The organism is Sphingomonas sp., assembly GCF_019635455.1.
Classification (GTDB): domain Bacteria; phylum Pseudomonadota; class Alphaproteobacteria; order Sphingomonadales; family Sphingomonadaceae; genus Sphingomonas.
Genome location: NZ_JAHBZJ010000004.1, coordinates 55,605 through 170,018, shown reverse-complemented (window position 1 = coordinate 170,018; position 114,414 = coordinate 55,605). Strand labels below are relative to the sequence as shown.

At 67.1% G+C, this 114,414-nt stretch carries 109 protein-coding genes and 2 tRNA genes (2 of these 111 running past the window's edge); 64 read left to right on the top strand and 47 right to left on the bottom strand.

Features of this window, described 5'->3' with window-relative positions; genetic code table 11:
* From KF783_RS07295 to KF783_RS07275, 5 genes are all read left to right on the top strand, one after another.
* Positions 1 to 44, top strand: partial view of a peptidylprolyl isomerase gene (locus KF783_RS07295; RefSeq protein WP_294077809.1) — the 3' end only. It extends 649 nt beyond the left edge of the window; the window shows 44 of its 693 coding nt (coding positions 650–693); the start codon falls outside the window, past its left edge; the stop codon is at positions 42 to 44.
* Positions 45 to 72: 28 nt separating this feature from the next.
* Entirely contained in the window at positions 73 to 1,101 is a 1,029-nt protein-coding gene (gene queA / locus KF783_RS07290) for a tRNA preQ1(34) S-adenosylmethionine ribosyltransferase-isomerase QueA (RefSeq protein WP_294077807.1), read from the top strand.
* An 81-nt stretch (positions 1,102 to 1,182) separates the two neighbouring features.
* On the top strand, positions 1,183 to 1,719 hold the full coding sequence (locus tag KF783_RS07285; protein WP_294077806.1) for an EF-hand domain-containing protein: 537 nt from the start codon (positions 1,183 to 1,185) through the stop codon (positions 1,717 to 1,719).
* Positions 1,720 to 1,776: 57 nt separating this feature from the next.
* The gene (locus tag KF783_RS07280; protein ID WP_294077804.1) at positions 1,777 to 2,748 is read left to right on the top strand and encodes a cation diffusion facilitator family transporter; all 972 of its coding nucleotides are present in this window, start codon (positions 1,777 to 1,779) and stop codon (positions 2,746 to 2,748) included.
* Entirely contained in the window at positions 2,741 to 3,397 is a 657-nt protein-coding gene (locus tag KF783_RS07275) for an HAD hydrolase-like protein (RefSeq protein ID WP_294077802.1), read from the top strand. Before KF783_RS07280 ends, KF783_RS07275 begins: the two co-directional genes overlap by 8 nt.
* On the opposite strand, the gene KF783_RS07270 is transcribed toward KF783_RS07275, so the two are convergent.
* Positions 3,370 to 3,747, bottom strand: a complete 378-nt coding sequence (locus KF783_RS07270) for a cupin domain-containing protein (protein WP_294077800.1) — start codon at positions 3,745 to 3,747, stop codon at positions 3,370 to 3,372. The two genes, KF783_RS07275 and KF783_RS07270, sit on opposite strands and share 28 nt — an antisense overlap.
* A 69-nt stretch (positions 3,748 to 3,816) precedes the next feature.
* Between KF783_RS07270 and tgt the strand changes: the two genes are divergently transcribed.
* The 5 genes from tgt (at position 3,817) to KF783_RS07245 (ending at position 11,930) form a co-directional block, all read left to right on the top strand.
* The gene (gene tgt, locus KF783_RS07265) at positions 3,817 to 4,944 is read left to right on the top strand and encodes a tRNA guanosine(34) transglycosylase Tgt (protein WP_294077798.1); all 1,128 of its coding nucleotides are present in this window, start codon (positions 3,817 to 3,819) and stop codon (positions 4,942 to 4,944) included.
* A 50-nt stretch (positions 4,945 to 4,994) separates the two neighbouring features.
* Entirely contained in the window at positions 4,995 to 5,204 is a 210-nt protein-coding gene (locus tag KF783_RS07260) for a hypothetical protein (protein ID WP_294077796.1), read from the top strand.
* A gap of 39 nt (positions 5,205 to 5,243) precedes the next feature.
* Positions 5,244 to 8,087: a pitrilysin family protein gene (locus KF783_RS07255; RefSeq protein ID WP_294077795.1), complete on the top strand. Its 2,844-nt coding sequence runs from the start codon at positions 5,244 to 5,246 to the stop codon at positions 8,085 to 8,087.
* Between the two features lie 150 nt (positions 8,088 to 8,237).
* Positions 8,238 to 10,673: a zinc-dependent metalloprotease gene (locus KF783_RS07250; protein ID WP_294077793.1), complete on the top strand. Its 2,436-nt coding sequence runs from the start codon at positions 8,238 to 8,240 to the stop codon at positions 10,671 to 10,673.
* 165 nt (positions 10,674 to 10,838) lie between these two features.
* Positions 10,839 to 11,930: a cell wall hydrolase gene (locus tag KF783_RS07245; RefSeq protein WP_294077791.1), complete on the top strand. Its 1,092-nt coding sequence runs from the start codon at positions 10,839 to 10,841 to the stop codon at positions 11,928 to 11,930.
* A 58-nt stretch (positions 11,931 to 11,988) separates the two neighbouring features.
* Here the strand turns inward: KF783_RS07245 and KF783_RS07240 are convergent, their stop codons facing one another.
* Positions 11,989 to 12,576: a hypothetical protein gene (locus KF783_RS07240; protein WP_294077790.1), complete on the bottom strand. Its 588-nt coding sequence runs from the start codon at positions 12,574 to 12,576 to the stop codon at positions 11,989 to 11,991.
* A 196-nt stretch (positions 12,577 to 12,772) separates the two neighbouring features.
* Here KF783_RS07240 and KF783_RS07235 point away from each other — a divergent pair, with 196 nt between their 5' ends.
* Positions 12,773 to 12,994, top strand: a complete 222-nt coding sequence (locus KF783_RS07235) for a hypothetical protein (RefSeq protein WP_294077788.1) — start codon at positions 12,773 to 12,775, stop codon at positions 12,992 to 12,994.
* A 45-nt stretch (positions 12,995 to 13,039) separates the two neighbouring features.
* On the opposite strand, the gene KF783_RS07230 is transcribed toward KF783_RS07235, so the two are convergent.
* A complete protein-coding gene (locus KF783_RS07230; protein WP_294077787.1) occupies positions 13,040 to 13,606 on the bottom strand; it encodes a glycine zipper 2TM domain-containing protein in 567 nt (188 codons plus the stop codon).
* Positions 13,607 to 13,703: 97 nt separating this feature from the next.
* Positions 13,704 to 14,528, bottom strand: a complete 825-nt coding sequence (locus KF783_RS07225; protein WP_294077785.1) for a class I mannose-6-phosphate isomerase — start codon at positions 14,526 to 14,528, stop codon at positions 13,704 to 13,706.
* Between the two features lie 128 nt (positions 14,529 to 14,656).
* Between KF783_RS07225 and KF783_RS07220 the strand changes: the two genes are divergently transcribed.
* The 10 genes from KF783_RS07220 to KF783_RS07175 all read left to right on the top strand — a co-directional run bounded on the left by KF783_RS07220 (position 14,657) and on the right by KF783_RS07175 (position 23,836).
* A complete protein-coding gene (locus tag KF783_RS07220) occupies positions 14,657 to 15,517 on the top strand; it encodes an outer membrane protein assembly factor BamD (RefSeq protein ID WP_294077784.1) in 861 nt (286 codons plus the stop codon).
* A 124-nt stretch (positions 15,518 to 15,641) separates the two neighbouring features.
* A complete protein-coding gene (gene recN / locus KF783_RS07215; protein WP_294077783.1) occupies positions 15,642 to 17,303 on the top strand; it encodes a DNA repair protein RecN in 1,662 nt (553 codons plus the stop codon).
* Between the two features lie 39 nt (positions 17,304 to 17,342).
* Positions 17,343 to 19,175, top strand: coding sequence for a DUF885 family protein (locus KF783_RS07210; protein WP_294077781.1), 1,833 nt, complete (start codon positions 17,343 to 17,345; stop codon positions 19,173 to 19,175).
* Between the two features lie 110 nt (positions 19,176 to 19,285).
* Complete coding sequence (locus tag KF783_RS07205; protein ID WP_294077779.1) at positions 19,286 to 20,020, top strand: hypothetical protein; 735 nt, start codon at positions 19,286 to 19,288, stop codon at positions 20,018 to 20,020.
* Positions 20,021 to 20,089: 69 nt separating this feature from the next.
* Entirely contained in the window at positions 20,090 to 20,467 is a 378-nt protein-coding gene (gene crcB, locus KF783_RS07200; protein WP_294077778.1) for a fluoride efflux transporter CrcB, read from the top strand.
* On the top strand, positions 20,464 to 21,564 hold the full coding sequence (locus KF783_RS07195; protein WP_294077777.1) for an RluA family pseudouridine synthase: 1,101 nt from the start codon (positions 20,464 to 20,466) through the stop codon (positions 21,562 to 21,564). Before crcB ends, KF783_RS07195 begins: the two co-directional genes overlap by 4 nt.
* Positions 21,564 to 22,169: an FMN-binding negative transcriptional regulator gene (locus KF783_RS07190; protein ID WP_294077776.1), complete on the top strand. Its 606-nt coding sequence runs from the start codon at positions 21,564 to 21,566 to the stop codon at positions 22,167 to 22,169. The genes KF783_RS07195 and KF783_RS07190 overlap by 1 nt, the downstream gene beginning before the upstream one ends.
* 109 nt (positions 22,170 to 22,278) lie before the next feature.
* Positions 22,279 to 22,938 carry an HAD-IA family hydrolase gene (locus tag KF783_RS07185; RefSeq protein WP_294077775.1) on the top strand — a complete coding sequence of 220 codons (660 nt, stop codon included), beginning with the start codon at positions 22,279 to 22,281 and terminating at the stop codon, positions 22,936 to 22,938.
* Positions 22,935 to 23,150 (top strand): hypothetical protein, encoded by a 216-nt coding sequence (locus KF783_RS07180; RefSeq protein WP_294077774.1) that lies wholly within the window; start codon positions 22,935 to 22,937, stop codon positions 23,148 to 23,150. Before KF783_RS07185 ends, KF783_RS07180 begins: the two co-directional genes overlap by 4 nt.
* Entirely contained in the window at positions 23,147 to 23,836 is a 690-nt protein-coding gene (locus KF783_RS07175; RefSeq protein WP_294077773.1) for an ATP12 family protein, read from the top strand. The genes KF783_RS07180 and KF783_RS07175 overlap by 4 nt, the downstream gene beginning before the upstream one ends.
* Here the strand turns inward: KF783_RS07175 and KF783_RS07170 are convergent.
* The 9 genes from KF783_RS07170 to KF783_RS07130 all read right to left on the bottom strand — a co-directional run bounded on the left by KF783_RS07170 (position 23,828) and on the right by KF783_RS07130 (position 29,280).
* Positions 23,828 to 24,436 (bottom strand): hypothetical protein, encoded by a 609-nt coding sequence (locus tag KF783_RS07170; protein ID WP_294077772.1) that lies wholly within the window; start codon positions 24,434 to 24,436, stop codon positions 23,828 to 23,830. The two genes, KF783_RS07175 and KF783_RS07170, sit on opposite strands and share 9 nt — an antisense overlap.
* 23 nt (positions 24,437 to 24,459) lie before the next feature.
* Positions 24,460 to 25,134: a guanylate kinase gene (gene gmk / locus KF783_RS07165; RefSeq protein WP_294077771.1), complete on the bottom strand. Its 675-nt coding sequence runs from the start codon at positions 25,132 to 25,134 to the stop codon at positions 24,460 to 24,462.
* Positions 25,135 to 25,180: 46 nt separating this feature from the next.
* The gene (locus tag KF783_RS07160; protein WP_294077770.1) at positions 25,181 to 25,375 is read right to left on the bottom strand and encodes a hypothetical protein; all 195 of its coding nucleotides are present in this window, start codon (positions 25,373 to 25,375) and stop codon (positions 25,181 to 25,183) included.
* Positions 25,372 to 25,569: a hypothetical protein gene (locus tag KF783_RS07155; RefSeq protein ID WP_294077769.1), complete on the bottom strand. Its 198-nt coding sequence runs from the start codon at positions 25,567 to 25,569 to the stop codon at positions 25,372 to 25,374. The genes KF783_RS07160 and KF783_RS07155 overlap by 4 nt, the downstream gene beginning before the upstream one ends.
* Positions 25,566 to 25,700: a hypothetical protein gene (locus tag KF783_RS07150; protein WP_294077768.1), complete on the bottom strand. Its 135-nt coding sequence runs from the start codon at positions 25,698 to 25,700 to the stop codon at positions 25,566 to 25,568. Before KF783_RS07150 ends, KF783_RS07155 begins: the two co-directional genes overlap by 4 nt.
* Before the next feature lie 65 nt (positions 25,701 to 25,765).
* On the bottom strand, positions 25,766 to 27,151 hold the full coding sequence (gene fumC / locus KF783_RS07145; protein ID WP_294077766.1) for a class II fumarate hydratase: 1,386 nt from the start codon (positions 27,149 to 27,151) through the stop codon (positions 25,766 to 25,768).
* A gap of 216 nt (positions 27,152 to 27,367) precedes the next feature.
* Positions 27,368 to 27,694 carry a heavy metal-binding domain-containing protein gene (locus tag KF783_RS07140; protein WP_294077764.1) on the bottom strand — a complete coding sequence of 109 codons (327 nt, stop codon included), beginning with the start codon at positions 27,692 to 27,694 and terminating at the stop codon, positions 27,368 to 27,370.
* A gap of 113 nt (positions 27,695 to 27,807) precedes the next feature.
* Positions 27,808 to 28,047, bottom strand: a complete 240-nt coding sequence (locus tag KF783_RS07135; protein ID WP_294077763.1) for a DUF2312 domain-containing protein — start codon at positions 28,045 to 28,047, stop codon at positions 27,808 to 27,810.
* A gap of 114 nt (positions 28,048 to 28,161) precedes the next feature.
* The gene (locus KF783_RS07130) at positions 28,162 to 29,280 is read right to left on the bottom strand and encodes a S41 family peptidase (RefSeq protein WP_294077761.1); all 1,119 of its coding nucleotides are present in this window, start codon (positions 29,278 to 29,280) and stop codon (positions 28,162 to 28,164) included.
* Positions 29,281 to 29,391: 111 nt separating this feature from the next.
* On the opposite strand from KF783_RS07130, the gene KF783_RS07125 reads away from it, so the two are divergent.
* Positions 29,392 to 29,889 carry an Lrp/AsnC family transcriptional regulator gene (locus tag KF783_RS07125; RefSeq protein WP_294077760.1) on the top strand — a complete coding sequence of 166 codons (498 nt, stop codon included), beginning with the start codon at positions 29,392 to 29,394 and terminating at the stop codon, positions 29,887 to 29,889.
* 14 nt (positions 29,890 to 29,903) lie between these two features.
* On the opposite strand, the gene KF783_RS07120 is transcribed toward KF783_RS07125, so the two are convergent.
* Both KF783_RS07120 and KF783_RS07115 read right to left on the bottom strand, forming a co-directional pair.
* A tRNA-Asp gene (locus tag KF783_RS07120) sits at positions 29,904 to 29,980 on the bottom strand.
* 51 nt (positions 29,981 to 30,031) lie between these two features.
* On the bottom strand, positions 30,032 to 31,231 hold the full coding sequence (locus KF783_RS07115; RefSeq protein WP_294077960.1) for an AI-2E family transporter: 1,200 nt from the start codon (positions 31,229 to 31,231) through the stop codon (positions 30,032 to 30,034).
* A gap of 151 nt (positions 31,232 to 31,382) precedes the next feature.
* Here KF783_RS07115 and KF783_RS07110 point away from each other — a divergent pair, with 151 nt between their 5' ends.
* Positions 31,383 to 32,861, top strand: a complete 1,479-nt coding sequence (locus tag KF783_RS07110; RefSeq protein WP_294077758.1) for a glycerol kinase — start codon at positions 31,383 to 31,385, stop codon at positions 32,859 to 32,861.
* A gap of 37 nt (positions 32,862 to 32,898) precedes the next feature.
* Here the strand turns inward: KF783_RS07110 and KF783_RS07105 are convergent, their stop codons facing one another.
* Complete coding sequence (locus KF783_RS07105) at positions 32,899 to 34,599, bottom strand: class I adenylate-forming enzyme family protein (protein WP_294077958.1); 1,701 nt, start codon at positions 34,597 to 34,599, stop codon at positions 32,899 to 32,901.
* A 191-nt stretch (positions 34,600 to 34,790) separates the two neighbouring features.
* Between KF783_RS07105 and KF783_RS07100 the strand changes: the two genes are divergently transcribed.
* From KF783_RS07100 to KF783_RS07075, 6 genes are all read left to right on the top strand, one after another.
* Entirely contained in the window at positions 34,791 to 36,017 is a 1,227-nt protein-coding gene (locus KF783_RS07100; protein ID WP_294077756.1) for a serine hydrolase domain-containing protein, read from the top strand.
* 22 nt (positions 36,018 to 36,039) lie between these two features.
* Positions 36,040 to 38,067, top strand: coding sequence for a 3-hydroxyacyl-CoA dehydrogenase NAD-binding domain-containing protein (locus KF783_RS07095; RefSeq protein WP_294077754.1), 2,028 nt, complete (start codon positions 36,040 to 36,042; stop codon positions 38,065 to 38,067).
* Positions 38,060 to 39,418 carry an amidase family protein gene (locus KF783_RS07090; RefSeq protein ID WP_294077753.1) on the top strand — a complete coding sequence of 453 codons (1,359 nt, stop codon included), beginning with the start codon at positions 38,060 to 38,062 and terminating at the stop codon, positions 39,416 to 39,418. The genes KF783_RS07095 and KF783_RS07090 overlap by 8 nt, the downstream gene beginning before the upstream one ends.
* On the top strand, positions 39,415 to 40,605 hold the full coding sequence (locus KF783_RS07085; protein ID WP_294077750.1) for an acyl-CoA dehydrogenase family protein: 1,191 nt from the start codon (positions 39,415 to 39,417) through the stop codon (positions 40,603 to 40,605). The genes KF783_RS07090 and KF783_RS07085 overlap by 4 nt, the downstream gene beginning before the upstream one ends.
* A 99-nt stretch (positions 40,606 to 40,704) precedes the next feature.
* Positions 40,705 to 41,832 carry an acyl-CoA dehydrogenase family protein gene (locus KF783_RS07080; RefSeq protein ID WP_294077749.1) on the top strand — a complete coding sequence of 376 codons (1,128 nt, stop codon included), beginning with the start codon at positions 40,705 to 40,707 and terminating at the stop codon, positions 41,830 to 41,832.
* Between the two features lie 14 nt (positions 41,833 to 41,846).
* A complete protein-coding gene (locus KF783_RS07075) occupies positions 41,847 to 42,734 on the top strand; it encodes an acyl-CoA thioesterase II (RefSeq protein ID WP_294077747.1) in 888 nt (295 codons plus the stop codon).
* Here KF783_RS07075 and KF783_RS07070 read toward each other — a convergent pair whose 3' ends face one another.
* The 7 genes from KF783_RS07070 to KF783_RS07040 all read right to left on the bottom strand — a co-directional run bounded on the left by KF783_RS07070 (position 42,735) and on the right by KF783_RS07040 (position 49,827).
* Positions 42,735 to 43,310 carry a hypothetical protein gene (locus KF783_RS07070; protein ID WP_294077746.1) on the bottom strand — a complete coding sequence of 192 codons (576 nt, stop codon included), beginning with the start codon at positions 43,308 to 43,310 and terminating at the stop codon, positions 42,735 to 42,737. It abuts the gene before it with no gap.
* Between the two features lie 204 nt (positions 43,311 to 43,514).
* Positions 43,515 to 44,651 carry an energy transducer TonB gene (locus KF783_RS07065; RefSeq protein WP_294077744.1) on the bottom strand — a complete coding sequence of 379 codons (1,137 nt, stop codon included), beginning with the start codon at positions 44,649 to 44,651 and terminating at the stop codon, positions 43,515 to 43,517.
* A gap of 55 nt (positions 44,652 to 44,706) precedes the next feature.
* Positions 44,707 to 45,507: an SDR family oxidoreductase gene (locus tag KF783_RS07060; protein ID WP_294077743.1), complete on the bottom strand. Its 801-nt coding sequence runs from the start codon at positions 45,505 to 45,507 to the stop codon at positions 44,707 to 44,709.
* Complete coding sequence (locus KF783_RS07055) at positions 45,507 to 46,271, bottom strand: SDR family oxidoreductase (RefSeq protein ID WP_294077742.1); 765 nt, start codon at positions 46,269 to 46,271, stop codon at positions 45,507 to 45,509. Before KF783_RS07055 ends, KF783_RS07060 begins: the two co-directional genes overlap by 1 nt.
* A gap of 4 nt (positions 46,272 to 46,275) precedes the next feature.
* The gene (locus tag KF783_RS07050) at positions 46,276 to 47,301 is read right to left on the bottom strand and encodes a phosphotransferase family protein (RefSeq protein ID WP_294077740.1); all 1,026 of its coding nucleotides are present in this window, start codon (positions 47,299 to 47,301) and stop codon (positions 46,276 to 46,278) included.
* A gap of 32 nt (positions 47,302 to 47,333) precedes the next feature.
* Positions 47,334 to 48,419: a Zn-dependent alcohol dehydrogenase gene (locus KF783_RS07045; protein WP_294077739.1), complete on the bottom strand. Its 1,086-nt coding sequence runs from the start codon at positions 48,417 to 48,419 to the stop codon at positions 47,334 to 47,336.
* A gap of 124 nt (positions 48,420 to 48,543) precedes the next feature.
* A complete protein-coding gene (locus tag KF783_RS07040) occupies positions 48,544 to 49,827 on the bottom strand; it encodes an acyl-CoA dehydrogenase family protein (RefSeq protein WP_294077737.1) in 1,284 nt (427 codons plus the stop codon).
* Between the two features lie 154 nt (positions 49,828 to 49,981).
* Between KF783_RS07040 and KF783_RS07035 the strand changes: the two genes are divergently transcribed.
* The gene (locus KF783_RS07035) at positions 49,982 to 51,226 is read left to right on the top strand and encodes a TetR/AcrR family transcriptional regulator (protein ID WP_294077736.1); all 1,245 of its coding nucleotides are present in this window, start codon (positions 49,982 to 49,984) and stop codon (positions 51,224 to 51,226) included.
* 73 nt (positions 51,227 to 51,299) lie between these two features.
* Entirely contained in the window at positions 51,300 to 52,076 is a 777-nt protein-coding gene (locus KF783_RS07030) for a DUF4019 domain-containing protein (RefSeq protein WP_294077734.1), read from the top strand.
* A 38-nt stretch (positions 52,077 to 52,114) separates the two neighbouring features.
* Here KF783_RS07030 and KF783_RS07025 read toward each other — a convergent pair whose 3' ends face one another.
* Entirely contained in the window at positions 52,115 to 53,392 is a 1,278-nt protein-coding gene (locus KF783_RS07025) for an MFS transporter (protein ID WP_294077732.1), read from the bottom strand.
* Between the two features lie 103 nt (positions 53,393 to 53,495).
* Entirely contained in the window at positions 53,496 to 56,162 is a 2,667-nt protein-coding gene (locus KF783_RS07020) for a TonB-dependent receptor (RefSeq protein ID WP_294077730.1), read from the bottom strand.
* Positions 56,163 to 56,489: 327 nt separating this feature from the next.
* Between KF783_RS07020 and KF783_RS07015 the strand changes: the two genes are divergently transcribed.
* Positions 56,490 to 57,272: a MerR family transcriptional regulator gene (locus KF783_RS07015; protein WP_294077729.1), complete on the top strand. Its 783-nt coding sequence runs from the start codon at positions 56,490 to 56,492 to the stop codon at positions 57,270 to 57,272.
* A 54-nt stretch (positions 57,273 to 57,326) separates the two neighbouring features.
* Here the strand turns inward: KF783_RS07015 and KF783_RS07010 are convergent, their stop codons facing one another.
* Complete coding sequence (locus KF783_RS07010; protein WP_294077727.1) at positions 57,327 to 58,397, bottom strand: acyl-CoA dehydrogenase family protein; 1,071 nt, start codon at positions 58,395 to 58,397, stop codon at positions 57,327 to 57,329.
* A 137-nt stretch (positions 58,398 to 58,534) separates the two neighbouring features.
* On the bottom strand, positions 58,535 to 59,746 hold the full coding sequence (locus KF783_RS07005; RefSeq protein ID WP_294077726.1) for an acyl-CoA dehydrogenase family protein: 1,212 nt from the start codon (positions 59,744 to 59,746) through the stop codon (positions 58,535 to 58,537).
* Between the two features lie 166 nt (positions 59,747 to 59,912).
* Here KF783_RS07005 and KF783_RS07000 point away from each other — a divergent pair, with 166 nt between their 5' ends.
* Entirely contained in the window at positions 59,913 to 61,145 is a 1,233-nt protein-coding gene (locus KF783_RS07000) for an MFS transporter (protein WP_294077724.1), read from the top strand.
* A gap of 30 nt (positions 61,146 to 61,175) precedes the next feature.
* Positions 61,176 to 61,883, top strand: coding sequence for a glutathione binding-like protein (locus KF783_RS06995; RefSeq protein ID WP_294077722.1), 708 nt, complete (start codon positions 61,176 to 61,178; stop codon positions 61,881 to 61,883).
* 4 nt (positions 61,884 to 61,887) lie between these two features.
* On the opposite strand, the gene KF783_RS06990 is transcribed toward KF783_RS06995, so the two are convergent.
* Together KF783_RS06990 and KF783_RS06985 are read right to left on the bottom strand one after the other, a co-directional pair.
* Positions 61,888 to 62,682, bottom strand: coding sequence for an SDR family oxidoreductase (locus tag KF783_RS06990; RefSeq protein WP_294077720.1), 795 nt, complete (start codon positions 62,680 to 62,682; stop codon positions 61,888 to 61,890).
* A complete protein-coding gene (locus tag KF783_RS06985) occupies positions 62,679 to 63,293 on the bottom strand; it encodes a glutathione S-transferase family protein (RefSeq protein WP_294077718.1) in 615 nt (204 codons plus the stop codon). The genes KF783_RS06990 and KF783_RS06985 overlap by 4 nt, the downstream gene beginning before the upstream one ends.
* An 86-nt stretch (positions 63,294 to 63,379) precedes the next feature.
* Between KF783_RS06985 and KF783_RS06980 the strand changes: the two genes are divergently transcribed.
* The 6 genes from KF783_RS06980 to KF783_RS06955 all read left to right on the top strand — a co-directional run bounded on the left by KF783_RS06980 (position 63,380) and on the right by KF783_RS06955 (position 70,150).
* Positions 63,380 to 64,921: a class I adenylate-forming enzyme family protein gene (locus KF783_RS06980; RefSeq protein ID WP_294077716.1), complete on the top strand. Its 1,542-nt coding sequence runs from the start codon at positions 63,380 to 63,382 to the stop codon at positions 64,919 to 64,921.
* Positions 64,918 to 65,688, top strand: a complete 771-nt coding sequence (locus KF783_RS06975) for a thioesterase family protein (RefSeq protein WP_294077715.1) — start codon at positions 64,918 to 64,920, stop codon at positions 65,686 to 65,688. The genes KF783_RS06980 and KF783_RS06975 overlap by 4 nt, the downstream gene beginning before the upstream one ends.
* Positions 65,689 to 65,838: 150 nt before the next feature.
* The gene (locus KF783_RS06970; RefSeq protein ID WP_294077714.1) at positions 65,839 to 66,585 is read left to right on the top strand and encodes a hypothetical protein; all 747 of its coding nucleotides are present in this window, start codon (positions 65,839 to 65,841) and stop codon (positions 66,583 to 66,585) included.
* Positions 66,586 to 66,662: 77 nt separating this feature from the next.
* On the top strand, positions 66,663 to 67,415 hold the full coding sequence (locus KF783_RS06965) for a response regulator (protein WP_294077712.1): 753 nt from the start codon (positions 66,663 to 66,665) through the stop codon (positions 67,413 to 67,415).
* Positions 67,412 to 68,779: a HAMP domain-containing sensor histidine kinase gene (locus tag KF783_RS06960; protein WP_294077710.1), complete on the top strand. Its 1,368-nt coding sequence runs from the start codon at positions 67,412 to 67,414 to the stop codon at positions 68,777 to 68,779. The genes KF783_RS06965 and KF783_RS06960 overlap by 4 nt, the downstream gene beginning before the upstream one ends.
* A 60-nt stretch (positions 68,780 to 68,839) precedes the next feature.
* Positions 68,840 to 70,150, top strand: coding sequence for an acetamidase/formamidase family protein (locus KF783_RS06955; RefSeq protein ID WP_294077708.1), 1,311 nt, complete (start codon positions 68,840 to 68,842; stop codon positions 70,148 to 70,150).
* A gap of 58 nt (positions 70,151 to 70,208) precedes the next feature.
* Here KF783_RS06955 and ndk read toward each other — a convergent pair whose 3' ends face one another.
* Positions 70,209 to 70,631: a nucleoside-diphosphate kinase gene (gene ndk, locus KF783_RS06950; RefSeq protein ID WP_294077706.1), complete on the bottom strand. Its 423-nt coding sequence runs from the start codon at positions 70,629 to 70,631 to the stop codon at positions 70,209 to 70,211.
* 138 nt (positions 70,632 to 70,769) lie between these two features.
* On the opposite strand from ndk, the gene KF783_RS06945 reads away from it, so the two are divergent.
* The gene (locus tag KF783_RS06945) at positions 70,770 to 71,495 is read left to right on the top strand and encodes a CPBP family intramembrane glutamic endopeptidase (RefSeq protein ID WP_294077705.1); all 726 of its coding nucleotides are present in this window, start codon (positions 70,770 to 70,772) and stop codon (positions 71,493 to 71,495) included.
* 4 nt (positions 71,496 to 71,499) lie between these two features.
* Here the strand turns inward: KF783_RS06945 and KF783_RS06940 are convergent, their stop codons facing one another.
* From KF783_RS06940 to KF783_RS06910, 7 genes are all read right to left on the bottom strand, one after another.
* Complete coding sequence (locus KF783_RS06940) at positions 71,500 to 71,973, bottom strand: hypothetical protein (RefSeq protein WP_294077703.1); 474 nt, start codon at positions 71,971 to 71,973, stop codon at positions 71,500 to 71,502.
* A gap of 10 nt (positions 71,974 to 71,983) precedes the next feature.
* A complete protein-coding gene (locus tag KF783_RS06935) occupies positions 71,984 to 72,451 on the bottom strand; it encodes a hypothetical protein (protein ID WP_294077702.1) in 468 nt (155 codons plus the stop codon).
* Complete coding sequence (locus KF783_RS06930) at positions 72,448 to 72,978, bottom strand: hypothetical protein (protein ID WP_294077700.1); 531 nt, start codon at positions 72,976 to 72,978, stop codon at positions 72,448 to 72,450. Before KF783_RS06930 ends, KF783_RS06935 begins: the two co-directional genes overlap by 4 nt.
* Before the next feature lie 77 nt (positions 72,979 to 73,055).
* A complete protein-coding gene (locus tag KF783_RS06925) occupies positions 73,056 to 73,427 on the bottom strand; it encodes a hypothetical protein (RefSeq protein WP_294077699.1) in 372 nt (123 codons plus the stop codon).
* Positions 73,428 to 73,445: 18 nt separating this feature from the next.
* Positions 73,446 to 74,099, bottom strand: a complete 654-nt coding sequence (locus KF783_RS06920; protein ID WP_294077697.1) for a TetR/AcrR family transcriptional regulator — start codon at positions 74,097 to 74,099, stop codon at positions 73,446 to 73,448.
* A gap of 14 nt (positions 74,100 to 74,113) precedes the next feature.
* Positions 74,114 to 75,421, bottom strand: a complete 1,308-nt coding sequence (locus KF783_RS06915) for an amidohydrolase family protein (protein ID WP_294077957.1) — start codon at positions 75,419 to 75,421, stop codon at positions 74,114 to 74,116.
* 8 nt (positions 75,422 to 75,429) lie between these two features.
* Complete coding sequence (locus KF783_RS06910; protein WP_294077696.1) at positions 75,430 to 76,851, bottom strand: amidohydrolase; 1,422 nt, start codon at positions 76,849 to 76,851, stop codon at positions 75,430 to 75,432.
* Between the two features lie 209 nt (positions 76,852 to 77,060).
* Between KF783_RS06910 and KF783_RS06905 the strand changes: the two genes are divergently transcribed.
* From KF783_RS06905 to KF783_RS06875, 7 genes are read left to right on the top strand one after another with little or no spacing between them, the layout of a single operon-like run.
* Positions 77,061 to 77,756 (top strand): hypothetical protein, encoded by a 696-nt coding sequence (locus KF783_RS06905; protein WP_294077695.1) that lies wholly within the window; start codon positions 77,061 to 77,063, stop codon positions 77,754 to 77,756.
* Complete coding sequence (locus tag KF783_RS06900) at positions 77,753 to 78,937, top strand: DUF4350 domain-containing protein (RefSeq protein ID WP_294077693.1); 1,185 nt, start codon at positions 77,753 to 77,755, stop codon at positions 78,935 to 78,937. The genes KF783_RS06905 and KF783_RS06900 overlap by 4 nt, the downstream gene beginning before the upstream one ends.
* Positions 78,934 to 79,890: a MoxR family ATPase gene (locus KF783_RS06895; protein WP_294077691.1), complete on the top strand. Its 957-nt coding sequence runs from the start codon at positions 78,934 to 78,936 to the stop codon at positions 79,888 to 79,890. The genes KF783_RS06900 and KF783_RS06895 overlap by 4 nt, the downstream gene beginning before the upstream one ends.
* Positions 79,887 to 81,131, top strand: coding sequence for a DUF58 domain-containing protein (locus KF783_RS06890; protein WP_294077689.1), 1,245 nt, complete (start codon positions 79,887 to 79,889; stop codon positions 81,129 to 81,131). The genes KF783_RS06895 and KF783_RS06890 overlap by 4 nt, the downstream gene beginning before the upstream one ends.
* Positions 81,128 to 82,132: a stage II sporulation protein M gene (locus KF783_RS06885; RefSeq protein WP_294077688.1), complete on the top strand. Its 1,005-nt coding sequence runs from the start codon at positions 81,128 to 81,130 to the stop codon at positions 82,130 to 82,132. Before KF783_RS06890 ends, KF783_RS06885 begins: the two co-directional genes overlap by 4 nt.
* Positions 82,125 to 82,982, top strand: coding sequence for an RDD family protein (locus tag KF783_RS06880; RefSeq protein WP_294077686.1), 858 nt, complete (start codon positions 82,125 to 82,127; stop codon positions 82,980 to 82,982). The genes KF783_RS06885 and KF783_RS06880 overlap by 8 nt, the downstream gene beginning before the upstream one ends.
* Before the next feature lie 10 nt (positions 82,983 to 82,992).
* Complete coding sequence (locus KF783_RS06875) at positions 82,993 to 83,472, top strand: isoprenylcysteine carboxylmethyltransferase family protein (RefSeq protein ID WP_294077684.1); 480 nt, start codon at positions 82,993 to 82,995, stop codon at positions 83,470 to 83,472.
* Here the strand turns inward: KF783_RS06875 and KF783_RS06870 are convergent, their stop codons facing one another.
* Positions 83,473 to 83,886, bottom strand: coding sequence for a thioesterase family protein (locus KF783_RS06870; protein WP_294077683.1), 414 nt, complete (start codon positions 83,884 to 83,886; stop codon positions 83,473 to 83,475).
* A gap of 110 nt (positions 83,887 to 83,996) precedes the next feature.
* On the opposite strand from KF783_RS06870, the gene KF783_RS06865 reads away from it, so the two are divergent.
* Complete coding sequence (locus tag KF783_RS06865) at positions 83,997 to 85,124, top strand: zinc-binding dehydrogenase (RefSeq protein ID WP_294077682.1); 1,128 nt, start codon at positions 83,997 to 83,999, stop codon at positions 85,122 to 85,124.
* A gap of 6 nt (positions 85,125 to 85,130) precedes the next feature.
* Here KF783_RS06865 and KF783_RS06860 read toward each other — a convergent pair whose 3' ends face one another.
* Positions 85,131 to 86,219 (bottom strand): glycosyltransferase family 2 protein, encoded by a 1,089-nt coding sequence (locus KF783_RS06860; protein ID WP_294077680.1) that lies wholly within the window; start codon positions 86,217 to 86,219, stop codon positions 85,131 to 85,133.
* 43 nt (positions 86,220 to 86,262) lie between these two features.
* Entirely contained in the window at positions 86,263 to 87,018 is a 756-nt protein-coding gene (locus KF783_RS06855) for a molybdopterin-binding protein (RefSeq protein ID WP_294077679.1), read from the bottom strand.
* 64 nt (positions 87,019 to 87,082) lie between these two features.
* On the opposite strand from KF783_RS06855, the gene map reads away from it, so the two are divergent.
* The 5 genes from map to KF783_RS06830 all read left to right on the top strand — a co-directional run bounded on the left by map (position 87,083) and on the right by KF783_RS06830 (position 92,743).
* On the top strand, positions 87,083 to 87,910 hold the full coding sequence (map, locus tag KF783_RS06850; protein ID WP_294077678.1) for a type I methionyl aminopeptidase: 828 nt from the start codon (positions 87,083 to 87,085) through the stop codon (positions 87,908 to 87,910).
* A complete protein-coding gene (locus KF783_RS06845) occupies positions 87,903 to 88,085 on the top strand; it encodes a hypothetical protein (RefSeq protein WP_294077676.1) in 183 nt (60 codons plus the stop codon). The genes map and KF783_RS06845 overlap by 8 nt, the downstream gene beginning before the upstream one ends.
* 56 nt (positions 88,086 to 88,141) lie before the next feature.
* Complete coding sequence (locus tag KF783_RS06840) at positions 88,142 to 89,323, top strand: NAD(P)/FAD-dependent oxidoreductase (protein WP_294077956.1); 1,182 nt, start codon at positions 88,142 to 88,144, stop codon at positions 89,321 to 89,323.
* A 79-nt stretch (positions 89,324 to 89,402) separates the two neighbouring features.
* Positions 89,403 to 91,382, top strand: coding sequence for a hypothetical protein (locus KF783_RS06835; RefSeq protein ID WP_294077675.1), 1,980 nt, complete (start codon positions 89,403 to 89,405; stop codon positions 91,380 to 91,382).
* Positions 91,379 to 92,743, top strand: coding sequence for a hypothetical protein (locus tag KF783_RS06830; RefSeq protein WP_294077673.1), 1,365 nt, complete (start codon positions 91,379 to 91,381; stop codon positions 92,741 to 92,743). Before KF783_RS06835 ends, KF783_RS06830 begins: the two co-directional genes overlap by 4 nt.
* Before the next feature lie 82 nt (positions 92,744 to 92,825).
* On the opposite strand, the gene KF783_RS06825 is transcribed toward KF783_RS06830, so the two are convergent.
* Entirely contained in the window at positions 92,826 to 94,640 is a 1,815-nt protein-coding gene (locus KF783_RS06825; RefSeq protein WP_294077672.1) for a DUF885 family protein, read from the bottom strand.
* Positions 94,641 to 94,921: 281 nt separating this feature from the next.
* Between KF783_RS06825 and KF783_RS06820 the strand changes: the two genes are divergently transcribed.
* The 4 genes from KF783_RS06820 to KF783_RS06805 all read left to right on the top strand — a co-directional run bounded on the left by KF783_RS06820 (position 94,922) and on the right by KF783_RS06805 (position 100,886).
* Entirely contained in the window at positions 94,922 to 95,260 is a 339-nt protein-coding gene (locus tag KF783_RS06820; protein ID WP_294077671.1) for a P-II family nitrogen regulator, read from the top strand.
* A 111-nt stretch (positions 95,261 to 95,371) separates the two neighbouring features.
* The gene (gene glnA, locus KF783_RS06815; RefSeq protein WP_294077670.1) at positions 95,372 to 96,784 is read left to right on the top strand and encodes a type I glutamate--ammonia ligase; all 1,413 of its coding nucleotides are present in this window, start codon (positions 95,372 to 95,374) and stop codon (positions 96,782 to 96,784) included.
* Between the two features lie 239 nt (positions 96,785 to 97,023).
* Positions 97,024 to 99,813 carry a TonB-dependent receptor gene (locus KF783_RS06810; protein WP_294077668.1) on the top strand — a complete coding sequence of 930 codons (2,790 nt, stop codon included), beginning with the start codon at positions 97,024 to 97,026 and terminating at the stop codon, positions 99,811 to 99,813.
* A gap of 53 nt (positions 99,814 to 99,866) precedes the next feature.
* Positions 99,867 to 100,886 (top strand): phytase, encoded by a 1,020-nt coding sequence (locus KF783_RS06805; protein WP_294077955.1) that lies wholly within the window; start codon positions 99,867 to 99,869, stop codon positions 100,884 to 100,886.
* A 7-nt stretch (positions 100,887 to 100,893) separates the two neighbouring features.
* On the opposite strand, the gene putA is transcribed toward KF783_RS06805, so the two are convergent.
* Positions 100,894 to 104,490, bottom strand: coding sequence for a trifunctional transcriptional regulator/proline dehydrogenase/L-glutamate gamma-semialdehyde dehydrogenase (putA, locus tag KF783_RS06800; RefSeq protein WP_294077666.1), 3,597 nt, complete (start codon positions 104,488 to 104,490; stop codon positions 100,894 to 100,896).
* Positions 104,491 to 104,603: 113 nt separating this feature from the next.
* On the opposite strand from putA, the gene KF783_RS06795 reads away from it, so the two are divergent.
* Positions 104,604 to 105,077 carry an Lrp/AsnC family transcriptional regulator gene (locus KF783_RS06795; RefSeq protein WP_294077665.1) on the top strand — a complete coding sequence of 158 codons (474 nt, stop codon included), beginning with the start codon at positions 104,604 to 104,606 and terminating at the stop codon, positions 105,075 to 105,077.
* Between the two features lie 13 nt (positions 105,078 to 105,090).
* Here KF783_RS06795 and KF783_RS06790 read toward each other — a convergent pair.
* The 4 genes from KF783_RS06790 to KF783_RS06775 form a co-directional block, all read right to left on the bottom strand.
* Positions 105,091 to 105,167 (bottom strand) — tRNA-Met (locus KF783_RS06790).
* Positions 105,168 to 105,221: 54 nt separating this feature from the next.
* Positions 105,222 to 105,743: a 2'-5' RNA ligase family protein gene (locus KF783_RS06785; protein ID WP_294077664.1), complete on the bottom strand. Its 522-nt coding sequence runs from the start codon at positions 105,741 to 105,743 to the stop codon at positions 105,222 to 105,224.
* A 5-nt stretch (positions 105,744 to 105,748) separates the two neighbouring features.
* Positions 105,749 to 107,689, bottom strand: a complete 1,941-nt coding sequence (locus KF783_RS06780; RefSeq protein WP_294077662.1) for a potassium transporter Kup — start codon at positions 107,687 to 107,689, stop codon at positions 105,749 to 105,751.
* Positions 107,690 to 107,810: 121 nt separating this feature from the next.
* Entirely contained in the window at positions 107,811 to 108,278 is a 468-nt protein-coding gene (locus KF783_RS06775; protein WP_294077661.1) for an Lrp/AsnC family transcriptional regulator, read from the bottom strand.
* Between the two features lie 138 nt (positions 108,279 to 108,416).
* Between KF783_RS06775 and ald the strand changes: the two genes are divergently transcribed.
* The 5 genes from ald to KF783_RS06750 all read left to right on the top strand — a co-directional run bounded on the left by ald (position 108,417) and on the right by KF783_RS06750 (position 114,266).
* A complete protein-coding gene (ald, locus tag KF783_RS06770) occupies positions 108,417 to 109,523 on the top strand; it encodes an alanine dehydrogenase (protein WP_294077659.1) in 1,107 nt (368 codons plus the stop codon).
* 681 nt (positions 109,524 to 110,204) lie between these two features.
* Complete coding sequence (gene rpsA / locus KF783_RS06765; RefSeq protein WP_294077658.1) at positions 110,205 to 111,917, top strand: 30S ribosomal protein S1; 1,713 nt, start codon at positions 110,205 to 110,207, stop codon at positions 111,915 to 111,917.
* 210 nt (positions 111,918 to 112,127) lie between these two features.
* The gene (locus KF783_RS06760; protein ID WP_294077954.1) at positions 112,128 to 112,409 is read left to right on the top strand and encodes an integration host factor subunit beta; all 282 of its coding nucleotides are present in this window, start codon (positions 112,128 to 112,130) and stop codon (positions 112,407 to 112,409) included.
* 826 nt (positions 112,410 to 113,235) lie between these two features.
* A complete protein-coding gene (locus KF783_RS06755; protein ID WP_294077656.1) occupies positions 113,236 to 113,694 on the top strand; it encodes a hypothetical protein in 459 nt (152 codons plus the stop codon).
* A gap of 23 nt (positions 113,695 to 113,717) precedes the next feature.
* A complete protein-coding gene (locus KF783_RS06750; protein ID WP_294077655.1) occupies positions 113,718 to 114,266 on the top strand; it encodes a hypothetical protein in 549 nt (182 codons plus the stop codon).
* Positions 114,267 to 114,407: 141 nt separating this feature from the next.
* Here KF783_RS06750 and KF783_RS06745 read toward each other — a convergent pair whose 3' ends face one another.
* A protein-coding gene (locus tag KF783_RS06745) for an RHS repeat-associated core domain-containing protein (protein WP_294077654.1) crosses the window boundary here: on the bottom strand, positions 114,408 to 114,414 show its final stretch. Its footprint extends 4,097 nt past the window's final position; the window shows 7 of its 4,104 coding nt (coding positions 4,098–4,104); its start codon lies off the right edge, out of view — the gene reads right to left on this strand; it ends in the stop codon at positions 114,408 to 114,410.

Genomic DNA, 114,414 nt, shown 5'->3' with positions numbered 1-114,414 from the left:
ATCCGGACGCGCCGGTAGCGCTGCCCAGCAAGCCGACGCCCTGACCGCCGCGCCGCCCGGGCGGCAACCGCCATGAACGTCGATCTTTTCGATTTCGAACTGCCGCCCGAACGCATCGCGCTGCGCCCGGCGGTTCCGCGCGACGCGGCCCGACTGCTGCTCCTGGACGCAGCGGGAACGGCGGATCATCGCGTTTCGGACCTGCCCGCGCTGCTGCGTGCCGGCGACCTGCTGGTCTTCAACGACACGCGCGTCATCCCTGCGCAGTTGGAGGGGCGGCGCGGCGACGCGCGGATCGGCGCCACGCTGCACAAGCGTGAGGGGCCGCGCGACTGGATCGCGTTCATCCGCAACGCCAAACGGCTGCGCCCCGGCGAGACGGTCGAATTCGGCGCGGACGTGCGGGCAATCGCCACCGCACGGCACGAGGACGGCAGCTTCACGCTGCACTTCCCGGGCGACGCGCCGGTCGAACTGCTGCTCGAACGCGCGGGACGGATGCCGCTGCCGCCCTATATCGCGGCAAAGCGGCCGACCGACGCGCGCGATGCCGACGATTACCAGACGATGTTCGCCAGTGAACCTGGCGCGGTCGCCGCACCCACCGCCGCGCTGCATTTCACCCCCGGCCTGATGGCCGCGCTCGATGCGGCGGGGATCGGCCACACCACGCTGACGCTGCACGTCGGCGCCGGCACCTTCCTGCCGGTCAAGGCAGGCGACACCGACCAGCACCGCATGCACGCCGAATGGGGCCGCATCGACGCGGCGACGGCGGACCGGATCAACGCCGTGCGCGCCGCCGGCAACCGCGTGATCGCGGTCGGCACCACCAGCCTGCGCCTGATCGAAAGCGCCGCCGGCACGGACGGCATCGTCCGCCCGTTCGCCGGCGACACCGCGATCTTCATCACCCCCGGCTATCGCTTCCGCGGGATCGACGGCCTGATGACCAACTTCCACCTCCCCCGCTCGACCCTGTTCATGCTGGTATCGGCGCTGATGGGGCTGGAGCGGATGAAAGCGGCTTACGCTCATGCGATCGCGCACGATTATCGGTTCTATTCCTATGGCGATGCCTCGCTCCTGCTGCCGCCCTGACGTTCGCCGGGACTGGTGGCAGGACATTCGCCATCGGATCGCCGCAAAGCGCGCCTCTAACCGCTCCTGTTCGCCATTGGGATGAAGCACCCCGCCATGACCCGCTATTTCGCTCTTGCCCTGCTCGCCGCGACGCCTGCGCTGGCGCAGGACCGTCCGCCGCCACCCTCGCCCGCCGGCGCGCCGGCCCCGCCCGGTCAGGCGCAGGCGCCGATCCCGCTGATGATCGCCGAGCCGGTCGCGATGGCGATCGCCGCGTTCGACGCGGATGGCGACGCGGTCGTTACCCGCGCGGAATTCGATGCCGGGGTACGTCGCAGTTTCGAATCGGTGGCAAAGGGCCAACCATCGATCGGTTATATCGCGTTCGGCGACTGGGCCGACCGCTGGCTGGGCAACCGCAACGCGCTGCCCAGTCCGTTCGAAGTCGATTCCGATGGCGACAACCGCATCACCCTGGCCGAGCTTCAGGCGCGGTTCGACCTGTTCTTCACCCGGTTCGATGGCGACAAGGACGGGCGGATCGTGCGCAGCGAATTGCTGACGCTGCGCCCGGCGCAGCCGCCTGCCGGTCGCACCGGGGACGAGGGCGAACGTCGCAAGGGGCGGCGGCGCTGACGCCCGGCGCATTCATGTCCTAGCATCTCACGCTGCACTGCGGCTAAGGTCCGCGCCATGCACGGCTCGCACCGCCACGATCATGCCGCTCACGGCGATTCGCTTGCCGGTGGCCACGGCCATGCGCACGGCCATGGCCACAGCCACGCGCCCGCCGATTTCGGCCGCGCCTTCGCGATCGGCGTCGTGCTGAACCTGGGCTTTGTGCTGGCCGAGGGGATTGCGGGGCTGTTGATCGATTCGATGGCGCTGCTTGCCGATGCGGGGCATAATCTGTCCGACGTGCTCGGCCTGCTGATCGCCTGGGCGGGCGCGTCGCTCGCCAAACGGCCGGCCTCGCCGCGTTTCACCTATGGCCTGTCCAGTTCGACGATCCTTGCCGCCCTTGCGAACGCGGTGCTGCTGCTGTTCGCGGCGGGGGCGATCGCGCTGGAGGCGGTGCGCCGCTTCAACGATCCGCCCCCGATCGCTGGCGGCACGGTGATGGCGATCGCGTTCGCCGGCATCCTGGTCAACTTCGCCACGGCGATGCTGTTCGTGCGCGGGCGCAAGGACGATATCAATGTACGCGGCGCCTATCTGCACATGCTGGCCGACGCCGCCGTGTCCGCCGGCGTGGTGGTCGCGGGGGCGATCATCTGGTGGACCGGCGCGCAATGGATCGATCCGGCGATCGGTCTGGTGATCGTGGCGGTGATCCTGTGGAGCACCTGGGACCTTGGCCGCGATTCGCTCGCGATGGCGCTGCATGCGGTGCCGCCGGGTATCGATCCGGAACGTGTGCAAGCGATGCTCGCCGCCCAGCGGGGCGTAAGCCGCGTCCATGATCTCCATATCTGGCCGATGAGTACGACCCAGACCGCGCTGACCGCGCATCTGATGATGCCGGCCGGCCATCCCGGCGACGCCTTTCTTGCCGAGTTGCAGCATGCACTCGCCCACGATCACGGCATCGGCCACGCGACGTTGCAGATCGAGATCGGCGACAGCGACGACGAAGCCTGCCGGCTCCACGACGCGCATGGCTGATCCCGGCCAGCCGCTGCGCCTGGTGATCTTCGATTTCGACGGCACGCTGTCCGACAGCGGCGGCTGGTTCCTCTCGATCGTCGATCAGGTCGCCGATCGCTTCGGCTTCAACCGCGTCGAGCCGGCGGAGGTCGAACAGCTGCGCGGCACCCCCACCCGGGACGTGATCGCGCGGCTGGGCATCCCGGCATGGAAACTGCCCTTCATCTCTCGCCACGTCCGTCGCATGTTCGGCGCCAACAGCCATCGGATCCGCCTGTTCGACGGGGTGCCGGAAATGCTGGCGGCGATCGAGGGCGCGGGGGTCAAGCTCGCGATCGTCACGTCGAACAGCGAGGCGAATGCGCGCGCCGTGCTCGGCCCCGCCAATTCCGCGCGGATCGCCTGGTGGGCGTGCGGGGCGTCGCTATTCGGCAAGGCACCGCGATTCCGCAAGATCCTGCGGATGAGCGGCATGCCCGCCGCGCATTGCCTGTCGCTGGGGGACGAAACCCGCGACATCGAAGCGGCGCGGGAGGTGGGCATCACCGCCGGTGCGGTGTTGTGGGGCTATGCCCATGCGCAGGCATTCGCCCATCTGCGCCCCGACATCGCCTTCTCCACGCCCCAGTCGGTGGTCGATCACGTGCTGGGCGCGAGCGGCGGATAGTCCGTCACCCTCTCGCCCTCCCCCTCCAGATGCACCGCCAGCCAGACGGTAGGGCCGGCCGCATCGGTCCGCGTCACCCAGTGCCGTGTCCCGCCCGGAATCAGCAGGTGATCGCCCGGGGTCAGCGGCACCTCCTCCCGCCCCTCCAGCCGGATCGCCGCGCTTCCGCTGAGCAGCACCACCCACTCATCCTGTGGCTGGACGAAGGGCGCATCGGCGGGCGTCGCCTGCCCCGCCGACACGATCCGCTCGATCCGAACCCCCGCGCGCGTCAATAGCGGGTCGAAAACCTCGCCGGCGCGCGCATCGGGCAGCGGGTCGAACAGATTTGCGGGACGGGCGTCGGGCATCATCGCTCCCTTGGGGTCGAGGTGGGGAAAGTGTTGCGTCGGCGCGGCGATCCGTCAAAGGCTCTCGCCATGTCCCGTTTCGATTTTCAGATTCACGCCACCGACGGCAGGGCGCGCACCGGCACGATCGCCATGCATCGCGGCGAAATCCGCACCCCCGCCTTCATGCCGGTCGGCACCGCCGCCACGGTCAAGGCGATGAAGCCGCAGGACGTTCGCGCATCGGGCGCCGACATCCTGCTCGGCAACACCTATCACCTGATGCTCCGGCCCAGCGCGGAACGGATCCACCGGCTGGGCGGGCTGCACGCCTTCATGGGCTGGAACCGGCCGATCCTGACCGACAGCGGCGGCTATCAGGTGATGAGCCTCTCCGAACTGACCCGGCGCAGCGAGGAGGGGATCGTCTTCAAATCGCATCTCGACGGGTCGAAACACCTGCTCTCGCCCGAACGCTCGATGGAAATCCAGCGCCTGCTCGGCAGCGACATCGTCATGGCGTTCGACGAACTCGTCCCCACCACCTCCACGCGTGACGTACAGGCGGCGGCGATGGAGCGATCGATGCGTTGGGCGCGGCGCAGCCGGGAGGGATTCGACACCGGCGGCGACCATGCGGCGCGGTCCGCCCTGTTCGGCATTCAGCAGGGCGCACTCGACCAGGCGCTGCGTAAGGCCAGCGCCGACGCGCTGCTCGACATCGGGTTCGACGGCTATGCGGTCGGCGGCCTCGCCGTGGGCGAGGGGCAGGAGGCGATGTTCGACGTGCTCGACTATGCCCCGAGTCAGCTCGACGCGGCCAAGCCCCGCTATCTGATGGGGGTGGGCAAGCCTGACGACATCGTCGGCGCGGTCGAGCGCGGGATCGACATGTTCGACTGCGTCCTTCCCACCCGCTCCGGCCGGACGGGTCAGGCATTCACCGCCCACGGCCCGATCAACATCCGCAACGCGAAGTTCGCGGAGGATCAGGCGCCGCTCGATCCCGGCTGCGCCTGCCCGGTCTGCGGCAAATGGACCCGCGCCTATCTCCACCACCTGGTTCGTTCGGGCGAGATTCTCGGTGCGATGCTGATGACCGAGCATAATCTCAATTTCTACCAGTCGCTGATGGCCGACCTGCGCAGCGCGATCGCCAAGGGCCGCCTCACCGCCTTCGCCAACGCGTTTCGCGCCAGCTACCGACGCGAAGGCTGATTGCACCCACCCCCCGGTCTGGCCTACGCCGCTGTCCAGAGGAGTAGCCTGTGACCGACACGCCCGAATCCCCAGACGCCATCGCCAACGAGATCACCGAAGCCGCCCGCCATGTCCGCGAGGCGGCCGAACGCGCCGAGGGGATGCCGCATCCGGGCGACGGAAAGAAATGGCCGCTCCGCAAGATCGGTCTCGGCATCGGCTCCGCCGCGCTCGCTGCTGCCGTCATCTATGCCGCCCGCGCGCGCAAGCGTTCCTGATCCCTGCCCCTCCCCGTTCCCTCAGTTCCGGAGTTTCCCATGCGCCTGACCCGCACCGCCCTGTATCTCGGCGCCGCCCTGCTCCCCTTCGCCGCGCAAGCGCAGCAAAAGCCGGCTACGCCCGCCGCCGCGTCGAAGCCGATCACCGTCGCGCCGCTGGCCTTTACCGAACGGACGCTGCCCAACGGCCTGCGCGTCTATGCGATCCGCGACACCTCGACCGCAAATGTCTCGGTCCAGGTCTGGTACGATGTCGGCAGCAAGGACGATCCGGCGGGCAAGTCCGGCTTCGCGCACATGTTCGAACATCTCATGTTCAAGGGTACGCGCAATCTGGTCGATGAGCAGATGGATCGCCTGACCGAGGATGTCGGCGGCTACAACAACGCGTCCACCAACGCCGACTACACCAATTATTACGAGGTCGTCCCCGCCAACCATCTCGAACGGCTGCTGTTCGCGGAGGCGGATCGCATGTCGAGCCTGGTGGTCGATCAGAAGGTCTTCGCGTCCGAGCGCGACGTGGTGAAGGAGGAACTGCGCAGCCGCGTCCTCGCCGCGCCCTATGGCAAGCTCTTCTACATCTACTTTCCGAACATCTCCTATGGCGTGCATCCCTATGCCCGGCCCGGCATCGGCAGCATCGCCGATCTCGACGCGGCGAACGTCGATGACATCCGCGCCTTTCACGCCACCTATTACCGTCCCGACAATGCGGTGCTGGTCGTCGCGGGCAATTTCGATCCGGCGCAACTGGACAAATGGGTAGACAAATACTTCGCGCCGATCGGCAAGCCGGACCGCCCCATCCCGCGCGTCACCGTCGCCGAGCCGCCGCGCGCCAAGCCGGCGCATTATACGGTGTACGAACCGAACACGCCGCTTCCGGCCGTGCTGATCAGCTATCCGCTGCCGCCTGACAACGATCCCGACACGCCGGCGCTCACCGTCCTGAACAGCATCCTGTCCGGGGGCGAGAATTCGCGATTCTATCGCAACCTCGTCTATCGCGACCAGCTGGCGGCCCAGGCCGACACGTTCCTCGACACGCGTCAGGCGACCGGCGCCTATGCGATGTACGCGATCATCGCCGGAGGCAAGTCCGCCGCCGACGGCGAAGCGGCGATCCGCCGCGAAGTCGCGGACCTGCGCGACAAGCCGGTGTCTGCCGCCGAACTCTCCGAAGCGAAGAACGAACTGCTGACCGCCGCGCTCAAGAGCCGTGAGACGGCCGAGGGCAAGGCATCGACCCTCGCCGCGTCGATCATCATCGACCGCGACCCCCGGGCCGCCGACCGCCAGCTCGCCGCGATCGATGCGGTGACAGCCGCCGACGTCCAGCGCGTCGCGCGCAAATATCTGACCGACGATCGCTCCGCCGCCGTCCTCTACCTCCCCGACGCGATGGCCAAGGGGGCAAAGGGCGACACGATCGCGGTCGCGCCGACGGTGAAGGTCAATCCGCTGGTCGCGCCGTCGGACATCAAGATCCATGTCGCCGCCAGCGACGCCGACCGCGTCGCCATTCCGGCGCCCGGCGCGCCGGTTTCGCCCAAAATCCCCAAGCCCTTCGAAACGAAGCTCGCCAATGGCATGCGCGTGATCGTCGTCGAAAAGCGGGACCTGCCGATCGTCACCGCCACCGTCGTCGCCCCGGCCGGCGGCGCGCGCGATCCCGAAGGCAAGGCCGGCACCGCCGCGCTCGCCGCCGACCTTCTGACCAAGGGGACAAAGACCCGTTCGGCGGAACAGATCGCGCAACAGATCGAATCGCTGGGCGGTTCGATCGGCGCCGGTGCCGACTGGGACGCCGCCTTCGCCACGGTGACGGTCAAGGCGGATCAGGTGACGCCCGCGCTCACCCTGCTCGCCGACGTCGCCCGCAATCCGGTCTTCGCGCAGCAGGAGATCGATCGCGCCCGCAAACAGACGATCGACGGCGTCACCGTGCAGCTGAAGGACCCGGGCGCGCTCGCCGGCATCGTCGCCAGCCGCGCGGTGTTCGGTGAAAAGCCCTATGGCCATATGCTGTCCGGCAATCCGGCCTCGCTGCCCAGGATCACCCGCGACGATATCGCCGCGGCCTATCGCGCGGCATGGCGCCCGGGCGACGCCGCGCTCGTGCTGGTCGGCGACATCGCGCAGAAGGACGCGACCGCGCTGGCGCAACGATTGTTCGGCGACTGGAAGGCGGCGGGCGCGCCCGCGACACCGGCCGCCGCCGTCGCCGCGCCGAAGCCGCGTGTGATCGTCGTCGATCTGCCGGGCGCGGGCCAGGCCGGCGTGGTGGTCGCACGTCCCGGCATCGCGCGCAGCAATCCGGACTATTATGCGGCACAGGTCGCCAACGCCACGCTGGGCGTCGGCTTCTCCTCGCGGCTCAACCGTGAAATCCGCATCGTGCGCGGCCTGGCCTATGGTGCGGGCAGCAGCGTCGATGCGCGCCGCATGCCGGGCATCGTCACGGCATCGACCCAGACCAAGAACCCGTCCGCCCCCGAAGTTGTCGCGCTGCTGACCGAAGAGATGAAGAAGATGGGCCAGGCGCCGATCGCCGGCGCCGAGCTGGACACGCGCAAGGCGGTGCTGATCGGCAGCTTTGGCCGCCGGATCGAACGCACCGACGGCATCGCCGGCGCGCTCGCCAACTATGTCGGTGGCGGCGTGCCGCTCGACACGCTGGAAAAATATATCCCGTCGATTCAGGGGGTCGGCCCCGCCGTGGTTCAAGCGGCCGCGCGTGAGGTGCTGGATCCCGACAATGCCAGCATCGTGGTGGTCGGCGATTCGAAGCTGTTCGTGGACGAACTGCGCAAGAAATATCCCGACCTGGAGGTGATTCCGGCCAGCGCGCTGAAGCTCGACAGTCCGACGCTGAAATAGACACGGCGCCACGCCGGCCCGCACCGCCACGGCGATCGCGGCCGGCGTGACCGAAAGGGTGCGGGGCGTCGGGCGGCAGGCGGATCGGGTCACCACCGGCTTGCCCCCGCCCGGCCCGCTGCTACGCTGCATCGCGAAAAGGGGAATCGCATGCGTCGTCACCGTCACCTCGCCCTGGGCCTGTTGCTTGCCGCGGCGGCCACCCCCGCTCCCGTCCTTGCCCAGGCGGTCTATGCCGGGGCGGAGGCGCGGGACGGGCTGCTTCCGGTCCATGTCGATGACAAGGGCGGCCGGATTCTCGTCACGCTGCCCGCCCCCGGAGCGGATGGGATAGCCACGCGTCTGCTCTTCACCACCTCGCTGCGCACCGGGCTTGGCGCCGCACCGACCTTTCTTGATCGCGGGCGCACCGGGCCGACACAGATCCTCGCCTTTCGCCGGATCGGCAAGAAGGTGGCGATCCAGTTCGAAAATCCGCGTTTCCGCGCCGCCGGCGCCGCGCCGCTCGATCCGGCGGGAAGCGGCGATTTCGCCACATCGGTCGTGTGGATGACCGATATCGCCGCGACGTTGCCCGACGGCCGGGTGGTGATCGACCTTGCCGATTTCCTGACCACCGATCAGTTGGGCATCGCCCAGTCGCTCAACCAGTCCGGCAACGGCATCACCGGCGACCCCGCGCAGGGAGAGGGCAAGGGGTTCCGGCTGGACGGCAAGACCAGCGCCGCGATCCCCGCATCGGTAAAGGTATTTCCCCGCAATTTCGAGATCGACGCGATCCAGACCTTTGCGTCCGACCAGCCGGGGGCAGAGGTCAGCAACATCGCCCCCGAACCGACGCGGGTCAGCTTTACCGTGCATATGAGCTTCGTGGCGTTGCCCGAACCCGGATTCACGCCGCGCGCCTTTGACCCGCGCACCGGCGGCTTTTCGACCCAGCTGGTCGATTTCGGCGCACCGCTGGGCGCCGATGTCGTGCGCGATTTCGCGAACCGATTCCGGCTTGAGAAGGTCAATCCCGGCCCCGCCCCGTCGCGGGTCAAACAGCCGATCGTCTATTATGTCGATACGCATGCGCCCCAGCCGATCCGCGCCGCGCTGATCGAGGGGATCGGCTGGTGGAAAGACGCCTTCACCGCCGCCGGCCTGATCGACGCGTTCGAGGTACGCGAACTGCCCGCCGACGCCGATCCGCTCGACGTGCGATACAATGTCGTCAACTGGGACGATCGCGCCACGCGCGGCTGGTCCTATGGGCAGGAGATCGTCGATCCCCGGACGGGGGAGATCGTCAAGGGCATGGTCGTCCTCGGCTCGCTGCGCGCGCGCCAGGATATCCAGATTTTTCAGGGTCTGGTCGGCGCGGCCGGAATGAATGGCGGCGGCCCCAACGACCCGGTCCGCGTCGCCATCGCACGCCTGCGCCAGCTTGCCGCGCACGAGGTAGGCCATACGCTCGGCTTCGCGCACAATTTCGCCGCCAGTACCCAGGATCGCGCATCGGTGATGGATTATCCGCACCCGCGGATCGGGCTAGTGGATGGCCGGCCCGACCTGTCGGATGCCTATGGCGTCGGCGTCGGCGCATGGGACCGGGCGACGGTCGCCTGGCTCTATGGCGCATCCGACAAGGCGGCGGCGGATGCGATCGCGGCCAAAACGGTGACGGACGGCATGCGATTCGTGCATGACGGCGACGCCCGCTCGCCCGATACCGCGCAACGCTGGGGCGGGTTGTGGGACGATGGCGCTGACCCGATCACGGAACTGCCGCGGATCATGGCGGTGCGTCGCGCCGCGCTCGACAATTTCGGCCTTGGCACGTTGTCCCCGGGCGAACCGACGGCCGAACTGCGGCGGCGATTTGTGCCGATCTGGTTGCTTCATCGCTATGAAGTGGTTGCGGCAGCAAAGGCTATCGGGGGCGCAGATTTCTCCTATTCGGTAAATGGTGGAGGCAAGGAGGCAGCCGTCACCGTGCCGGCGGCGGAACAGCGCGCTGCGCTCGATGCGCTGCTGGCGACGCTCTCGCCCGATGCGCTGCGCGTGCCGCCGCGCCTCATTCCGCTGCTGTCGGCGCCGCGCAACGGCAGCGACAACCGGCAATATGAGATCGAGGTGATCGACACCGCACGCGGCCCGTTGTTCGATCCGCTCGCCGCCGCCGATGTCGCTGCGGAAATCACGCTACGCTCGCTGCTCGCCGCGCCACGACTGACGCGGCTGTCCGGCCAGCAGGCCGCCGATCCCGCCGCGCTGGGCGTTGGCGAACTGCTCGACCGGCTGATCGCCACGACCGTTCCGGGGGCGGGGCGCGATCCGCTGCGACAGCGCATCGCCTATCGCACGCTCGCCACCCTCGCGGCGCGCGAACGTGACACCGCCACCTCTCCGGAAGTCGCGGCGCTGATCGATGGCAGGCTCACCGCCGCTGCCCGCACGCTCGCCAAGGAAGGGGGCGACTGGGCGACAAGCCTCTCGACCCGGCTGCTCGATCGCGCCGCCCGCGCGACGCTGGGCAAGGAGCTTCAGCGCGCCACCCCGATCCCGCCCGCCGATCCGATCGGCGACGACGGCATCCTGTAGCCGGCCGCGCGCGGCGCCTGCGCCCGGTAACGATGGGCGCAGGCGGCTGCCGGCGCGCAACTATTACGTTAACGATCAATCGTTTCAGGCCGGGACACCGCCAAATCGGCAGCGGAAACGTTAACCCGGACGCGCTATATCCCCGGTGGAAACCGGGACAGGCACGTGCTGCGGCGATTTACGCGACTACAGCTTCGGGGAATAGCGGCGGCGCTGCTCGCGTCGCTGATCGGCGCGGGCTTTTCGGCCCATGCCGGCCTCACCGCGCTACAGGCGGCCGAACAGGGCGCGCGCGCCAGCGGCCCGAAGCCGACCGGATATGAGGCGGACGATCATTTTCCCGGCGCGGCGCTGTATCAACTGGCCGATGACGATCAGACCGGCGCGCCCGGGATGGGCAGCACCGGCACCGTCGATCTGCCCGACGCGCCGGTGCCGGACGGCGCGACGATCGATCCGACGCTGCGACCCGCCGCGCCGTTCCGGCTTGCCGGGTCGAAGCAGGACCGGGCGCGCGCGCTGCAATGCCTGACGACCGCCATCTATTACGAAGCCGCGACCGAACCGGATGACGGCCAGCGCGCGGTGGCGCAGGTGATCCTCAACCGGGTGCGCCACCCCACCTTCCCCGCCACCGTCTGCGGCGTCGTCTATCAGGGCTCGGAAAAGGCGGGGTGCCAGTTCAGCTTCGCGTGCGACGGATCGATGGCGAAGCGGCCACAGCGCGAATATTGGGACCGCGCGGCACGCGTCGCCGCCGACGCGCTGGCGGGTGCGGTGTTCGCACCGGTCGGCCTCGCCACGCATTATCACACTTATGCGGTCACCCCGCGCTGGAACAAGTCGCTGGTGATGACCGGCGTGTTCGGCGCGCACTTCTTCCACCGCTGGAAAGGCTATTGGGGTACCGCCGCCGCCTTTACCCAGGGGTATCGCGGCAACGAACCTTTCCCCGGACCAAAGGAGCGCGTCGCCGCAGCCGCAGCGCCCGCTGCGCCCGCCACGCCGGCCTTGGCGTCCGACCGATCAGCTTCGCCGGCCACCCCGGTTGCCAAGGCGCCGCCCGCCGATGTGGTGGAAAAGGCCGGCAATCCCCTGCTTCGCCCCCAGGTCGCCGCCGCCGCAGGCCCCGCGCCCCGACGCGCGGCATCGCGGCGCGAACCGGTGCAGAGCGGCGACGTGCTGCCGCAATATGCCGAGTCGCCCGAGGCGCAGATCCTCGACAGGTGGAAGGACAGCGGCAAGCCGATCCGCTGATACGAAACGGCCCCCGCCGCAGGGGGCGGGGGCCGTCGTGCGTCAGGAAGCTGCCGGATTAGCGGCGGCGCTCCCAATCGCTGCGCTCCCAGCGGATCTTGCGCGCCAGGATGTCGAAACGCCGGTCAAGGTCGCGGCGTTCGGCCATCGTCAGGCCCGGCGCGGACCGGCGATAGCGTGCCTCCAGCGCGGCGATCCCGCGAAATTCGGCGCGCAGACGTGCCGCCTCGACCCGCGTCAACTGACCGCTGCGCACGCCCTGATCGATCCGGCGATCGAGCTGCGCCTGACGCTGATTGATATTCCACCAGCCGGTATCGCCGCGGCGATCGTCGTCCCGGCGCTCATACCGGATCCGGGCCGACAGCGCGTTGAAGCGGCGATCGAGGTCGCGACGCTCGTTGAGCGTCAGGCCCGGTGCCGAACGGCGATAGCGATATTCAAGCTGGGCGATCTGGCGATATTCGGCGCGCAGGCGCGCCGCCTCGCTTCGCGTCAGCTGCCCGTTGCGGACACCCATGTCGATCCGCTGGTCAAGCTGCGCCTGGCGCTGGTTGATGCTCTGCCACCCCTGTGCATTCGCTGCGGGGACGGCGGCGGTCGCGATGCCGAGTCCGGCGATCGCCAGTGCGATCTTCTTGTTCATGGTCGTTCTCCTCATCCAGATTTCGATCCGCTCGCTGCGGTAGGGCGATAATGTTGCCGGGATGTCGCAGTGATTTGACCGGATCGTCGCTTTTGTGTCGCGGCGTGTCGCAGCCGCAGATGCTTCGTTCATCTTCGTTAACGCGGGCGAAGCGTTTTACCTTGCCAAAACACCTCGGATTCACCATCTAGTCGGTATGCTGAACCTGCTTTCCCTCGTCGTCGGCATCATCGCCTTTCCGCTGATGCTGGTCGCCCTCATCCCGCTGCTCGGCTGGCTCAACTGGCTGGTCGTGCCGCTCGCTGTGCTCGGGCTCGCCCTGGGCGCGCTGTCGGATTCGAATACCGGCCGAAATCTCAACATCGTCGTGCTGCTGGTCGGCATGGTCCGCCTCTGGCTCGGCGGCTTCATCCTGTGACGGCAAAGGGGTCCGGTTTCCCGGACCCCTAGCGCGAACGTCACCTTAGCGGCAGCGCACGTTGCCGCGATCGATCGACGCGCCCAGCGCCGCGCCGCCGGCTGCGCCCAGCAGCGTACCGAGCACGCTCGACCGCCCGTTGGTCAGCGCATTGCCGAGCAGTCCGCCCGCCACACCGCCGACGATCAGGCCGGTGGTGCCGTCGCTGCGGCGGCAGTAATAGCGCCCGTCGCTGCCACGATAGATGCGGTCCGCCCGCGTCAGGCGGCGCTCCTGATAATAGCGGCCGTCGCGATAATAGCGGTCGGCATAATAGGTGCGCTGACCGCGCTCGTAGCGATTATAGTCGTAGTTACGATACTGGCGCCAATCGCGCATGTCCGCGCGGCGATCCTGTTTCGCATCGCGCAGCTCGCGCTGATATTCGCGCCACGCCGCGCGGCGTTCGGCCGGGGTGCGGGCGCGGGCCAGATCGCGCTGATAGTCGCGATAGGCGTCGCGGGTTTCCTGGCGATATTCGCGCTGCGTCTCGCGCGGCGTCTGCTGCGCCATCGCCGGAATCGGCGACAGTGCCACGGACGCCATCGCGGCGATGATCATCGGGGTACGCATCATATTCTCCTGCCTTTTATTGTGGCGCATCAACGATCGACGCGTCCGGCAGGTTGCGTGAACGAAAAACTACCCTGCGTTCATCTGCCGGCCAGTTTCAGATGCGCGCGGTTCCGGGATAGGCGAACAACAGATCCGCGTCCTCCGACGCGGTGAGCGTCGCCGCCCCCTCCACCGTCACACACATGCCGGCGGTCCAGGTCACGCCATCGATCTCCCCCGCGCCGGCGACCGGGACCAGCCAGCCCTTCACCCCGTCGGGCAGGCGAATCGCGCGATCGCCACCCGGCCAGCGCTCGACGACGAATTTCGGCCCTTCGACCAGGATGGTGCGGTGCGGCGACACCTCGCCCGGCATCGGCGCGGGAACAAAGGGTCGCGCATCGGCCACCGCTACGCCATCCTCAAGATGCAGCTCGCGCGGGCGGCCATAATCATACAGGCGATAGGTGGTCTCGCTGTTCTGCTGAATCTCGATCAGCGTGAGGCCCGCCCCGATCGCGTGAACCGTCCCCGAGGGCGCGTAGAAGAAGTCGCCGGCCTTGACCGGCTTCCAGTCGAGCAGGCGCTCGATCGATCCGTCCAGCGCCGCCGCGCGCAACGTCGCCGCGTCGATCGGCTGGTGGGTGCCGAGTGCGATCGTCGAATCGGGTTCCGCATCCAGGATGATCCAGCATTCGTCCTTGCCGCGCGGCAGGCCGCGCGCATGCGCCTGCGCGTCGTCGGGATGGACCTGCACCGACAGCTTCTCGCTGGTGAACAGATATTTGACCAGCAGGTCCGGCGTGCTGTCGCCGGGCGCCTGGAACCAGATTTCGCCGACCGGTTCGCCGCCCGGCGCGGGATCGGCAAATCCGGGATACAGGCGATGGCGTCCCCATGGCTTTTCGACCCGGTGCGTGGTGAGGGCGGTGGCTGACATCTCAGGACTCCGGAATTGCGGGACGCGCACTGCAAAACGTCACCTCTGTGACGTTCGATCCCGGCGCGGGCAAGCACCCGCAAAAAACATTTCGCAAGCCGCCCATCGCTCGGCTAAGAACCCAGCCCATGCGTATCCTCTCCGCCCGTCCGCTCGCGCTCGTGTGTATCGCCGCGCTTGCCTTTTCGACCGCCGCGTGCAGCCGTGGTGGCGGCAAACGTGCCGACCTGCCCTATATCGCGCGCGATGTCGGCACGCTCTACACGGCCGCCAAGGACCGGCTGGACAAGGGCCAGTACAAGATCGCCGCCGCCCTGTTCGATGAGGTGGAGCGCCAGCACCCCTACTCGATCTGGGCGCGCCGCGCGCAGCTGATGGGTGCCTTTTCCTATTATCTCGACCGCAATTACACCCAGGCGATTCAGTCGGCCCAACGTTTCCTGGCGGTCCATCCCGGCAATCGCGACGCCCCCTATGCCTATTATCTGATCGCGCTCAGCTATTATGAGCAGATCAGCGACGTGACCCGCGACCAGAAGATTTCGCAACAGGCGCTCGACGCGCTGTCCGAACTCAATCGCCGCTATCCCAATACCCGCTATGCCGCCGATGCGCGGTTGAAGATCGACCTGGTCCGCGACCATCTCGCCGGCAAGGAGATGGAGGTCGGGCGCTATTATCAGGTGCGGGGCCAGTGGCTCGCCGCCATCATCCGTTTCCGCACCGTGGTCGATGACTACCAGACCACGACCCACACGCCCGAAGCGCTGATGCGCCTGACCGAGAGCTATCTGGCGCTCGGCGTGAAGGATGAGGCGCGAAAGGCCGCTGCGGTGCTCGGCGCCAACTATCCCGGCACTCAATGGTATGAGCGCGCCTACGACCTCATCCAGAAGCACGGCGCGACGGTTCCGGTCCCCGCTTCGGTCGCGCCTGCGGCCAAGCCGATCCGCGACGACAAGCCGATCCGTCCGTCGGACACCAACTGACCGCGCATCGCGGCGCGGATCCGTTTCGGCGGAGCGCCGCGCCGGCGCGCGTCACGCGCGTCGTGCGGCGCCAGCATGCAATTCGCCTCTCCCACGCCGGAACAAAAAGGGGTAATGGGCGCGCATGCTGACCGCGCTCTCCATCCGCGACGTCGTCCTGATCGAGGCACTGGACCTCGATTTCGACGCCGGGCTGGGCGTGCTGACCGGCGAAACCGGTGCCGGCAAATCGATCCTGCTCGATTCGCTCGGCCTTGCGCTCGGCGCCCGCGCCGACAGCGGGCTGGTGCGGCAGGGCGCGGCACAGGCAGTGGTGACCGCGGTGTTCGATCCCGCCGATCCGGCGGCGCTGGCTGCGCTGCTCGCCGAATCGGGGCTGGACTATGACCCCGCCGAACCGCTCACCATCCGCCGCCTGGTGAAAGCCGATGGCGGCAGCCGCGCGTTCGTCAACGATCAGCCCGCATCGGCCGGCCTGCTGCGCGAACTGGGTGGGCAGCTTGTCGAAATTCACGGCCAGCACGACGATCGCGGCCTGCTCAACCCGCGCGGCCATCGCGCGCTGCTCGACGCGTTCGGCCGGCTCGACACCGATGCGGTCGCGCGCGCGCATCGCGCGATGCGCGACGCCGACGACGCGCTGGCCGCCGCCCATGCCGAACAGGATGCCGCCGCGCGCGATCGCGAATGGCTCGACCATGCCGTGGCGGAACTTCGCGCGCTGGCCCCGGAACCCGGCGAGGAGGATATTCTCGCCGCCCGGCGCGCGACGATGCAGCGCGGCGAAAAAATCTCGAGCGAGCTTCAGGGCATTGCCGACCTGCTCGACGGTGCCGATGGCGCGCTCACCCGGCTGCGCCAGGCGGCGCGGATCCTGGAACGCATTTCCGACGATCACCCGGCGCTTGGCGAGGCGCTCGCCGCGCTCGATCGCGCGCTGATCGAGGGGAGCGCGACCCAGCAAAAGGTGGACGAGGCGGCAGAGGCGCTCGCCTTCGACCCCGCCGCGCTGGAGGCGGACGAGGCGCGCCTGTTCGACCTGCGTGGCCTTGCCCGCAAACATCGCGTCCAGCCCGACGATCTCGCCGATCTCGCCAGCACGCTCGCCGACCGGCTCGCCCGGATCGAGGGTGGTGCGGATACGCTCGCCCGGCTTGCGGCGGAGCGCGACGCGGCCGAGCGCGCCTATGCCGCCGCCGCCGAGGCACTCTCGACCGCACGGACCGCCGCCGCGTCGCGGCTCGATGCTGCCGTCGCCGCCGAACTCGCGCCGCTGAAGCTCGATGCCGCGCGCTTCCGCACCGTCGTCGCCCCGCTGCCCCGCGATCAATGGTCCGCCGCCGGCAGCGACCGGATCGAGTTCGAGGTATCGACCAATCCCGGCGCGCCGTTCGCGCCGCTGGTCAAGATCGCTTCAGGCGGCGAATTGTCGCGCTTCATCCTCGCGCTCAAAGTGGCGCTGGCGGAGGAAGGCGGCGCGCGCACGCTGATCTTTGACGAGATCGATCGCGGCGTCGGCGGTGCGGTCGCCAGTGCGATCGGCGAGCGGCTGGGCCGGCTGGCGCGCGGGGCGCAGCTGCTCGTCGTGACCCATAGCCCCCAGGTCGCCGCGCGCGGCAACCACCATCTGCTGATCGCCAAGAGCCATGACGGCACGGTAACCCGCACGGGAGTGCGTGCGCTGGACGACGCGGCGCGGCGCGAAGAGATCGCCCGCATGCTGTCGGGCGCCCAGATCACCGACGAGGCCCGCGCCCAGGCGGAAAGGCTGCTTGAGGCGGCCTGAACGCTTGCAATGTCGCACATCGTCTGCTTGCCTCACGCCATGCGCTTCTTCCTCTCCCCCGCCCGCCCCCATCTCCCCTCGTCGACCGCCGCCGGCATGCGCGGGCATGCCCGGTTCGGCGGCCTGTCCCTGGGTATCGCGGCGGCATTGCTGGCCTCCGCCAGCGCCGCGTCGGCGACCCCGTCGGAGGATTTTCAGAAGCTGCTCGCCGAGCATTTCGCCTGGGTGCTTAAGGAAAATCCCGGCTTCGCGCGCTCGATCGGCGTCGATACCGATCCGACCGCGGTCGGCGATTCCACCCTCGCCGCCGCCGATCGGCGCGCACGGCAAGAGGGCGTGTTCCTCAAGCGGCTCGACGCGATCCCGGATGCCGGCCTGTCGCGCAGCGAGCGTACCGACAAGGCGATCCTCCACCGCCTGTTGGCCGAGGATATCGAGGAGAACAGTTTCGGCCAGCGCACGATCCTGTTCACCAGCTATTCCAATCCCTGGCAGGGCATGTTGTACGGCGCCGAACGCACCGCGTTCCGGACCAAGGCGGATTATGCCAATTACCTCACTCGCCTCGAAAAATTCCCGGCCACCAATCAGGTGTGGCTGGACATCACCGCGCAGGCGCTCAAGGGCGGCTATGTCCAGCCCTGTGTCACGCTGGTCGGGTTCGAAAAGACGATCACGGGGGTGATCCAGGACGACGCGGCGCAATCGCGCTTCTACACCCCCTTCACCCGCGCCAAGCCACTCGACGCGAGCGACGCCGAATGGGCGGCGCTCCAGGCGCGCGCGAAGCAGGTCATCACCGGCACGCTCAATCCGGCCTATGCGAAGGCCGCCGAATTCTATCGCACCCGCTACGCCCCCAATTGCGCGAAGGCGGTCGGGGTCTCTGCGCAGCCGGGCGGCGACAAATATTACGCCTTTCGCATCCGCCAGCTGACCACCACCAACTATACCGCAGACCAGATCCACAAGATCGGGCTGGACGAGGTCGCTCGAATCCGCAGCGAGATGGACAAGGTGGCGAAGGATGCGGGGTATGAGAGCCGCGAGGCGTTCATCAAGGAGCTTCGCACCAATCCCAAATATTATCCGAAGACCGCTCAGGAGCTGATGGCCGCCGCCGCGCTTCAGGCAAAGACGATCGACGGCAAGATGCCGGGCTATTTCTACAAGCTGCCGCGCCTGCCCTATGGCCTGCGCGCGATCCCCGCCGAAACCGCGGAGGGGACGACCACCGCCTATTACGGGCCGGGCAATCCGGAACTGGGCTTTGCGGGCAATTATTACGTCAACACCTCAAAGCTCGATCAGCGTCCGCTCTGGGAGCTGCCGGCGCTGACCGCGCATGAGGCGGTGCCGGGCCACCATATGCAGATCGCGATCCAGCAGGAGCTGGAGACGAGCAAGTTCCGCCGCTATCTCGCCAGTTTCACGGCCTTTACCGAAGGCTGGGGCCTGTACGCCGAACGCGTCGGGATCGAGATGGGCATCTACGACACGCCCGAAAAGCAGATGGGCCGCCTGTCCTATGAAATGTGGCGCGCGTGTCGCCTGGTCGTCGATACCGGTATCCATTCGAAGGGGTGGACCAAGGAACAGGCGGTGAAGTTCATGCTCGACAACACCGCCCTGTCGGCGGCGAACATCGATGCGGAGGTCAACCGCTATATCAGCTGGCCGGGCCAGGCACTCGCCTACAAGCTGGGTGAACTCAAGATTCGCGAGCTGCGTGCGCGCGCCGAAAAGGCACTGGGGACGAAATTCGATCTCAAGGGCTTTCACGATGCGGTGATCGGCCAGGGCGCGGTTCCGCTCGACGTGCTCGACGCACAGATCGACGACTGGATCGCGACGGAAAAGACGAAGACGTGACCCGTCGCCGGCGCGGTCACGTGATCGCGATGGCCACGCTGCCCGGGCAATCGCCAACGCTTCCTTAACCTCGTCCTGTCATCACGCGTTCCCGAAACTGGAGCGTGATGATGGGCCGCCGCGCCGAATTGCTTGCCGTCCTACTTCTGCCTCTCGCCCTCGCGTCCTGCGGCGGCGGGCAGGACCAGAATGTCGATGCGCTGGACGACGAAATCGCGGGCAACAGTGCCGACCCCCAGCTGATGGGGGCGCTTCAGGACCAGATCATGGTCGATCCGCAGCTGGCACAGCAGTCCAACAAGGATGCGATCCGTCCGCCCAGCCAGCCCTATTCCGCCCCGGTTCCCGCCGAAACGGTCGCCGCCGCCACCCCGGCGCGGCCAAAGGACGGCGAACTGCTCAAGGCGCCCGCCCCGAGCGAAGGGAAGAGCGACGCCATCGCCGCCCGCGAAGAGGCGGTAACGCTGGGCGGCCTCGCGGCGCGGCAAAAGGACCCGCGTACGGCCCAATGCGCAACAAAGCTCAACTACTCGGCCGCCTGGGCCGCGCGCATGCCCGCCGACATGCCGCTCCATCCCCAGGCCCGGATCGTCGAGGCCGCCGGTGCGGAAGGTGGCGCATGCGGCCTGCGCGTCGTCAGCTTCTCGACCCCGCAGCCGCTCGAGACGATGATCGACTGGTATTACACCCGTGCCATTCGCGGCGGCTACACGGCCGAGCATCAGGTCAAGGACGGCCAGCATGTGCTGGGCGGGACAAAGGGTGACGCGGCCTATGTCGTGTTCCTTTCCGCCCGTGCCGACGGCGGAACCGATCTCGACCTGATCGCCAACCGGGGTAGCTGAACGGTCTCTCCCAGGGGGCGGTGGCCGGTCGCACTGGCCCCCGCCCCCGAACCGCGCTAACGGCGGAGAATGCTCCATCTTCTTCTCGTCATGCTGGGCGGCGCGATCGGCGCCGGCGCACGGCATCTGACCGGCCGGCTGACGCTTGCGCTGTTCGGCCCCAATTTCCCCTGGGGGACGCTGACCGTGAACATTCTGGGCGGGCTGATGATGGGCCTGCTCACCGGCTGGCTGGCCGCGCGGGCGGGCGGCGATTCGGCGCTCCGTTACCTGCTGGGGGTCGGAATGCTCGGCGGATTCACCACCTTTTCGGCGTTTTCGCTGGACACGGTGCTGATGCTCGAACGCGAGCAGTTCCTGCTTGCCGGTTTCTATATCCTGTCCTCGGTCATCTTCTCGCTGGCGGCGCTGTTCGCCGGCCTTCAGATCGCGCGGGGCCTGGCATGAGCGCCGACGCCGCAAATGTGCGCCAGTTCACCGTCGCGCTCGACGATGACGGAATCCGCCTGGACCGCTGGTTCAAGCGACATCTGCCCGATGCCAGCTTCAATGTCGTCTCCCGCTGGGCGCGCACCGGACAGTTGCGCGTCGATGGCGCGCGCGCGACGCCGGGCGATCGCATTCAGGCGGGACAGGTCATTCGCGTCCCGCCGGCCGACTCCGCGCCCGCCGTCGCCGCGCGGCCCAAAAAGGCACGCGTCACGCTGTCGCCCGAACAGGTCGAATTCGCCGAATCCATGGTGATCCACCGCGACGATCAGGCGATCGTCCTGAACAAGCCGCCGGGGCTGGCGACGCAGGGCGGCACCAAGACGCACGATCATGTCGATCAACTGCTCGACGGCCTCTATTTCGATCTGGATGCCCGCCCAAAGCTGGTCCACCGGCTCGACAAGGATACGTCGGGCGCGCTGGTGCTTGCCCGCACTGCCCGCGCCGCCGCCTTTTTCTCCAAGAGCTTTTCGGGGCGCACCGCGCGCAAGACCTATTGGGCGATCGTCGTCGGCGTGCCGGATATCGACGATGGGTTCATCGACCTGCCGCTCGCCAAGCAACCCGGGACGGGTGGCGAAAAAATGCATGTCGACGAGGCGGAGGGGCAACCCGCGCGCACCCGCTATCGCGTGATCGATCGCGCCGGAAACCGCGCGGCATGGGTGGAGTTGCAGCCGCATACCGGGCGCACGCACCAGCTGCGTGTCCATATGGCGGCGATCGGACATCCGATCGTCGGCGACGGCAAATACGGCCTGGCCGACGCCTTCCTGTCGGGCAGCATCAGCCGCAAGATGCATCTTCACGCCCGCCGCATCCGTATCGACCATCCCGATGGCGGGAAGCTGGACGTGAGCGCCGATCTGCCGACGCATTTCGCCGAGACGCTGGCCAGCCTGGGATTCGACATCGCCGATGGCGACGCGATGCCGGTGGACGAAAAGGCCCCGCCGACGCGCGAGCAGCAAAAGGCCAAGGCAAAGGCACATGCCAAAACCGTGCGCAAGGAACGTCGCGGCGAACGGCGTGGGCGCGGAAACCGGCGCTGATGCACCCCAACCCCGCCTTTCGGTGGCCGGACGTCGCGGCGATGCGCGCTTTCGTGCGCGATGCCACGTTCGGCAGTTTGTTCGTCCAGACACCTGCCGGCCCCCGTGCCGTCCATGCGCCGGCGGTGGTTCTGGATGCCGACGCACTGGGCCTGCACTTCAGCCGATCGAACGCGGCCAGCCATCCGGGCCTTGCCGGTCAGACCGCGCTGTTCGTCGTGCAGGGTCCGCACGCCTATGTCAGCCCGGACTGGTATGGCCTGGGGCCAGACGAGGTCCCAACCTGGAACTATCTTGCGGTCGAGGTCGAGGGGACACTCGAACCGATGACGCGCGACGACCTGATCGCACAGCTCGACCAGCTTGGCCACGAACAGGAGGCACGGCTGGCCCCCAAGACGGAATGGACCCGCGACAAGGCGGACCCCGCCCGCATCGACGCGATGCTGAACGCGATTCAGGGCTGGCGGCTGAACGTGACGGAGTGGCGGGGAAGCCGCAAGATCGGCCAGAACAAGCCCGCAGCCGCCCGCCGCGTGGCTGCGCAGGCGCTGGCCGCGCTGGGACAGGACGGGATCGCCCGGGCGATGCGGGACGGGCTGTGAACCGGTTCCCGTACTTCGGCCACACGGCGCGGCGCGCCATGGCTTTCTCCTGCTCCCGTCTGCTTGGGGGAACAGGCGGCGAAGCCCCGCTCATGCCCGGGGCGGACGGGTGACCCGGCTGGCGATCTTCGATTGCGACGGCACGCTGGTCGATTCGCAGGCGAATATCTGTCGCGCGATGGAGGCGTGCTTCGCCACCTACCGGCTCGATCCGCCGCCCCGTGACGCGATTCGCCGGATCGTCGGCCTCAGCCTGGTCCCGGCGATCGCGACGCTGCTCCCGGACGCGGAGGCGGATCAGCACGCCGCGATGGCCGAAACGTACAAGCACGCCTTTTTCCGCATGCGCAGCGATCGCACGCTCGACCCGGAACCGCTGTTCGACGGGATTGCGGCGGCGATCGACGCGCTGGAGCAATCCGGCTGGCTGCTCGGCGTCGCGACCGGGAAATCCGACCGTGGCCTTGCCGCGATCCTCGATCATCACGGTCTTGCCGACCGGTTCGTCACGCTTCAGACCGCGGATCGGCATCCGTCGAAGCCGCACCCCTCGATGCTGGAAGCGGCGATGGCGCAAGCGGGTGCCTTGCCCCAGAATACGGCGATGATCGGCGATACCAGCTTCGACATGGCGATGGCGGTCGCGGCCGGCGCCCATCCGATCGGGGTTGCATGGGGCTATCACGACGCCCATGAGCTTCATTCGGCCGGGGCGCGGCACGTCTGCATGCACGCCGCGCAATTGCCCGACCTGCTGGAGGCGATGTGAACCAGGATCCCGCACGCGGCCGCTATTATGCGATGATCTCGACCCAGATCGCCGCCGTCGCCGGTGCGGTGTTCGGACTCGTCATCATCGGGCGGAGCGATGTGCTCGAGCTGAAGATTCTCGGGGCCGCGATCCTGATCGCCGGCCTGTACTGCCTTGCCGTCGTGCCACGCGCACTGGCCCGCAAATGGCGCACGCCCCCGGCCCCATGAAACGGTTCTGGACCGATGTGGAGGTCGTCCCGATCGATGGTGGGTTCGACGTGCATCTCGATGCCCGGCCGATCCGGACGCCGGGGCGTGCGCCGCTTCGCCTGCCGACCGCCGCGCTTGCCGAAGCGGTGGCGGATGAGTGGCGCGCCGTCGGCGACGCGATCGACCCGCGCGCGATGCCGATCACCGGCCTTGCCAATGCGGCGATCGACCGGATCGCGCCCGATCCCGGTGCCTTTGCCGCCGGGCTGGCCGCCTATGGCGAGAGCGATCTGTTATGCTATCGCGCGGAACATCCGCTGGAACTGCGGCTTCGGCAGGATGCGTTCTGGGATCCCCTGCTCGCCTGGGCGCGGGATCGACATGGGGCGGATTTGCGCCCGACCACCGGGATCATCCACTGCCCACAGCCGGCCGCCAGCCTCGCGGCACTGGCCGGCGCATTAGCCCGATATTCTCCGTTCGAACTCGCCGGCCTGTCTCCGCTGGTCACGATCACCGGATCGCTGGTGGCGGCACTCGCGCTGTTCGATCGGGCGGTGACGGCGGAGGATGTGTGGGCGGCCGCCAATCTGGACGAGGATTGGCAGGTCGAACATTGGGGCGAGGACGATCTCGCGCGCCAGAGCCGACAGGCGCGCCGCGCCGAGTTCGACGCGGCCGCACGGTTCCTGTCGCTACTCTAGCGGCGGATCGGCCGGCTCTGCGGACGCCACTTCCGGCTCGACGGACTGTTTCGGCTTTGGCAGCGCCCAGGCGATGACCGCGCCCGCCGCCAGCCAGCTCGCGACCTCGCTGATCCACAGATAGATGTAATAGCCCCAGGGCGCGTGGTTGAAGATCGGCTGGCCGATCTGGCTGTAGGCGGTGATCGCGACCGCGAACAGACCGACGATCGTCAGCCGACCGCCAAAGGTCATGCCGCGCGTCACCCGCTCCAGCGCAAAGGCGAGGATCAATGTGCAGACGATGCCGAGGATCAGGCCGCCGAGCATCGCGCCGGTGTCGAGCCGGGCAAATCCCTGGGCATTGAACATCACGAGCGCGACCGGCCCTTCGCCATAGGCCTGGGTGCCGAGCGGCGTATCGGGCCAGGGGATCGGATAGGCGCCGGTGCCGAGCGGACCGAGATATTGTTTGAGCGATGCCTGGATCGCCACGCTGGCGGCATCGTCGGTGCGCCCCAGCGCCAGCATGCTGAGCGGGGTTCCCCAGAAGATGAAGCCCACGATCCACATCGCCAGACCGCCCAGCAGTCCGCCCAGCATCACTCTCGGCATCGTCATTCTCCCTTTTCGGCGGGTAGAGACTAGCGCGTCGCGAGGCCCATTTCGATAGCTTCCTCCTGCCGTTCGCGGATGAAACCGATCAGGCCGGGCTTGCGCGAGCGCTTTTCACGCTCGGCTTTCAGGATCGTGTGGACCTTCTGGAAACAGGCTTCGACATCGTCGTTCACGACGACATAGTCATAGCCGTCCCAATGACTGAGTTCGCGCTCGGCACGGCGCATGCGGAATTCGATCACTTCCTCGCTGTCGGTCTGGCGCGCGCGCAGGCGCCGTTCCAGTTCGCGCAGCGACGGCGGCAGGATGAACACGCGGACCACGTCCCCACCCTCCAGCTGGAACAGCTGCTGTGCGCCCTGCCAATCGACATCGAACAGGACGTCCTGCCCCCCGGCCAGCATCGCCTTCACCGGCGCGCGCGGGGTGCCGTAGCGATAGTTGAACACGTGCGCCCATTCGAGGAACTCGTGCCGCGCCACGCGCGCCTTGAACTCTTCGGTGGACAGGAAATGATATTCGCGGCCGTCCTCCTCCCCCTCCCGGATCGGGCGGGTGGTGGCGGACACAGAAACGCCCATGCCCGGTTCGGCCTGAAGCAACTTTCGGGCGATCGTCGATTTTCCCGCCCCTGAGGGAGAGGACAGGACGAACAACACGCCCCTGCGATCGAATTCGAACTGGGATTCGCGCTGCGCCATGGGGGCCTTTGGCGCGGCGATACGGACTTCGTCAAGGGAGCGTGGGTCAGGATCGGCGCCGATGGCGGCCGGTGAGGAACGACCAGAGCAGAATCGCGCCGCCAATCACCCACCCGAACGGACCCATGCGAGTCAACGCGCGCTGACCCACCGCGCCCAGGATTGCGCCCTTGACGCCGCCACGGCCATCGCGGCGATCGATCGCCCGACCGAGCAAGGCGCCAAGCAACGCCCGGATCATGCCGGCGCCGTATCGCGCCTGCGCGTCAGATATCGGTAGCCGAGCGCCGCCGCGCCCAGAACGATCGCGGCCGGAACGACACGCTTCGTCACGCGCCACGCCGCGATACCGGCGATGGCGCCGAGCGTCCCGCCCTCTCCATCGCGTTCATCGATGCGCTTGCCGATATAGCCCGCAATCGCGTCCCCGATCATCGGTCGAACCCCTTCATCCCGGTGGCAAGATCGAACAACTCGTCCAAGCCGCGAAATCCATACCATATCGCCGTGCCGGCAAGACCGAGCGCAAGGCCGCCGGCCAGAGCGCTGATGATCGAAACGTCCATTAACCAATCCTCCGCTGTCGGAGGAGAAAAAGCGCAACGCCCGTCCGGGTTCCGTGATCCGCCGATCAAATCATCGATTCGGGGCGCACCACGCGGTCAAAGGTGGCCGCATCGACCAGCCCCAGCTTCAGCCCCGCCTCGCGCAGGGTCAGTCCCTGTTCGTGCGCGGTCTTCGCGATCCTGGCGGCATTGTCATAGCCGATTTCGGGCGCAAGCGCGGTGACGAGCATCAGCGAACGCGCGACCAGCTCCGCGATCCGCTGCTCATTCGCCTCCAGGCCCTCGACGCAGCGCGCCGCGAAGCTCTGCATCCCGACGCTGAGCAGATGGATCGAGCGGAGCACGGCCGCGCCGATCATCGGTTTGAACACATTGAGTTCCAGATGCCCCTGCATCCCGCCGACGGTCACCGCCTGATGGTTGCCGATCACCTGTGCGGCGACCATGGTCAGCATCTCGCACTGGGTCGGATTGACCTTGCCGGGCATGATCGAACTGCCCGGTTCATTGGCCGGAAGTTCCAGTTCGCCCAGGCCCGAACGCGGGCCGGAGCCGAGCAGGCGGATGTCGTTGGCGATCTTCGTCAGCGCAACCGCAAGGCTCGACAAGCGGCCCGCGAAATCGACCAGCGTGTCGTTCGAGGCCAGCGCCTCGAACTTGTTCGGTGCGGTTTCGAAGCCGATGCCGGTCAGATCGGAAAGCGCGGTCGCCATATCGACCGCGAACCCCTCGGGCGCGTTCAGCCCGGTGCCGACCGCAGTGCCGCCCTGCGCCAGTCGGGTCAGCGCCTGATCGAGGATCGGCACCGTCCGCACCCGTGCCAGCCGGAGCTGCGCATAATAGCCGGAAAATTCCTGCCCCAGCGTGATCGGCGTCGCATCCTGAAGATGCGTGCGCCCGATCTTGACGATGCCGTCCCACGCTTTTGCCTTGTCGAGCAACGCCGCCGTCAACCGGTCGAGCGCGGGCAACAGGTCGCGTTTCGCCGCGATCACGGTCGCGACGTGCAGCGCCGTCGGAAAGCTGTCGTTCGACGACTGGCTCATATTCACATGATCGTTGGGATGGACCGGCGATTTGCCGCCGCGCCGCCCGGTCAGCATCTCGTTCGCGCGGCCGGCGATCACTTCGTTCACGTTCATGTTGCTTTGGGTGCCGCTGCCGGTCTGCCAGATGACCAGCGGGAACTGATCGTCCAGCCTGCCCGCCGCCACCTCCTGCGCCGCCGCCTCGATCGCATCGGCGAGCATCGCGTCCAGCCCATGCCGGCGATTTACCCGCGCCGCCGCCTGCTTCACCAGCGCGAGGGCATGGACGATGCCGATCGGCATCCGCTCGGTCGCGCCGAATGGAAAATTCTCGATGCTCCGCTGGGTCTGTGCGCCCCAATAGGCGTCGGCGGGAACCTCGATCGCGCCGATCGAATCGGTTTCGGTACGGGTTTCGGACATGGGAGGACTCCTGACTTCCTTGCCGGTGCGCGGCACGCGCCACGGCGCTTATCTTCAGTCGCGCACGGGCATCGCTGGTCGAGCACGGGGCCGGATCACGGGCGACAACCGGCCGCGTCTCCGGCCCCCGCCCGCTCCCGAACGGCCTTGCCCGGCCTGACCACCCGGGCGACGGGTGCAAGCAGATCGGTCGCATTGCCACCGCGACCAGGTGGATCAGACGCCGCTGACCGTCACCGCCGTGCCGCTCGCCGAAACCATGAGCATCGATCCGCCCTGGCCGATCACCTCATAATCGAAATCGATGCCGATGACGCCGTTCGCGCCCATCGCGCGCGCCTCGTCCTTCAGCTCCTCCAGCGCGGTCTTGCGCGCTTCCTTGAGCGGTCGCTCATAACTGCCCGATCGCCCGCCGACGATGTCGCGGATGCCGGCGAACAGATCGCGGAAGATGTTCGCGCCGATGATCACCTCTGCCGTCACGATGCCGTGATAGCGGGTGACGGCATGGCCATCGACGGTGCTGGTAGTCGTCAGGATCATGGATCAGCCTCCCTGGGTCGGGGGCATTCTAGCCGGCGGGGGGCGGCTGAGTCGATCGCTCCCCGGCATGCGTCACCCCGGCCCAGGGCCGGGGCGACGGAAGGTCGCTGCGATCAGGCCATGCCGAGCGCGGCGCGATAGGTTTCGAGAAGTGCGTCCTGCTCGTCCAGCTGATGCTTCTCCATCTTCCGCAGGCGGATGATGGTACGCATGATCTTCGCATCGAACCCGGTCGCCTTGGCCTCCGCATAGACATCCTTGATGTCGTCCGCGATGCCCTTCTTTTCCTCTTCCAGCCGCTCGATCCGCTCGATCAGAAGGCGCAGCTGCTCGGCCGAAATCGAGTCGCTCATGTCTTGCTCCCGCTATGGTGAACGGGCGCGTCTAACGGCTGGGCGGGCGAGCGCAAGGGCAGCGCGGCGGATCCTTGTGGATAGCCCGCGCATCGCCGCCCCGCTCCGCCCCGATCAGGTGCGGCCGGGCTGGCGCCGCTCCATCGACCCGCTCGGCTTGTGTGTCGCGGACAGCGTCTCGGCCTCGGCCGGCGCCACGCCTTCGCGCGTCAGCACCTCGACCAGCGCCCGTTCCGGCGCAACCTCGATATCGGGTTTCACGCCGACCTGTTCCCAGCTCTTGCCGCCGGGGAAATAGCTGTTCCCGAACGGGATGAACGCCGCGAAGCCGCCGGGCAGTTCCAGTGTCCCGCCATAATGGCCCGCCCCTGCGGTGGTGCCGCCCACCAGCGTCGCGCGACCGGTCCCCTTGAACACGGTCGCCAGATGCTCGGCCGCCGATGCGGTGCGCGGCGAGGTCAGGTAATAGATTTTCGTTTTCGCCCACGCGGTCGCCGGCGTGGCGGGGGTCACGCGATGTTCGGTACGTGCCAGATCCTTCGGAGCATCGACCTTGACCAGCGATGCGAAGGGGAGCGGGCCACCCCGCTCCGCGACAGACGCGCGCGTATCCATGACCATCACCGTCTGCGGCGTGGCGAAGATGCGCGGGAACAGCACGTCCATCTCCTTCAGCCCGCCGCCGCGATGGGTGCGCGCGTCGATGATCAACGCCCGGGCGCCCTCGGTCTGGTCGAGAAACGCGGCGAAGTCCTTCAGCACCTGCGGGTCGCCCATGAAGGCGTTGAAGCGCACATAGGCGATGCCCGGCGCGATCCAGCCGGCCTGTTCCATCATCGGCGGCATCGGCATTCGGGGCGCCGGCCCACCGCCCGCAGGCCCCTGCCCCGGTCCCGGCCGGATGCCGGCGCCGGGCGCGATCATCTTGAGGTGACCATCGGGCGCGACCGCCTGAAGGTCGTCGGTCACCTGCTTCGCGAGCGCGAGCGCGTCGGCGGGCGAATCATAGGCACCCGCCGCGAGCCGCTCGCGCAGTCGCGCCGCGTAGCGCCTGGCGACATCGGGGAAGACGAAATTATCCTCGATCTCCTGCGCAAGCTGACGAACCGCCTCCTTCCCGATTGCGGGAGTGAAGGGCGGCGCCTGAGCCGGCACCGGCTGCGGCGCGGTTTGCGCCATGGTGAGCGGGGCGGCCATCGCCATCGCGGCGGCGGCCAGAAAACGCGTCGTCATGGGACCTCCTTGTCTGCGCCGCGTGTTATAGCTGACCAATACGCCTTTTGCAGTCGAAGCAGCCCGGCTATGTGCCGAATTTCGGCAAAGAAGGACCCGGTTGCGCCGCCCATGGCCAAGCTAGACGATTTCGACCTCCGGCTGCTCGACCTGCTTCAGGCGGACGCGCTGGCGACTGCGGAGGAACTGGCACGGCATGTACCGCTGTCGCCATCGGCGGTGACGCGACGCGTGCGGCGGTTGCGCGCAGAGGGGTGGATCGCCGCCGATGTCGCGGTGCCGGCGCCGGGGCTGACTGCCGGGCGACTGCGCGCGCTGGTGCGGGTTCAGGTTCACGAACATGCCGAGGAGCGCGGGATCGCCGCGCTGCGCGCGAAGCTGGCCGGCACGCCGGAGGTTCAGATGCTGCTCGACGTCGCGGGCGCCGACGATCTGGCGGTGCTGATCTGCGCGCGCGACATGGACGATTACAACGCGCTGACCGATCGGTTGCTGGAGCGCGATCCGGCGGTGCGCCGGTACGAGACGAGCTTCGTCAAGCGCGTACACAAACAGAGTTCGGCGGTGGCGCTGGCTGCGGCAGGAACGGGCGGAACATCGCCGACATAGCCACCCGGGAAAGGTGGCGCGAGTGACGGGGCTCGAACCCGCGACCTCCGGCGTGACAGGCCGGCGCTCTAACCAACTGAGCTACACCCGCAGCTTCCTTGAGCGCCGGTGGCCGGCACAGTCCCTTGCGAGAGCGCGGCACCTAGACGGGCGGTTCGGGGCTGTCAACAACCGTTTCGCGATCGGCAGCGGGGCGTGGCGGCAACGGGCCGGCACCGGCCACCAGCGTGCCGTGTTCGAACAGGAAACCGGCAATGTCGGGCTTGCCCGCGGCGTTCAGCACCGTCTGAATGATGATGAGCAGCGGCACCGCCATCAGCGCGCCGGGCGTCCCCCAGACCCACCCCCAGAAGGAAAGCGAGATAAGGATCAGGATCGGATTGATGGTCAGCCGCCGCCCGACCACCAGCGGGGTGACGAAATTCGCCTCGACCAGGTGCAGCCCGATCATGATCGCGGCGGGGAGAAGCGCGGTCCAGACATCGTCAAAGGTCATCAGCCCGCCCAGCGCCAGCAGCGCGCTGGCGAGGATCGGTCCAAGATACGGGATATAGTTGAGCAACGCGACGATGCCGCCCCACATCAACGGCGTCGGCATGCCGATCAGCCACAGCGCCCCCGCCACGACCAGCCCCAGCGACACGTTGATCGCGGTGATCGTGCCGAGATAGGCGGAGGTGTCATCGACCACATCCTGGATGACCCGCGCGGTCGCCATCGCCCCGCCAAAGCTGGTGCGGCTGGTGATCGCCTTGCGCCGCAGCCGGGTCCAGCCCGACAGGAAGAAGAAGATGACGAGGATCGCGAAGAACATCTCGATGAACGCGGTCGGCGCGGAGGTCGCGAACAGCTCGAGGATCGAACGCGGCGGCGATTCGGCGGCGGCGGCGGCCGGCTGGATCGGACGCGACGAGGCAAGCTCCTGAATCACCTTGTTCACAAAGGATTCGAGGTTCGCGTAAAAGTCGATCAGCGGCTTCACGTTCGATTGGATATTGTCGATCCGCTCGGGAAGGATCGACACCCATCCCCAGGCGGGGACGACGATCGACGCCAGCGCCGCATTCGCCGCAGTAAGGAACAGCACCACGCAGGTCAGCGCGGCGAGCGGCGCGGGGACGCGGTGCCGCTCCAGCCATTCGAGCACCGGCACCAGCGCGATGGCGATGACGATCGCAGCGGTGAGCGGCAGGAAGAAGGGCGATCCCTCCTTGAGCGCGAACGGCACCAGCAGGACGAGCGCCACCCCGAACATGAGTGTCAGCCCGGCGAGCAGGCGGTCGCGGCGGTTCTCGCTTTCCGGATCGGTCGCGTCGGCGGGCAGCGGCGGGGTCGTGTGCATGCGCCCGGGTGCGGGCGTGGCTGTCCCGCCATCGCCGGTTGCGCCGCCATCGCCGCCACCCGTCCTCAATCCCTCGTCCACCCGTGCCTGCCTTTCTGCGACGAATCCTAGCGCGATTTGCGGCGCTTGTAATCCCGGCTAACGTGGGGCCATGGGAGAGACTCTGCTGGTCATCGACGAGGGAACGACCTCGACCCGCGCGATGCTGTTCGCGGCCGACGGACGCTGCCTCGGCAGTCGATCGGAACTGCTGTCACAACATTATCCCGCCCCCGGGCTGGTCGAGCATGACGCGGCGGAAATCTGGACCGCGACGCTCGCCTGCACGCGGGCGATGGTGGAGCGGGCGGGCGGTGCGGAGCGGATCGCCGCGATCGGTATCACCAACCAGCGCGAAACGGTTGTGTTCTGGGACCGGGCGACCGGCGCGCCGCTCGCACCCGCGATCGTGTGGCAGGATCGCCGCAGCGCCGATCTGTGCCGCACGCTGAAGGAGGCGGGCGAGGAGCCGGGCGTTCAGGCGCGAACCGGGCTGTTGCTCGATCCCTATTTCAGCGGCACCAAGATCGCCTGGGCGATGGCAAACTGGCCGCAATTGCGCGCGGCGGGCGACCGGCTGGCGATCGGCACGGTCGAAAGCTGGCTGGTGTGGAAGCTGACCGGCGGCCTGCACGTGACCGATGCGACCAACGCGTCGCGCACGCTGCTGATGGGACTGGGCAGCGGGGCATGGAGCGACGGGCTGGTCGATCTGTTCGGCGCGCCGCGCGCCGCCCTGCCCGAAATCGTCGATTGCGCGGGACGGTTCGGCGAAACGACGATGTTCGGGGGGCGGATTCCGATCTGCGGCATGGCCGGCGACCAGCAGGCGGCGACGATCGGCCAATCCTGCCTTGCGCCCGGCGATACCAAGGCGACCTATGGCACGGGCGCGTTCGTGCTCACCAATGCCGGCCCGCGCCAGCCGGCCTCGCGGAACCGGCTGCTGTCGACCGTGCTCTGGCAGATGGACGGGCGCCGCACCTATGCGATCGAGGGGTCGGTGTTCGTCGCGGGCAGCCTGATCAAATGGCTGCGCGATTCGCTCGGCCTGATCGGCGAGGCGGCGGAGACAGAGGCGCTGGCCCGATCGGTGCCGGACAGCGGCGGCGTCACCTTCATCCCGGCGCTGTCGGGACTGGGGGCGCCGTGGTGGGAGCCGGCCGCGCGCGGGGAGATCGCCGGCCTTAGCCTGGCGTCAACCCGCGCCCATATCGTCCGCGCAGCACTCGAATCGATGGCGCATCAAAGCCACGATCTGAAGACCGCGTTCGCCGCCGACGGGTGCGACTGGTCGCGCCTGCGGATCGATGGCGGGATGGTCGCCAACGACTGGATGGCGCAGGATCTGGCCGACATGCTGAATGTGACGGTGGAGCGGCCGCGCTTCGCGGAGACCACCGCGCTGGGCGCGGCGATGCTGGCCGGGGTCGGCTGCGGCATGTTCGCGGGGCTGGCGGAGGCCACGGCGATGCGCGGTGCGATCGAGACGTTCGAACCGGCGATCGACGACGCGACACGACGGGCGCGGCTTACCGGCTGGGAACGGGCGATCCAGCGTGCTCTGCCGTCCGTCCCGCCGGCGGCGTGACCCGCCGGAAGCCGCGCTCCGGCGCCTGATCCGCCTGTCAGGCGCGCTCCTCCTCGAACAGGCTCTTCAGGTCCTTTTTCAGGATCTTGCCATTGGCGTTGCGGGGCAGGGTTTCGGGAACGAAGCGGATCGCGACCGGGACCTTGAACCCGGCGAGCCGGTCGCGGACCCACGCCTGAAGCTCGGCCTCGCTCGCCTGTCTGCCCGGGGCGAGGTGGACGACGGCGGCGGGTTCCTCGCCCAATGTGCGGTGGGGGATGCCGATCAGTGCCGCATCGGTGACCGCCGGATGCGCGTAGAGCACGTCCTCCACCTCTGACGAATAGATGTTCTCACCGCCCCGGATGATGATGTCCTTGGCGCGATCGACGATATAGAGAAACCCCTCCTCGTCCAGCTTCGCCAGGTCGCCGGTACGGACCCAGCCGTCGCGGAAACACTCGGCCGTCGCCTCCGGCTTGTTCCAATAGCCCTTCACGATCATCGGCCCCTTGGCCCATAGTTCGCCGACCTCTCCCACCGGCAGTTCGCGCGCGCCATCGGCGTCCATGATCTTCAGGTCCGCCACCGGCACCGGCGGCCCGGCGCTGGTCGGGCGATTGAGATAATCCTCCGACGAATGGCTGGTCACCGTCGCCATGGTTTCCGTCATGCCCCAGCCATTGCCGGGCAGCGCACCGAATTCGGTGTAGATCCGCTTGACCAGTTCGGGCGCCGACGGCGCGCCGCCATAGGCGATCGCCTCCAGGCTGGAGAGATCGTACTTGTCGCGATCGGGATGTTCCAGCAGTTGCCACGCGATCGTCGGGACGCCGCCGGTGAGCGCCACCTTTTCGCGCTGGATGATCTCCATCGCCTGAACCGGATCCCATTTGCGCATGAAGACGACAGTATTGCCCGCCGCGACCGTTCCCATCAGGCTGGCCGAACAGGCGGTGACGTGGAACAGCGGGATCACCAGCAGCCCGGTCTTGGGCGTCAGTTCGGGCGGCATCTCGCCACGCCGCAGGTACGAGCGGGCGCCGGCATATCCGCCCGACATGATATTGGTCGCAAGGTTGCGATGCGTGCCGAGCGCGCCCTTCGGATTTCCGGTCGTGCCGCTGGTGTAGAAGATCGTCGCATCATCGTCGCTTGCCAGCGTGGGATCTGCGACCAGCGCCGCGTCGGGCAGCGCCGCCCAGTCGCCCGGCGCGCCGATCATATCCTCCAGCCGCAGCACGCCGTCGGGCAGGTCGCCACGACACCGGCTGACGATCACCCGCCGCAGATCGGGGAGATCGCCCAGCATGTCCGCCATCCGCGCATAGCGCTCGCCATCGACGAACAGCACGCTGGTTCCCGAATCGCGCAGGCCATAGTCGAGCTCGCCGCTGGTCCACCATGCGTTGAGCGGGACCAGGATGGCGCCGATGCTGACCGCTGCAAAGAAGATCACGGGCCATTCGGGCAGGTTGCGCATCGCCAGCGCGACGCGATCGCCCTTCCCCACCCCCATTTCGCGCAGTCGGTCGGCGAGCGCGGCGATGGCGCGATAATTCGCCTCGAACGTGACCCGCTCATCCTCATAGATGGTGAAGACGCGATCGCCATATTGGCGCGAGAATTCGACCAGCGCGGCGAGGTGCGGCGGCGCGTTCTTCCACACCCGCGTCGGGACGCCGCGGATCGCCACTTCGGCCATCTCGAACTTCTGTCCCGGCGCGGTCATCAGCGCCTGCGCCTGAGCCAGCGACATGCGCGGCCATGCGGGATCGAGCGGAATGAGCGGTTCGGCGGCCAAGGGGCATCTCTCCAGCTTTGTTGAATTTCGGGTTTGGCGTTTCCACCGCCCCGTCGTGCATGTTATTCTTGATTCATACGCCGCTCAACGCAATAGGGAAGCGACGCCGCACCCCGGCGCATCGCGAGAGGATTCGAACCAAAGGTATGGACGCCCCCAGCTTCGCAACGCCCGCCGAATCGGGGTTCGACGCCGACCGGCTGATCGCGATCGATGCGCTGGTGCGCGAACGATATCTCGATTCGGGCAAGCTGCCCAACGCCCAGCTGCTGATCGCGCGCGACGGGCGAATCGCGCATTTCAGTCATCAGGGTCCGGCCCGCGAAGACGGTGCGACGGTCGATGACGGTTCGATCTTTCGCATCGCGTCGATGACGAAGCCGGTCACCTCGATCGTGTTCATGCAGCTTGTCGAGGAAGGGCGCGTCGCGCTCGACACGCCGGTCCATCATGTGCTGCCCGAATTCAGGGGCCTGGGCGTCTATGATGGCGGCGGCGGCGGCGTACCGTTCGTCACCCGGCCGACCGATACGCCGATGCGCATGATCGATCTGTTGCGGCACACGTCGGGCCTGACATACAGCTTTCAGAATCGCGGCAATATCGACGCCGCCTATCGGGCCGGTCGTATCGAGAGCTGGCACGGCCATCTGGACCTGAACGGATTCATCGCCGCGCTGGGAAAGCTGCCGCTCGAATTCTCGCCCGGAACCGCATGGAACTATTCGGTTTCGACCGACGTGCTGGGGGCGGTGATCGAACGGATCACCGGAATGCCGCTTGACCAGGCGTTCGAAACCCGCGTGTTCGGTCCGCTGGGCATGCGCGATACCGGGTTCTGGGTGCCGCAGGACAAGATCGACCGGCTGACCGACTGTTACACCTTTGCGCAGGGCGCACGGGTGATGCACGATCCGGGCGCGAAATCGGCGTGGAGCCAGCGACCGACCCTGTTGTCGGGCGGCGGCGGGCTGGTCTCGACCGCGCTCGACTATCATCGCTTCTGCACCATGCTGCTCAATGGCGGCGCGCTGGACGGAGTCCGGATCATCGGGCGCAAGACGCTCGACCTGATGGTGATGAACCATTTGCCGGGCGGCGCCGACCTGTCGTCGATGTCGCGCTCGCTGTTCAGCGAGACGCAGAATGCCGGCACCGGCTTTGGCCTGGGCTTCGCGGTCAATATGGACGTCGCGAAGTCGATGATTCCCGGATCGGTCGGCGAATTCTATTGGGGCGGGATGTTCTCGACCGCCTTTTTCGTCGATCCGGTCGAGCGTATCACGATGATATTCATGACCCAGCTTTCGCCCTCGGGCCTGTACCCGATCCGGCGCGAGCTCAAGACGATGATCTATTCTGCGCTCGTCTGAAGCGCACAAACTGGAGAAGCACGTGTCCGTCATCACCACCGAACGCCAGGGCGATGTCCTGGTCATCACCTCCAACAACCCGCCGGTGAACGCGCTGGGCGCGGCGGTCCGGCAGGGGCTGGACGCGGCGATCAGGGAACTGAACGGCGACGACAGCCTGAAGGCGGCGGTCATCCGGTGCGAGGGGCGCACCTTCTTCGCCGGCGCCGACATCACCGAATTCGGCAAGCCGATGCAGGAGCCGGGGCTTCCCGTCCTGGTCGATACGATCGAAGCGAGCGAGAAGCCGGTGGTCGCGGCGGTCCATGGCACCGCGCTGGGCGGCGGGTGCGAGGTCGCGCTGGCATGCCATTACCGGATCGCGGTTCCGTCGGCGAAATTCGGCCTGCCCGAGGTAAAGCTGGGCATCCTGCCGGGGGCCGGCGGGACCCAGCGGCTGCCGCGCGTCGCGGGGGTGCGGCTGGCGCTCGAAATGGCGGCGAAGGGCGATCCGATCAGCGCGAAGAATGCGCAGGCGGCGGGACTGGTCGATCGGCTCGCCGGTGAGGACAGCCTGACCGCCGACGCCATCGCCTTTGCCAACGACATCGCCGACACCCGCCCCCTGCCGCGCGCCAGCGAAAAGCCGGTGACGGTCGAAGCGGGCGTGTTCGACGAATTCCGCAAGACGAACGCCAAGCGGTTCCGCGGCTTCGACGCACCGGCCGAAATCATCGCGGTGATCGAGGAAACGGCCGACAAGCCCTATGCCGAGGGCGTGCAGCGCGAGCGTGCGGGTTTCATGAAGCTGATCATGGGGACCCAGAGCGCGGCGATGCGCCACATCTTCTTTGCCGAGCGCAAGGCGTCGAAGATCGATGACGTGCCGGAGGATACCAAGCTGCGCCCGATCAGCAAGGTCGGGGTGATCGGCGCCGGCACGATGGGCGGCGGCATTTCGATGAATTTCCTGTCCGCCGGCATTCCGGTGACGATCGTCGAGATGCAGCAGGAAGCGCTCGATCGCGGCACCGGCGTGATGCGCAAGAATTACGAGGCGAGCGCCGCCAAGGGCCGGATGACCGCCGAACAGGTCGAAGGCGCGATGGGCCTGCTGACCCCGACGCTGAGCATGGATGACCTGGCCGATTGCGACCTGGTGATCGAGGCGGTCTATGAGAATATGGACGTCAAGAAGGACATTTTCGGCAAGCTCTCCACCATCTGCAAGCCGGGCGCGATCCTGGCGTCGAACACCAGCTATCTGAACATCGACGAGATCGCGGCATCGACCAGCCGGCCGGGCGATGTGGTCGGCATGCACTTCTTCTCCCCCGCCAACGTCATGAAGCTGCTCGAAGTGGTGCGCGGGGCCAAGACCGACAAGGACGTGCTGGCGACCGTCATGGACGTCGCCAAGAAGATCCGGAAGGTCGCGGTGGTCGCGGGCGTGTGCCACGGCTTTATCGGCAATCGCATGCTGATGCCGCGTCAGGTCGAGGCGATGAAGCTGCTGATGGAGGGCGCGACTCCGGAGCAGATCGATCGGGTGCATGTCGCGTTCGGGATGCCGATGGGGCCGTTCCAGATGAGCGACCTGGCGGGCGTCGATATTGGCTGGCACCGCGATCCGACGCGGATCGAGAGCATCCGCGACGCGCTCGCCGCCGAAAAGCGCTGGGGCCAGAAGACCAAGGCGGGCTTTTACGACTATGACGACAAGCGCAACCCCTCGCCCTCGCCGCGCGTCGCCGAGATCATCGAGGAGTTCCGTAAGAAGACCGGCACCCCACAGCATGAGGTGACCGACCAGGAAATCATCGAGCGCACGCTGTACACGATGGTCAATGAAGGCGCGCTGATCCTGCAAGAGGGCATGGCGCAGCGGGCGAGCGACATCGATGTCGTGTGGATCTATGGCTATGGCTGGCCGGTCTATCGCGGCGGCCCGATGTTCTGGGCGGACACGGTGGGCCTGAAGACCATTGTCGCGGGGCTGGAGAAGCACGGCTTCGACGTCGCGCAGTTGCTCAAGGACAAGGCTGAAAAGGGCGAACGCTTCAATGGCTGATGCGCACGCGCCGGCCCTGGTTCGGGAAACCGACCACTGGGCCGGCGCGTCCGCAACCGACATTGCCGCTGCGATCCGCTCCGGTGAGACCAGCGCGCGCGCGCAATGCGACCTTGCCATCGCCCGGATCGAGGCCGGGGACGGTGCGATCAACGCCGTCGTGATCCGCGATTTCGACCGCGCCCGGACCGCCGCCGATGCCGCCGACCGGGCGGTGGCGCGGGGCGATACGCGCCCGTTGCTGGGCGTGCCGATGACCGTCAAGGAGGCGTTCGACGTCGGCGGCCTGCCGACAAGCTGGGGCTTCCCCCATGCCGCCGACGCGATCGCCGCATCCGATGCGGTCGCGGTGGCACGGCTCAAGGCGGCCGGGGCGGTGATCCTGGGCAAGACCAATGTCGCCAAGGCACTGGGCGACTGGCAGAGCGTCAATCCGGTCCATGGTCGCACGTGCAATCCCCATGACGCGACGCGCACCCCCGGCGGCAGCTCGGGCGGTGCGGCGGCGGCGCTGGCCGCCGGGTTCGTGCCGATCGAACTGGGCAGCGACATCGGCGGGTCGATCCGTGTGCCGGCGCACTTTTGCGGCGTCTGGGGTCACAAGCCGAGCGAGGGCGCGCTGGACGCATATGGCCACCGATTGCCCGGCACCGATGGCGCGGACCCGCCGCTGGGCGTGATCGGCCCGATGGCGCGGCACGGGGCCGACTTGCCGATGCTGCTCGACCTGCTCGCCGACCGGCCGATGCCGCGCGGATCGGAGCGGGTCCGCCGCGCGCTGATCCTGACGCGCCATCCGGCGGCCCCGACCGCGACCGCGGTGACCGAGGGAGTCGAGCGCGCGGCGCGGGCGCTGGCCCGCGACGGGGTCGAGATCGTGCGCGATCATCCCGCGCTTCCCGACCTCAACCGACAGCACAACGCCTATCAGGCGCTGCTGGGGACCGTCTGGGCCTATTCCAACCCGACCTCGCACGGCGCGTTGCCCGGCCTGGCGGCCTATCTTGAAATGCGCGACGAACAGGCGCGCATCGCGCGGCGCTGGGCGGCCCTGTTCGAACAGATCGACCTGATGCTCGCGCCACCGGCCGCGACCCAGGCATTCCCGCACGATCCGCGCCCGGCCGGCGAGCGCACGCTCGATATCGACGGCGTCGCTGCCCCCTATGACGCCCATCTCACCTGGGCGGGGATCGCGACCTATCCCGGCCTGCCCGCGACCACCGTTCCGGTGGGCGTTACCGGTGGTCTGCCGACCGGGGCGCAGGTGATCGCCGCGCGGTATCAGGACCACCTTGCGATCGCGGCCGCGCGCCGCATCGCCCATCTGCTCGATGAGGAAAGCGAATGACCGAAAATCTCGATCAATTCCGCGCGGACACGCGCGCCTGGCTGGAGGCGAATGTCCCGCCGTCGATGCGCGAGCCGATGCGCGGCGAGGGCGACGCCAATTGGGGCGGTCGCAAAGCCGATTACAGCGCGAATCCCGATCAGAAGCTGTACATGGACCGGATGGCCGAACGCGGCTGGACGGTCCCGGACTGGCCGAAAGCCTATGGCGGCGGCGGCCTGTCGCCGGCGGAGACGAAGATCCTGCGCGAAGAGATGGCGGCGCTCAACTGCCGTAACCCGCTCAACAGCTTCGGCATCTCGATGCTTGGCCCGGCGCTGCTGAAATACGGCACCGAAGCGCAAAAGCTGGAACATCTGCCCAAAATCGCGCGCGGCGAAATCCGCTGGTGCCAGGGCTATTCCGAACCGAATGCGGGCAGCGACCTTGCCGGCCTCGCCACCAGCGCGGTGCCGGACGGCGACGATTATATCGTCAACGGGCAAAAGGTGTGGACGAGCTACGCCGACAAGGCCGACTGGATCTTCTGCCTCGTCCGCACGTCGAAGGAGAGCAAACAGGGCGGCATCAGCTTCCTCCTGTTCGACATGGACAGCCCCGGCGTCTCGACGCGGCCGATCCTGCTGATCAGCGGCTACTCGCCCTTTTGCGAGACGTTTTTCGACAATGTCCGCGTGCCGAAGAAGAATCGCGTGCATGACGAGAACAAGGGCTGGGACGTCGCCAAATATCTGCTCGGCCATGAGCGCGAGATGATCAGCGGCATGGGTCTGTCGGCGCCCGGCGGCAATCCGCTGATCGACGGCGCGGTTGCCACCATCGGTCTGGACGCGCAGGGGCGGCTCGCCGATCCGATCCTGCGCGCCCAGCTGGCGCTGTTCGAGGTGCGGTCAAAGGCGTTCACGGCGATGTCCGAACGCTTCATCGACGAATTGAAGGCCGGTCGCGCGCACCCCGCCCAGCCGTCGATGATGAAATATTACGGCACCGAGCTGAACAAGAGCCGCCACGAACTGGTCATGGCGAGTGGCGGCTCCGACGCGCTGGAATGGGACAGCGAGGCGTCGAACGGCGGTGCCAGGCCGCGCGCATGGTTGCGCACCAAGGCCAATTCGATCGAGGGCGGGACCAGCGAGGTACAGCTCAACATCATCGCCAAGCGCATCCTGGAGCTGCCGGGCGCGTGAGCTTGCCGCTCCGGCGCCGTGCCGGGGTTCATTTCACCACCCGCGCTGCCGGCGCGGTAAATTCCGGGACAGGTCCGGGATGACGATGGGAAGAGAAAAATGCCGCTCTATCTGAACGAAGAACAGACCATGCTCCGCGACGCCGCGCAGCAATTCGTGGGCGAAGCCGCACCGGTGAGCCATATGCGTGGCCTGCGCGATGCCAATGACGCTACCGGATTTTCGCGCGACCTGTGGAAGCAGTTCGCCGAGATGGGATTCACCGGCATCCTGATCCCGGAGGGCGATGGCGGCCTGGGCCTGGGCCATGTCGAGGCCGGCGTGGTGCTGGAGGAGATCGGTCGCAACCTGACCCCCTCCCCGTTCCTCACCACCGCCGTCGCCGCGGTCGAGGCGCTGAAGGGCAGCGCCCAGCGCGACCGCTGGTTTCCCGGCATTCTGGCGGGGGAAACCGTCGCCGCGCTGGCGATCGACGAACGGGCCAAGCATGGCGATGCCATCGCGATGAAGGCCGAACGGTCGGGCAACGGGTTCATGCTGACCGGGGCGAAGCAGTTCGTGAGCCATGGCCATGTCGCCGACCTGTTGATCGTCGCCGCGCGCACGGCCGGTTCGCCGGAGGATGAGGGCGGCGTCACGCTGTTCGCGGTGCCGAAGGACGCTGCGGGAATGACCGCCGATCCGCAGCGGCTGGCCGATTCCAGCCTGGCGGCGCGGATCGCATTCGACGGGGTCGCGGTCGATGCGGATGCGGTGATCGGCGATGTCGATGGCGGTCGCGCGGTCCTTGATACGCTGCTCAACGCCGGTCGCACCGGCGCCGCGGCGGAAATGCTGGGCGTGGGTGGCGGCGCGATGGACATGACGGTCCAGTATCTGAAGGAACGCAAGCAGTTCGGTGCGCTGATCGGCAGCTTCCAGGCGCTCCAGCACCGCGCCGCGCACCAGTATTCGGAAATGGAGGTGGCGCGCGCCGCCGTGCTGAAGGCCCAGCAGTTGCTGGACGCCGGGAACGACCGCGCCACACAGGCGGTATCGGTGGCCAAGGCGATGGCGGGGCTTGCCTCGACGCTCGCGGTGCAGGAAGGGGTCCAGATGCATGGCGGCATCGGCATGACCGACGAATATGATATCGGCTTCTACATGAAGCGCGGTCGCGTGCTGGCCGAACTGTTCGGCGACACCAACTATCATGCCGACGCGCTGGCGCAGGCTGCGGGCTACTGAACGGGGACACGGGGTTGAGCGAGGAAACTGCGCGGGCGGACACGGCGGCGGGACAGGTCGATCAGCTGATCGACCTGCTCGATGTCGAGCGGATCGATACCGATCTGTACCGTGGCGCGCGCCAGCCGGGCGGCGTAGGCCGCGTGTTCGGTGGTCAGGTGATCGCACAGGCGCTGCAATCGGCACAGCGTTCGGTCGAGGAAAAGATCGCGCATTCGCTGCACGCCTATTTCATGCGGCCGGGGAACGAGGATTTCCCGATCATCTATCGCGTCGTGCGCGATTATGACGGCGGCAGTTTTTCGAACCGGCGCGTCATCGCGATGCAACAGGGCGTTCCGATCCTGAACATGATCGCGTCGTTCCAGCGACCGGAGGACGGACTGTCGCATCAGGACGACATGCCCGACGTGCCGATGCCCGACGAACTGAAGTCGGAAAGCGAACTGCGCGCCGAAATCCAGGATCAGGTGCCTGAGAGCTTCCACTCCTTCTTCCTGCGCCCGCGACCGATCGACATCCGCCCGTGCCATCCGCGCAACTGGTTCAAACCGGAAAAGTCGGCGCCGCGCCAATATTGCTGGATTCGCGTCGCCGCCCCGCTGCCCGACGATCCCGCGCTCCACCGTGCGATGCTGTCCTACGCCTCCGACATGGCGCTGCTCGGCACGGCGATGCTTCCGCACGGCGTCAACTGGATGACCAGCAAGATACAGAGTGCCAGCCTCGACCATGCGGTGTGGCTGCACGAAGCGTTCCGCGCCGACGAGTGGCTACTCTATGCCTGCGACAGCCCGTGGGCGGGCCATGCGCGCGGCTTCAATCGCGGGCGCATCTTTACCCGCGACGGCCGGCTGGTCGCCAGCACGTCGCAGGAAGGGCTGATGCGCCTGCGCGAATGATCAGGCCGGCGGCGGCGCTTCGTCGTCGATGATGTCGCGCGCATCGACATCGACCATCGTACACCGCCAGTCGCCGAACGTATCGACATAGCAGGCCCCCTTGGCATTGGCCGACCGGCGCTTGATGCAGTTCGACCCCTTTCGATATTTCGGCCCCATATCGATCGTCTTCGTCGTCGACAGGTAACGGCATTGATAGCTGTCGAAATTGCCGCGAATGTCATAGATCGGGCGCGAGGTATCCATCTCGGCGAAGTTCACGTCAGATGTCGGATCGTGCTTGCGCGGCTTGCCGATGTCGGTCACGACCACATTATCGACCAGGAACAGGGCGTCGGAAAACTGCCCCTCCAGCGCGCAGATCGAATAGGCCGCCGCCTGCGCCGCACTGGGCGCACCGCTGGCCGGCGACTTCTTGTCGGCGCATATGCGCGGACCCGCTGAGCCGAACTCGGCACCCACCTTGCCGTCCCGCGTCATCGCCACCGTGCCGCCGCCCTCGCCGGCCGGGCCGCCGTCACCGCAACCGCTCGCCAGTGCAGTGATCGCAACGGCGATCCATATTTTCACCGTCATCCAGCATCCCCCTTTTCGACTGTACCGGATGACACGCCTAACCCTCCCGCGCGCGGTGAATTGGACAAATCCGACAACGGTCTGAGCATGGGGTCTGCCGACTGGCCGGCGGCCGTCGCGATCGCGGCACGCTCGCCATGGTCCCGGTGCAGGCGCGAGTGTCGCCCTGCCGCAATGGCGCGGTCGCCCGGGGGTGAGGCGGGGTCAGAAGGGCGCCGGCGGCTCCCCGTCCGATGCCGCGCCGTCGTCCGCCGCCATGCGAAACAGGACGCGCGTGACACAGCCGCGCGCGCCGGTCGTCGATGTGGCCGCGCGCGCACTCGCAACGCTTCGCCGCGCCGGCTCGCCCAGCGAGACCGATGGCGCGCTGGCCAGGACGCGGACATTCCCGGTCGCCCCCCATGGCGCGATGTCGAAGCCGATGATCGCCCATCCCTCGACCGCGCGACGGCGATAGGCGGTCGGGTAGGACGGGGTCGGCGCGCGCTCCCACACGATCGTTTGGGGGCAGGTCGCGTCCTTCGGCCGGAAACTGGCGACCGGGGGCGCGGACGGCGCGTCGCTCGGCGCGGGCCAGCGTATCGCGGGCGCGGTGCAGCGCAGGCGCGCTCCCCCCGGGACGAAGCGCGATTTCGCGAATGCGTCGATCGCGCTCGCGTCGAGTTCGACATTGCCGGTGCCGGCGAGCGGCCGCAACCGCACCGGCACCCCCTGGGCATCGATATCATAGGCGATGATGCTGACATCCGGCTCGCCCCGGCGCGGTCGCACCCGTGCGAGATCGGGATATCCGCGAAGCAGGAATCGCGGCGGTCGCTGCCCCCCGCAATCCGCCATGCGCAGCCGCGCCAATGCATCGCGCCGGATGAGCGCGAGGCCGGGCGAATTGAGCGCGATGAACGGGGCGAGCCGCTCGATCGAGGCCTCCGCCACCGCCGTCTCGCGCGGGCTGAACGTCACCCTGCACCCGGCGATCGGCCCGCCGGACACGAAGCGCAGCAACGTCGTCACCACCTCCAGATCGCTGGCATCGAGATAGGCGAAGCGTCCCGCCGGACGGGGCAATTGCGCGACCCCGGTCGGACGCCCGTCAGCGTCGATGCTGAACGCGATATCGACCGGCGCGACGGGATCGGTGCCGAGCGTCGCGCCGACCGTGAACGGACGCACGCTGGCGATCGGGCTCACCGCGCGGGAGCCGCAACGGATCTCGCCCGGCACGAAATCGATCAGGTGCGCGCGCGCCGCGACCATCGTGACGACCGGCGGAGCGGGCGGCGGAGCCGGCGGCGGCGGTGCGGAGGCCGCCTGGGCGATGAGCGATAGAAACAGCGGGAGCATGCGACATGCATCCGGCAATTCCACGATCGGTTCAAGGCGCCGGTGCGCGCGGGCGTCAGACCGCCGTCTTGCCGAATTCCTGCCGCGTGACCGGGTGGCTGGACGACAGGCCGCCATCCACCGCCAGCGCCTGTCCGTTCACATAGCTCGCATCGTCAGAGGCGAGGAACAGCGCCGCCCGCGCCAGTTCCTCCGCCTGAGCGCCGCGACGCAACGGATTGAGGCGCCCGATACGGTCCATCTTCCCGGCCTCACGCGCATAGTCGAAGGTGGGCTTCGTCATCCCGGTTTCGGTCAGGCCCGGGCAGAGCGCGTTGACGCGGACATTCGACCCCGAAAGCTGTTGCGCGGCAACCGCGGCGAGGTTGATCACCCCCGCCTTTGACGCCGAATAGGCGGGGCTGCCCGCGCCGGAGCGGATGCCCGCGACGCTGGCGGTGAGGACGATCGCGCCGCCGCCCCGCTCCGCGATGCGTGGCGCCCCGTGCTTGATCGCCAGCAGCGGCCCGATCAGATTGACGCGCAGCACCTCCGCGATCAGTTCGGGCGTCGTGTCGAAGATGTTGGCCATTCCGCCCGAAATGCCGGCATTGGCGAACAGGATGTCGAGCGCGCCATATTCGGCGACCGCCAGATCGACGGTGGCGATCACGTCGCCCTCGCTGCCGGCGTCCATGCGGATCGCCCGCGCGGTGCCGCCCGCTTCGGCGATCATGCGGACGGTCTGGTCCGCGCCCTCGGTCCGGTCGGCGACGATGATCCGCCCGCCCTCCGCCGCGAAGAGGATCGCGGCGGCGCGACCAATGCCGCTGCCCGCGCCGGTGACGATGATCGATTTGTCGGTAAAGCGTGCCATCAGATCGTTACCCCGCCATCGATCACCATCGCCTGCCCGGTCATGTAGCGACCGGCCGCAGAGGCGAGGAAGACGACCGCGCCGGCGATGTCTTCGGGTTCGCCAAGCCGGCGCAGCGGCGTCCCCTTGTTCACGCGCGCTTCGGCGGCAGGATCCTCCCACAACGCGCGGGCGAAATCGGTCTTGATAAGGCCCGGCGCGATGCAGTTCACCCGGACATTGTCGGGGCCATATTCGACCGCATAGTTGCGCGCGAGCTGGAAGTCCGCCGCTTTCGACACATTGTACGCGCCGATCACCGGCGATCCGCGAAGCCCCCCGATCGACGAGACGATGACGATCGATCCGTCCCCCCGCGCGCGCATCTCTGGCGCGACCATCTGGATCAGCCAGTGGTTGGACAGCACGTTATTGTCGAGAATCTTGCGAAACTGATCGTCCGCGATGTCCGCCAGCGGGCCGTAATAGGGGTTGGACGCGGCGTTGCAGACCAGGATGTCGATACCGCCAAAGACACGGCGGGTCTCATCGACCAGCGCCTGGAGCGCGGGTCTGGACGAGATGCTCGCCGCGACGGCGATCGCGGCGCCATCGCCATGTTTCGCATTGATCGCCGCTGCCACCGCTTCGCACGCATCCTGGTTCCGGCTGGAGATCACGACCCGGGCGCCCTGATCGGCGAGCGCCTCGGCCGATGCCTTGCCGATCCCGCGCGAGGATCCGGTGACGATGGCGACCTTGCCGGTCAGGTCAAACAGGCTCATCGCTTCATGCTCCCGCCTTTTTCGCGAAATCCCACGCGCTGGCGGCCAGACCCGGGACGCGCGCGGCGGTTTCCTGCGCATGCGCGTTACTGGCATTGCCGTCGAGCATTCGCCTCTTGATCCCCTGCACGATGCTCATCAGGCGAAACTGGCCGAACGCGAAATACCAGTTGAGATCGGGAATGCCGTCACGTTCCGTCGCGACGCAGTAGCGATCGACCATCGCTTCAACCGTCGGAATGCCGGTCGCCGCTCCGGTGATCCCGCCGATCCCTGACGCGCCGTTCGCCGGGATCATCCAGTTCATCAGCAGGTACGAAAAATCCGCCATCGGATCGCCCAGCGTCGATAATTCCCAATCGAGCACCGCCTTCACCCGGGGGGCATCGCGGTCGAAGATCATGTTGTCGATGCGATAATCGCCATGGACGATGCTGGTCCGCGTCTGCGGCGGGAGCGTGCGCGGGAGCCATTCGATCAGCCTCTCGACATCCTCCAGCTCGTCGGTCTGCGCCAGGCGATATTGTTTCGTCCAGCGCCCCACCTGCCGTTCGAAATAGCTGCCAGGCTTGCCGTAATCGCCAAGGCCGGCGGCCGTGAAATCGGTCTGATGCAGCTGCGCCAGCCGATCGCAGATCTCGAAGTAGATCGCGGTGCGCTGATCGGGCGTCTTGTCCGGCAGCGCGCCGTCCCAATAGGTCGCTCCATCGACCAGTTCCATGATGTAGAAGGCCGATCCGACCACCGCGTCATCCTCGCACAGCCCATAGGGTCGCGCCACCGGAAAGCCGGTCGGATGCAGGCCGGCGATCAGCCGATATTCGCGATCGACCGCATGGGCCGAAGGAAGCAGCGGACCGAACGGCTTGCGACGGAGCACATAGGCGCCGCTTACGGCATCGATGCGATAGGTGGGATTGCTCTGTCCGCCGGGGAATTTGGCGTAGGTGAGCGGCCCCTCGAACCCGGCGACGTGCGCCGCCATCCACGCCGACAGTTTCGCGACATCGAGATCGTCGACCTGCTCCATCGGCTGTCCGCCGCGATGCCCCGCCGGCGGCTTCATGCGAATTCGATCACCGAGCGAACGGCGTCTCCCCGGCGCAGATTGTCAAAGGCGTGATTGATGTCGGCAAGCCCGATCCGTTCCGCGACCATCGTGTCGAGGTCGAGAATGCCGTCGAGATACATCTGCACCAGCCGGGGGAGATCGATCGGGAACTGCATCGATCCGGCCAGCGACCCTTGCAGCTTCTTTCCCGACAGGAAGGTCGGCCCCGGGATGCTGACCGACTGGCCCGGCGCGATCATGCCCAGAATCGTCGCGGTGCCGCCCCGGCGCAGCACGTTCCACGCCATTTCGGCGGTATTGGTCCGCCCGACCGCCTCGATCGCGTAATCGACGCCGCCATTGGTGAGCTTGAGCACCTGCTTCACCACGTCCGGGGCCATCGCGTCGAGATCATGGGTCGCGCCCATCCTGCGGGCGAGCACGCGCTTTTCGGGGACCGGATCGATCGCGACGATCTTGGCTGCTCCGGCGATCTTCGCGGCGTTGACCGCCGCCAGGCCGATCCCGCCACACCCGATCACCGCCACCGTCTCGCCCGGGCTGACCTGACTGTCGCGGAAGATCGACCCCGCGCCGGTCATCACCGCGCAGCCGAGCAGGGCGGCGCGATCGAGCGGCATGTCCCGGCTGATCGCGACACACGCATTTTCGTGGATCAGCATCTGTTCGGCAAAGGCCGACAGGTTGAGGAAGTGGGCGATCGGGGTGCCGTCGGCGAGCGTCAGCTTTGGCGCCGCGCCCTCGGGTCGGCGCACCGAACTGTCGATGCACAGCGAAGGGCGGCCCGACACGCAGAATTCGCACGATCCGCAAAACGCGGTGAAGAAGGTGATGACGTGGTCGCCAGGTTTCAGCCGGGTGACGTCGCTGCCCACCGCCTCGACCACGCCGGCGGCCTCATGCCCCGGCACGGTCGGCATCGCATGCGGATAGGCGCCATCGACGAAATGCAGGTCGGATCGGCACACGCCGCACGCCGCGGTGCGGACCAGCACCTCGCGCGGGCCAGGCTTGTCGATCGTGACGTCGTGGATTTCGAGGGGGCGTTTCGCCTCGAACAAAATTGCTGCTTTCAACCCATCCTCCCGTCGCCCGCGCCCGTTCCAAACCCTGCGTTCGCGACCCGCTTCCCTCGTCCATCGTCAGAGGGGAAGACGGCGCGAAGCACCGGAAGGGCGAAGGTCGTTCGTCCTGAAACCCTTACCGCGTCACCGCGATGTCGCCGCTCGACGGCCGATCGGCCTTGAACGATCCGTATTTGCCGAATTCGGTGCGCGCGATCGCGCGGTTATGCACCTCGTCCGGCCCATCGGCAAAGCGCAGCGTGCGCATGCTCGCCCAGGCGCTGGCCAGCGGGGTGTCGCCCGAAACGCCGGCACCGCCAAATGCCTGGATCGCATCGTCCAGGATCTGCAACGTCATGCGCGGCCCCATCGCCTTGATCATCGCGATTTCGCCCTGCGCCGATTTGTTGCCCGCCTTGTCCATCATGTCGGCGGCCTTCAGGCACAGCAGGCGCATCATCTCGAGGTTCGAGCGCGCCTCCGCCACCCGCTGTTCCCAGACCGACTGATCGGCGATCCGCTTGCCGAACGCGACCCGGCTAACCAGCCGCTTGCACATCATTTCAAGCGCCATTTCGGCGACCCCGATCGAGCGCATGCAATGGTGGATTCGGCCCGGCCCAAGCCGGCCCTGCGCGATTTCGAACCCGCGCCCTTCGCCCAGAATGACATTCTCGACCGGCACCCGGACATTGTCCAGCACCACCTCCCCATGACCGTGCGGCGCGTGATCATACCCGAATACCGAAAGCATCCGCTCGATAGTCACCCCCGGTGTATCCAGCGGCACCAGGATCTGGCTCTGCTGCGCATGGCGCGACGCATCGGGGTTGGTCTTGCCCATGACGATCGCCACGGCGCAGCGCGGATCGCCGACGCCCGACGACCACCATTTGCGGCCGTTGATCACATAATGATCGCCGTCGCGCACCATCGAGGTCTGGATGTTGGTCGCGTCGGACGAGGCGACTTCCGGTTCGGTCATCAGAAAGGCGGAACGGATCTCGCCGTTCATCAACGGCTTGAGCCAGCGATCCTTCTGCTCGCGCGTGCCGTAGCGATGCAGCACCTCCATATTGCCGGTGTCCGGCGCGGAACAGTTGAACACCTCGCTCGCCCAGCCCGATCGGCCCATCTCCTCGGCGCAGAGCGCATATTCGAGATTGGTGAGCTGCGTGCCTTCGAACGCGAAACTGTCATCGACATGGGACTGGCCCGAATGGGGCGGCATGAAGAAGTTCCACAGGCCCTGATCGCGCGCGACCGGCTTCAGCTCCTCGATCACCGGGATCACCTTCCACCGATCGCCCTCGCGCACCTGCGCGGCATATTCGGCCTGGCGGGGCGCGATATGCTGGTCGATGAACCCCTTCACCCGATCCCTGAAATAGGTTTCGCGCTCGCTCAGCGTGAAGTCCATCGATGCTCTCCTCTCGATCCGCGTTTCACGTCGCTTACGCCATACCCGATATTCGGTAAAGTGCTCGCTCCGCGATTTTCAGCTACGTAATTTGCCCATCCTCTCACGTCGCTTTGGGACTGGTTCTTCGAATCAAAGATGCTAGTCTGATCGGATGGGAGCGGAAGCGGGATCCCCGGCCGAGGCGCGGGGCGAAACGAAACGGTTCAGGGCGAAGCGCGACGCGATCCTCGCGGCGGCGGCGGATGTCATCAACGAACAGAGCGCAAAGGGCATGACCTTTGCCGACGTCGCCCAGCGCGTGGGTCTGAACACGACCAGCGTGACCTATTATTTCAAGCGCAAGGAGGACCTGGCCGCCGCCGCGTTCGAAGTCACGCTGGACCGGCTCGACGAGATGCTGGCGAGCGCGCATCACGAGGTCAGCCCGGACGCGCGCGTCGCCCATTACCTGTCGCTCAACATGGAACGGCTCGAACGGATCGCGCGCGGCGAGGAACGCCCCTTTGCGATCCTGTCGGACCTGCGCGCGATGGAGGGCGAGGTGAAGGCGCGGCTGCTCACCCGCTGGCAGCATGTGTTCCGTCGCACCCGCGCGCTGTGGGGCGAAGGCGGCACCCGCGCGCAGACCGACCTGTGGGGCGGCCGGGCGCATGTGCTGCTCGAAAACACCTTCTGGCTTCCGGTCTGGCTCGCCCGGTACGAGATCGACGAATATCCGCGCGTCGAGAGCCGGCTGATGGACGTGTTTCGCCACGGCATCGCGACGCGCGGCGACGTCTGGGCGCCCCGCCTGCTCGAACTGCCGCATGACGAGGCGGAGCCGGGCCGCGAAGCGTTCCTGCTCGCCGCCACGCGGCTGATCAACGAACTCGGCTATCGCGGCGCATCGGTTCAGAAGATCGCCAGCGAACTCAACGTCACCAAGGGCAGTTTCTATCACCATCTCGACGCCAAGGACGAGCTGGTGATCGAATGCTATCGCCGCAGTTTCGACCTGATCGCGGATGCTCAGCGGCTGGCGGACGATGGCGCGGGCGACCATTGGGACAAGGTGACCAGCATCATCGCGACCCTGCTCGACGTCCAGTTTTCGGAGCGCGGACCGCTGTTGCGCACCACCGCGCTGTCGGGTCTGCCGCCCCGGGTGCGCAGCGCGCTGCTCGACCGGTCGAACCGGATCGCGCGCCGCTATGCCGGCATGCTGTCCGACGGGATCGCGGAAGGATCGATCCGCGCCATCGATCCGCTGGTCGCCAGCCAGGTGATGATGGCGATCCAGAATGCCGCGTTCGACATGCGCAAATGGGCCGGCACGATGCCGCGTGAGCGCGCCGTCGCCTTCTATGCCTCGACGGTGGTCTTCGGGCTGTTCGACGATCGGCTCCTGGACCTCTGACCGACCCGCGCGCCGCCGCGCCCACGAAATTTTGGGGGTGGTTGCGGCCCCTGGCGGGGCCTAGGCCGGGTCCATGCAGATGCCGTCGAGGGAAGGGCGCTGGGCGCTGACGGAAAAGGAGAAGCAGACGCTTCGCCTGATGGTGCGCGGACACGACGCCAAATCGATCGCCCGCGAACTCGATCTTTCGGTCCATACGATCAACGAACGGCTGCGCGAGGCGCGGCGCAAGATGTCGGTGTCCAGCAGCCGGGAGGCCGCACGACGCCTGCTCGACGTCGAACAGGCCCGCGCGGTCGCGGCCGACCCCGAAAATCCGGGGGACATCGATTTCGGGGCAGACCGGGGCGGCGCGGTCGCGGATCAGCGGACGGCGCCGCACGTCGGCGTGGGGCCGGCACGTCGCCGCCCCCGGATCGTAATCGGAGCATTGCTCATGACCGTCTTGCTTGGCCTGATGGCCTTCCTCACCCTGCCCCAGGCGGCGGACGCCCCGCCCCCGACCGCCGCCGCCCAGGCCACCGACCCCCAGGTGGTCGATGCGGCTCGCCGTTTCCTTGCGATGCTGGACCGAAGCGACTGGGCCGCCAGCTACGCCGCGACCGGCGCCTCCTTTCGCAAGCTCAATTCACTCAAGGTCTGGAGCGATGCCTCCGAACAGGCGCGCCGGCCGCTGGGCGCGGTCGTCTCGCGCACGTTGATCGGGCAGGAAAATCTTCCGGCGCCGCCCGCCGGCTATGAGGTCGTCAGGTTCCGGACCAGTTTCGCCGCCAAGGCCGATACCGTCGAGACGGTGACGCTGGAGCGCGAGGACGGGGGCTGGCGGATCGTGGCCGTGACGATCGGATAGCGTCGGTCGCGTCCGTGGCGGGCCACGCGGGGGGGCGCTCACGCTCCCCGCTTCAGCCACACCCCTGCCCGCCAATAGTGGAACAATGCCCAGGGCGTTGCCGCCGCGAAGCTGAGCATCGCCAGCCGAAGCGCCTGCGCATCCCCGAATTGCGGTTTCAGCAGGTCGGAAATCACCCCGATCAGCGTCGGGCCAAGGCCAAGCCCGACCAGGTTGATGACCAGCAGCGTGACCGCCGCCCACAGCGCGCGCATGCGCAGCGGAGCAAGCCCCTGAATCAACGCGAAGGTGGGACCGAGATAGGAGTTCACCAGCACCAGTGAGGCCCAGTAGATCGGGATGGCGATCCACGGATCGGTCGAGGCGAAGAAGAGGAAGGAGAGCGGCAACCCCACTCCCTTCATCGCCAGTACCAGCCACGCCTGTGCGTGCAGCCCCCAGCGCGCCGCCGCCCTGTTGGCGAGCCAGCCGCCCAGCACCGCCGACAGCGTGCCGCACACCGCGCCCACCGGCGCGACGATCGAGGCGATCTGGATCTTGTCCAGGCCGACCGAGCGGATCAGGAAGCTGGGGCCGAAGGCGGTGTGGCCATAGCCGATGAGCGAGGTGATGGTGACGCCCATCACCAGATGCACCGCCGCGCGATTGGCGAACAGCGACCGGAACCCGGCGCCGAACGCCGGCATCTCGCCAGGCGGCGCGGCGAGATGCCGGGGATCGGACAGCCCCCGGCGCGGTTCGACCACGCACAGTTTGATGATGAGCGCGAGAAGGACGCCCGGCACACCCACCGCGAACATCGCAATGCGCCAGCCAAAGAAATGGGCGAGCGTGCCGCCGATCATCGTCCCGCCGGCGGCACCCAGCACCACGCCGAGCGAATAGATGCCCATCGCCCCCGCGCGCTGTTCGGCGGGATACAGGTCGGCGATGATCGAATGGCTGGGCGGACTTGACCCCGCCTCGCCGATCCCGACGCCGATCCGGGCGAGCAGCAGCTGGACGAAATTCTGCGCCAGGCCGCAGAGCGCGGTCATCGCGCTCCACAGGGTCAGCGCGATCGCGATGATGTTCACCCGGTTTCCGCGGTCGGCGAGCCGCGCAACGGGCAACCCAAGCGTCGCGTAGAAGATCGCGAACGCGAACCCCGCAAGCAGGCCGAGCTGCGTGTCGGACAGCAGCAACTCGCCCCGAATATCCTCTTGCAGGATCGCGAGGATCTGCCGATCCATATAGCTGAAGAAATAGGCGCAGGTCAGCAATGTCAGCGTCGCGCCGCGTTGGCGGATCGCCCGCGCGTCCAGTGCCTCGTTCACCCGCGCATCCTCCCCATCGCCCGCCGCCTGCGACCGGCCCGTAAAAGAAATGGCGGGGTCCACGCGCGTGAACCCCGCCAGTTTCAGCCCAAGAACGAGCCGATCAGAATTTGAACCGCGCGGTCACGCCATAGGTGCGCGGTTCGGAAAGGTAGGACGAGAAGACCTGCGACCCGCCGGGATAGCCCGGCTGGGGCGTGGTGCTGACCGCCTGGAACGGCGAACTGAACGCGACCTGCATGTAATCGGTGTTGAACAGGTTCTGCGCCCAGAATTCCAGCGCCCAGCGCTGCTGCGGCCCGCGAATGCCGATGCGGCCGTTGACCACGACATAGCTGTCCTGAAGCTTTTGCGGGAACAGGTCGGAGCCGGTGTTGTAATCGCTGGTCATGCGGCCATCGATATAGAACAGCCCGCTCAGCCCCGTCGATCCGATGTCCGGCGTCCAGGCGAAGGACGAGGTCACCGTGATCTTCGGCGCGTTCGACAGGTTCTGGCCCGGCAACAGGCGCAGTGCCGGATCGAGCGGCTTGCCCGACGCGCTGCCGACCAGATTGTCGGCATATTTGGTGTCGGCATAGGTCAGGCCCATGTTGAACCGGATGTCGCGATGCGGAACCAGCGTCGTTTCGAGCTCGACACCCTGGGCGATCACGCCCGCGGTCACGTCGCCAGAGGCGCACGCCCCGGTCGTCGCGCTGGTATCCCGGTCCGCCCCGTTGAGGCTGGTCTTGCAGCCGTTGATGTTCTGGACGAGGTACACCGTGCCGTTGAACGTGTTCAGCTGGAAGTTGCTGAATTCCTGACGGAACGCGGCAAGGTTCAGGCTGAACGCACGAGTCGAGTATTTCAGGCCGATTTCAAAGGCGTTGACCGTTTCCTCCGCGAACTGAAGCCCGCTGCCATAATAAGCCGCATTGGCGGCGCTGGCCGGGAAGATCGGCAAAGGCTGCGTCGCGACCGGGTTGGTGAACGCCGACCGGTCGAGATTGTAGCCGCCCGCCTTGTACCCGCGCGAATAGCTTCCGTAGAGCAGCAGGTCGTCGGTCGCCTTGTACGACAGCACCGCAGTCCCGGTGAACTTGCTCTCCTTGCGCTGATCGGCGAGCGTGATGCCGTTGAGCGTCGAGGAGGATCCGCCCTGACAGGTCAGGGTGATGAGGCCGCCGAACAGCGCCGACGACAGGCCAAGATACGGCAGCAACGCCGCCTGCTGCGCCGGACACACCGTGTTGGTGTTGTTGAAGTTCGCGTCCATCTTCTTGGTCTCGTTGGTGTAACGCAGACCCAGCGTCACATCGAAGCGATCGGTGACGTGGAAGATGTTGTGGGTGAAGAACGCGAAGTTCTCGCTCGTCTGGTTGAAGTTGGCGGTGTCGTCGCCGACATCGCGCACGCTGTCGAGGCGCAGGAAGCCGCCCGCGACGACGGGGCCGAGCGCGCCCAGCGACGGCACGAGGCCGGCCTGGAGCGCGGCCAGCGTCGTCGGCGCGAGACAGCCCGGATTGGTGGGCGAGATGCCGCCGAACACACCGAGCGCGACGCGGCAGGCGGCGAAACGGCCATAATCCTGTCCGAACTTCAGCTGGCTGCGAGTCTCAAGCTTCTCATGCGCGAAATAGCCGCCGACCAGCCAGTCCAGCTTGTCGTCGAACGCCGACCCTTGCAGGCGCAGTTCCTGAGAGAAGGTGCGGAACTGGCGGCCCGAATCCGGACCGAAATACAGGATGTCCGCCAGGCCGTAATCGGCGTCGGACCCCTGATCGCTGCGATAGCCGCGATAGGCGGTGATCGAGGTCAGCTTGGCCGCGCCAAGATTGAGATCGACCTGCGCCGACACGCCCCAATCCTTCGTCGTGCCGTCATAGTTGCGCGTCGGCGTGATCGCGATCCGGCGCGAATAGGGGTCGTCGATACCGACGAAATACTGGTTGAACGTGACGCCGGCGACGGCGGGCAACAGGATGCCCACCTGGCTGGTCGGCGTGATCAGGCCGACATTGGCCTGCGACACCCGCTCGCTGGCATAAACCGCGCCGCAGCACGCCTCGTTGCGCTTGCTATAGTCGCCGATGATGCGGATCGACAGGTCTGCGTTCGGTTCGATCAGCAGCTGGCCGCGCACCAGATAGCGGTCGCGGTCGTTGACCTTATAGCCGGTATAGACGTCCTTGTAGAAGCCGTCGCGCTTTGCGTAGAGGCCGTCCACGCGGAACGCGACGCCCTCGGTCAGCGGACCGGTGATGTTCCCCTGCAACCGCCAGAAATCGTAATTGCCATAGGTCGCCTCGATCCCGCCCCCGAACTGAAAGGCAGGCCCCTTGGTCACGATGTTGAGCAGGCCCGCAGAGGCATTGCGGCCGAACAGCGTTCCCTGCGGCCCGCGCAGCACCTCGATCCGTTCCAGTTCGCCCAGATCGTTGAGGCCGACGCCGGTGCGCGAACGATAGACGCCGTCGATAAAGGTCGCGACCGAACTTTCGAGGCCGGGATTGTCGCCCACCGTACCGACGCCGCGAATACGTGCCGACCCGTTCGCCTCCGACCCGGTCGAACTGACCAGCAGCGAGGGCGCGACCTGATTGAGCTGACGAATGTCGGTCGCACCGGTCAGCTCGAGCTGCTCGCTGCTGACTGCCGAAATCGCCAGCGGCACATCGGCCAGCTGCTGCGCGCGTCCCTGCGCGGTCACGACGATCTCGTTGCTCCCCGTCGACTCTTTTTCAGTATCGCTCGCGGTCTGCGCGAATGCGGAGGCTGGCCAGGCCATCGCGATCACAACTGCCGGAATGCCGGCGGCGGCCAACAAGCGCGTGCGCTTCATCATCTCGTCTCCCGTTCGGCTGAAACGCTCCAAGGTTCCATACCGCAAACTCGAATAGAAACATTTTGGATGAGATGGTCAAGGCCAAAATCGGTTGCTAATCGCCACCTAATTGGAGGTGTGGTGCGCATCGAAAGCCCGCGATCGCCCCATACCGGTATGGTGAACCTTCATTCGAAAAGGGGGATTGCCGTCGAAACGGTCCGGCGGCGATCGCTGGCGACGCCTTTTCCGGCTTGAACTTGACGTTGCGTCAACTGGCATAATCACCCCATGGACGATTCGCTCGACATTGCAGACGTGGCCCGGCGCACCGGGATCAGCGCCCGCGCGTTGCGCTTTTACGAAGCGCGTGGCCTGCTCGCCCCATTGCGGACCCAGTCGGGCCGGCGCCGCTACGGCCCGGCCGAGCTCGCGCGGCTGCACCAGATCCTGACGCTCAAGCGCGCGGGACTGACGCTCGCGCAGGTGCAGCGGCTGCTTGCGCGGAGGGCGCTCGATCTGGGGCAGTTGATCGATGCGCAACTATCCGTGCTGGACGAACAGGCGGCCGCGATCGCGCGTGCGCGGCGCCTGCTTGCCGATACCCGGTCCCGTGTCGAGCGCAGCGAGCCCCTCGACATCGCGACATTCTGCTCGCTGATCGAACAAGGAGAACAGCTCGTGAGCCAACAGGAACAATGGGACAAGGTCACGTCCCGCTACTTCACCGACACTGAAAAGGCGCAATTCGCACAAGCCGCCGGCACCATGCCCGCCGATTTCGACCAGCAAGCCTATGCGGCGAAGTGGCAGGACATCGGGGCGCGGATCAAGGCGGCGCTTCCGCTCGATCCCGCGAGCGACCAGGCACAGGCATTCTACGCCGAATGGTGCGAGTTGCTGGCCCCGTTCAACGCGGTCGCCACCCCGGCAATGAAGGCGGGGGTACAGCGCATGTACGAGGATATGGGCAATTGGCAGGAACAGGCCGGTGCGCGACCGGACCCCGGCTTCGACGCCGAGGTGTTCCAGTTCATCCAGGCCGCCGGACGCGCCCGGCACGCGGCCGGTTAGGCGCAGGCGGCAGCGGCGGCGCCAGGTGCGCCGCCGCTTTCGCATCCCGCCGTGTCAGAAGCCGCTCAACCGGGCGAAACGGTCGCGGTGGAAGGCGGTGTTGCCCCACATCTGTTCAAGCACGCGCATCCGCTTGAGGTAGAAGCCCGCGTCATATTCGTCCGTCATGCCGATGCCGCCATGAAGCTGGATGAGTTCGCGGCTCATCAGATGCCCGACCTCGTTCGCCTTCGCCTTGGCGAGCGACGCCGCCTGTCGCGTATCGCCGCCGGCATCGATCGCGGCGAGTCCCGCCTCGACCGCCGAACGCATCAGCTCGATCTCGCTGAACAGGTTCGCCATGCGATGCTGAAGCGCCTGAAACGTCGCCAGCACCTGCCCGAACTGAACCCGTTGCTTCAGATAGGCGAGCGTGGTGTCGAACGCCTGTCCCGCCATCCCCAGCATCTCCGCCGCCACGAGCACCGCCGCACGGTCGGTCACCGCGGTCAGCAGGCCATCGCCCCCGCCCGTCAGCTGTTCCGCCGGCGCACCGTCGAACACGACCCGCGCATGGCTGCGGAAATCGACCAGATGTCGGCGATCGACGGTGACGCCCTCGCCCGCCTCGACCAGATAGAGCCCGTCGGTCGCGGCGACGACGAACAGGCCGGCACTGTCCCCTTCGGCCACGAACGCCTTCGTCCCGCTCAGCCTGCCATCCGCGACGCGGCTCGCGATCGCGCCGGGGTCGTGGCGCGGCCCCTCATCCACCGCGAGCGTCGCGATCAGCTCGCCGCTCGCGATGCGGGGCAGATACGCGTCCTTCTGCGCCGCGCTGCCGCCAAGCAGGATCGCCGAGGCTGCCGCCGCGCACGCCGCGATCGGGCTGGCGGCCATGGTCTTGCCCAGCTCCTCAACCACCAGGCCCAGGCTCAGCCACCCGAAATCGCTGCCGCCCTGCGCCTCCGGAATGATGATCCCGGTCCAGCCCATTTCGGCCATCGTCGAAAATGCCTGCGGATCAAAGCCCGATGCCCCGCCCGCGTCGCGCACCTTGCGCCACGCGCCGACCGGGCTCTCATTGGTCGCCCATTCGCGCGCCATATCGCGCAGCATCACCTGTTCGTCGTTCAGAACGGCCATGTTCAGTCCCTCTCAAACCCTCGATCGCGTCATGCCGGATCGGTTCCGGCATCCATGTTTCCGCACGCACGCCGCCGAAATACCCACTGGCGGCGCGTCGGATCCCGGCAGGCGGCCGGGATGACGATCATCGTGCCTTACTGGTGGTCCAGCATCCCCAGGATGCGCTTGGCGATCACATTGTTCTGGATCTCGGTCGATCCGCCATAGATCGTCGTCGCCTTGCCGAAGAGCCACGCGCGCACGCCGTGCAGCTGCGCCGGGGTGAAGCCCTCGCCCTCCCAGCCAAGCCCGTCCATCCCCTGAATCTCGATCATCAGCTCGGCGCGTTCCTGGCCCAGCTTCGTGCCGACGGTCTTCAGGATCGACGACACTTCGGACACGCCGCCCACCGCCTTTGATTCGGCCATCACCCGCATCGCGGTCAGCTGAAAGGTGCGCCAGTCCATTTCCCATTTGGCGATCCGCGCGCGCAGATCCGAATCGGCGATGCGCCCCTCCGCATCGACGCCGGCATAGGCCTTCGCCGCCTCTGCGAGCGAAGGTCCGGCCATGCGAAAGGCCGATCCGCCGCCCGACAAATTGGTCCGCTCATGCTGGAGCAGCCGCTTGCCGATCGTCCAGCCCTGCCCCTCTTCGCCGACGCGATTTTCCTTTGGCACCTTCACGTCGGTGAAAAAGGTTTCGCAAAACGGCGACATGCCGCTGATCATCTGAATCGGCTTCACCTCGACGCCCGGCGCATCCATATCGATCAACAGAAAGGTGATGCCGCCCTGCTTCTGGCTCTTGTCGGTGCGGACCAGACAGAAGCATTTGTCCGCCCATTGGCCGCCGCTGGTCCAGGTCTTTTGCCCGTTGACCACATAATGGTCGCCGCGATCCTCGGCAAAGGTCTGAAGATTGGCGAGGTCGGAGCCGGCATTGGGTTCGCTATATCCCTGGCACCAGCGCACCTCGCCCCGCGCGATCGCCGGGATGTGCGCGCTTTTCTGCGCCTCGCTGCCATATTCGAGCAGGGTGGGGCCGAACATCATCACGCCCATGCCACCGATCGGGTTCCACGCCCCGATCCGCGCCATCTCTTCCTGAAGCACCCTTGCCTCGGCGCGCGAGAGGCCACCGCCGCCATATTGCGCGGGCCAGGTCGGCACGCCCCAGCCCTTTGCGCCGATCGCCTCGCGCCACGCTTTCTGCGCGGGCGTTTCCTGCGTCGGCCCCTCAACCGCGGACATGCTGTTGTCCTTGCCCTTCAGTTCGGGCGGGAAATTCGCCGCGAGCCAGTCGCGTGCCTCGGCACGAAACCGGTCGATCGCGCCTTCCGTCCTGGGTTCAGCGAGCGTTGCCACTTTCTCTCTCCTGCCTCCGCCGCCCGGGTCGGGCCTGACCGCGAGTCCCGCGCCGGCGTGCTTCATTTGACGATTTAGAATTTGCGGTATGGCGCGCGCGCGGTCAAGCGCATTTCCCGCGACACCCGCACGTGCGGCCGCTATGCCGGCACGATCAGGGGGACAGATGCGCTTTCATCATCGTGCCGTGCCGATCGCGCTTGCCGCCGTGCTGATCGATTCGATCGGGTTCGGCATCGTCCTGCCGGTGCTGCCGGGCCTGATCGTGGACCTGACCGGCACGACCCTGCCCGATGCCACGCGCATCGGCGGCTGGCTCGCCATCGTCTTCGCCGCAGCGCATTTCTTCGCCGGCCCGGTCCTCGGCAATCTGGGTGACCGGTTCGGACGGCGGCCGGTGCTGCTCGCGGCGATGGCGATCTTTGCGGTCGATTATTCGCTGATGGCGTTCGCGCCGACCATCGCGTGGCTGTTCGCGGGCCGGCTGATCGCGGGAATCGCCGGCGCGGTCTATGGTCCCGCCAACGCCGTCATCGCCGACGTGACGCCGCCGGAGCGACGCGGCGCGACCTTTGGCCTGATGGGCGCGGCGTTCGGCATCGGTTTCATCATCGGCCCGGCGATCGGCGGCCTGCTCGCCGATTTCGGTTCGCGCGCGCCGTTCATGGCCGCGGCGGCGCTCGCGGCGCTCAACGCGGCATGGATTTCGATCTGGCTGCCCGAGACGCTGGCCCCGGCGCATCGCCGGCCGTTCGATTGGCGCCGTGCCAACGCGTTCGGCGCGTTCATGCCGGTATTCCGCCTTCCCGGCGCACGCCCGCTGCTGGTCGTCGCCTTTGTCTGGCAGCTGTCGCATCAGGTTTATCCGGCAACCTGGGCCTTCTTTGCAGAGATCGCGCTTGGCTGGGACGCACGGGCGATCGGCTGGTCGCTGGCGACCACCGGCGTCGCGATGGCGCTGACCCAGATGTTCGTGACCGGTCGCGCGATCGGCGCGCTGGGCGAAACGCGGACGGTGATGATCGGGCTGACCGTCGGCGCGCTCACCTATCTGGGCTATACCTTCGTGAACGCCGGATGGCAGGTCTACGCGCTGCTGATCTTTGGCGCGTTGCAGGCGCTCGCCTACCCCTCGCTCAACGCGATGCTGAGCCGGATGGCCGATGCGTCGAACCAGGGCGCGTTGCAGGGTGGCATGGCGAGCATCGCCAGCCTCGCCGCGATCCTGGGGCCACTGGGCCTGACCCAGACGCTGGCATGGGGTGCGGAGCGGGGCTTTCCGGGCGCCGCCTTCGCGCTCGCCGCTGCACTGGCCTTTCTGGCGGCGGGGATCGTGCTGGTGTTTCTGCTGCTGCGCCCCGCGCGGGCGGTTGCGCCGGGCGACGGGCAACCCATCTGACCCGGGCGACACGATGGAGATGCGCGCGACATGATCGACCTCTATTACTGGCCGACCCCGAACGGTCACAAGATCACCCTGTTTCTGGAAGAGGCCGGGACGCCCTACCGGATTCATCCGGTCGATATCGGATCGGGCGCGCAGTTCGACCCCGATTTCCTGAAGATCGCACCCAACAACCGCATGCCCGCGATCGTCGATACCGCGCCGGCCGATGGCGGTGAGCCGGTCAGCGTGTTCGAAAGCGGCGCGATCCTGGTCTATCTCGCGCTCAAGGAAGGGAAATTCTACGGCGAGACCACGCGCGAGCGTACCACGATCCTTCAATGGCTGATGTGGCAGATGGGCGGGCTGGGGCCGATGGCGGGGCAGAACCACCATTTCAACCGCTACGCGCCCGAGAAGATCCCTTATGCCATGGAACGCTATGTCAAGGAGACGAACCGGCTCTATGGCGTGCTGAACCGTCAGCTCGCCGGCAGGCCGTTCGTCGCGGGCGAGCATTATTCGATCGCCGACATGGCGATCTATCCATGGATCGTGCCGCATGAGGCGCAGGGTCAGGACCTGGCCGATTTCCCGCATGTGCGCCGCTGGTTCGACGCGGTCGCGGCGCGGCCGGCGACGATCCGCGCCTATGAAAAGGGCGAAGAGGTCCGCCCCGGCAATCCGGCGATGACCGACGCACAGAAAAAGATCCTGTTCGGGCAGACCGCGACGACCGTGCCGCAGGACTGATCCGTCACGCCTTCCCCGGACGGCGCGACAGCCCGACGTCGAGATGGGCGCCGGCGTCGAGCAGGACGGTTTCGCCGGTAATCACGCGGCTGGCGGGATCGAGCAGATTGACGATCGGCCCGGCGATGTCGTCGGGGCCGGGCGCCATCGCCATCGGCGTCTGTCCGGCGATGAAGCGTTCGAACGCCGCGAACGCGTCGGGCGCCATCCGCTCGCTGAACCAGCCGGTCCCGACATAGCCAGGTGCCACCGCGTTCACCCGGATCGCGGGCGCGAGCACGCGGGCGAGGCTCTGCGTCATCGTGACCAACGCCCCCTTCGACGCGGCATAGGCGACCGACGACCCGTTGCCGAACATGCCCGCCACCGACGCGATGTTGACGACCGCGCTCGCCGGTCCGCCGCGCATCGCGGGCGCGCAGGCGCGGATCATCTGGAACGGCGCGATGGCGTTCAGCCGGTAGATGTCGATGAAGTCGCTGGCGTCCAGTGCCTCCATATCCTCATGGTCGGCGAATTTGGTGCGCCCGGCATTGTTGACCAGCAGGTCGATGCGGCCAAACGCATCGCGCGCGGCACCGGCGAGCGCGCGGCAATGGACGTCCTGCGCGACGTCGGCCTGTACCGCGATCGCTCCGTTGCCGACCTCTGCCGCCAACGCCTCCGCGGCCTCCCGGCTGGACGCATAGTTGATGACGCAGCGGACCCCGCGCGCCGCCAGCCGGCGCACCACCGCCGCGCCGATGCCGGTGCCGCCCCCGGTGACGATCGCCACCATCCCCGCCATCGCGTCGCTCATGCGCTCGCACTCGACCGGGCCGACACCCGGCGGTGCCAGTCGTTGAGATATGCCATCTCCTCCGGCAGCGACAGGCCGATGAACACGCCGAAATCGATCGTGGTCAGCAGGACGATGTCGGCCATGCCGAACCGCTCGCCCGCGATGAACGGCGTTTCGGCAAGCGCGGCGTCGCACAGCGCCAGTCCCTGTGCATAGAGCGGCCGGTTGCTCTCGCCGAATTCCGTATATTGATGCGGCACCAGCGGCGCGGTGAGCGGATGGGTGTGGACCCACACCATCCGCGCCGGCCAGCCCAGCAACAGTTCGACACGCCGCGTCCACATCTCGACCAGCGCCGTGCCGGCCGCCCCTTCGCCGAACAGTGGCGGATCGGGATGGAGCGCCTCGAGATAGCGGCAGATGGCGACGCTTTCGGTGATGACCGTACCGTCATCCAGCTTGAGCGCGGGGGTCTGGCCGAGCGGATTGACGGCGCGATAGGCGTCGCCGCGATGTTCACCGCGGAACAGCGCGACCTCCTGACGCGGCAGCTCCATGCCCTTTTCCGCCGCGAAGATCCGCACGCGGCGCGGATTGGGCGCCGCCTTCTCCGAATCATAGAAGATCACCCGCCCGCTCCCCACGCTTTTCGAACATCGCGTATGGCAGCGAACCGGCCTTTCGCCTAGCCTTGCAGGCGAATCGAGGAGAGAGAATGCGCACCGCCGCCGAAATCCTGACGCAGCCGTTCGGGACGTTGCCCGACCTGATCGCCGCCCATTCCCGCGACCGGGGCGATCGCATCGCCCTGATCCACGACGCGGATGCGCTGACCTATCGCGACCTTGCCGCACGGATGGACGCGGTCGCCGCCGCCCTGCACCGGGCGGGCGCGGTGCAGCGGCAGGCGGTGGCGATCGTCGGGGCGATGTCGATCGATTATGCGACGGTGTTCCTGGGCGCGATCCGGGCGGGATGCGCGCCCGCACCGATCGCGCCGTCCGCGACCGGCGACCAGATGGCGGCGATGATCGCCGATAGCGGCAGCGCGGTGGTGTTCCTGGACGCCGGCGCCGCCGCCACGCTGGGCGACCGCCCACTCGCCGCGCGGCGGGTAGCGCTCGACGGCAGCGATGGGGGCGAGCCGCTCGACGCCTTCCTCGCCAACGCCGGGCCGCCGCCCGAAGTGGCGATCGATCCCGAAGATCCGTTCAACATCATCTATTCGTCCGGAACCACCGGCACGCCAAAGGGCATCGTCCAGCCGCATGCGATGCGCTGGGCGCACATCGCCCGCAACGAAGCGGCGGGTTTTTCCGAGGGCGTGACGATGGTCGCGACCCCGCTCTATTCGAACACCACCCTTGTCAGCTTCATCCCGACGATCGCATGGGGCGGAACGGCGGTGCTGCTGGGCAAGTTCGACGCGCGCAAGTTCCTGGAGGCCGCGCAGGCGCATCGCGCCACCCATGCGATGCTGGTCCCGGTCCAGTATCAGCGGATCATGGCCATGCCGGATTTCGATGCGTTCGACCTCACCAGCTTTCTCCTGAAAACCTGTACCAGCGCGCCATTCGCCGCCGCGCTGAAGGCGGACATATTGGCGCGCTGGCCCGGCCTGCTGGTCGAATATTACGGCATGACGGAGGGCGGCGGCACCTGCCTGCTGAACGCGACCGCCCATCCCGACAAGCTGCACACGGTGGGGCAACCCGTTCCCGGTCACGACATTCGCCTGATCGACGAGGCGGGGAACGAGGTCGCGCCCGGCGAGATGGGCGAGGTGGTGGGGCGCAGCCCGGCGATGATGACGGGCTATCACGGCCGGCGGCAGGCGACGGCGGAGGCCGAATGGTTCGACGCCGATGGCAACCGGTTCATCCGTCACGGTGATGTCGGCCGGTTCGACGCCGACGGATTCCTGATCCTGATGGATCGGAAAAAGGACGTGATCATCTCGGGCGGGTTCAACATCTTTCCCAGCGATATCGAGGCCGAACTGGCGCGGCACCCGGCGGTGCGCGACGGCGCGGTGATCGGCGTGCCGTCCGAACAATGGGGGGAAACGCCGGTCGCCTTCTATGTCCCGGCGGATGCGACGCCGGCGGACCGCGTCCTGAGCGAGGTGAACGCGACACTCGGTCGGACCCAGCGGCTGGCGGCGCTGGTCCCGATCGATGAACTGCCGCGCAGCGCGATCGGCAAGGTGCTGAAGCGCGAATTGCGCGATCGTTATCTGGCGACGGAACCGGCATGACATCGCTGCCACAGCTGCTGGCCGGGGTGCAGCGCACCGATGACGGGTTCGCTACCGAAATCCCGTCGAACTGGTTGCAGGGGCGCACCGCCTATGGCGGCCTGTCGACCGCGCTCGCGCTTGCCGCCGCCAAACAGATCGAGCCGGACCTGCCGCCGCTGCGTTCGGCACAGATCGCCTTTATCGGCCCGCTCGCCGGCCCGGTCACCGTCACCGCGACAAAGCTGCGCCGTGGACGCAATGCCGCATTCATCCAGGCGGACATCGCCTCGCAAGCCGGACTGGGCCTGCGGACCAGCTTCGTGTTCATGGCGGCGATGGACTCGGCGATCGACCATGATGCCGTGCCGACCACCACATATGCGCCGCCCGCAGCCGACGCCGCGCTTTATACCGGGCCGGCGGATTTTTTCACCGGAAACTTCAACTTCTACGACCTCAAGGACCGGGCCGGGCCGACGCAATGGCTGCGCTGGGGCCGACTGGTGGAGCGCGACGGTCTCGACCCCGAAATCGAACTGATGGTGATGGGCGACGCGCTGCCCCCCGCCGCGTTCAAGCTGTTCGAAAAGGCGACGCCGCTGTCCTCGCTGACCTGGATCGTCAACATCCTGACGCCGCGTGCGGCGACGCGGGACGGCTGGTGGCTGCTCGACGCGCGGACCGACCGTGCGCAGGGCGGTTATTCGAGCCAGTCGATGCGGATGTGGGACGCCGATGGCCGCCCGGTCGCGGAGGGGATGCAGGGGGTCGCGATCTTCGGTTGAAGGCGCGGCGCCACCTCTGCCCCCGACCTCTCGCCCATCCTGGCTGACACAGTTTGCGACACTTTTCGGGTGCGCTGACATAGCGATGCGACAGGCGCGCGCCAAAAGCCATTTCATCGCGGCATGACGCCGCCTGGAGTGGAGCAACCGATGAAAACTTTCCTGACTGCCACCGCACTCAGTCTGCTCGCCGCCAGCGGCGTCGCCGTCGCGATGCAGGCCGACCCGGCGGGTCCCGCCGGCCCGCCCAAGACCAAGGCCGAAGCGATCGCCCGCGCCGATGCGCGGTTCGACCGGCTCGACACCAACAAGGACGGCCAGCTGAGCGCCGAGGAGCGCAAGGCCGGGATGGAAGCCGCGCGCAAGGCGATGGCCGCGCGTCGCGGTGGCGAACTGGGCGATTTCGTTCCCCGTGGCGGTGGCGGCATGGGCGAGCGCATGATGGCCCGCGTCGATACCAATGGCGACGGGCTGATCAGCCGCGAGGAAAATCGCGCCGCCGCCATCGCCCGGTTCGAGCGGATGGACGCCGACAAGGATGGCAAGATCGAAGCCGGCGAGCGGCGCGGACCCGGCATGGGCAAGCGCGATGGCAAGCCGGGCGACCGGATGGCGCGGCGCGGACCCGGTGGTCCCGGCGGCCGCGGCCCCGGCATGCTGATGATGGCCGATACGAACAAGGACGGCGTCGTCACCCGGGCCGAATTCGACGCGATGTCGGCCGCCCATTTCGCGCAGCTGGACACCAACAAGGACGGCAAGATCGACGCTGCCGAGATGAAGGCGATGCACGAGAAAATGCGCGAACGCATGGGCAAGATGCGCGAGAAAATGCGCGAACGCCGCGGCGACATGCCGCCCCCGCCCCCGGCCCCTTCCCCGAACCCGGGCGCGTGAGCGCGATGCCGGGCGGGCTTCTCCCCCTCCTCCACGCCCGCCCGGCACTTCGCACGCCAGCTTTCGGGGGTCTTCCGATGTCCGACGAATCTGCTACCCCCGACCTGATGACTGCCGAGACGCCGCATTTACTGCTCGTCGATGACGAGCGCTCGATCCGCGAGCCGCTCGCCCAATTTCTGACCAAGCAGGGCTTTCGGGTGACCCAGGTCGCCGATGCCGAAGCAGCGCGCGCGCGGCTGTCGGCCTATGCGATCGATCTGGTCGTGCTCGACATCATGATGCCCGGCGAGGACGGGCTGAGCCTGTGCCGCCACATTCGCGAAAATGGCGAAACGCCGGTGATCCTCCTCACCGCCCGCAGCGAGGAGACGGACCGCATCGTCGGCCTCGAAATGGGCGCGGATGATTATGTCGTGAAGCCCTTTTCCCCGCGCGAGCTGGCCGCCCGGATCAAGGTGGTGCTGCGCCGCCTTCAGGCCGGTGGCACGCGCCAGCATGCGCCCGAAAGCGGCAGCTATTCCTTTTCAGGCTGGGTGTTGAAGACCGGCGAGCGCGCGCTGGTCGATCGCGATGGCGTGTCCGTGCCGCTCTCGACCGGCGAGTATAATCTGCTGCTCGCGCTGGTGATGCGGCCGCGCGCAGTGCTGACGCGCGACCAGCTGCTCGACCTGACCCAGGGACGCGAGGCGGCGGCGTTCGACCGCGCGATCGACAATCAGGTCAGCCGCCTGCGCAAGAAGATCGAACCCGACCCCAAAAACCCGAGCCTCATCAAGACCGTGTGGGGCGGTGGCTATACGCTGGCGAGCGACGTCACCCGGCTGTGACCCGGCTTCTCCCCCGCAACCTGACCGGTCAGATCGCGCTGCTGGTCGCACTGGCGCTGTTCGTGGCGCAGGCGATCAATTTCGCGCTGCTGCTGCGCGAGCGGCGCGGCTTTCGCGATGCCCAGGTGATCGGGCCGGCGGTGACGCGCGTCGTGGATGCCGCCGAGCGCGTCCGGGACGGCCGCTTCCGTCCCCCGCGTGAGGACCGCGACGGCGACCACCGCCCGCCACGACTGCGACTGCAACCCACCAATCCGGTCGATCTCTCGCTGGAACCACGCAGCGACGTGGAAGCGGCGATCCGCCAGGCGATGGCCGAAGCCAACATTTCCGCCGGCCAGATCGTCGCGCGGCTGAAGCCGATTTCGCCGACCGATCCGCGCTTCGCGCGCATGAGCGCGATCCGGGCGGAGCGCATCCGGCGGCTGGGCGCGGAGTTGTTGATCGCGGTCGAGCTGCCGGGGCGGGGCTGGGTCACGCTCATCACCGGCTGGCCGCGCGGGGAACGTGAACTGATCTGGCGTCTGATCGCGCAGACGCTGATCCTGTACGCGATCATCCTGGTGCCGGTGCTGTGGGTCGGGCATCGGGTCGCCCGTCCGCTGCGCCAGCTCGCCACCGCCGCCCGCGATTTCAATCCGGCGGGCGCGCACCGGCCGGTCGTCGAACAGGGGCCGGGCGACGTGCGCGCGGTGATCGGCGCCTATAACAGCCTGAGCGCACGGGTGACCGCGATGCTGGACGAAAAGGACCAGATGCTGGGCGCGATCGGCCACGATCTGCGCACCCCGCTCGCGGCGCTGCGCGTGCGCATCGAATCGGTCGAGGACGAGGAAGATCGCGCGCGCATGGCCGACACGATCGACGAGATGAACTCGACGCTCGACGATATCCTGTCGCTGGCCCGGCTGGGTCGGCCAAGCGAACCCGCGACCGAGACCGATCTCGACGCGCTGATCGACGCGGTGGTCGATGATTTCCGTGATCTGGGCGCGCCGGTCGAATATCAGGATGGCCAGCGGCTCATCCTGCGCATCCGGCCGTCACTGATGCGCCGCGCGGTACGCAACCTCATTGAAAACGCGGTCAAATATGGCCATGGCGCGGAAGTACGGCTGCTCGCCGACGCCGGCCGGATCCGCATCGAGGTCGCGGATCGTGGCCCCGGCATCCCGTCCGATCAGATCGCCGCGGTGTTCGATCCCTTTACCCGCCTCGACCCGTCGCGCAATCGCGGGACCGGCGGCGTCGGCCTCGGCCTGACCCTGGCGCGCGCGATCGTGCGCGAGGCGGGCGGCGACATCACCCTGGTCAATCGCGACGGCGGCGGATTGAGCGCGACGATCACCCTGCCCCTTCGATAACCCTGGACATTCACGCGCTGAGGCGACATTGACTACATTTGTAGTCGATGGAGATTGGGCATGTATGGTTTCACTCGTCTCGCCATCATCGCCAGCGCGATCGCATTCCCCGCAGCGGCGCAGTCGCGCATCGACGGGCAGTGGATTCTCACCGTCGATCGCTGGGGTACGCCGGAATATTCAACACTGAACCTCACTCTCGACGGCGCGACCGTAAGCGGCGACTGGGACGGTGCCTCCGTCACCGGCACGGCTCGCGCCGGCCGGGTCGATCTGACGATCCGTGACCGGCGCGACGCCATCTATCGCTTCACCGGCCGGGTCGCGGACGGGGGGCTGCGTGGCACCGCCGACTATCCCGACAACAATCACCCGGAACGGCGGCTGCGCTACGACTTTTCGGCACGACGCGTTCCCGACCGGCCCGCCGGCGGGCCGCAAACCCATGAGTTCCGGCCGCGCGATTATTCCAACAGCTTTTCCGCGCAGCGCCAGCCGGTGCTGACGATCTGGCCAGGCGACACCGTCCATACCACGACGATCGATTCGGGGGGGATGGATGAGAGAGGCGCGACCCAGGCCCTGTTCGGCAACCCGCAGACCGGCCCGTTCTTCATCGCCGGTGCGGCGCCCGGCGACACGATCGTCGTACACATTCTGAAACTGCGGCCGAACCGCGAATGGGCGGAGAGCCTCGACACCATCGTCGGTCGCGCGCTCGGCGCGCCGCTGGTCGCCAAGGCCGCTACGCTGGGCAAGGCCATAAGGTGGCGGCTCGATCTTGCCGGCGACTACGCAACGCCCGAAGGGGCCACGGGCGCGTTGAAGAACCTGCGGATTCCCCTTCGACCGATGCTGGGTGGGCTGGCGCTCGCGCCCGGCTTCGGGATGCCGCCGATGTCGACGGGGGACACGGGGCGAGCCGGCGGGAACATGGATTTTCCGGAGGTGATCGCCAGCAACCGCGTGCTTCTGCCGGTGCAGCAGCCTGGCGCGCTCCTTTACCTCGGCGACGGCCACGCCGCCCAGGGCGACGGTGAAACCAGCCAATATGGCCTGGAAACGCCGATGGACGTCACGTTCAGGGTCGAACTGATCAAGGGTCGTGCGATCGGCATGCCGCGCGTTGAATCGCCCACGGAACTGATGGTGCTGGGCCAGGCCGGGTCGCTCGACGAGGCACTGAAGGCGGCGAGCACCGGGCTGATCCTCTGGCTACAGCAGGATTACGGCCTGACGCTTTCTGAGGCGGCACAGCTGCTCGGCGCCGGGATGCGCTATTCGATCCCGAATCTCGCCGGGCGCAGCGTCGGCGTCGCGGCACGGATCGACAAGGCACTGCTGCCACCGAGCCAAGTGCCGAGGCCCTGATGCGCAACGGGCCGGAGTCACCCCCGGCCCGTCTTGTGGTCATCGGTCGATCCGCAAATCAGCCGACGATTTCTTCCGGCTTGAAGAAATAGGCGATCTCGATCGCCGCATTCTCGTCGCTGTCCGATCCGTGGACCGAGTTCGCCTCGATCGATTCGGCCAGTTCCTTGCGGATCGTGCCGGGTTCGGCGTTGGCCGGATTGGTCGCGCCCATGATGTCGCGATTGCGCTTCACGGCGTCCTCGCCTTCCAGAACCTGGACGACGACCGGGCCGGAAATCATGAATTCGACCAGTTCGCCGAAGAAGGGACGCTCCTTGTGGACCGCGTAAAAGCCCTCGGCCTGTTCGCGGGTCATCTGGATGCGCTTGCTCGCGACGACGCGCAGGCCGGCTTCCTCCAGCATCTTGGTGACCGCACCGGTGAGGTTGCGGCGGGTGGCGTCGGGCTTGATGATCGAAAAGGTCCGGTTCGCGGCCATGGCCGTGCGGCTCCTGCATGAAAGGTTGTGGGGATGCGCGGGCCTCTAGTCGGGCGGAACGTGACTGGCAAGGGGGCAGCGGCGGGCCGCACCATCGCCCGCTTGACGGGCTCAAGCGGGCGATCCACCTCTGGCGGCATGGTTGCCCCCGATTTGCCGGAAGCGCCGGCCCCCATGTCGCGCACCGCGACGGTGGTCGAGGTCGCCGCCTTTACCGCGCTGGCGCTGGTTTCACGCCGGGCGCTGGACCCGGTCTCCTGGCGCTTCGCCGGTCCGATGTCGCTGATGCTCACGCTTGTGGTCCTGACGCTATGGCTGCGTGCGCGGGGCAGTGGCTGGCGGGCGTTCGGACTGGTTGCGCTTCCGGACTGGCGGGCCAGGCTGATGGTCCTGCCGCGGGCCGCACTCGCGCTGGTCGCCTTCGCCCTGATGGTCGCGGCGATCACCATCGGCGGACCCGCGCTGGGGCTGGAGTTCCTGGCAAAAGTGCCGGCGGGGGTGGAAGATCGCTGGGGCGCGGTGGCGGGCAGCCTGCCCGACTATCTGCTATGGCTCGCCATCGTATGGACCGCCGCCGCGTTCGGTGAAGAGATGTTCTTTCGCGGCTATCTGGTCACCCGGTTGCGCGCGATCCTGCCGCGCACATGGTGGGGACCGCCGCTCGCCATCGCGCTGGCTGCCGCATTCTTCGGCTATGGCCATTTCTATTATCAGGGGTGGCGCGGGGCGATCGTCACTGGCGGCATCGGCCTCGCCTTCGGGGCGATGTTCCTGCTGTTCCGCCGCAATCTGTGGCCGCTGATCCTGCTCCACGGCGCCATCGATACGCTGACCTTCACGGCCATCTACATGAGGTGGAAATGAAGCGTCAGCCGCCCGCCGCGTCGCCATTGTCGCGCGCGTCCCCCGCCCGCCCATCACTCGCCTGTCCATCCTCCCCCTGCATCGCGACGCGCACGCGCGCGCCGCCCCGGGTGAAGAAGGCGGCGTCGATCGCGAGGCTTTCCAGGCGCCAGCCATCGACACTCTCGCCCGGCGAGAGCGTGCGCGTCCTGCCGTCGGTGCCGCGCACCATCGCCACCGCATCCCGGTCGATCCGGCCGGCAATGCCGAGAAGCGCCGGCGCGTCGGCAGGGGCATCGCCCGCCGCGTCCGCCGCGGCAAAGACGGGCCGCTCATAGACGGCGCCGATCGCGGGAACCGGCGGCGGAACGATCGGTCGGGCCGACGCGACCGCACCCGGTTTCGTCTCCCCCGCGCCCGACAGCGACAACAGGGCAGCGGGCATTGCCAGGGCGAACGCGCCGGCAAGCCCGAAGACCAGGGTCCGGGTCCGCCTCATCGCGATCGCCCTATCGCCACGCCGCCACCACGTCGCCGTGAAGGCGCAGCGCACCGCCGGCCAGTGCCTCGACCTGCCAGGCGGAAAAGCGCAGCAACGGCCGATCGCGCTCCAGCCCATCGACCAGCGCAACCACCGCCTTGTCCGGCCCCGACAGGCGCAGCCGCAATCCCACCAGTCCCGGCCCCGCCGGACCGCGCTCCACCTGTTCGACCAGCACGCCGCCCGCCGCCGCACGCGTGCGAATATGCGCGACAAGCGTGTCTGCGGCGGCATCCGCCCCACCTCCTGGCGCCCGCAGGCCCGGCGACAGAAGGGCGGCATCGGCCCGGTCGGGGGCGGACAGGCTGGCGATCGCGGCGGCGCGTGCCGCGCGTGCCTCCGCCATGCGGCCCAGCGCGGTGCCGGTCGCGGGCGCGAGAAGCAGGAGGGCGAGCGCGCCTCCGCCCAGCCCGGCCAGGATCGTCGCGCGGTTCATCCGACCGTCCGTCGCAGCGTGACCAGCAGGACCGCGCCCGCGCGACGCTGATCGACCTCGCGGAACCCGGCCAGCATCGGTTCGCGCCGCAACGCGCCGCGCAACCTGTCGGGATCGGGTGTCGATAGTTGCAGGTCGATCGTCGCACCCCGGCGCCGCATCACGGCGATGCGCGCATCGGCGGGGAGGACGCGCGCGACCCGATCGAGCCAGACCGCGACGGGAGCTTCATATGTCGCCGATCGCAACGACGCGCGGGCGGCACGTGACGCCGTGGCCGCCGCGACGCGGGGCGCCGCCTGCGCGATCACCGCCGCGGCTTCACGCCGGGCATCGCGCTCGATCGCGCTCGCGCCGATGAGCGTCAGCAGCGGACCCAGGGCGATGACGGCGGCGAGTGCGATCGCGACAGGCCATTGCACCGCCGCCATGCCGCGGGCGGGCGAGAACCCATCGCCGGTCGCCGCATCCGCCGCCATACGCATGCGGGCGATGGCGCGTTCGATCAGGCTCGGCGTTCGGTCCATGCCGGCGCCCTAGCGCGCGTCGAGGCACCCGCACAATGCTCTCGTCGCGCCGCGACGTTCGGGCGGGCGGGCGGATGTCAGCGGTCCGCGCGACTGACGATCTTCGCGGTGCCGTCGGCGGTGATCGAGATGATGTGCGGCGTCCGCCCGTCGCAGGTCGCACGCCAGGTCGGATTGCCATCGACCGGGTCCAGCCGTTCGCTGGCGGTCACGTCCTGGCAGGGCAGCTTCGCGTCGCGGACCGCACGCAGGAACACGCCGTCGCGCGCCGGCGGATCCAGCTTCAGCACTTCGGCCTGATAGTTGAGCGGCGCGGCCGCGTTCGCATCGATATCGTTCGCGGCCGCGTTCCCGGCGCTTTCGCTCGCGCCGGGGGTTCCGCCGCCACAGGCCGCCACCATGCAGGCGGCCAGCGCGACCATCGTCACGTTCGGCAGGATGTTACGCATGCGTTTCTCCTTTCGGCGTCAACGCGGGTCCACCGCGCTTCGATCCACCATTTTCAGGAATAGTCGCGTCCCCCGCGCCACCCGTTCCCGGATCGCCGCCGCGTCGGGCGGCGGCTCCAGCCCCAGCTTCACGCCCAGATCGGCAAGGCCCGTCCACAGGCCGCACAGATCCTCCGCCGCCAGCGCCGGATCGTCCACCGCGATCTCTCCGTCGGCATTCGCCTGGGCCAGCACGTCGGCCAGCCGGCCCATGCACTGGGCGGGGCCGGCGGCATGAAAGCGATGGGCGAGATGGGGCAATTGCGCGATCTCGTTCATCAGCACGCGATCGACCGCCAGATGCTCCGCACTGAACTTGAAGCCGAGCAGCGCCATGCCGAATTCGTTCAGCTGTGCCTCCAGCGGCTGGCCATCCGCCGCCCCGGTTTCGAAGACTGCCGCCATCCGTGCGCTTTCGGCGCGGATCACCTCCTCGAACAGCGTCTCCTTGTCACCGAAGCGGCTATAGACCGTCACCTTCGACACGCCGGCCGCCTGTGCGATCTCGTCGATCGTCGCTGAGTGAAAGCCGCGCGCGAAGAACGCCGCGCGCGCCGCCGCGACGATCGCGGCATATTTTGCCGGATCGCGCGGCCTTCCCGCGCGCCGGCGTTCGCATTCTTCCCGTGTCATTCCATCCGTATGGCTCAGCGTTCATACGCCTTGGGCAGCGCGCCTTCCTTCGGGTCGAAATAGCGCTGCTTCAGCTTGTCCTGTCGCGTCTCGATCGGCTGCTGCACGCCGTCGATATAGACTCGCGTCGCGGCGGTGCCGATTTCGAGCGGGTCGCCGTCCCACATCACGATGTCGCCATGCCGGCCGGGACGGAGCGAGCCATATTCGCCGCCCATCCCCATCGCTTCGGCCGGTTTCGAACTGATCGAGGCAAAGGCCTGTCCCCAGTCGAGGCCCGATGCGCCCGGCACCTTGTTCAGCGCCACCAGATTGCCGGCATATTGCTTCACCAGCCGCGCCTGACGCGCATCATTGTCGTCGATCATGCCGATGCCGACGGTGACGCCAGCCGCCTGTAGCCGCCCGATGTTCGACTGGGTCGCCGCCAGTTGCTCGAACGAGGCCGGCAGGTCGGCGAGCGCGCTCGCCAGCACCGGCACCCGCGCGGCGGCGATCTGCGGCGCGACCATCCAGCCCTCCGCCGCGCCGACCAGCACGATGCGAAGCCCCGGCATTTCCCGCTTGAGGCCGAGCACGGTCAGAATGTCCGACGCCCGCTCGACATGCACCAGCAGCGGCACCTGTCCGCCAACCACCGGGACCAGCGCCTGGGCGTCGGCGCGGGTGAGCAGCGCGTCCTTTCCGCGATCGATGAAGCTCGCCGGATTGCGGGCATAGGCCTGCGCCTCGAACAGCGCGTTTTTCAACAGCGCATAGGCGGCGGGACGGCTGCCCCCGGCGGCGCGGGCGCCATTCTCGCCATATTCCATGAACTGAAAGGCGCGCGGCTTGTTCACCGCGTCCATGTCGGCGCCCAGATCGATGATCGCGCCCTGCCCGCCGAAAATCGATCCCCGCGCTTCGGGCGCGACCACCGCGCGGGTAACCCCTTCGGCGCGGTTGAGGATGATCGCGCTCGTCTTTGGATTGACCGCCGGCGCAACGTCCAGCGCAGCGTTGAACGGCGATCCGCCCGCCGCCGCGTCGTTCGTTTCGCTGACGCCATCCACCTCGACGATGCCCATCCGGGTGAAACCCGCGAAGATGCCGGGCGTCACCCAGCGTCCGCCCGCATCGACCACCGGCACGCCGGCCGGCACCGCGACGCCGCGTCCGGCGGCGACGACACGACCGTCACGCACGACGACGGTGCCGCCGTCGATCGGTGCCGAGCCATCGCCGATGACCAGCTTCGCATTGGTGACCGCCACCGTCTGGGCCGCCGCCGGCGCCCCCGTCAGGATCGCGCACGCCGCCGCCGCGACCAGCAGCTTGACCATCGGCGCCTTCATTTCACGTCTCCCGCGCCGGGCTGGCCCAGTTCGAAATCGCTCACCGGTCGGCGTGTCGGATCGTTCATGTCGTACAGCAGCGCGCCGTCGATCCAGACCTTTTCCGGCCGGGTATAGACGCTGAACGGATTGCCGTTCCACAGCACGACATCGGCCATCTTCCCCGCTTTCAGGCTGCCGGTCCATTTGTCGATCCCCAGCGCCTTTGCCGGATTGATCGCCGCCCAGCGCCAGGCACGTTCCTCGGAAATGTCGAGGCCCGACCGCTTCGCCGCCGCGCGCACCTTCGCGATCTCCTGATTGAGTCGCTGGATACCGTTCGCGTCGTCCGAGTGGATCATCGCGCACGCCCCCTCCTTGTCCAGGATGGCGAGGTTTTCGGTGATCGCGTCATAGGATTCCATCTTGAACCCCCACCAATCGGCCCACACCGCCGCGCAGGTGCCGCTGGCCTTGAGCAGGTCGGCGATCTTATAGGCTTCCACCGCGTGGTGGAACGTGCCGACATGATATCCGAACTCCTTGGCCATATCGAGGACATTGGCCATTTCATCGGCACGATAGCAGTGATTGTGGACGATGATCTCGCCGTCCAGCACCCCGCGCAGCGTATCCATCGCCAGGTCGCGCGCGGGCGGCTCGCCGCCATTTTCCTCATAGCGTTCCCAGCGCCGCTTATAGTCCTGCGCCTTTGACCAGGTCGCGCGATCGACCGCGATATTGCCCATCCGGGTGGAGGGCATCCGCCCCTTGCTGCCATAGACGCGCTTCGGATTTTCGCCGCACGCCATCTTGAGGCCATAGGGTGCGCCGGGGAATTTCATCCCCTGCATCGTGCGCGCATAGACGTTTTTCAGGACGACGCTGCGACCGCCGAACAGATTGGCGGAGCCGGGAAGGATTTGCAGCGTGGTGATGCCGCCATTCGCCAGCGCGCGGGAAAAGCCCGGATCCTGGGGCCAGACGCTGTGTTCGGCCCATACTTCGGCGGTCACCGGCGATGTCGCCTCGTTGCCGTCGGACAGCGCCTGCACGCCGGGACTTGGGTAATCGCCCAGATGGCTATGCACATCGATCACGCCGGGGGTCACATATTTTCCCTGCCCGTCGATCACGCGCGCGCCATCGGGTGCGTCGATCGACTGACCGACCTCGACGATCTTGCCGTCGGCGAACAGCACCGCGCCGCGATCGATCCGCCCGCCCTCTCCATCGAGGATCGTGACGTTGGTCAGCAGCGTCGGAACGCCGGGATAGGGTTTGTAGGTCGAGGGGAAGGGGTTGTGGTCATACCCCTTGCCCTTGCCCGGCCCCTTCGCCGCGGGCGCCGCGGACGCGCTTTTCGGTTTTTCCCCGGCGCTGGCGGCGCAGGCCGTCAGACCCACCGCGAGCGCGGCGCTGATGATCGTGCGAAACAAGTCCCCAAATCTCCCTGACCCCCGGACGCGAGTCTCCGACGCTTCCGGCCCGATGGCAAAGGGTGCCGCCCCGGCAACGCCCGCGCAACCCCAAATTAGGGGAAATCGGCCGGCGACGGAGGCGTGATTGCCGAACCGGTCCGAAGCGGCCGCTGTTGCGCCAAACCCCATTGCGTCGCCATTCCCGATTTGCTCCAAGTGGACGCGATATGGGGGATCCGCATCTGACGGCTGCCGGCGTGAGCGCCGCCTCGAACGCGGCCGCCGCCGCGCCACGCGCCGCGTTCGGCGATCCCGCGCAGGTCGATGCCGCGCACAAGGCGATCCGCGCCGATCCCGCGATCCAGTTCGACTTCCCCTGGATGAAGGTCCAGAACAATCCACCGCCGCGCTGGCTCACCGAATTGTTCGACGCGCTCGGCCGCTTCGTCGCGTGGGTCGGCGGCGGGTGGCATGTGCTGATGTGGATCGCGATCGCCGCGATCGTGATCGCGCTGCTGCTGGTGCTGGCCCGGCCCGCGCGCGAATGGCTCGCCGCGCGCATGGGCCGCCAGCGCAACGGCAGCGAGCCGGCGCGCTGGACGCCCGACGCCGCCGTCGCGCGCGCACTGCTGGAAGAGGCCGATGCCCTGGCCGCACAGGGGCAATATGGGCAGGCCGTCCGCCTGATCCTTCACCGCAGCATCGAGGATATCGAGCGTTGGCGCGGCGATCCGCTCCGCCCCTCGCTCACCAGTCGCGACATCGCCCGGTTCGACGGCCTGCCCGACATGGCCCGCGCGATCTTTGGCGACCTGGTCGCCGATGTCGAGCGCAGCCTGTTCGCCGGCGGCACGCTGGCGCAGGCGGACTGGACACGCGCACGCGCCGATTATGCGCGGTTCGCGCTGGGCGCGCAGCGATGAGCGGGACCGCCGCCAGCCCGTTCCGCACCCGCACCGTGCTCGTCCTGATCGCGGCGGGGCTGGCGCTCATGATCGGCTTCCTGCTCGTCGGCGCCTATGGCGACCGGTTCGAGCGACAGCGGGGCAACACGCCCGGCCCCACCTCACGCTATGCCACCGGGTTTCAGGGACTGTACCGGCTGATCGAGGGATCGGGCGGAAGCGCGACGCTGGCGAGCGGTGGAAGCGACGTGGCAGCGGACGCGCTGTTGATCCTCACGCCCAATTTCCAGACGAGCGCGCAGCAGCTGGTCGAGGCGATGGCGGGCCATGAGGGGCCGGTGCTGATCGTCCTGCCGAAATGGTTCACCCGCCCGCAGACCCTGCGTCCCGGCCGCGAGGAGCGGGTTGCCCCGTTCCCCGCCGACCTGCTGTCCAAACAGCTCGCCCCGTTCGGCAAGCTGTCGATCGGGCGCGAACGGCCCGCGCCGCTCACCTATCCCTCTGGCCTGGAACTGCGCCCGTTCGCGGTCAGCGAACAGATTCAGGCGATCGCCGGCAAGACGCTCGCCACCCTGATCGCGGCACCCGACGGCGATGCGGTGCTGGCCGAGGTGAAGAGCGGGGTCTTCGTGCTCGCCGATCCTGACCTGCTCAACAATCACGGCCTGGCGCGCGTTGAAAATGCGCGGGCGGCAATCGCGCTGATCGCCGCGCTCGACCCCGAACATCCCGGCATCGTCGCCTTCGACACGATGCTGCCGTTCGGGGCGGGCGGCCGCAACCTGTTGCAGCTGATGTTCGAACCGCCGTTCGTCGGGGTCACACTCGCGCTGTTCGCCGCGTTTCTGCTGGCCGGCTTCGCCACCCTGTCGCGCTTCGGCCCGGTGCGGCGGGAAGCGCGGGCGATCGCCTTTGGCAAGACGGCGCTGATCGACAATATCGTCAGCCTGGCCCGCCGTGCGGACCGCATCCGCGAGGCGGGACCGGCCTATGCCGAAACGATCCGCAACTGGGCGGCGCTCCGCCTGGCGCTGCCGCGCGCATTGCAGGGCGAGGCGCTGGACCGGCATCTCGACCGGATCCCCACCGCGACCTCCTATGCCGAGGCGGTAGGGCGGCTGGAGGAAGCAAGGACCGAACCCGATCTGCTCCACGCGGCGCAGATGCTCGACGACTGGCGAAAGGAAGTGAAGGCATGAACCTCGAAGACGTCCGCGCGCTGGGCGCGGCGATCGATGGCGAGATCGCGAAGGCGGTGGTCGGCCAGTCGGCCGCGGCGCGACTGCTCACCGTCGCGATCCTGTCGGGCGGGCATGTCCTGCTGGAAGGGCCGCCGGGAACCGCCAAGACGCTGCTCGCGCAGAGTTTCGCGCGGACGCTGGGCCTTGAATTCGGGCGCATCCAGTTCACCCCGGACCTGATGCCCGGCGACATCATCGGCGCCAGCCTGTTCAACTTTCAGACCTCGTCCTTTCAGCTGACGCGCGGGCCGGTGTTCACCGAATTGCTGCTGGCCGACGAGATCAATCGCACCCCGCCCAAGACGCAGGCCGCGCTGCTGGAGGCGATGCAGGAGCGCGCGGTGACGATCGACGGCGAGACGCAGAAGCTGTCCGACCGCTTCACCGTCGTCGCGACCCAGAACCCGATCGAGCAACAGGGCGTCTATCCGCTTCCCGAGGCGCAGCTGGACCGCTTTCTGTTCAAGCTCGCGATCGGCTTTCCCGATGAGGCGGGCGAACGCGCGATCGTCGCGCAATATGGCGCGCGCACCGGCTCCCCCAAGCCCCAGGACAGCGGCGTGGCACAGGTCGCCGATGCCGCCGCGCTGGCCGGTGCGGCACAGGCGGTGCTGGGCGTCCGCCTGGCCGACGAGATCGTCGCCTATGTCGTCGCGCTGATCCGCGCCACGCGCGATCACCCCGATCTGGCACATGGCGCATCGCCCCGCGCGGCTTCAGCGATGGCCGCCGCGTCGCGCGCGGCGGCGGCGCTTGACGGGCGCGACTATGTGATTCCCGACGATGTGAAGCTGCTCGCCCAGCCGCTGCTGCGGCATCGCGTCGTCCTGTCCCCGGCCGCCGAGATCGACGGGCGGCAGGCGGACGAGATCGTCGCCGGGCTGATCGACCGGGTCGAGGCACCGCGTTGATCGTTCCGACCCAGCGCGCGGTGATGCTCGTCGCCGCCGCAGCCCCGGCAGCATTGCTGCTCGGCGTGCTGCGGCCGGGCGGCTGGCTGATCGCCGTCGCATGGGTGCTCGGGGTCTGCGCACTGGTGGCGATCGACGGGTTGATGGCCCGGCGCATCGCGGCGACCGACCTCGCGCTGCACGCGCCCAGCCCGGTCGAGGTGGGGCGGCAGGTCGATCTGACACCCCCCGACCGCGCATTTGCCTATGCGGCAGAGGCGACCGATCCGCTGGTCCCCGCCGACCCTCCGCTCGCCTTCACCGCCGCGCGACGCGGAACCGCGCACGTCGCCCGGATTTGGGCGCGGGTCGCCGGGCCGCTCGGCCTCGCCTGGCGACAGCGCAGCGCGGCGCGCGACGACGAGATTCTGGTCGTTCCGGACCTGGGTCCGGTGCGCGAACAGGGGATGAAACAGTTTCTGCGCAGCCGCCAGTTCGGCGCGCGCGTCCGCCCGGAAAGCGGCGACGGCACCGAATTCCAGTCGCTCACCGATTTCCAGTCCGGCATGGAACGGCGCGCGATCGACTGGAAGGCATCGGCCCGCCACTTCGGGCTGCTGGCCCGCGAATACCGGACCGAACGGGACAACAGCATCGTGTTCGCCGTCGATTGCGGGCGCGCGATGTGCGAGCCGGTGGATGGCGTGCCGCGCATCGACCGGGCGGTGTCCGCCGCGCTGCTGGCCGCGTTCGTCGCGCTCAAATCGGGCGACAATGTCCGCCTGTTCGCCTTTGCGGGCCGGCCAAGCGCGGATTCGGGCAGCCTGTCGGGCGCGCGCAGCTTCGCCACGCTTCACCGCACCGCAGGCGGGATCGACTATTGCCAGGACGAGAGCAACTACACGCTCTCGCTCACCGAGCTGGACCAGCGGCTGCGGCGGCGCAGCCTGATCGTCCTGTTCACCGAATTCACCGATCCGACATCGGCGGAGCTGATGCTGGCCGCCGCCGCCCGCATGCTCCGGCGGCACCGGCTCCTGTTCGTCCTGTTTCGCGACGCGGAGACCGAGGCGATGATCGATGCCCGCCCGAGCGCCGGCGAAGACGTGTTTCGGTCGAATGTGGCCGCCGCATTGCTGCGCGAACGCCGGATCGTGATCGAACGGCTGCGCCGCCTGGGGATCGAGGTGGTCGAATCCAGCCCCGGAGACATGGGGCTGGCGCTGGCGGAATATTATGTCCGCAGCCGGGAGCGCCCATGACCGGCGCCGCCCCCGCCCAGTTCGGCGTCACCCGCTTTCGCGTCGAGCGCGAAGGCGACTGGGCGCGCCTCGAACAGCTTCTCGACCTCGTCGAGAAGAAATCGCCCAGGCGACTGTCCAACGCGGACCTGATGGAACTGCCCCGCCTGTATCGCGCGACGTTGTCGGCACTTTCCATCGCGCGGGAAACATCGCTCGACGCGTCGATGATCGCCTATCTCGAGAGCCTGAGCACACGCGCTTACTATGTCCTTTATGGCTGCCGCGAATCGGCGCTGCGCCAGATTGGCGGCTTTTTCGCGCGGGGCTGGCCGGCGGCGGTCCGCGGCATCTGGCGCGAACTCGTCCTGATCGCCGCATTGTTCATCGCCAGCGCGATCGCCGGCTATGCGCTGGTCCAGGCCGATCCGCGCTGGTTCGACGCGATCATGCCCGGCGACATGGCCGGTGGCCGCGACATGCAGGCCAGCACCGAATTCCTGCGCCAGTCGCTGTACGGCAAGCCCGAACGGGGCGGGCTGGAGGTCTTTGCGACCATGCTCTTCACACACAACGCCCAGATTTCGATCATGGCGTTCGCGCTGGGGTTCGCGTTCGGCGTCCCGACGCTGTTCCTGATCTCCAGCAACGGCATCCTGCTCGGTGCCTTCTACGCCGTCTATGTTCCCAAGGGGCTGGGCGTCGGGCTGACCGGCTGGCTAATGATCCACGGATCGACCGAACTCAGCGCGATCATCCTGGCGGGGGCGGCGGGATTGCATATCGGGCGTGCGGTGGCGTTTCCCGGCGCCCGGTCGCGCCTGGACGCGGCGAGCGACGCCGGGCGGCGCGGCGCGCTGGTGATGATCGGCGTGGTTCTGATGCTGTTGGTCGCCGGCCTGCTGGAGGGGTTCGCGCGCCAGCTGGTCACCGCCGACGCCGCGCGCTTCGCGATCGCGGCGACGATGTTCGCGCTGTGGGTCGGTTATTTCGCGCTCGGCGGACGGCGTCGCCATGACTGATCCCGCCCGGCGCCGGATTCGCGAGCTGGTGACGCCTGAGGGGGTGACGCTGCATCTCCGCCTGGCCAGCGCCGCCGCCCGTGCCGGCGCCTTCACCCTCGACGCGGCGATCATGCTCGCCGCGCTGGTCGCGGTGACGATCGCCGCCGTGTTTCTGTTCGGCGGATTTCGTACCATTGGCCCGGCCGCGATCATCTGGCTGCTCGGCTTCTTTCTGCTGCGCAATTTCTACTTCACGCTGTTCGAAAGCGGGATGCGCGCCGCCACTCCGGGCAAGCGCGTGTTCAAGCTGCGCGTCGTCGCGCGCGGCGGCGGGCGCCTGACAGGCGGCGCGGTGCTCGCCCGCAACCTGATGCGCGAAGTCGAGATTTTCCTGCCGATGATCTTCATCGTCAGCGCGCGGGCGGAGGGGGTCAGCAACCGATGGAGCGCCCTGCTCGGCTTTGGCTGGACCGCGATCTTCCTGTTCATGCCGCTGTTCAACCGCGACCGGCTTCGCGCCGGCGATCTGCTGGCAGGCACCTGGGTGGTCGAAAATGAGCGGCCGAAGATCATGCCCGACCTGATCGCGGCGAACGATGGCGATGCGATCGATCCCTATGCGTTTCTGCCCGAGGAACTGGACGCCTATGGCCAGTTCGAGGTGCAGAAGCTGGCGGAGATCCTGTATCGCGGCGATATCGACACGATCACCACCGTCGCCGGGGTCATCCGGCGCAAGATCGGGCGCCCCGACACGGGCGACGACCGGGCGTTCCTGGACGCCTATTATGCCGCCGCGCGCCGGCATCTTGAACGCCGGCTCTTGTTCGGCAAGCGCAAGCGCGACAAGTTCGATGCGGGAAGCTAAGGGACGCAGCATGACCGAAACGAAGCCCGACACTGCCGGCGTGATCGCCCCGCCCCCGCTGCTCTATGCCGGCACGCTGGCGATCGGCATCATGCTGGAATATCTGTGGGTGCGTACCCAGGGGTTCGACATGCCCACGTCGCTGCGCTGGACGGTCGTACCGCTGTTCGCGCTGGCCGGTGCCGGATTGATCGCCGCCGCCGCATTACGTTTTCGCCAGGCCGGAACCCCCGCCCCGCCCTGGCGCCCGACCACCGCCTTCGTCGCGCAGGGCATCTATCGCGCGACCCGCAATCCCATGTATCTGGGGATGACGCTGATCTATCTGTCGCTCACGGTGGCGTTCGACGCGCCGGTCGCGCTCTGGCTGCTCGTCCCGCTGACGATCCTCGTTCATTACGGGGTGATCGTGCGTGAGGAGCGCTATATGGCCGGCAGGTTCGGCGTCGCCTATCTCAACTATGTCAATCGCGTGCCGCGCTGGCTCTGATCAGTCGGCTGAGGCGTCGCGCCCGAAGAAATGCTCGACGATATGTTCGGCGATGCGCGCCGGGCGCAGCGTCTGCGCATCGATGCAGCACCAGCTCGACTTGACCTCGGCCAGCACCTCGTCACCGCGGCGGATGATCGTTTCGTAGAACGCCCGCACGCCCTGCACCTTTTCGAGCAGGACCGTGGCGACGACCTCGTCGTTCAGGAACGCCGGCTTGCGATAGGTGATCTCGTGCTTGAGCGCGACCCACAGGTGCTTCGCCACCTCTTCGGCCGGCGCCAGCTTCTGCCAGTGGTTCAACACCGCTTCCTGCACCCATTTGAGGTAGCTGGCGTTGTTGACATGTCCCATGAAATCGATGTCCGCCGGATCGACCGGGATCGGAACGTCGAAGGGCGCGGCACGGGACATAGGTTGACCTTAACGTAAAGCCGCCGCGAACGCGAGGAGTTTCTGGCCGTCGCCGCTTGAACCTTGTTTCGAATTTCCGGTATGCGGCGGAAAATCCGATGGAGAATGCCATGCCCGATCCGCTTCCGGCGACCGAACGCCAGCTCGTTTCCACCGCGACCGAGGACGGCGCGATCGAGGTAACGCTGCGCGAATTGCCGGTGCCGACCCCGTCGGGCGACGAAGTCCTGATCCGGATCGAGGCGACCCCGATCAACCCCTCCGACCTGGGGGTCATGTTCAGCGTCGCGGACACCGGCGAGCTGAGTTCGCTCGGCTATGGCGCACGCGCGCCGATCCCACAGGCGCTTCGGCGCCACGTCGCGCCCCGGCTCGGCAAGCCGCTGCCGATCGGCAATGAGGGGGCCGGGACGGTGGTCGCCGCGGGCAACGCCCCCGCCGCACAGGCGATGATCGGCAAGACGGTCGCGATCGCCGGCGGCGGTTGCTACACCCAATATCGTCTCGCCCGCGCGCAGGAATGCCTGGTACTGCCCGACGGGGTCAGCGCGGAGGAGGGCGCGTCCTCGTTCGTCAATCCGATGACCGCGCTGGCAATGGTCGGCACGATGCGGCGCGACGGCTATCGCGGCATCGTCCACACTGCCGCCGCCTCCAATCTGGGACAGATGCTGGTCAAGCTGACCGCGAGCGAGGGGGTCCCGCTGGTCAATATCGTGCGCAGTGCCGCACAGGCCGATCTGCTGCGCGGCATCGGCGCGACCCACGTGCTGGACAGCAGCGCGCCGGATTTCCTGCCGGCACTGATCGACGCGATCGCGGAAACGCAGGCATATCTGGCGTTCGACGCGATCGGGGGCGGCCGGCTGGCGGGACAGATCCTGTCGGCGATGGAGGCGGCGGCGGTGCGGACCAATCCCGCCAGCGGCCCCTATGGCAGCACGACGATGAAGCATGTCCATATCTATGGCAGCCTGAACACCGCGCCGACCGAAGTGACGCGCAATTTCGGCTTTGCGTGGGGCATGGGCGGCTGGCTGCTCACGCCCTATCTGCAACAGGCCGGGATGGAGGAGGTGATGCGGATGCGCGCGCGCGTCGGCGCGGAGATCCGCACCACCTTTGCCAGCCGCTACACGCGCCGCATCAGCCTGGAGGATGCGGTCCAGCCAGACATCATCGCCGGCTATGTGCGCCGCGCGACGGGCGAGAAATATCTGATCCTGCCCCAGCTGTAGCGGCGATCAGGGCAAGGCCCAGGCGGCCATGGTCGGCGCCACCCCCTGAACGGTCGCGCCGATGCCGTTGCGTTCGCGCCAGATCGCGCGCGCCAACCCGACCGCGCGCCATTGCACGCCAGGCAGACCAGGGCCTTCCATCCCGGCGGAGCGCAGCCGGGACAGATCGGCGAGCGAAAGCCAGCCGCTGCGCACGCCGGCACGGGCGAGCCGGAGATAGAGCCGGCCAAGATGCGCGGCGGCGAGGGACATGCCCCGTTCGTCGGCGGGCGGCGGCAACAGGGCGACAGCGCGGATCACATTGGCGAGCGTCGCCGCGTCGCCGACCGGCTCCTCAAGCATGAGGTAGCGCACCACCTGCCGCGCCAGGAACGACGCCTCTGCCCCCCAGACGTCGGCGTTGACGTCGCGCAGCACGGCGGCGGCACGGGTCGCCATCCGCGTGCGGCTGCGCTGGGAGATGCCGCCGGCGTGGCAGCGATACTGGAGCAGCACTTCGTCGATGCGCGCGATCCGGCCGTGGGAACGGATGCGATGGTGGAAATCGAAATCCTCCGCGAACATGCGCTCGCGGCGCATGAAGGGATCGAGCCGGCGGGCCGCATCGGCACGGATCATCACGCTGGACCACAGGATCGGATTTCCGAACCGCAACAGCCAGTCGAGAAAGCCAGGCGATGTTTCCGCCGGCACCGACGAGGGGCGAAGCCGCCCGCCCTCCAGCAGGAACTCCGCCGCGGTCGCGACCATCGCGACACTCCGATCCGCGTCCAGCAGCGCGACCTGCCGCGCGAACCGGTCCGGCAGGGCAAGATCGTCGGCATCCAGCGCGGCGATATACCGCCCCCGCGCCTCGCCCGCCGCGCGATTGCGCGCCGCCACCGGCCCCATATTGCGTTCGGCGAAGATCGCCCGGATGCGCGGATCGCGCTGCGCCGCGATCAGATCGCGCGTGCCGTCGGTCGATCCGTCATCGACCAGGATCAGCTCGAAATCGGGAAAGCGCTGCGCCCACAGGCTGTCGAGCGTCGCGGCGAGATGCGTCGCGCCATTATAGACCGGCATGATGACGCTGATCGCGGGTGGCGCTTCCATCGCGCCCGATTAACCGAACTGAATGAAGCGACGGTAAAGGCGGTCAGATGCCGCCCGGCACCGGATCGCGACCCACTGCCAGCAACTGCCGGCCAAGATCCGCGAGGCAGCGGTCCACCAGCTGCTGATCGGTCGCACGCACGACGAAGTTCGCCCCGACCCTGCCCTCGCGAAAAAAGGGGTAGCTGCCGATGGCGACGCCCGGATGCGCCCGTTCGGTGGTTCGGAGCAGCTCGGCAACCTCGCTCTCCGCCACCCAGCAGCCCAGCGTGCCGCTGACCACCGGCGCCCCACCCTCCAGCGTGCCGGTCAGCGCGTCGAGCATCCCGGCGGTGATGTGCGGCACCCCGGCGAGGATCAGCACATTGCCCACCCGGATGCCCGGCGCACCCGACATGCGGTTGGGGATCAGGTCCGCCCCGTCCGGCACGCGCGCCATCCGCAACCGTGCGTCGGTAAGGCCGCCACGCGTCGCGTAATGCCGCTCCAGCGCGTCACGCGCCTCGGGATGGATGACCACCCCGACGCCGAGCGCGGCGGCGATCGCATCGACGGTGATGTCGTCATGCGTCGGCCCGATTCCGCCGGTGGTGAAGCAATAGTCATAGCCGGTCCGGACCGCGTTCACCGCCTCGACGATGCGCGCCTCCACATCGGGAACGATCCGCACTTCGGACAGGCGGATTCCCTGAACGTTCAGCCAGACGGCGATCTGTGCGACATTCCTGTCCTGTGTGCGGCCCGAGAGTATCTCGTCGCCGATCACCACCAGCCCTGCGGTCCAGATGCGCTCACCCATGCGCACGCCATAGCGCGCGCATGCCCCCTCGAAAAGCGGCACGGGTTCGTCTATATGCCGCCGCATGACCGAATATGTTGCCGTGACGGCCGATACCAACTTCGCCCGCGACGGGGCGATCAAGCTCTATGGCCCGGACGGGTTTGAGGGGATGCGGCGGGCCGGGCGGCTGGCGGCCGAAATCCTCGACGCGCTGGTGCCGCATGTCGTTCCCGGCGTGACCACGGCGGAACTGGACGACATCGTCCGCAAGATGACGCTCGACGGCGGCGCGGTCCCGGCGACGCTGGGCTATCGGGGCTACACGCACAGCTGCTGCATCAGCATCAACCATGTCGTGTGCCACGGCATCCCCGGCGCGAAGACGCTGAAGGACGGCGACATCGTCAATATCGACGTGACCCCGCTGCTCGACGGATGGCACGGCGATACCAGCCGCATGTATCTGGTCGGCGACGTCCCGTTGAAGGCGCGCCGGCTGGTCGATGTCACCTATGAGTGTCTGATGATCGGCATCGAGATGGCGAAGCCCGGCAATATGATGGGCGATATCGGCTATGCGATCCAGCGGCATGCGGAAAAGCACCGCTATGGCGTCGTCCGCGACTTCTGTGGCCATGGCGTGGGCCGCGTGTTCCACGACGCGCCGGAGGTCGTCCATGTCGGTCGTCCCGGCACCGGCCCCGAACTGCGGCCCGGCATGTTCTTCACCATCGAACCGATGATCAATATCGGCCGCCCCGACGTGAAGATGCTCGACGATGGCTGGACGGCGGTGACGCGCGACCGCTCGCTCTCCGCGCAGTTCGAACATTCGATCGGCATTACCGAGGACGGGTGCGAGATTTTCACGCAAAGCCCGGCCGGCCTCCACAATCCGCCCTATGGCTGAGGGCAAGTTCGAACGGCACCGCCAACCCTGGCGACAGGACGAGGTCCAAAAGCTCCACACGCTGGCGAAGAAGGGCATGGCGCTCAAGGCGATCGCCAAGGCGCTGACCCGCAGCGAGGAATCGGTGAAGGCGCGCGCCAAGGAAGACGGGCTGGCCATCGCCAAGCTGCGGTGACTTTCTTGTCGTCACCCCGGCCTTGAGCCGGGGTGACGGATGACCCGGAGGCCGCCCTGACCACCCCCACCTCCTATGACGCCATCATCCTCGGCGCAGGTGCCGCCGGCCTGATGTGCGCGCTCACCGCCGGGCAGCGCGGCCGGCGGGTGTTGCTGATCGATCACGCCGATCGGGTGGGCAAGAAAATCCTGATCTCCGGCGGCGGGCGGTGCAATTTCACCAATCTGGGCGTCGCGCCCGACCGGTATCTGTCCGCCAACCCCCATTTCGCCAAGTCGGCGCTGCGTCGCTATACCCAGCATGATTTCATCGCCCTGGTCGATCGCCATGGCATCGCCTGGCACGAAAAGACGCTGGGCCAGCTGTTCTGCGACGGCAGCGCGCAGCAGATCGTGGCGATGCTGTGCGAGGAATGCGCACGGGCCGGGGTCGAGATCGCGCTCGGCCACGCAATCCGCGATGTGGCCCATGCCGATGGCGGCTACCGGGTGACATGGGGCGATCGCATCGCCACCGCCCCGGCGCTCATCATCGCCACGGGCGGTCCGTCGATCCCGAAAATGGGCGCGACCGGCCTTGCCTATGACCTGGCCCGCAGCTTTGGCCTGAAGGTGGTCGAGCCCCGCCCCGCGCTCGTCCCCCTTACCCTCGGCGGGGACGAGATCCTGTTCCGGGACCTGTCGGGCGTCGCCGCGCCGGTCGAGGCGCGCGCGGGCAAGGTCAGGTTTCGCGAAGCCGCATTGTTCACCCATCGCGGTCTTTCGGGTCCCGCCATCCTCCAGATCAGCTCCTATTGGCGGCATGGCGAGCCGGTTGAGATCGATTTCCTGCCCGATCGCGCGCCCGGCTGGTTGATCGACGCCAAGCGCGCCGCACCCCGCATCAGCCTGCGCAGGCTACTCGGCGACGCGCTCCCGACCCGCCTCGCCGACACGCTGACGCACCAGCTGGCGCTCGACGGCGAACTCGCCAACACCCCGGACAGGCGGCTTGCCGACGCCGAACGCCGCCTCGCCTCCTGGCGCTTCCACCCCAATGGGACCGAAGGGTTCGCGAAGGCGGAGGTGACGATCGGCGGGATCAGCACCGCCGAGCTTTCGTCGCAGACGATGGAGGCGCGCACGGTTACCGGCCTGTACGCGATCGGCGAGGCGGTGGACGTCACCGGCTGGCTCGGCGGCTATAATTTCCAATGGGCCTGGTCGAGCGGCTGGGCGGCGGGACAGGCGATCTGATATCATTGCGCGGACCCGCCCGGTCCTGACTGTTGCCGACCGGTTCCCGCACTGCCACACAGCGTGCCGGAGAAATTCGATGCGCATCACCGCCGCCCTCGCCCTGACGCTGGCGCTCGCCGTCCCCGCACTGGCCCAGGACGCCGCGCCGCCGGCACCACCCATTGTCGCACCGCAGGACCAAGCGCGCGCCGACGCGTTGATGGTGCAGGCGATCGAACGGCTGATCGCCGGTCAGCGCACAGAGGCACTGCCCCTCGTCACCCAGGCGCTGGCGATCGCGGGTCCGGCGGAGGATATCCCCAGGCTGGAAGGGCAGACCCAGTTCGAGGTGTATTCGCGCTGGCTGGCGGCGCGGACAGCGGCGATGAAGGCGCGCGATTTCAAGACCTTCGCGCGCTGGGCCTGGCTCACTTCCGCCTATCGGATAAAGGGGGCCGCCGCCCGTGCCAGCGAGACCGGGCCGGTTCCGCTCGACGATATCGACGACATCTTCTTCATGACCTATGGCCTGGTGCTGGCGGGCGAGGAAGCGCGGGCGCGGGCATTCATCGCGCCGTTCGCCGCCGCGACCAACCCGGCGTTCGAGCAGGCGTTCGCCCGGGACATCGCCCAGCGTGCGCAGAGCGTCGTCAACTGGGGAGGCGAGGACAAGCCGCGCGCGCGCCGCCTGACCGAATTCGCGGTCGCCATGTTCGACCGGCCGGGCGCGCGTGCCGAAGAGCCGGTCCGCAACCTGTATCGTGTGCTCGGCCAGATTCGGCGGACCGATGGCGACTTTGCCGGCGCGCGCGCGGCCTATGTTAAGGCACGCAAAGCCGGTGCGCCGCCCGCCGATGCCGAACTCGCGCTGATGTTCGCGATGGGCGAAACCGATGCGGGCATCGCCGCCGTCCAGCGCGCGATCGGCGAATCCCCCTCCCCCACGCTGTCGCGCGCCGCCGCCGACAAGCTGATCGATGTCGCCGGGCAGACGGGCAGCGGCAATGCCGCCACGCTGGCCATCTACGAACGCGTCTATCCGGTGTATCAGCGCACGCTGAAGCCCGGCGACATCAAGCTGGAAAGCGCCGGTTCGGTGCTGGCGCGGCTGTATCTCGACACCGGGGAGCCGGGCAAGTCCGAGGCGATCCTGGCGCCGCTGCTGGCCAGCGCGGAGAAGCGCTGGGGCGTCGAATCCAACGGCGCGCTCGGCTATGTCGTCGCGCTGGCGAAGGCGATCGAGGCGCAGGCGCGCTATGGCGAGGCGGAATTGCTCTATCGCCGCATCTGGGACCTGTCGGTCAAATACAGCAATTATGAGGGCAGCGACACGCGCGCGGCGTTTGAGGGGATTGCGCGCATCCTGCTGGCGCGCGGCGAGCGGGCCGAGGCGCTGGCCTTTACCACCGCCGGCATCGCCAAGGTGCGGGCAGAGGCGGATCTGGCCGGCGAGCAGCGCATGTTCTTCCTCCTCACCCACGCGCTGGCGCTGGAGGAAAACCGCGCGTTCGCGCCCGCCGAGCAGGTGGTCCGCGAGGCGCTGGCGCTGGGCGAGAGCGACGAGAAGCTGAACATCGCCGCGATGTTCGACAGCGCCGATGTCGCGGCGCGCGCGCGGCTCGCCCATCTGCTCGAACTTGAAGGACGCGCGGCGCAGGCGGAGCCGATCCGCCGCCTGTTGCTCAAGAAGATCGAGCAGAACGACATGATCCCGTGGGAGGGCGAGTATCGGCGGGAGGCGCTGCTGGCGCTCGCCAACAACCTGACCTTGCAGGGCAAGGCGGAGGGGACCGGCCTGTTCGCCGAACGACTCGCCGCCAGCACCCGGATCTATGGCACCGACAGCCCGCAAGCGCTCGACATCGCCGAACCGTTCGCCCGCGCGCTGCTGCGCTCCGGCCGGCCGGGCGCGGCGCTCACGCCGGCGCGGGTGGCGCTTGCCGCGCGCACCTCCGCCCGGTTCGAAGGCGATGCCGCGCGCGCGAACCAGAGCGACATGGCGCTCGCCCGCAAGCGCGCCGACGCCGCCCGGCTGATGATCCAGGCGGCGTGGAAGGCGAGCAGGGTCGGCGGATGATCCGGCCCGTCGCTCGCCGGCTGGTTACCCTCGCGCTGCTGGCGGCGGCAACGCCCGCCGCATCCGCGCAGATCGGCGGCGGCTCGATCGGGCGGCCACCCCCTGCCGACAGCACCCAGCCCAGCGACTTCCAGATCGCAACCTGGTTCGATCGCGGCGACACCGATCGCGCGCTCCGGGCAATCAAGCAGGCGACCGGCCAGCCCGCCGACGCACCGCTCGCGCCAGCCGCAATCGCCATGCTGCTCGAAATCGCTTCGGTCGATCTTGGCCACGACTGCCCTCCGATCGCGATTTACCGCCTCGCCTACGACGCGATGACACGCCCCGGTTACAAGGATGTGGGCGGTCTGCTCGGGCGACGTGGCTTGATCGCCATCTCCGTATCGACCGTGCGGCTGATGCTGGCAACGGCACTGCTCGATGAGGGCTATGCGGCAGAGGCGGAGCCGCATCTGCGTGCCTTGGCCGATCCGCACATGCAGGATGAAGCGATCTCCACGCTGGGCTGGACACCGGTCTTCCAACTGGGCCTCGCGCTCGAAGCGCTCGCGCGGCCAGAGGAGGCCGAACTCCTTTATCGCCGGTTGCTGGCGGGCTGCGCAGCGGGACCGTGCGACCGGATGTTCGCCGACCCGCTCGATCGCGCATTGGTGCGCGTGCTGATCGCGCGCGGGCGTGCGCAGGCGGCGGTCGATTATGCGGCGCAACTGGCCGAACGCCCGATCGCCGACGATCTGAACGATTTCCGCCTGATCGACCGTCTCCTGCTGCTCGCGCGTGCCTTGGTGGCGGCTGGTGATTCCGCCCGCGCCGAAGCCACCTTGCGCCGCGCGATCGCGCTTGCCCCCGCCCCGCTCACCCGCATCGAACCCGATTGGGCCTATCCCGGCGAAAACGCTCGGCGGCAGCTGGCCGACCTGTTCGAGACGACCGGTCGTGCGGAGGCGGCCGAACCCATCCGCCGCCAGCAACGCGACGCCATCGCTGCGTCACCACGCACCCCCGTCGATGGATCGGCGCCCCGCACCGCGACGCTCGCGCTGGCGCACAACCTCGTCCTTCAGCGCAAGAACGAAGCCTTTGCGCTATACGGTACATTATGGTCGCGGACGGTTGCGTCCTATGGACCCGCCACGCCGCAATCGCTCGATGTAGCCGAACCCTTTGCCCGCGCATTGCTCCGCGCCGGTCGCGCCGGCGACGCGCTGCCCCCCGCCCGCGCCGCGCTCGCCGCACGCACCTCGGGCCGATTTCTCGGCGACGCCGCCAATGTCACCCAGTCCGATCGCGACCGCGCGCGCAAACGCGCCGAAGCCGCACGGCTGATGGTCGAAGCCGCGTGGCAGGCGAGCCGCTGAACGCCACAGGGTCGATCGCCCGCCCGCTCATCCTCCCCCGCCAGGGGGAGGATATCGGGGGTCGATTCACCCCAATCCCGGCTTACCGCTGGCCCGCCACCCAGTCGTCGATCTTCTTCTCCAGCACCGGCATCGGCAGCGCGCCGGTGTCGAGCACCGCGGCGTGGAAGCCACGCGGATCGAACTTCACCCCCAGCGCCGCCTTGGCCTTCGCCTTTTCCTTGAGGATCGTCAGCTGGCCGATCTTGTATGCCAGCGCCTGCCCCGGCATCGCGATGTAACGCTCGACCTCGGCGGTGGCGTCGGTCTTTGACATCGGCGAGTTGGTGACCATGTAGTCGATCGCCTGATCGCGCGTCCAACCCTTGGCATGCAGCCCGCTATCGACCACGAGCCGCATCGCGCGCAGCATCTCGTCGCTCAGCCCGCCCATCCGCTGATAGGGATCGGTTTCCATGCCCAGTTCGGGCCACAGCGTTTCGGCATAGAGCGCCCAGCCCTCGACATAGGCGGTGTTGCCGCCGAAGCGCATGAAGGCGGGCAACGCCGCATTTTCCTGCGCCAGGCTGATCTGGAAATGGTGGCCCGGCACCGCTTCGTGCAGATACAGCGTCTCCGCACCCCAGGTGTAGCGCGTCGGCAGATCATAGGTGTTGTAGAAGAAGACGCCCGGGCGCGATCCGTCCGGCGTTCCCTGTACATAGCTGCCCGCGGCGTCGGTCTTTTCGCGATAGGCCGGCACCGGCCGGATTTCGAGCGGGGTCTTGGGGATCAGCGAGAACTGCTCCCCCACGCGCGCATTCACCCGCTTGCCGATCGCTTCATATTCCTCACGCAGCGCCTCCGCGCTCTTGGGCTGGAAGCGCGGATCGGAGCGCAGCCAGGTGAAGAATTCGGGCAGCGTCCCGTCGAACCCGGCACGCGTCTTCTGCGCCTCCATCTCGGCGAGGATGCGCTTCACCTCCGACAGGCCCAGATTGTGAACGTAATCGGCGGTCAGCGGCAGCGTCGTGTTGCTTTCGATGGCATAGGCATAGACCGCCGCGCCGCCCGGCAATGCGGACAGGCCGACGCTGTCGCGCGCGGCGGGCAGATATTGCTTGGCCAGGAAATCGCGGATCTTCCGGTGGGCGGGCAGGATCACGTCGCGCACCTGCGCCGCATAGGCCGCCCGCAGCCGCTGCTGCTCGGCGGGCGCGATTCCGTCGGGGAATTTCTTCACCGGCCCCATGAACACCGAATCCTCGACCCCCTGTGCGATCAGATTGTCGAACTGACCGATCATGTTGCGCACGACGAGCTTGGGCTGGACGATGCCGCGCTTCATCCCTTCCCGAAACAGCGCGATGACGCGATCGTAGAGCTTCGCATATTCGACATTGCGCTTCAGATTGTTCTGATAATCGAGCACCGTCTTGAACGGCGCCGCGCCCTGCCCCGACGCGAAATCGGGGTAGAAGGACTGAAAGCCGGTGAAATGATCGATCGGCAGATATTTGACGACGGCCTGAACCTTCGGATCGAACCCTTTCAGCGCGCGCTGCTGGTCCGCCTCGAACACGTCATAGGCGATCTTGTCGACCGCGCTCAGCCGGCCGCGGTCGATCTTGCGCAGCGCCGCAAGGTCGGCCTGCGCGGCCGCCTTTTCCGCCGCCATATAGGCGTCGGTATAATAATCGCCCAGCCGGTCGGCATAGCGCAGGTCGCCGCGGAAGATCGCGGTGACGGGATTGCGCTTGAGCGACGCCTCGTCGCTGGCGTGGAACAGCGCCTTCAGCTTCGCGTCCTCGGCCTGCGGCGCGGTCTGTGCGGGCCTCCCTGCCGACTGGAGTGCGAAGACGGGAGCGGCGGCCGCGCAGGCAAGCAGGCCGGCGACGATCGGACGGGGAAGGCGCATGCGACTCCTCTCAACTGTGTCGTATTTCGATAGAACACCCTGATAGCGCATCCGGCCGCTGCACCGCAATCGCGCAATTTTGCGCCGGGCCTGCCCATTTGTTAGGCAGTCGTTAACCCGGCGGCGGGGCCGCGGCGCGGATTTGTGCGGCGTCCCGACTGGCATGGGTTATGCAAAACGCCGGCCGGGGCCTTTCGCTTGATCGTGGATCGATCCGGGGCCAGCATCGCGCTGGACCTGAACGGCCGGAAAGCCCCGGCATGACAAAAGGATGGGAAGCCGTGAAGAAGATCGAAGCCATCATCAAGCCGTTCAAGCTGGATGAGGTGAAGGAAGCGCTGCATGAGGTCGGCGTGTCGGGCATCACCGTGACCGAGGCAAAGGGATTCGGCCGTCAGAAGGGCCATACCGAGCTGTATCGGGGCGCCGAATATGTTGTCGATTTCCTGCCGAAGGTGAAGCTGGAGGTGGTCGTCGATGACAGTCTTGCCGAGCGCGTGGTCGAGGCGATCGCCACGGCGGCGCAGACCGGCCGGATCGGAGACGGAAAGATTTTCGTGACCGCGATCGAAACCGCGTTGCGCATTCGCACCGGCGAGCGGGACGACGACGCGATCTGATTTGACGCAGTGCAAAAACTGCGTGAAGCTGCATTGCAGCGCAACATGATTCTCCGGGCGTCGCTTCATGGGGTCCGGATTTGATGAGCGAGAGAAAGGGGCTTGGTTCCAATGGCTAATTCCGCCAGCGACATTCTGAAGATGGTGAAGGATCAGGAGATCGAGTGGATCGACCTGCGGTTCACCGACCCGAAGGGCAAGTGGCAGCACCTGACCATGGTCGCGTCGGTGATCGGCGAGGACGAACTGACCGACGGCCTGATGTTCGACGGATCCTCGATCGCCGGGTGGAAGGCGATCAACGAATCCGACATGATCCTGAAGCCCGACCTGGACGCCGTATGGGTCGATCCGTTCAGCGCGACGCCGATGCTGATCCTGGTGTGCGACATCGTCGAACCGTCGACCGGCGAACTCTACGCCCGCGACCCGCGCTCGACCGCGAAGCGTTCGGAGGCGTATCTCCAGTCGCTCGGCATCGGCGATACCGTCTATGTCGGCCCTGAGGCCGAATTCTTCATGTTCGACGACGTGAAGTTCGAGAACAGCTATTCGACCAGCTATTACGCGCTCGACGATATCGAACTGCCGGGCAATTCGTCCAAGGACTATGAGAGCGGTAATATGGGCCACCGCCCGCGCGCGAAGGGCGGCTATTTCCCCGTCGCGCCGGTGGACAGCGCGGTCGATATCCGTGGCGAGATGGTTTCGACCATGCTCGAAATGGGTCTGCCCTGCGACAAGCATCACCATGAGGTCGCCGCCGCGCAGCACGAACTGGGCCTGACCTTCGGCACGCTGGTCCAGACCGCCGACCGCATGCAGATCTACAAATATGTCGTGCATCAGGTGGCGCATGCCTATGGCAAGACCGCGACCTTCATGCCCAAGCCGATCAAGGAAGATAACGGATCGGGCATGCACACCCATATGTCGATCTGGGACAAGGGTTCGCCGCTGTTCGCCGGCAACGGCTATGCCGGCCTGTCCGAAATGTGCCTCTATTTCATCGGTGGCGTCATCAAGCATGCCAAGGCGCTGAACGCCTTCACCAATCCCACCACCAACAGCTACAAGCGGCTGGTGCCGGGATATGAGGCGCCGGTGCTGCTCGCCTATTCGTCGCGCAACCGCTCCGCCTCGTGCCGCATTCCCTATGGCGCGGGCAGCAAGGCCAAGCGTGTCGAGTTCCGCTTCCCCGATGCGCTGGCGAACCCGTATCTCGCCTATGCCGCACTGCTGATGGCGGGGCTCGACGGCATCCAGAACAAGATCCATCCGGGCGATCCGATGGACAAGAACCTGTACGATCTGCCGCCGGAGGAACTGAGCCTGGTTCCCACCGTCTGCGGTTCGCTGCGCGAGGCGCTCGACAGCCTGGAGGCCGATATGGACTTCCTGCTGAAGGGCGACGTGTTCAGCAAGGACCAGGTCGAGGCCTATGTCGAACTGAAGCGCGAAGAGGTCGCCCGTTGGGAGATGACCCCCTCGCCGGTCGAATTCGACATGTACTATTCGTCCTGACCGATTTTCCGCGCCGCAGTCCGGGGGGATGCGGTGCCGGACAGCGAGGCGCCCGGGCCGAAAGGTCCGGGCGTTTTCGCGTATGCGCCGTTCGCATGCGACGCATGTCACATCCCCGTAACGCTCCCGAAACAACGCCGTCACCGAAACGACATCGGACTGACATCCCGGCTACCTAGTCGCCCCCTGGACACATCGAGACTCGCAAACCGGGCTCACATCCACATCGGGGGAATATCATGCATCGTCGCCGTGCCACGCTTTTGCGTACCGCCAGTCTTGTCGCCGCGCTGCTCGCGCCGGGCATCGCATTTGCGAGCGAGGTCACCGGAACGGTGACCGACGGCCAGGGCGTCCGCGCGCTCCAGGGCGCGCAGATCCGCATCGTCGAGCTCGACCGCGTCACCGAAGCGGCGCGCGACGGCAGCTACCGCTTCGCCGATGTCCCCGCCGGCACCTACACGATCGAGGCCAGCTATATCGGCGCGGAACCGGTGCGGACCCGGATCACCGTCGCCGATCAGGCCGTCGCCACCGCCGATCTGGTGCTGGGCGGCAAGGATGCGATCATCGTCATCGGCCAGTCGGCCAGCCTGTCCAGCGCGCTCTCGCGTCAGCGCGCCGCCGACGGGGTCGAAAACGTGCTGACCCGCGACGCGGTCGGACAATTTCCCGACCAGAATGTCGCCGAATCGCTGCGCCGCGTTCCCGGCATCAACATCGTCGACGATCAGGGCGAGGGGCGGTTCGTTTCCGTGCGCGGACTCGATCCCGAACTCAACGCGGCATCGATCAACGGCGCGCGCGTTCCCGCGCCGGAATCCGACGTCCGCTCGGTCGCGCTCGACGTGGTCCCTGCCGAGCTGATCGAATCGATCGAGGTCAAGAAATCGCTGACCCCCGACATGGACGCCGACACGATCGGCGCGTCGATCGAGATCAACACCACCAGCGCGTTCGACCGGAAAAAGGACCTGCTGGGGATCAAGGTCGAGGGCAGCTACAATAAATATGCGGATGCGCTGACCCCCAAGGCCAGCCTGGACTTCTCGACCAAGATCGGTGACGATTTCGGCATCGCCGGCGGCCTCAGCTATTATCGCCGCAAGTTCGAGACGGACAATATCGAAGCGAGCGACTGGGCGAAGAGCGCCGGCATCGTCTATGCCGAAGAGGTCCAGTATCGCGATTATGACGTGACGCGTGAGCGGATCGGCGGATCGCTCAATCTCGACTGGCGCGCGTCCAACACCACGAAGCTCTATGCCCGTGGCATCTACAGCGTGTTCTCCGACCAGGAATATCGCGCCGACGACACCTTCATCATGAGCGCCGCGCCGCGTTCGGGCAGCGCCAGCTCCGCGCTCTTTTCGAGTGCAGACGGCCGGATCGAGGTCCGCCGGCGCATGAAGGACCGGTTCGAAAAACAGAAGATCAAGTCGGTCACCGCCGGCGGCATCACCGAAACCGGTCCGTGGAAACTGACCTATTCGGGCGCCTATTCGGAGGCGAGCGAGCTGGAGGACGGCTCCGTCGATCCCACCCGCTTCCGCGCCCGGTTCACCGGTAGCGGTGCGAACGCGGTGCTGGTCAATTTCGACTATTCCGACCTGCGGCGCCCGCTGTTCAGCGTTTCGGGCAACACGGCGCTGTTCAACAATCCCGCGACCTATGCCTTCAACGAGCTGGAATTGACCGACCTGTCGGACTCGCTGGACAAGGAATGGACCGCGCGCGCCGACGTTTCGCGCGAATTCGCGCTGGATAGCGGCACCTTCACCGTGCAGGGCGGCGTCAAATCGCGCTGGCGGACCAAGTCCTACAATTTCGACACGATCGTTTACGACCGCTACAATGCGGGCAGCTACACGCTGGCCGACGTGCTCGGCACGCAAACCTATCGCATCCTCGACATGGGTCCGGTCGCGGGCCACACCGCGCCCAGCGATTTCTATCGCGCCAATGCGGCGAACTTCCGCGTCAACACCGTCGATACGCAGCTCAATTCGGCGGCGTCCGACTATGCGATCGATGAGGACGTGCTGGCCGGCTATCTGCTCGGCCGTTACGACAGCGACCGTGTCCGCGTGATCGGGGGTCTGCGCGTCGAGCGGACCTATAACGATATTCGCGCCTTCACCACCTCGACCGACGGCACCACCGTGACTGTGGTCCCCAACCGCACCACCCGCAGCTACACCGATTGGCTGCCCAGCGCGACGCTGCGGTTCGAGCCGCAACGCAATGTGGTGCTGCGCCTTGCCGGCTATAAGAGCCTGGTCCGCCCGAAGCTGTCGAACCTCGCCCAGCGCTCGCTGGTGAACGAGGATGACGAGGCGGAGTTCGGCAACCCCGCGCTCAAGCCCTATCGCGCGTGGAACCTCGACGCGTCGGCCGAATGGTATTTTTCCAACAGTTCGGCGCTGACCGCAGGGCTGTTCTGGAAATCGATCCGGGACTTCATCACCACCGTCCACACCGACACGCCCGGCACCATTTACGGCGTTCCCTATGATGAGGCGGATACGTTCCGGAACGGCGACACCGCGCATGTAAAGGGGGTCGAGCTGTCCTATGCGCAGCGCTTCACCTTCCTGCCGGGGCCGCTCGACGGGCTGCTGCTCAACCTCAACTACACCTTTACCGACGCCACCGGCACCATCCTGAACGACGGCGATCCGACCGATCCGCGGCGCATCCCCCTGCCCGCCGCGTCGAAGCATACGTTCAACGTCGTGCTGGGATATGAAAAGGGACCGCTGTCGCTGCGCGCGGCAGGCACCTATCGCAGCAAGTTTCTGGAAGAGATCGGCAATGGCGCGGATCAGGACCGCTATGCCGATCAGCGCTTCCAGCTCGACCTGTCGGCGAAGGTGAAGGTGACGAAGGGGGTCCGGATTTTCGCGGACTGGATCAACGTCACCGACGCGCCCTATTTCGCCTATCAGAACTATGAGGGCGCCAAGCGCCTGCTCCAGTACGAAAAGTACAGCTGGACCGCGAAGTTCGGCGTCAGCGCCAATTTCTGATCCAGCAAAGGTACAGTATCGTGAACATCCGATTTTCGCTTGCCCTCACCCTGCTGCCGCTTGCGGCGGCGGGGTGCGCCACCACCGCGATCACGGCTCCCGCCCCGCCCACCACGCCCGCCGTCAATGTCGCGGCGCGGGGTGAGACCGACGCGGTCGGCACCGCCAATGCCGATGCGGCGGACGACCCGGCGATCTGGCGCAATCCGGCCGATCCGACGGCCAGCCTGATCGTCGGCACCGACAAGAAGGCGGGGCTTCACGTCTATGACCTGACCGGCAAGGATCTGTTCTTCATCGACGCCGGACAGGTCAACAATGTCGATATCCGCGACATGGGGCCGGCGGGCGTCATCGTCGCGGCGAGCGATCGCAACGACCGCAAACAGGCAAAGATCGCGCTGTTCCGGCTCGACACGGCATCGGCCAGGCTGACGCCGATCGGGATCGTCCCGGCCGGCGCCGGTGAAGCCTATGGCATCTGCCTGTACCGCAGCGGCGACCGGCTGAGCGCGTTCAACGTCATCAAGGACGGAACGGTGCGCCAGATCGACCTCGACCTCAGCGGCGCCACCCCGACCGGGCGCCTGGTGCGCAGCATGAAGCTCGCCACCCAGTCCGAGGGGTGCGTGGTCGATGATCGCACCGCCCGCCTGTACGTGGCGGAAGAAGATGCCGGTCTGTGGCGGTTCGACGCGCGCGCCGATGGCGGCACGACGCCGGTTCGCATTGCCGCGGTGGACGGCGAACGGCTGGTCGCCGACGCCGAGGGTCTGGCGATCGCAGCGGAGGGCGCGGCGGATGGCGGCTACCTGATCGCGTCGAGCCAGGGCGACAACGCCTATGTCGTCTATCGCCTGTCGGACGACGCCTATGTCGGGCGTTTCCGCATCGCGCCGGGCAAGGTCGGGGCGACCGAAGAGACCGACGGCATCGAAATCCTGACCGGTGATTTCGGTCCGGATTATCCCGGCGGTCTCTTCGTCGCGCAGGACGGCTATAATCCGCCCAAGGCCCAGAATTTCAAATATGCCGCCTGGGACGACATCAAGGCGGTGCTGGGGATCCGATAGCCGCGATTCACGCCATCGCCATCAGGCTGGCATTGCCGCCTGCGGCGGTGGTGTTGATCGAGGTCGAGACTTCCTCGACCAGCCAGTCGAGCCGGGGCGTGCCGGCCTGCGCCAGCACGATCGGGCCGGGCAGCGCGGCGATCCCGGCCAGTGCGGCCAGCCGCGCGTCATCGTCTCCGGCGATGATCGCCCCGGCATAGGGGCCGGCGTTGCGCCAATCGGCCGGAAACGCGATCCGGCTCGCGACGCGATCGGACACTCCGGTCAGCGTACGGCCGAAATCCCCGCTCGCCACCACCGCATGGTTGCCGGTGGCGAGAACGGCGGCGACCTGATCCAGAAACGCGCGCGCGTCGTGTGGAAACAGCAGGATGCGGCCGCGCGGATGCAGCGTATAGAGGTTGCGCTCGCCCACCGGCCCCGGCAGTTCGACCGCCGCGCCCAACAGCGAGGCCTCCCCCGCCGCACGCGCCGGCTCGGCGCGATCGCCCAGCCATAGCGCAAAGTCGCGCAGCGCCGGGTCCGCCGCCGCCGACGCAATGCCGGCGGGGGTCGTCGGCGCCGTGACCAGCCGGCCCAGATAGAGCGGCCCTCCCGCCTTTGGCCCGGTTCCCGAAAGGCCGCGCCCGCCAAAGGGCTGAACCCCCACCACCGCGCCGATGATGTTGCGATTGATGTAGAGGTTACCCGCCTCGATCCGCTGGGTCACATGCTCCACCGTCTCGTCGAGCCGGGTGTGGAGGCCGAAGGTCAGGCCATAGCCGGTGGCGTTGATCGCATCGATCACGCGGTCCAGATCGCGACGGCGATAGCGCACGACATGGAGCACCGGGCCGAACACCTCCCGCTCCAGATCGGCGATGCTGTCCAGTTCGATGATCGTCGGCGGGACGAAGGTTCCCTGCGCGGTCTCCCCCGCCAGTTCGATCTGCTCCACCGATCGGCCCATGCCGCGCATCCGGTCGATATGCCGGTCGATATTCGCCTTCGCCTCGGCCGAGATGACCGGGCCGATATCGACCGAAAGCCGGTCGGTGCGCCCGATCGACAATTGATGCAGCGCACCCTTCAGCATCGCCAGGATGCGATCGGCGACATCGTCCTGAAGGCACAGGATGCGCAGCGCGGAGCAGCGTTGCCCCGCGCTGTCGAAGGCCGAGGCGATGACGTCGGCCACGACCTGTTCGGCGAGCGCCGAACTGTCGACGATCATCGCATTCTGTCCGCCGGTTTCGGCGATGAACGGGATCGGCGCGCCGTCGGCCGCCAGTCGGCCGGCGAGTTCCTTCTGGATGATCCGCGCGACCTCGGTCGATCCGGTGAACATCACCCCCTGCGTTTCCGGCGCGGAGACGAGCGCCGCGCCGATCCGCCCGTCGCCCGGAACCAGCTGAAGCGCCGGGGCCGGAATCCCGCATTCATGCAGGATCGCGACCGCCTGCGCAGCGATCAACGGGGTTTCCTCGGCCGGTTTGGCGAGCACCGGATTTCCGGCCACCAGCGCCGCCGCGACCTGCCCGATGAAGATCGCCAGCGGGAAATTCCACGGGCTGATGCACACCACCGGCCCCAGCGGCGCATGGGCGAGGCCCAGCGTCGCGCGCGCCTGTTGCGCGTAATAGCGCAGGAAATCGATCGCCTCCCGCACCTCAGCGATCGCATTGGGCGCCGACTTGCCGGCTTCGCGCATGATGAGCCCCATCAGCACCGGCATCTGCGCCTGCAACCGGTCGGCCGCGCGCTCCAGACACGCCGCACGATCAACCACCGGCGTCGCCGCCCAGTCCGCGCCGGCGGTCGCGGCGATCCCCGCGCATTCGCGCGCCGCCTCCGGCGTCGCCTCGATCACCGTGCCGACGATGTCGCGGCGATCGGCGGGGTTGACCACCGGCCGCGCGACGCCCTGCGCGGCGATCATCGCGGACCAGCCGAATTCGGTGCTGGTGCGCAGCGCGTCGCTGAGGCTGGCCAGGGCCGCCTCATCGGACAGGTCCAGCCCGTCCGAATTGCGGCGCGCGCCATACAGGTCCCGCGGCAGCGCGATCAGCGGATGCCTAGCCCCTGGCGCATCCATCGCGCGCACAACCTCCACCGGGTCCGTGACCAGTTCGGCGATCGAGACCTCAGGATCGGCGATGCGATTGACAAAGGAGGAGTTCGCGCCATTTTCCAGCAGGCGGCGGACCAGATAGGCGAGCAGCGTTTCATGCGTTCCCACCGGCGCATAGATGCGGCACGGACGGTTCAGCTTCGCCGCGCCCACCACCTCGTCATAGAGCGGCTCGCCCATGCCGTGCAGGCACTGGAATTCATAATCGCCCTCGGCAAAGTCCGGTCCGGCGAGCTGATAGATCGTCGCGAGCGTCTGTGCATTGTGCGTGGCGAATTGCGGGAAGATCTCCGCGCGGGCAGCCAGCAGCTTTCGCGCACACGCGACATAGGCGACATCGGTGTGGATCTTGCGCGTATAGACGGGAAAGTCGGCCAGCCCATCGACCTGCGCACGCTTGATCTCCGCATCCCAATAGGCGCCCTTGACCAGCCGGACCATGATCCGCCGGCCCGCCCGCCGCGCCAGATCGACGATCCAGTCGATGACGAACGGGCAGCGCTTGCCATAGGCCTGTACCACGAAGCCCAGGCCGTCCCACCCCGCAAGGTCGGGATCGAGCGCCAGCGCTTCGAGCAGGTCGAGCGACAGTTCGAGCCGGTCGGCCTCCTCGGCATCGATGTTCAGGCCGATATCATAGTCCTTCGCCAGTTCGGCCAGCGCCTTCACGCGTGGCAGCAACTCGCCCATCACCCGCTCGGCCTGCGCCCGCGCATAGCGCGGATGCAGCGCCGACAGCTTGATCGAAATGCCGGGTCCCGCCACTACGCCGCGACCTGCCGATGCCTTGCCGATCGCGTGGACGGCCTGTTCGTAATCGCGATAATAGCGGTCGGCGTCGGCCATCGTCGTCGCCGCCTCGCCCAGCATGTCATAGCTGTAGCGGAAGCCGCGCGCCTCCAGCGGGCGCGCGCGCTTCAACGCTTCGGCGATCGTCTCTCCGGTGACGAACTGTTCGCCCATCATCCGCATCGCCATATCGACGCCGCGGCGGATCACCGGCTCGCCCGCGCGCGCGATCAGGCGGGTGAGCGCCGCCGCCAGCCCCGCATCGTTGACGCTGGCGGTCAGGCGGCCGGTGACCACCAGCCCCCAGGTCGCGGCATTGACGAACAGCGAGCGTCCGTCGCCCAGATGCGCCTTCCAGTCGCCTTCGGAAATCTTGTCGCGGATCAGCGCGTCGCGCGTCGCATGATCGGGAATGCGCAACAGCGCCTCGGCAAGGCACATCAGCGCGACGCCCTCCTGGCTGGACAGCGCATATTCCTGAACCAGCCCCTCGACCCCGGTCCCCTTGTGCTTGGCGCGCAGCGCGGTGATGAGCGCCGTCGCGGTGGCCCTGGCCGCGTCGCGCGTCCCGGCGGGCAGGTCCGCCTGCTCGACCAGCGGCGCGACGCAGTCCGGTTCCGGCCGGCGATAGGCCGCCGTGATCGCGGCGCGCAGCGGCGTCGCGGGACGGATCGGCGGGGCAAAGCGGTCGAAATAGTCGGTCATGGCGGCTCCGGACGAGAATGGGAGCACGATAGCATCGTTCGATTGATCATTTTGACTTTTCGAATGCATCCAGAGTATCGAATTTCCTGAATTTCACGAGTTAACAGGTCAAAATGCGCGTTCATACGCTCGATCACAGTGATCTTGACCCGTTCGACCGCAAGATCGTCCAGATCCTGCGGCAGGATGGCCGCATCTCGATCACCGATCTCGCCGCGCGGGTCGGCCTGTCGAAGACGCCGTGCCAGGTGCGGCTGAAGCGGATGATCGCCGATGGCACGATCCGTGGCTTTCGCGCGATCGTCGATCCGGTGCGCCTCGGCCTCGACCATGTCGCCTTTGCCGAGGTCAAGCTGTCGGACACGCGGGAGGCGGCGCTGGAGGCGTTCCGCGCCGCCGTGCTGAAAATTCCCGAGGTCGAGGAATGTCACATGATCGCCAGCAGCTTCGACTATCTGTTGAAGGTGCGCACGGCCGACATCCGCCGCTATCGCGAGGTGCTGGGCGAGCGGATTTCCAGCCTGCCGCATGTCGCCAGCACATCGACCTTCGTCGCGATGGAAACGATTCGCGACGCGGTGGGGTGACCGGGGGGTATGATGGTAGCCGAGGAGGGACTTGAACCCCCGACACGCGGATTATGATTCCGCTGCTCTAACCAACTGAGCTACTCGGCCATATCAAGGCGCCCTGCGGGCGAGCGGCGCACATAAGTGGGGTTTGAAAGCGGGTCAAGCGAACATGTGGCGCGACACCGGCTCCCAGGGACCGTCGCGATACCACCACAGGCCCAGGCCCGCGATCTCGACCGCGTGCGGGCGGAATTCCTTTGACAGGGCGGCAAGCAACAGCTTCGCCATCGACGGCGCGACCTTGTTCTGGATCGTGACGTGCGGACGCCAGCCGCCGGCATCCTGTGGCGTCAACATCCCTGCAAACGCCTCGCACAGGTCGCGGCGGATCGCGGTCAGGCCGGGCGAGTCGATCTTCACCGCCACGCCCCGGCCCAGCGACATGAGGCCCGCCGCCCGCGCCGTCGGCGCGCGGACGCCGCGCGTGGCGGTGTTCAGGCGATGCTTCAACTCATCCTCCACCGAGGGCGGGAGGTGATGAAACAGGGTCAGATGCGCCGACAGGACATTGCGCTCGGGCGGGAAATGCGCGCGCCGCAGCGCGTCGAACGTGGCCTGATCCCGCCGCCCGAACAGGGCGGAGACGATGATCGGGGCAAGGTTCGCCGGCGCGGGCGGCACCGCCCTCAAATCTCGACCTGGCTGCCCAGTTCGACAACGCGGTTGGTGGGCAGGCGAAAGAACTCCATCGCGCTTTCGGCGTTGCGCAGCATCCATGCGAACAGCTTCTCGCGCCAGATCCGCATCCCCGGCCGCTCCGAGGGCAACAGCGTCTGGCGCGACAGGAAGAAGCTGGTGTCCATCATGTCGAACTTGCCGCCGCATTTGCCGGCGCGTTTGAGCGCGCCCGGGACGTCCGCTTCCTGCATGAACCCGTAATAGAGCAGCATGCGATGGAATCCCTCGCCCAGATCCTCGTTGCGGACGCGATCCTTCTCGGCGACGAATGGCTGGTCGGCGATCTTCACCGTCAGCAGGATGACGCGTTCGTGCAGCACCTTGTTGTGCTTGAGATTGTGGAGCAGCGCGTGCGGAACCCCGTCGGGCGAGGAGGTCATGAAGACCGCGGTGCCACGCACCCGTGTGGCCGAGACGGCGGCGGACTGAATGAACACCTTGATCGGCATCGCCGCCTCGCGCATCCGCTCGACCATCAGGCGACGCCCCTTGGCCCAGGTGGTGAGCAGCGTGAAGATCACGATGCCGACCAGCAGGGGGAACCAGCCGCCATAGGGAATCTTGGTCAGGTTGGCGGTGAAATAGGCCAGATCGACGGTGAAGAAGAGCGCCAGGAGCGGGATCGCATACCGCTTCTTCCACTTCCACAGGCTGAACAGCACCACCGCCAACAGGCAGTTGTCGATCAGCATCGCGCCGGTCACCGCGATGCCATAGGCCGCGGTCAGGTTCGACGAGGTACGGAAGCTGAGCACCAGCAGGATGATCGCGGTCATCAGCGCCCAGTTGATCAGCGGAATGTAGATCTGCCCCGCCGTCGCCGCGCTGGTATGGGTGATACGCAGGCGCGGGATGAAGCCGAGCTGGATCCCCTGCTGGGTGACCGAGAATGCGCCGGTAATCACCGCCTGTGAGGCGATGATCGCCGCCAGGGTCGCGATGCCGACCAGCGGCAGTCGCAGATATTCCGGCGCAAGCATGTAGAACGGGCTTTCCAGCGCCGTCGCGTCGCGCATCAGCAGCCCGCCCTGCCCCATGTAATTGAGCATCAGCGCGGGCAGCACGAACCACAGCCAGGACACCCGGATCGGCTTGCGGCCGAAATGCCCCATATCAGCATACAGCGCCTCCGCCCCGGTCACCGCCAGCACCACCGCGCCGAGCGCCAGAAAGGCGGCGAGCGGATCGATCAGGAAGAAATTGACCGCATGGACGGGCAGCAGCGCCCAGAGCACTTCGGGCGACTTGATGACGCTGAGCGTGCCGAGCGTCGCGATCGTCGCGAAATAGGTGAGCATGATCGGCCCGAAAAACGCGCCGACCTTTGCCGTTCCGGTCCGCTGGATCGAAAAGAGGAAGACCAGGATCGCCACCGCGATCGGCAGGATCCAGCCCGAGAAACCGGGCGCAGCCACCGCGATACCCTCGACCGCCGACAGCACCGACACCGCCGGCGTGATCATCGAATCGCCATAGAAGAGCGCGGTCGCGAACACGCCGAGAATGACGATCCCCGCGGTCCATTTCTTTTTCCCGCTCTGGCTGTTGATCAGCGCGAGCAGGGCCAGGCTGCCGCCCTCCCCCTTATTGTCCGCGCGCATGATGATGGTGACATATTTGAACGTCACGACGATCATCATCGACCAGAACATCAGGCTGATGACGCCCATGATGTGCGCCTGGTCCAGCGCGAGGGGGTGATGGCCGGCAAAGGTTTCGCGGAACGCGTAGAGCGGGCTGGTGCCGATATCGCCGAACACGATGCCGATCGCCCCGACGGCCAGCTTCCACACCGCCTGCGGGTGACCATGGGCGCCATGCCCGTGTCCATGTTCGAGGTCGGGGGTCGAATCGGCCGCCGGCGCCGGGCTTCCGTTTGTCTCGCTCACGGGAACGCTTTGCGGGCCGTGGCGAGTGGGGATGAGGTCATGTCAGACCAGCTGCCTGTCCGTTGAAACAGGCGCGCCGTTAGCACGCGCAACATCGGCCCGCAACACAGGCCCGGCGCTCCTATCGCGGCTGGAACAGTGCATCCGCCTCGCTACGCGTCGGAATCGATCGCAGTACGAAGCTCGAACTGATCTTCACCACGCCCGGCAGCCGGCCGAGATGTTCGCGGTGAAGCCGTTCATAGTCGTCGAGGTCGCGGCAGAGCAGCTTGAGCCGATAGTCCTGGCCACCCGAAACCAGCGCGCATTCGACGATGCCGTCGATCTGCGCGACCGCGCGCTCGAAGGCGGCGAGATCCTCCTCCACCTGCGTGCCGAGGGTGATATCGACGAGCGCCGTCACGCGAAACCCCAACCGGCGATGGCCCAGCCGGACACCATAGCCCTGGATATGCCGACTCGCCTCCAGCGCCTGGATCCGCCGGGTACAGGCCGATTGGGAAAGCCCGACCTGTGCGGCGACATGGCTGACCGGCGCGCGCGCATCCTCCGCCAGCATCTTGAGAATGGATGTGTCGATTCTGTCCATCGCGCATAAATCTACTGAAGTTGAAGCAGCACCTGCCAATATTATGCGAAGGGGCGATATGTTGCGAGCGATTTTGCAGAGATTCGCGATGCCGATCCGCGCTATGCCACGCTGACGAAACCGGATCGGAGAGCTGCCATGCGCGTCGGTGTCCCCAAGGAAATCAAGAATCACGAATATCGCGTCGGCCTGACCCCGCCGCTGGTGAGCGAACTGACCGCCGCAGGCCATGAGGTGATCGTTCAGGCGAACGCCGGCATGGGCATCGATTTCGAAGACAGCGACTATGTCGAAGCGGGCGCGCGGATCGTCGGCACGGCGGCGGAGGTGTTCGCGCAATCCGACATGATCGTGAAGGTGAAGGAACCACAGGCGAGCGAGATCGCGCTGCTGGAGCCGCGCCACACGCTGTTCACCTATCTCCACCTCGCCGCCGACAAGCCGCAGGCGGAGGGGCTGATGAAATCGGGCGCCACCTGCATCGCCTATGAAACGGTGACCGCCAACGACCGCAGCCTGCCGCTGCTCAAGCCGATGAGCGAGGTCGCGGGCCGGATGTCGGTTCAGGTCGGCGCGCATTATCTGGAAAAGGAACAGGGCGGCCGCGGCGTCCTGCTGGGCGGCGTTCCCGGCGTGGCGCCGGCGCGCGTCGCGATCCTGGGCGGCGGCGTCTCCGGCATCAATGCCGCGCAGATGGCGACCGGTCTGCGCGCCGACGTCACCATCTACGACATCAATAACAGCCGCCTGGCCGAACTGGACATGCATTTCGGCAGCCAGATCAAGACCGCCTATGCCAGCAAGGCGGCGATCGCGGCGGCGGTGCGCAACGCGCATCTCGTGATCGGCGCGGTGCTGGTCCCGGGCGCCGCAGCGCCGAAACTGGTCACCCGTGAGATGCTCGCGACGATGAAGCGCGGCAGCGTGCTGGTCGATATCGCGATCGACCAGGGCGGCTGCTTCGAAACCAGCCACGCGACCACCCATGACGATCCGGTGTACGAGGTCGATGGCGTAATCCATTATTGCGTGGCGAACATGCCCGGCGCGGTCGCGCGGACCAGCACGTTCGCGCTCAACAATGCGACGCTGCCCTTCGTGATGAAGCTCGCGAACCTGGGCGCGGAAGCCGCGATGGCCGCCGATCCGCACCTCGCCAACGGGCTGAACGTCTACAAGGGCAAGATCGCGTTCAAGGCGGTCGCCGACGATCTGAACCTGCCGTTCCAGGCGTGGACAGCCTGACGCGCCCCCCGTCCGCCGCCCCCTACCCATCCCCCGGAAGGGCGGCGGACACCTTATTCCAACGATGGCGCCACAACCCACAATGTCGTTACAAGCATCCGGTAGTAGGAGCGCTTGCGATTGCGCTCATTAAGTAGGGCAGAATGCCGAGACGAAGCTGCCAAACGGTCCGTCAGTTGGCGTACCGCCAGACGATGATAGGCCAGCGCCTCGGCCCACTTTTCATGAAACAAAAGTACCGTCCCAAACTCCGCAAAAGCTGGGTCCTGCGATTGCGCGTCATTTGATCGCGCTGCAGCGTCCAACGGCAACCCGATCCCCGTGAAAAGAGCGATTAGCTAAGTTGCGGACTGCCCAAATACACCCATCCATAAAGGCTGCTCGATGATCGGCATGTTTGCAACGGACAAACTCTGACGCCATTTGAGCGTCCGCAGCTTGCTTTTTGACCCCTTCGGCGCTAAGGGCCGCCCGTCCAGCGGGCTGGTGCTCGCGGAGGGGAGGCGCGGAGATTCGATCTCACGCGCCATTTTCGCTTTTCTGGAAGAGCGCGAACGGCCTCCACCTGCACCCGTCCATCGGACGCCGTGACCGGCATGCGGCCGCCGCGGCATTTCGGCTGAAAAGACCGCTGGATCCAACCAGCCGGCCGGAAAAACGTTAGTCAGGACTGAATCCTATATGGCCACTTCGGCAACCCCCACGCGCGACGATTTCGCCGCGCTTCTCGACCAGACCCTGGGTCAGGCAGACGGCTTTGAAGGCCGCGTCGTCATCGGCACCGTCACCGCCATCGAAAACGACCTTGCCGTCATCGACGTCGGCCTGAAGAGCGAAGGCCGCGTGCCGCTGCGCGAATTCGCGGCGGGCGGGCAGAAGGCCGAGCTGAAGGTCGGCGACGAAGTCGAGGTCTATGTCGACCGCGTCGAGAATGCGAATGGCGAGGCGATGCTGAGCCGCGACCGCGCCCGTCGCGAAGCCGCGTGGGACAAGCTGGAACTCGAATTCAGCCAGGGCAACCGCGTCGAGGGCGTGATCTTCGGCCGCGTGAAGGGCGGCTTCACCGTCGATCTGTCGGGCGCCGTGGCGTTCCTGCCGGGCAGCCAGGTCGATATCCGTCCGGTGCGCGACGTCCAGCCGCTGATGGACCTGCCCCAGCCGTTCCAGATCCTGAAGATGGACCGCAAGCGCGGCAACATCGTCGTGTCGCGCCGCGCCGTCCTTGAAGAGAACCGCGCCGAGCAGCGTTCGGGCCTGATCCAGAGCCTGGCCGAGGGCCAGGTGATCGACGGCGTCGTCAAGAACATCACCGATTACGGCGCGTTCGTGGATCTGGGCGGCATCGACGGCCTGCTGCACGTCACCGACCTGTCCTACAAGCGGGTCAATCATCCCAGCGAGATGCTGAACATCGGCGACACCGTCCGCGTCCAGATCATCCGCATCAACCGCGATACCCAGCGCATCAGCCTGGGCATGAAGCAGCTGGAAAGCGATCCGTGGGATGCCGCCGGCGCCAAATATCCGGTCGGCGCGAAGCTGACCGGCCGCGTGACCAACATCACCGAATATGGCGCGTTCGTCGAGCTGGAGCCGGGCATCGAGGGCCTCGTCCACGTCTCCGAGATGAGCTGGACCAAGAAGAACGTCCATCCGGGCAAGATCGTCTCGACCTCGCAGGAAGTCGATGTCGTCGTGCTCGAGGTCGATCAGGAAAAGCGCCGCATCTCGCTGGGCCTCAAGCAGGCGCAGCAGAATCCGTGGGAAGCCTTTGCCGAGGCGCACCCGGTCGGCACCGAGGTCGAGGGCGAGGTCAAGAACGCGACCGAGTTCGGCCTGTTCATCGGCCTGGACAACGACGTCGATGGCATGGTTCACATGTCCGACATCGCCTGGGGCATCTCTGGCGAGGACGCGCTGGCGCTGCATCGCAAGGGTGAGATGGTCAAGGCCGTCGTCCTGGCGGTCGAGCCGGACAAGGAGCGCATCTCGCTCGGCATGAAGCAGCTTGAGCGCGGCGGCGTGCCGACTCCGGCTGCCGGTGGCAGCACCGCGCGCGTGAACAAGAACGAGATCGTCACGGTCACCGTTCTGGAAGTGCGCGATGCGGGCCTGGAAGTGCAGGTTGGCGACGACGGCGCGACCGGCTTCATCAAGCGCACCGATCTTGGCCGCGACCGCGACGAGCAGCGTCCGGAGCGGTTCCAGGTCGGCCAGAAGTTCGACGCGATGGTGACCGGCACCGACCGGTCGAAGAAGCCGACCTTCTCGATCAAGGCGATGCAGATCGCCGAAGAGAAGCAGGCGGTCGCCCAGTACGGATCGTCCGATTCGGGCGCATCGCTCGGCGATATTCTCGGCGAAGCGCTCAAGGCGCGCGAAGAGAAGAAGTGATTGGGCGCGGGACGGGCGTTTTTCGGCGCCCGTCCCGCCAATCATTTCAACCGCTTCCTGCCGCATCGTCCCGAAACACGTAGCAATCCACCAAGATTCGATTGATGCAGGTAAGGATTCGGGCTTAGGATATGGTCCGAAATGGCGGTCCCGCCCGGCATGGCGCAATCGTCGCCGGGCCAATATCCGTCCGCCTTGTGGGGAAGCGGCATGATCCGGTCTGAACTCGTTCAAATGCTATCGACGGACAATCCCGAATTGTCCGCGCGCGAGATCGAGCAAATCGTCGATACTTTTTTCGAACAGATCACGTTCCGACTGGTCGCCAACGGGCGCGTCGAACTGCGTGGCTTTGGCGCCTTTTCCACCCGCGAGCGTGAGGCACGTGTCGGTCGCAATCCGCGCACCGGCGAAACCGTCGATGTGCAGGCGAAGCGCGTTCCCTATTTCAAGCCCGGCAAGGAAATGCGCGTCCGGCTCAACATGAGCTGAACCGCACGGCACGGCACCCGAATCGCCGGAATGCAGCAAGCGCAAATCGCGGCGAGGTTAGTAAGATCACGCGCCCGGCGCCATGCTTGACTTTCGTCGCGGCCCGCGCGCCGCTTCGGCATCGCCGCGCGGTGCAGCGCAGTGCCGGCGCTTCCTCTACCGCGTACCCGTCATCGACCGGATCTCTGCCGTCCCGCCGATCCTTCTTGGCAACCCCGCCCCACTGCCGATAGGAAGAGGCTGGTCATGCGGGCGTGGCGAAATCGGTAGACGCAACGGACTTAGGCCAAATATTGAGTGCGCTTCGAGAAATCGGGGACGTAGAACTGCCCAAATTCGGGGAAACCTTCACTGGCAATCCCGAGCCAAGCCCCGATCGGGGAAGGTGTAGAGACTAGACGGGCAGCACCTAAAGCCGCGCACGCGGCCATGGTGAAGGGATAGTCCAGACCACAAACGCCCGATCGGGCGGCGGTGAAAACCGTAGCTGGTATGAAAATCCGTCGGGCATATGCCCATGGGGGTTCAAGTCCCCCCGCCCGCACCACGCCGCCGTCGCGCTCATCCGCGCGAAATCAGAAGGCCAGAGAGAAAGCGGCTGCCCCTTCGGTGCGTCGCGCTCAGGATCGCGACGCTTCGACGCGCTGCGACGCCAACCGGGCGATCTCAAAAGGGCGATGCTCAAAGCTGCGGTCGCGGGTGCCGGGGCCGGTGCGTCGGCGATCGCGATGATCGATCCCTGGTGGTCCGCGAACAGGTAGCGTGGGGACGACGTGCCGCTGCCGGTAAACTCGACCAGCGGATCGTCCACCCCCTCCGCCGGGCCGTGGACATAGCGTTTGAGCATGTTGCCCGACCCGTCATATTCCGCCACCAGCGCGTCGCCGTCTGCGACATCGCCACCGTCCGCGTCATCGACCCCCAGGGGGCCAGCGTCCTGGTCGAGAAAGACGACGGCTCACAGCAGATGCTCGACCTCAGCCGCCTCGCCGATCGGCACGTGCGGGACGGATGGGTCAGGACGATCCGCTCCGCCCAGGGCGCGACCGCCGACCGCGTGATGGCCCATCTGGAGAGCTTTCGCGCCAACACTGTCGATGCCGCCTCCGCATACGTCGCCATTTCACGTGCCAGAGACGGGGTGGCGCTCTATACCGATAGCTGCGTCAGGCTCTACGAGGCGCTGGGATTGCGGCGCAGGACGCAGGTAGGGGCGATCGACGGAATAATGCAGCCGAATCAGATGAATACAAGGTTCGTAAAATACGCAGATATTAGCACATAGCGGACGCGGGAGGAGATTAAAGAATGACTGTAATCGCCGCGCTATCAAATAATGGAAACGTTTCGATCGGATCGAACACGGGTTACACATTAGCAAACGACAGTGTCATCGATCATGGAACTCCGCCATGGGTCTTATTCCAAGACTGGGCACTCGGCTTCACGGGGTCAATGCTAGCGTTAAATGTCTGCCGTTCCGGACTAACATCAGCGAAGAAGCAATTATTAAATGAGAGAGATGTTGTAACAGAAATAGGCAAAATACTTTCTGATTATGATATCGGAATAAAAGAGAGTGGTGACCCAACTTGGAGTTATGGAATATGGTGCATATTAGCCCACAGAAGCGGAAAACTGTGGGATATAGACGAAAGCCTTAGCTTAGGACCGATACCAAATGGAAAATTCTGGGCGCGAGGGTCTGGTGAAAAATACGCACTCGGAGCTGCCTATTCGCTTATGAAACAGAAATATAATTTAACTAATCATGATATAGTCAAAATTTCCGTAGAATCGGCGATATATAATGACCTATACTCCCCTGGAACAGCATATATTCATGATATGAAATGACGTTATAAATTATTCATCTCTTTGGTATTTTGGTATTTTCTTGGTGTAGGGGAAGTGCCTGTCGGATTCCGAGATGGCTGCGGCTTGGGAGCCTTAAGACGCCCATCGTTGTCTGCTCTGTTTCGCGTTCCGTCTGCTTTTTCACCCG

Coding starts and splice junctions, on each gene's coding strand:
- KF783_RS07090 (WP_294077753.1), top strand. CDS start 38,060: ATGGCTGATGCGCACGCGCCGGCCCTGGTTCGGGAAACCGACCACTGG.
- KF783_RS07195 (WP_294077777.1), top strand. CDS start 20,464: ATGAGCGCCGACGCCGCAAATGTGCGCCAGTTCACCGTCGCGCTCGAC.
- KF783_RS06875 (WP_294077684.1), top strand. CDS start 82,993: ATGACCGAAACGAAGCCCGACACTGCCGGCGTGATCGCCCCGCCCCCG.
- KF783_RS07130 (WP_294077761.1), bottom strand. CDS start 29,280: ATGACGACGCGTTTTCTGGCCGCCGCCGCGATGGCGATGGCCGCCCCG.
- KF783_RS06930 (WP_294077700.1), bottom strand. CDS start 72,978: ATGGACCGAACGCCGAGCCTGATCGAACGCGCCATCGCCCGCATGCGT.
- KF783_RS07020 (WP_294077730.1), bottom strand. CDS start 56,162: ATGGCCTGGCCAGCCTCCGCATTCGCGCAGACCGCGAGCGATACTGAA.
- KF783_RS07170 (WP_294077772.1), bottom strand. CDS start 24,436: ATGACGATGCCGAGAGTGATGCTGGGCGGACTGCTGGGCGGTCTGGCG.
- KF783_RS06965 (WP_294077712.1), top strand. CDS start 66,663: ATGTCCGACGAATCTGCTACCCCCGACCTGATGACTGCCGAGACGCCG.
- glnA (WP_294077670.1), top strand. CDS start 95,372: ATGGCTAATTCCGCCAGCGACATTCTGAAGATGGTGAAGGATCAGGAG.
- KF783_RS06835 (WP_294077675.1), top strand. CDS start 89,403: ATGCGCATCACCGCCGCCCTCGCCCTGACGCTGGCGCTCGCCGTCCCC.
- KF783_RS07110 (WP_294077758.1), top strand. CDS start 31,383: ATGGGAGAGACTCTGCTGGTCATCGACGAGGGAACGACCTCGACCCGC.
- KF783_RS06810 (WP_294077668.1), top strand. CDS start 97,024: ATGCATCGTCGCCGTGCCACGCTTTTGCGTACCGCCAGTCTTGTCGCC.
- KF783_RS07055 (WP_294077742.1), bottom strand. CDS start 46,271: ATGAGCCTGTTTGACCTGACCGGCAAGGTCGCCATCGTCACCGGATCC.
- KF783_RS06895 (WP_294077691.1), top strand. CDS start 78,934: ATGAACCTCGAAGACGTCCGCGCGCTGGGCGCGGCGATCGATGGCGAG.
- KF783_RS06915 (WP_294077957.1), bottom strand. CDS start 75,421: ATGGTCAAGCTGCTGGTCGCGGCGGCGGCGTGCGCGATCCTGACGGGG.
- KF783_RS07105 (WP_294077958.1), bottom strand. CDS start 34,599: ATGTCGCTGGCTCAGGCGCAGGCGCTGATGACCGCGCCGGGACAGAAG.
- KF783_RS07040 (WP_294077737.1), bottom strand. CDS start 49,827: ATGGACTTCACGCTGAGCGAGCGCGAAACCTATTTCAGGGATCGGGTG.
- KF783_RS07270 (WP_294077800.1), bottom strand. CDS start 3,747: ATGCCCGACGCCCGTCCCGCAAATCTGTTCGACCCGCTGCCCGATGCG.
- KF783_RS06880 (WP_294077686.1), top strand. CDS start 82,125: ATGACTGATCCCGCCCGGCGCCGGATTCGCGAGCTGGTGACGCCTGAG.
- KF783_RS07010 (WP_294077727.1), bottom strand. CDS start 58,397: ATGGCCGTTCTGAACGACGAACAGGTGATGCTGCGCGATATGGCGCGC.
- KF783_RS07280 (WP_294077804.1), top strand. CDS start 1,777: ATGCACGGCTCGCACCGCCACGATCATGCCGCTCACGGCGATTCGCTT.
- KF783_RS07235 (WP_294077788.1), top strand. CDS start 12,773: ATGCTGAACCTGCTTTCCCTCGTCGTCGGCATCATCGCCTTTCCGCTG.
- KF783_RS07205 (WP_294077779.1), top strand. CDS start 19,286: ATGGGCCGCCGCGCCGAATTGCTTGCCGTCCTACTTCTGCCTCTCGCC.
- KF783_RS07175 (WP_294077773.1), top strand. CDS start 23,147: ATGAAACGGTTCTGGACCGATGTGGAGGTCGTCCCGATCGATGGTGGG.
- gmk (WP_294077771.1), bottom strand. CDS start 25,134: ATGGCGCAGCGCGAATCCCAGTTCGAATTCGATCGCAGGGGCGTGTTG.
- KF783_RS07135 (WP_294077763.1), bottom strand. CDS start 28,047: ATGAGCGACTCGATTTCGGCCGAGCAGCTGCGCCTTCTGATCGAGCGG.
- KF783_RS07080 (WP_294077749.1), top strand. CDS start 40,705: ATGCCGCTCTATCTGAACGAAGAACAGACCATGCTCCGCGACGCCGCG.
- crcB (WP_294077778.1), top strand. CDS start 20,090: ATGCTCCATCTTCTTCTCGTCATGCTGGGCGGCGCGATCGGCGCCGGC.
- KF783_RS06970 (WP_294077714.1), top strand. CDS start 65,839: ATGAAAACTTTCCTGACTGCCACCGCACTCAGTCTGCTCGCCGCCAGC.
- KF783_RS06980 (WP_294077716.1), top strand. CDS start 63,380: ATGCGCACCGCCGCCGAAATCCTGACGCAGCCGTTCGGGACGTTGCCC.
- KF783_RS07210 (WP_294077781.1), top strand. CDS start 17,343: ATGCGCTTCTTCCTCTCCCCCGCCCGCCCCCATCTCCCCTCGTCGACC.
- rpsA (WP_294077658.1), top strand. CDS start 110,205: ATGGCCACTTCGGCAACCCCCACGCGCGACGATTTCGCCGCGCTTCTC.
- ndk (WP_294077706.1), bottom strand. CDS start 70,631: ATGGCCGCGAACCGGACCTTTTCGATCATCAAGCCCGACGCCACCCGC.
- KF783_RS07220 (WP_294077784.1), top strand. CDS start 14,657: ATGCGTATCCTCTCCGCCCGTCCGCTCGCGCTCGTGTGTATCGCCGCG.
- KF783_RS07150 (WP_294077768.1), bottom strand. CDS start 25,700: ATGGACGTTTCGATCATCAGCGCTCTGGCCGGCGGCCTTGCGCTCGGT.
- KF783_RS06905 (WP_294077695.1), top strand. CDS start 77,061: ATGGGGGATCCGCATCTGACGGCTGCCGGCGTGAGCGCCGCCTCGAAC.
- map (WP_294077678.1), top strand. CDS start 87,083: ATGACCGAATATGTTGCCGTGACGGCCGATACCAACTTCGCCCGCGAC.
- KF783_RS07030 (WP_294077734.1), top strand. CDS start 51,300: ATGCAGATGCCGTCGAGGGAAGGGCGCTGGGCGCTGACGGAAAAGGAG.
- KF783_RS06860 (WP_294077680.1), bottom strand. CDS start 86,219: ATGGAAGCGCCACCCGCGATCAGCGTCATCATGCCGGTCTATAATGGC.
- KF783_RS07285 (WP_294077806.1), top strand. CDS start 1,183: ATGAAGCACCCCGCCATGACCCGCTATTTCGCTCTTGCCCTGCTCGCC.
- ald (WP_294077659.1), top strand. CDS start 108,417: ATGCGCGTCGGTGTCCCCAAGGAAATCAAGAATCACGAATATCGCGTC.
- KF783_RS07160 (WP_294077770.1), bottom strand. CDS start 25,375: ATGATCCGGGCGTTGCTTGGCGCCTTGCTCGGTCGGGCGATCGATCGC.
- KF783_RS07250 (WP_294077793.1), top strand. CDS start 8,238: ATGCGTCGTCACCGTCACCTCGCCCTGGGCCTGTTGCTTGCCGCGGCG.
- KF783_RS06925 (WP_294077699.1), bottom strand. CDS start 73,427: ATGCGTAACATCCTGCCGAACGTGACGATGGTCGCGCTGGCCGCCTGC.
- KF783_RS06830 (WP_294077673.1), top strand. CDS start 91,379: ATGATCCGGCCCGTCGCTCGCCGGCTGGTTACCCTCGCGCTGCTGGCG.
- KF783_RS07085 (WP_294077750.1), top strand. CDS start 39,415: ATGACCGAAAATCTCGATCAATTCCGCGCGGACACGCGCGCCTGGCTG.
- KF783_RS06885 (WP_294077688.1), top strand. CDS start 81,128: ATGACCGGCGCCGCCCCCGCCCAGTTCGGCGTCACCCGCTTTCGCGTC.
- KF783_RS06760 (WP_294077954.1), top strand. CDS start 112,128: ATGATCCGGTCTGAACTCGTTCAAATGCTATCGACGGACAATCCCGAA.
- KF783_RS06775 (WP_294077661.1), bottom strand. CDS start 108,278: ATGGACAGAATCGACACATCCATTCTCAAGATGCTGGCGGAGGATGCG.
- KF783_RS07035 (WP_294077736.1), top strand. CDS start 49,982: ATGGGAGCGGAAGCGGGATCCCCGGCCGAGGCGCGGGGCGAAACGAAA.
- KF783_RS07050 (WP_294077740.1), bottom strand. CDS start 47,301: ATGGAGCAGGTCGACGATCTCGATGTCGCGAAACTGTCGGCGTGGATG.
- KF783_RS06995 (WP_294077722.1), top strand. CDS start 61,176: ATGATCGACCTCTATTACTGGCCGACCCCGAACGGTCACAAGATCACC.
- KF783_RS07225 (WP_294077785.1), bottom strand. CDS start 14,528: ATGTCAGCCACCGCCCTCACCACGCACCGGGTCGAAAAGCCATGGGGA.
- queA (WP_294077807.1), top strand. CDS start 73: ATGAACGTCGATCTTTTCGATTTCGAACTGCCGCCCGAACGCATCGCG.
- KF783_RS07125 (WP_294077760.1), top strand. CDS start 29,392: ATGGCCAAGCTAGACGATTTCGACCTCCGGCTGCTCGACCTGCTTCAG.
- KF783_RS07070 (WP_294077746.1), bottom strand. CDS start 43,310: ATGACGGTGAAAATATGGATCGCCGTTGCGATCACTGCACTGGCGAGC.
- KF783_RS07240 (WP_294077790.1), bottom strand. CDS start 12,576: ATGAACAAGAAGATCGCACTGGCGATCGCCGGACTCGGCATCGCGACC.
- fumC (WP_294077766.1), bottom strand. CDS start 27,151: ATGTCCGAAACCCGTACCGAAACCGATTCGATCGGCGCGATCGAGGTT.
- KF783_RS07060 (WP_294077743.1), bottom strand. CDS start 45,507: ATGGCACGCTTTACCGACAAATCGATCATCGTCACCGGCGCGGGCAGC.
- KF783_RS07015 (WP_294077729.1), top strand. CDS start 56,490: ATGGACGATTCGCTCGACATTGCAGACGTGGCCCGGCGCACCGGGATC.
- KF783_RS06795 (WP_294077665.1), top strand. CDS start 104,604: ATGCGCGTTCATACGCTCGATCACAGTGATCTTGACCCGTTCGACCGC.
- KF783_RS06825 (WP_294077672.1), bottom strand. CDS start 94,640: ATGCGCCTTCCCCGTCCGATCGTCGCCGGCCTGCTTGCCTGCGCGGCC.
- KF783_RS07000 (WP_294077724.1), top strand. CDS start 59,913: ATGCGCTTTCATCATCGTGCCGTGCCGATCGCGCTTGCCGCCGTGCTG.
- KF783_RS06920 (WP_294077697.1), bottom strand. CDS start 74,099: ATGACACGGGAAGAATGCGAACGCCGGCGCGCGGGAAGGCCGCGCGAT.
- KF783_RS07155 (WP_294077769.1), bottom strand. CDS start 25,569: ATGATCGGGGACGCGATTGCGGGCTATATCGGCAAGCGCATCGATGAA.
- KF783_RS06955 (WP_294077708.1), top strand. CDS start 68,840: ATGTATGGTTTCACTCGTCTCGCCATCATCGCCAGCGCGATCGCATTC.
- KF783_RS06870 (WP_294077683.1), bottom strand. CDS start 83,886: ATGTCCCGTGCCGCGCCCTTCGACGTTCCGATCCCGGTCGATCCGGCG.
- KF783_RS06945 (WP_294077705.1), top strand. CDS start 70,770: ATGGTTGCCCCCGATTTGCCGGAAGCGCCGGCCCCCATGTCGCGCACC.
- KF783_RS06975 (WP_294077715.1), top strand. CDS start 64,918: ATGACATCGCTGCCACAGCTGCTGGCCGGGGTGCAGCGCACCGATGAC.
- KF783_RS07275 (WP_294077802.1), top strand. CDS start 2,741: ATGGCTGATCCCGGCCAGCCGCTGCGCCTGGTGATCTTCGATTTCGAC.
- KF783_RS06900 (WP_294077693.1), top strand. CDS start 77,753: ATGAGCGGGACCGCCGCCAGCCCGTTCCGCACCCGCACCGTGCTCGTC.
- KF783_RS06750 (WP_294077655.1), top strand. CDS start 113,718: ATGACTGTAATCGCCGCGCTATCAAATAATGGAAACGTTTCGATCGGA.
- KF783_RS07065 (WP_294077744.1), bottom strand. CDS start 44,651: ATGCTCCCGCTGTTTCTATCGCTCATCGCCCAGGCGGCCTCCGCACCG.
- KF783_RS06845 (WP_294077676.1), top strand. CDS start 87,903: ATGGCTGAGGGCAAGTTCGAACGGCACCGCCAACCCTGGCGACAGGAC.
- KF783_RS06990 (WP_294077720.1), bottom strand. CDS start 62,682: ATGAGCGACGCGATGGCGGGGATGGTGGCGATCGTCACCGGGGGCGGC.
- putA (WP_294077666.1), bottom strand. CDS start 104,490: ATGACCGACTATTTCGACCGCTTTGCCCCGCCGATCCGTCCCGCGACG.
- recN (WP_294077783.1), top strand. CDS start 15,642: ATGCTGACCGCGCTCTCCATCCGCGACGTCGTCCTGATCGAGGCACTG.
- KF783_RS07255 (WP_294077795.1), top strand. CDS start 5,244: ATGCGCCTGACCCGCACCGCCCTGTATCTCGGCGCCGCCCTGCTCCCC.
- KF783_RS07190 (WP_294077776.1), top strand. CDS start 21,564: ATGCACCCCAACCCCGCCTTTCGGTGGCCGGACGTCGCGGCGATGCGC.
- KF783_RS07100 (WP_294077756.1), top strand. CDS start 34,791: ATGGACGCCCCCAGCTTCGCAACGCCCGCCGAATCGGGGTTCGACGCC.
- KF783_RS07140 (WP_294077764.1), bottom strand. CDS start 27,694: ATGATCCTGACGACTACCAGCACCGTCGATGGCCATGCCGTCACCCGC.
- tgt (WP_294077798.1), top strand. CDS start 3,817: ATGTCCCGTTTCGATTTTCAGATTCACGCCACCGACGGCAGGGCGCGC.
- KF783_RS07115 (WP_294077960.1), bottom strand. CDS start 31,231: ATGCACACGACCCCGCCGCTGCCCGCCGACGCGACCGATCCGGAAAGC.
- KF783_RS06940 (WP_294077703.1), bottom strand. CDS start 71,973: ATGAGGCGGACCCGGACCCTGGTCTTCGGGCTTGCCGGCGCGTTCGCC.
- KF783_RS06865 (WP_294077682.1), top strand. CDS start 83,997: ATGCCCGATCCGCTTCCGGCGACCGAACGCCAGCTCGTTTCCACCGCG.
- KF783_RS06935 (WP_294077702.1), bottom strand. CDS start 72,451: ATGAACCGCGCGACGATCCTGGCCGGGCTGGGCGGAGGCGCGCTCGCC.
- KF783_RS06855 (WP_294077679.1), bottom strand. CDS start 87,018: ATGGGTGAGCGCATCTGGACCGCAGGGCTGGTGGTGATCGGCGACGAG.
- KF783_RS07230 (WP_294077787.1), bottom strand. CDS start 13,606: ATGCGTACCCCGATGATCATCGCCGCGATGGCGTCCGTGGCACTGTCG.